The organism is Lactobacillus johnsonii (assembly GCF_014058685.1).
Classification (GTDB): Bacteria; Bacillota; Bacilli; order Lactobacillales; family Lactobacillaceae; genus Lactobacillus.
On record NZ_CP059055.1, the window covers coordinates 634,386 to 749,728 of the forward strand.

120 protein-coding genes, 2 tRNA genes, 2 pseudogenes and 2 other annotated features (2 of these 126 cut by a window edge) are annotated in these 115,343 nt (G+C 33.6%); of the genes and pseudogenes, 109 read left to right on the top strand and 15 right to left on the bottom strand.

Annotated elements, in window-relative coordinates; all coding sequences use genetic code 11:
• The 4 genes from H0I41_RS02910 to H0I41_RS02925 all read left to right on the top strand — a co-directional run.
• Positions 1-33: the 3' portion of a transporter substrate-binding domain-containing protein gene (locus H0I41_RS02910; protein WP_004896904.1), read on the top strand. The gene continues 792 nt to the left of window position 1, outside the view; only the last 33 of its 825 coding nucleotides appear in the window; its start codon lies off the left edge, out of view; its stop codon occupies positions 31-33.
• Entirely contained in the window at positions 30-668 is a 639-nt protein-coding gene (locus tag H0I41_RS02915; protein WP_004896905.1) for an amino acid ABC transporter permease, read from the top strand. The genes H0I41_RS02910 and H0I41_RS02915 overlap by 4 nt, the downstream gene beginning before the upstream one ends.
• A gap of 13 nt (positions 669-681) precedes the next feature.
• On the top strand, positions 682-1,332 hold the full coding sequence (locus H0I41_RS02920) for an amino acid ABC transporter permease (RefSeq protein WP_014567237.1): 651 nt from the start codon (positions 682-684) through the stop codon (positions 1,330-1,332).
• A 186-nt stretch (positions 1,333-1,518) separates the two neighbouring features.
• Positions 1,519-1,908 carry a hypothetical protein gene (locus tag H0I41_RS02925; RefSeq protein WP_014567238.1) on the top strand — a complete coding sequence of 130 codons (390 nt, stop codon included), beginning with the start codon at positions 1,519-1,521 and terminating at the stop codon, positions 1,906-1,908.
• A 59-nt stretch (positions 1,909-1,967) separates the two neighbouring features.
• On the opposite strand, the gene treC is transcribed toward H0I41_RS02925, so the two are convergent.
• Together treC and treR are read right to left on the bottom strand one after the other, a co-directional pair.
• Positions 1,968-3,626, bottom strand: coding sequence for an alpha,alpha-phosphotrehalase (treC, locus tag H0I41_RS02930; RefSeq protein WP_135014734.1), 1,659 nt, complete (start codon positions 3,624-3,626; stop codon positions 1,968-1,970).
• 15 nt (positions 3,627-3,641) lie between these two features.
• Positions 3,642-4,367 carry a trehalose operon repressor gene (gene treR / locus H0I41_RS02935; protein ID WP_135014736.1) on the bottom strand — a complete coding sequence of 242 codons (726 nt, stop codon included), beginning with the start codon at positions 4,365-4,367 and terminating at the stop codon, positions 3,642-3,644.
• Between the two features lie 192 nt (positions 4,368-4,559).
• On the opposite strand from treR, the gene H0I41_RS02940 reads away from it, so the two are divergent.
• The 3 genes from H0I41_RS02940 to H0I41_RS02950 all read left to right on the top strand — a co-directional run bounded on the left by H0I41_RS02940 (position 4,560) and on the right by H0I41_RS02950 (position 7,717).
• The gene (locus tag H0I41_RS02940) at positions 4,560-6,488 is read left to right on the top strand and encodes a PTS sugar transporter subunit IIABC (protein ID WP_135014738.1); all 1,929 of its coding nucleotides are present in this window, start codon (positions 4,560-4,562) and stop codon (positions 6,486-6,488) included.
• 199 nt (positions 6,489-6,687) lie between these two features.
• Entirely contained in the window at positions 6,688-7,482 is a 795-nt protein-coding gene (locus tag H0I41_RS02945; protein WP_086874727.1) for a DUF4097 family beta strand repeat-containing protein, read from the top strand.
• A 7-nt stretch (positions 7,483-7,489) separates the two neighbouring features.
• Positions 7,490-7,717, top strand: a complete 228-nt coding sequence (locus tag H0I41_RS02950) for a hypothetical protein (protein ID WP_023599378.1) — start codon at positions 7,490-7,492, stop codon at positions 7,715-7,717.
• Positions 7,718-7,743: 26 nt separating this feature from the next.
• On the opposite strand, the gene udk is transcribed toward H0I41_RS02950, so the two are convergent.
• Positions 7,744-8,379 carry a uridine kinase gene (gene udk / locus H0I41_RS02955; RefSeq protein WP_172399350.1) on the bottom strand — a complete coding sequence of 212 codons (636 nt, stop codon included), beginning with the start codon at positions 8,377-8,379 and terminating at the stop codon, positions 7,744-7,746.
• Positions 8,380-8,707: 328 nt separating this feature from the next.
• Between udk and H0I41_RS02960 the strand changes: the two genes are divergently transcribed.
• Positions 8,708-8,860 carry a hypothetical protein gene (locus tag H0I41_RS02960; protein ID WP_023599380.1) on the top strand — a complete coding sequence of 51 codons (153 nt, stop codon included), beginning with the start codon at positions 8,708-8,710 and terminating at the stop codon, positions 8,858-8,860.
• A gap of 2 nt (positions 8,861-8,862) precedes the next feature.
• The gene (locus H0I41_RS02965; protein ID WP_135014740.1) at positions 8,863-10,170 is read left to right on the top strand and encodes a sensor histidine kinase; all 1,308 of its coding nucleotides are present in this window, start codon (positions 8,863-8,865) and stop codon (positions 10,168-10,170) included.
• An 85-nt stretch (positions 10,171-10,255) separates the two neighbouring features.
• On the opposite strand, the gene H0I41_RS02970 is transcribed toward H0I41_RS02965, so the two are convergent.
• Positions 10,256-11,658 (bottom strand): IS3-like element IS1223 family transposase gene (locus H0I41_RS02970; RefSeq protein WP_135014791.1). Its coding sequence is split into 2 segments (ribosomal slippage): positions 10,256-11,184 and positions 11,184-11,658, totalling 1,404 coding nucleotides; the frame shifts between segments, so codons are not numbered across the junction.
• Positions 11,659-11,809: 151 nt separating this feature from the next.
• On the opposite strand from H0I41_RS02970, the gene H0I41_RS02975 reads away from it, so the two are divergent.
• The 34 genes and pseudogenes from H0I41_RS02975 to H0I41_RS03140 all read left to right on the top strand — a co-directional run bounded on the left by H0I41_RS02975 (position 11,810) and on the right by H0I41_RS03140 (position 41,305).
• Entirely contained in the window at positions 11,810-12,967 is a 1,158-nt protein-coding gene (locus H0I41_RS02975; RefSeq protein WP_011161707.1) for an RNA-guided endonuclease InsQ/TnpB family protein, read from the top strand.
• Positions 12,968-13,164: 197 nt separating this feature from the next.
• Positions 13,165-13,962, top strand: a complete 798-nt coding sequence (locus H0I41_RS02980; RefSeq protein ID WP_011161708.1) for a LytR/AlgR family response regulator transcription factor — start codon at positions 13,165-13,167, stop codon at positions 13,960-13,962.
• Positions 13,963-13,974: 12 nt separating this feature from the next.
• On the top strand, positions 13,975-16,134 hold the full coding sequence (locus tag H0I41_RS02985) for a peptide cleavage/export ABC transporter (RefSeq protein ID WP_011161709.1): 2,160 nt from the start codon (positions 13,975-13,977) through the stop codon (positions 16,132-16,134).
• Between the two features lie 10 nt (positions 16,135-16,144).
• A complete protein-coding gene (locus tag H0I41_RS02990; protein WP_011161710.1) occupies positions 16,145-16,738 on the top strand; it encodes an HlyD family secretion protein in 594 nt (197 codons plus the stop codon).
• Positions 16,739-16,864: 126 nt separating this feature from the next.
• Positions 16,865-17,092 (top strand): bacteriocin class II family protein, encoded by a 228-nt coding sequence (locus tag H0I41_RS02995; protein WP_014567249.1) that lies wholly within the window; start codon positions 16,865-16,867, stop codon positions 17,090-17,092.
• A gap of 10 nt (positions 17,093-17,102) precedes the next feature.
• Positions 17,103-17,291 (top strand): Blp family class II bacteriocin, encoded by a 189-nt coding sequence (locus tag H0I41_RS03000; protein WP_011161712.1) that lies wholly within the window; start codon positions 17,103-17,105, stop codon positions 17,289-17,291.
• Positions 17,292-17,377: 86 nt separating this feature from the next.
• Positions 17,378-17,752 carry a LacI family bacteriocin immunity protein gene (locus H0I41_RS03005; protein ID WP_011161713.1) on the top strand — a complete coding sequence of 125 codons (375 nt, stop codon included), beginning with the start codon at positions 17,378-17,380 and terminating at the stop codon, positions 17,750-17,752.
• 359 nt (positions 17,753-18,111) lie between these two features.
• Positions 18,112-19,161, top strand: a complete 1,050-nt coding sequence (locus H0I41_RS03010) for an IS30-like element ISLjo1 family transposase (protein ID WP_011161461.1) — start codon at positions 18,112-18,114, stop codon at positions 19,159-19,161.
• A 31-nt stretch (positions 19,162-19,192) separates the two neighbouring features.
• A pseudogene (locus H0I41_RS03015) lies at positions 19,193-19,429 on the top strand (peptide ABC transporter ATP-binding protein); the annotation flags it as partial.
• Between the two features lie 10 nt (positions 19,430-19,439).
• Positions 19,440-20,033 (top strand): hypothetical protein, encoded by a 594-nt coding sequence (locus tag H0I41_RS03020; RefSeq protein ID WP_053107135.1) that lies wholly within the window; start codon positions 19,440-19,442, stop codon positions 20,031-20,033.
• Between the two features lie 149 nt (positions 20,034-20,182).
• Positions 20,183-20,377 carry a leucocin A/sakacin P family class II bacteriocin gene (locus H0I41_RS03025; protein WP_011161718.1) on the top strand — a complete coding sequence of 65 codons (195 nt, stop codon included), beginning with the start codon at positions 20,183-20,185 and terminating at the stop codon, positions 20,375-20,377.
• A 112-nt stretch (positions 20,378-20,489) separates the two neighbouring features.
• The gene (locus H0I41_RS03030) at positions 20,490-20,780 is read left to right on the top strand and encodes a bacteriocin immunity protein (protein ID WP_011161719.1); all 291 of its coding nucleotides are present in this window, start codon (positions 20,490-20,492) and stop codon (positions 20,778-20,780) included.
• An 84-nt stretch (positions 20,781-20,864) separates the two neighbouring features.
• Entirely contained in the window at positions 20,865-22,088 is a 1,224-nt protein-coding gene (locus tag H0I41_RS03035; protein ID WP_135014111.1) for a CPBP family intramembrane glutamic endopeptidase, read from the top strand.
• Between the two features lie 95 nt (positions 22,089-22,183).
• Positions 22,184-22,459 (top strand): hypothetical protein, encoded by a 276-nt coding sequence (locus H0I41_RS03040; RefSeq protein ID WP_135014112.1) that lies wholly within the window; start codon positions 22,184-22,186, stop codon positions 22,457-22,459.
• Between the two features lie 204 nt (positions 22,460-22,663).
• The gene (locus H0I41_RS03045; protein ID WP_004896932.1) at positions 22,664-22,894 is read left to right on the top strand and encodes a hypothetical protein; all 231 of its coding nucleotides are present in this window, start codon (positions 22,664-22,666) and stop codon (positions 22,892-22,894) included.
• Positions 22,895-23,016: 122 nt separating this feature from the next.
• Entirely contained in the window at positions 23,017-23,331 is a 315-nt protein-coding gene (locus H0I41_RS03050; protein WP_004896933.1) for a bacteriocin immunity protein, read from the top strand.
• Between the two features lie 2 nt (positions 23,332-23,333).
• Positions 23,334-23,618 carry a hypothetical protein gene (locus H0I41_RS03055; protein ID WP_004896934.1) on the top strand — a complete coding sequence of 95 codons (285 nt, stop codon included), beginning with the start codon at positions 23,334-23,336 and terminating at the stop codon, positions 23,616-23,618.
• Between the two features lie 63 nt (positions 23,619-23,681).
• On the top strand, positions 23,682-26,513 hold the full coding sequence (locus tag H0I41_RS03060; protein WP_135014114.1) for a cation-translocating P-type ATPase: 2,832 nt from the start codon (positions 23,682-23,684) through the stop codon (positions 26,511-26,513).
• 70 nt (positions 26,514-26,583) lie between these two features.
• Positions 26,584-27,432 (top strand): patatin-like phospholipase family protein, encoded by an 849-nt coding sequence (locus H0I41_RS03065; protein WP_011161725.1) that lies wholly within the window; start codon positions 26,584-26,586, stop codon positions 27,430-27,432.
• 100 nt (positions 27,433-27,532) lie between these two features.
• Entirely contained in the window at positions 27,533-29,026 is a 1,494-nt protein-coding gene (locus tag H0I41_RS03070; protein WP_011161726.1) for an ABC transporter substrate-binding protein/permease, read from the top strand.
• Positions 29,013-29,744 carry an amino acid ABC transporter ATP-binding protein gene (locus H0I41_RS03075; RefSeq protein ID WP_011161727.1) on the top strand — a complete coding sequence of 244 codons (732 nt, stop codon included), beginning with the start codon at positions 29,013-29,015 and terminating at the stop codon, positions 29,742-29,744. Before H0I41_RS03070 ends, H0I41_RS03075 begins: the two co-directional genes overlap by 14 nt.
• Positions 29,745-29,838: 94 nt before the next feature.
• Positions 29,839-30,360: a GNAT family N-acetyltransferase gene (locus H0I41_RS03080; RefSeq protein ID WP_004896939.1), complete on the top strand. Its 522-nt coding sequence runs from the start codon at positions 29,839-29,841 to the stop codon at positions 30,358-30,360.
• 117 nt (positions 30,361-30,477) lie between these two features.
• Positions 30,478-31,347, top strand: a complete 870-nt coding sequence (locus H0I41_RS03085; protein WP_135014115.1) for a phosphate ABC transporter substrate-binding protein — start codon at positions 30,478-30,480, stop codon at positions 31,345-31,347.
• 16 nt (positions 31,348-31,363) lie between these two features.
• The gene (gene pstC, locus H0I41_RS03090; protein ID WP_011161729.1) at positions 31,364-32,356 is read left to right on the top strand and encodes a phosphate ABC transporter permease subunit PstC; all 993 of its coding nucleotides are present in this window, start codon (positions 31,364-31,366) and stop codon (positions 32,354-32,356) included.
• Complete coding sequence (pstA, locus tag H0I41_RS03095) at positions 32,356-33,246, top strand: phosphate ABC transporter permease PstA (protein ID WP_011161730.1); 891 nt, start codon at positions 32,356-32,358, stop codon at positions 33,244-33,246. The genes pstC and pstA overlap by 1 nt, the downstream gene beginning before the upstream one ends.
• Positions 33,247-33,256: 10 nt before the next feature.
• Positions 33,257-34,057: a phosphate ABC transporter ATP-binding protein PstB gene (gene pstB / locus H0I41_RS03100; RefSeq protein ID WP_004896943.1), complete on the top strand. Its 801-nt coding sequence runs from the start codon at positions 33,257-33,259 to the stop codon at positions 34,055-34,057.
• A 10-nt stretch (positions 34,058-34,067) separates the two neighbouring features.
• Positions 34,068-34,823, top strand: coding sequence for a phosphate ABC transporter ATP-binding protein PstB (gene pstB / locus H0I41_RS03105; RefSeq protein ID WP_135014116.1), 756 nt, complete (start codon positions 34,068-34,070; stop codon positions 34,821-34,823).
• Positions 34,824-34,839: 16 nt separating this feature from the next.
• Entirely contained in the window at positions 34,840-35,523 is a 684-nt protein-coding gene (gene phoU, locus H0I41_RS03110; RefSeq protein ID WP_004896945.1) for a phosphate signaling complex protein PhoU, read from the top strand.
• A gap of 210 nt (positions 35,524-35,733) precedes the next feature.
• Positions 35,734-37,272 carry a YfcC family protein gene (locus H0I41_RS03115; RefSeq protein WP_135014117.1) on the top strand — a complete coding sequence of 513 codons (1,539 nt, stop codon included), beginning with the start codon at positions 35,734-35,736 and terminating at the stop codon, positions 37,270-37,272.
• 83 nt (positions 37,273-37,355) lie between these two features.
• Complete coding sequence (locus tag H0I41_RS03120) at positions 37,356-37,823, top strand: Dps family protein (RefSeq protein WP_004895429.1); 468 nt, start codon at positions 37,356-37,358, stop codon at positions 37,821-37,823.
• An 89-nt stretch (positions 37,824-37,912) separates the two neighbouring features.
• Positions 37,913-38,839 carry a ribokinase gene (rbsK, locus tag H0I41_RS03125; RefSeq protein ID WP_069168997.1) on the top strand — a complete coding sequence of 309 codons (927 nt, stop codon included), beginning with the start codon at positions 37,913-37,915 and terminating at the stop codon, positions 38,837-38,839.
• Positions 38,839-39,537 carry a ribose-5-phosphate isomerase RpiA gene (gene rpiA / locus H0I41_RS03130; RefSeq protein ID WP_135014118.1) on the top strand — a complete coding sequence of 233 codons (699 nt, stop codon included), beginning with the start codon at positions 38,839-38,841 and terminating at the stop codon, positions 39,535-39,537. The genes rbsK and rpiA overlap by 1 nt, the downstream gene beginning before the upstream one ends.
• Positions 39,538-39,653: 116 nt before the next feature.
• Complete coding sequence (locus H0I41_RS03135) at positions 39,654-40,577, top strand: nucleoside hydrolase (protein ID WP_094497865.1); 924 nt, start codon at positions 39,654-39,656, stop codon at positions 40,575-40,577.
• A complete protein-coding gene (locus H0I41_RS03140; protein WP_004895425.1) occupies positions 40,577-41,305 on the top strand; it encodes a GntR family transcriptional regulator in 729 nt (242 codons plus the stop codon). Before H0I41_RS03135 ends, H0I41_RS03140 begins: the two co-directional genes overlap by 1 nt.
• A gap of 65 nt (positions 41,306-41,370) precedes the next feature.
• On the opposite strand, the gene H0I41_RS03145 is transcribed toward H0I41_RS03140, so the two are convergent.
• Entirely contained in the window at positions 41,371-41,697 is a 327-nt protein-coding gene (locus tag H0I41_RS03145; RefSeq protein WP_135014119.1) for a bacteriocin immunity protein, read from the bottom strand.
• Positions 41,698-41,961: 264 nt separating this feature from the next.
• Here H0I41_RS03145 and H0I41_RS03150 point away from each other — a divergent pair, with 264 nt between their 5' ends.
• The 6 genes from H0I41_RS03150 (at position 41,962) to hpt (ending at position 48,999) form a co-directional block, all read left to right on the top strand.
• Complete coding sequence (locus tag H0I41_RS03150) at positions 41,962-42,747, top strand: DeoR/GlpR family DNA-binding transcription regulator (protein WP_011161737.1); 786 nt, start codon at positions 41,962-41,964, stop codon at positions 42,745-42,747.
• 106 nt (positions 42,748-42,853) lie between these two features.
• Positions 42,854-45,259 carry a phosphoketolase family protein gene (locus H0I41_RS03155; protein ID WP_135014120.1) on the top strand — a complete coding sequence of 802 codons (2,406 nt, stop codon included), beginning with the start codon at positions 42,854-42,856 and terminating at the stop codon, positions 45,257-45,259.
• A gap of 160 nt (positions 45,260-45,419) precedes the next feature.
• Positions 45,420-46,076 (top strand): nitroreductase, encoded by a 657-nt coding sequence (locus H0I41_RS03160; protein ID WP_135014121.1) that lies wholly within the window; start codon positions 45,420-45,422, stop codon positions 46,074-46,076.
• 130 nt (positions 46,077-46,206) lie between these two features.
• Positions 46,207-46,899, top strand: a complete 693-nt coding sequence (locus tag H0I41_RS03165; protein ID WP_135014168.1) for a hypothetical protein — start codon at positions 46,207-46,209, stop codon at positions 46,897-46,899.
• Positions 46,900-46,949: 50 nt separating this feature from the next.
• The gene (locus H0I41_RS03170; protein ID WP_012845881.1) at positions 46,950-48,332 is read left to right on the top strand and encodes a hemolysin family protein; all 1,383 of its coding nucleotides are present in this window, start codon (positions 46,950-46,952) and stop codon (positions 48,330-48,332) included.
• A 97-nt stretch (positions 48,333-48,429) separates the two neighbouring features.
• Positions 48,430-48,999 (top strand): hypoxanthine phosphoribosyltransferase, encoded by a 570-nt coding sequence (gene hpt, locus H0I41_RS03175; RefSeq protein ID WP_135014122.1) that lies wholly within the window; start codon positions 48,430-48,432, stop codon positions 48,997-48,999.
• 90 nt (positions 49,000-49,089) lie between these two features.
• On the opposite strand, the gene H0I41_RS03180 is transcribed toward hpt, so the two are convergent.
• Positions 49,090-50,400, bottom strand: coding sequence for an APC family permease (locus H0I41_RS03180; RefSeq protein ID WP_135014123.1), 1,311 nt, complete (start codon positions 50,398-50,400; stop codon positions 49,090-49,092).
• A 120-nt stretch (positions 50,401-50,520) separates the two neighbouring features.
• Between H0I41_RS03180 and H0I41_RS03185 the strand changes: the two genes are divergently transcribed.
• The 5 genes from H0I41_RS03185 (at position 50,521) to wecB (ending at position 55,421) form a co-directional block, all read left to right on the top strand.
• Positions 50,521-51,231 (top strand): GH25 family lysozyme, encoded by a 711-nt coding sequence (locus H0I41_RS03185; protein WP_135014124.1) that lies wholly within the window; start codon positions 50,521-50,523, stop codon positions 51,229-51,231.
• Between the two features lie 10 nt (positions 51,232-51,241).
• On the top strand, positions 51,242-52,471 hold the full coding sequence (locus H0I41_RS03190) for a DEAD/DEAH box helicase (RefSeq protein ID WP_086874750.1): 1,230 nt from the start codon (positions 51,242-51,244) through the stop codon (positions 52,469-52,471).
• A complete protein-coding gene (locus H0I41_RS03195; protein ID WP_011161744.1) occupies positions 52,471-53,802 on the top strand; it encodes a PTS sugar transporter subunit IIC in 1,332 nt (443 codons plus the stop codon). The genes H0I41_RS03190 and H0I41_RS03195 overlap by 1 nt, the downstream gene beginning before the upstream one ends.
• A 50-nt stretch (positions 53,803-53,852) precedes the next feature.
• Positions 53,853-53,925, top strand: a tRNA-Arg gene (locus tag H0I41_RS03200).
• Between the two features lie 353 nt (positions 53,926-54,278).
• On the top strand, positions 54,279-55,421 hold the full coding sequence (gene wecB / locus H0I41_RS03205) for a non-hydrolyzing UDP-N-acetylglucosamine 2-epimerase (protein WP_061400476.1): 1,143 nt from the start codon (positions 54,279-54,281) through the stop codon (positions 55,419-55,421).
• A 32-nt stretch (positions 55,422-55,453) separates the two neighbouring features.
• On the opposite strand, the gene H0I41_RS03210 is transcribed toward wecB, so the two are convergent.
• Both H0I41_RS03210 and H0I41_RS03215 read right to left on the bottom strand, forming a co-directional pair.
• Positions 55,454-55,963 carry a GtrA family protein gene (locus H0I41_RS03210; RefSeq protein ID WP_069169004.1) on the bottom strand — a complete coding sequence of 170 codons (510 nt, stop codon included), beginning with the start codon at positions 55,961-55,963 and terminating at the stop codon, positions 55,454-55,456.
• On the bottom strand, positions 55,956-56,402 hold the full coding sequence (locus tag H0I41_RS03215; RefSeq protein WP_004897021.1) for a flavodoxin: 447 nt from the start codon (positions 56,400-56,402) through the stop codon (positions 55,956-55,958). The genes H0I41_RS03210 and H0I41_RS03215 overlap by 8 nt, the downstream gene beginning before the upstream one ends.
• Before the next feature lie 185 nt (positions 56,403-56,587).
• Here H0I41_RS03215 and map point away from each other — a divergent pair, with 185 nt between their 5' ends.
• From map to H0I41_RS03265, 11 genes are all read left to right on the top strand, one after another.
• Positions 56,588-57,412 carry a type I methionyl aminopeptidase gene (gene map, locus H0I41_RS03220; protein ID WP_011162298.1) on the top strand — a complete coding sequence of 275 codons (825 nt, stop codon included), beginning with the start codon at positions 56,588-56,590 and terminating at the stop codon, positions 57,410-57,412.
• A 14-nt stretch (positions 57,413-57,426) separates the two neighbouring features.
• Positions 57,427-58,335: a YihY/virulence factor BrkB family protein gene (locus tag H0I41_RS03225; RefSeq protein ID WP_086875058.1), complete on the top strand. Its 909-nt coding sequence runs from the start codon at positions 57,427-57,429 to the stop codon at positions 58,333-58,335.
• Between the two features lie 73 nt (positions 58,336-58,408).
• Complete coding sequence (galU, locus tag H0I41_RS03230; RefSeq protein ID WP_004897024.1) at positions 58,409-59,314, top strand: UTP--glucose-1-phosphate uridylyltransferase GalU; 906 nt, start codon at positions 58,409-58,411, stop codon at positions 59,312-59,314.
• 133 nt (positions 59,315-59,447) lie between these two features.
• Complete coding sequence (locus H0I41_RS03235; protein WP_043921306.1) at positions 59,448-60,407, top strand: ABC transporter ATP-binding protein; 960 nt, start codon at positions 59,448-59,450, stop codon at positions 60,405-60,407.
• Positions 60,400-61,947, top strand: coding sequence for an ABC transporter permease/substrate-binding protein (locus tag H0I41_RS03240; protein WP_135014125.1), 1,548 nt, complete (start codon positions 60,400-60,402; stop codon positions 61,945-61,947). The genes H0I41_RS03235 and H0I41_RS03240 overlap by 8 nt, the downstream gene beginning before the upstream one ends.
• Before the next feature lie 12 nt (positions 61,948-61,959).
• On the top strand, positions 61,960-62,370 hold the full coding sequence (locus tag H0I41_RS03245) for an OsmC family protein (protein ID WP_011162296.1): 411 nt from the start codon (positions 61,960-61,962) through the stop codon (positions 62,368-62,370).
• 85 nt (positions 62,371-62,455) lie between these two features.
• Positions 62,456-62,605, top strand: coding sequence for a low temperature requirement protein A (locus H0I41_RS09370; RefSeq protein ID WP_004897028.1), 150 nt, complete (start codon positions 62,456-62,458; stop codon positions 62,603-62,605).
• Positions 62,606-62,631: 26 nt separating this feature from the next.
• Positions 62,632-63,564: a low temperature requirement protein A gene (locus H0I41_RS03250; RefSeq protein WP_004897029.1), complete on the top strand. Its 933-nt coding sequence runs from the start codon at positions 62,632-62,634 to the stop codon at positions 63,562-63,564.
• Between the two features lie 67 nt (positions 63,565-63,631).
• Positions 63,632-64,243, top strand: a complete 612-nt coding sequence (locus H0I41_RS03255; protein ID WP_004897030.1) for a GTP pyrophosphokinase — start codon at positions 63,632-63,634, stop codon at positions 64,241-64,243.
• Positions 64,244-64,247: 4 nt separating this feature from the next.
• Positions 64,248-64,913 (top strand): response regulator transcription factor, encoded by a 666-nt coding sequence (locus H0I41_RS03260; protein WP_135014126.1) that lies wholly within the window; start codon positions 64,248-64,250, stop codon positions 64,911-64,913.
• Between the two features lie 10 nt (positions 64,914-64,923).
• Positions 64,924-66,198: a sensor histidine kinase gene (locus tag H0I41_RS03265; RefSeq protein ID WP_004897032.1), complete on the top strand. Its 1,275-nt coding sequence runs from the start codon at positions 64,924-64,926 to the stop codon at positions 66,196-66,198.
• A 168-nt stretch (positions 66,199-66,366) separates the two neighbouring features.
• On the opposite strand, the gene H0I41_RS03270 is transcribed toward H0I41_RS03265, so the two are convergent.
• On the bottom strand, positions 66,367-68,751 hold the full coding sequence (locus H0I41_RS03270) for a Xaa-Pro dipeptidyl-peptidase (protein ID WP_135014127.1): 2,385 nt from the start codon (positions 68,749-68,751) through the stop codon (positions 66,367-66,369).
• Positions 68,752-68,948: 197 nt separating this feature from the next.
• Between H0I41_RS03270 and H0I41_RS03275 the strand changes: the two genes are divergently transcribed.
• The 8 genes from H0I41_RS03275 to H0I41_RS03310 all read left to right on the top strand — a co-directional run bounded on the left by H0I41_RS03275 (position 68,949) and on the right by H0I41_RS03310 (position 78,928).
• Complete coding sequence (locus H0I41_RS03275) at positions 68,949-71,483, top strand: M1 family metallopeptidase (RefSeq protein WP_135014128.1); 2,535 nt, start codon at positions 68,949-68,951, stop codon at positions 71,481-71,483.
• 86 nt (positions 71,484-71,569) lie between these two features.
• Entirely contained in the window at positions 71,570-72,340 is a 771-nt protein-coding gene (locus H0I41_RS03280) for a Cof-type HAD-IIB family hydrolase (protein WP_011162290.1), read from the top strand.
• 158 nt (positions 72,341-72,498) lie between these two features.
• Positions 72,499-72,572, top strand: a tRNA-Arg gene (locus tag H0I41_RS03285).
• 443 nt (positions 72,573-73,015) lie between these two features.
• Positions 73,016-74,632 carry an ABC transporter ATP-binding protein gene (locus tag H0I41_RS03290; RefSeq protein ID WP_011162289.1) on the top strand — a complete coding sequence of 539 codons (1,617 nt, stop codon included), beginning with the start codon at positions 73,016-73,018 and terminating at the stop codon, positions 74,630-74,632.
• A 266-nt stretch (positions 74,633-74,898) separates the two neighbouring features.
• A complete protein-coding gene (glmS, locus tag H0I41_RS03295; RefSeq protein WP_053107201.1) occupies positions 74,899-76,710 on the top strand; it encodes a glutamine--fructose-6-phosphate transaminase (isomerizing) in 1,812 nt (603 codons plus the stop codon).
• A gap of 145 nt (positions 76,711-76,855) precedes the next feature.
• Entirely contained in the window at positions 76,856-77,275 is a 420-nt protein-coding gene (locus H0I41_RS03300; protein WP_135014129.1) for a helix-turn-helix domain-containing protein, read from the top strand.
• The gene (locus H0I41_RS03305) at positions 77,268-77,855 is read left to right on the top strand and encodes a Fic/DOC family protein (RefSeq protein ID WP_004897043.1); all 588 of its coding nucleotides are present in this window, start codon (positions 77,268-77,270) and stop codon (positions 77,853-77,855) included. Before H0I41_RS03300 ends, H0I41_RS03305 begins: the two co-directional genes overlap by 8 nt.
• Positions 77,856-78,139: 284 nt before the next feature.
• Entirely contained in the window at positions 78,140-78,928 is a 789-nt protein-coding gene (locus H0I41_RS03310) for a glycosyltransferase (RefSeq protein ID WP_011162286.1), read from the top strand.
• Positions 78,929-78,977: 49 nt separating this feature from the next.
• Here H0I41_RS03310 and H0I41_RS03315 read toward each other — a convergent pair whose 3' ends face one another.
• Positions 78,978-79,538 (bottom strand): DUF4811 domain-containing protein, encoded by a 561-nt coding sequence (locus tag H0I41_RS03315; RefSeq protein ID WP_182094585.1) that lies wholly within the window; start codon positions 79,536-79,538, stop codon positions 78,978-78,980.
• Complete coding sequence (locus H0I41_RS03320; protein ID WP_011162284.1) at positions 79,538-81,010, bottom strand: MDR family MFS transporter; 1,473 nt, start codon at positions 81,008-81,010, stop codon at positions 79,538-79,540. Before H0I41_RS03320 ends, H0I41_RS03315 begins: the two co-directional genes overlap by 1 nt.
• A 176-nt stretch (positions 81,011-81,186) precedes the next feature.
• On the opposite strand from H0I41_RS03320, the gene H0I41_RS03325 reads away from it, so the two are divergent.
• Positions 81,187-81,624 (top strand): MerR family transcriptional regulator, encoded by a 438-nt coding sequence (locus tag H0I41_RS03325; RefSeq protein ID WP_004897047.1) that lies wholly within the window; start codon positions 81,187-81,189, stop codon positions 81,622-81,624.
• 86 nt (positions 81,625-81,710) lie between these two features.
• On the opposite strand, the gene H0I41_RS03330 is transcribed toward H0I41_RS03325, so the two are convergent.
• Positions 81,711-83,465: an oligopeptide ABC transporter substrate-binding protein gene (locus H0I41_RS03330; RefSeq protein ID WP_004897048.1), complete on the bottom strand. Its 1,755-nt coding sequence runs from the start codon at positions 83,463-83,465 to the stop codon at positions 81,711-81,713.
• 79 nt (positions 83,466-83,544) lie between these two features.
• Positions 83,545-83,784: a binding site (T-box leader), on the bottom strand.
• A 362-nt stretch (positions 83,785-84,146) separates the two neighbouring features.
• Here H0I41_RS03330 and H0I41_RS03335 point away from each other — a divergent pair.
• Both H0I41_RS03335 and H0I41_RS03340 read left to right on the top strand, forming a co-directional pair.
• Positions 84,147-84,512, top strand: coding sequence for a pyridoxamine 5'-phosphate oxidase family protein (locus H0I41_RS03335; RefSeq protein ID WP_135014131.1), 366 nt, complete (start codon positions 84,147-84,149; stop codon positions 84,510-84,512).
• A gap of 159 nt (positions 84,513-84,671) precedes the next feature.
• Positions 84,672-85,988 carry a C1 family peptidase gene (locus H0I41_RS03340; RefSeq protein ID WP_011162283.1) on the top strand — a complete coding sequence of 439 codons (1,317 nt, stop codon included), beginning with the start codon at positions 84,672-84,674 and terminating at the stop codon, positions 85,986-85,988.
• A gap of 180 nt (positions 85,989-86,168) precedes the next feature.
• Here H0I41_RS03340 and H0I41_RS03345 read toward each other — a convergent pair whose 3' ends face one another.
• Complete coding sequence (locus H0I41_RS03345; protein ID WP_011162282.1) at positions 86,169-86,558, bottom strand: hypothetical protein; 390 nt, start codon at positions 86,556-86,558, stop codon at positions 86,169-86,171.
• 965 nt (positions 86,559-87,523) lie between these two features.
• Between H0I41_RS03345 and H0I41_RS03355 the strand changes: the two genes are divergently transcribed.
• From H0I41_RS03355 to H0I41_RS03415, 14 genes and pseudogenes are all read left to right on the top strand, one after another.
• Positions 87,524-88,048 (top strand): sortase, encoded by a 525-nt coding sequence (locus tag H0I41_RS03355; RefSeq protein ID WP_080502246.1) that lies wholly within the window; start codon positions 87,524-87,526, stop codon positions 88,046-88,048.
• 187 nt (positions 88,049-88,235) lie between these two features.
• Positions 88,236-89,141 (top strand): annotated as a pseudogene (locus tag H0I41_RS03360) (ROK family protein).
• Positions 89,141-89,482 (top strand): AraC family ligand binding domain-containing protein, encoded by a 342-nt coding sequence (locus H0I41_RS09375; RefSeq protein WP_234694673.1) that lies wholly within the window; start codon positions 89,141-89,143, stop codon positions 89,480-89,482. Before H0I41_RS03360 ends, H0I41_RS09375 begins: the two are co-directional and overlap by 1 nt.
• A gap of 142 nt (positions 89,483-89,624) precedes the next feature.
• A complete protein-coding gene (locus H0I41_RS09380) occupies positions 89,625-90,017 on the top strand; it encodes a helix-turn-helix transcriptional regulator (RefSeq protein ID WP_228099709.1) in 393 nt (130 codons plus the stop codon).
• A 14-nt stretch (positions 90,018-90,031) separates the two neighbouring features.
• The gene (locus H0I41_RS03370; RefSeq protein ID WP_011162277.1) at positions 90,032-90,931 is read left to right on the top strand and encodes an alpha/beta hydrolase; all 900 of its coding nucleotides are present in this window, start codon (positions 90,032-90,034) and stop codon (positions 90,929-90,931) included.
• A 197-nt stretch (positions 90,932-91,128) separates the two neighbouring features.
• On the top strand, positions 91,129-92,925 hold the full coding sequence (locus H0I41_RS03375; protein ID WP_182094587.1) for a DUF2207 domain-containing protein: 1,797 nt from the start codon (positions 91,129-91,131) through the stop codon (positions 92,923-92,925).
• Positions 92,926-92,947: 22 nt separating this feature from the next.
• Positions 92,948-93,601, top strand: coding sequence for a glucose-6-phosphate 1-dehydrogenase family protein (locus H0I41_RS03380; RefSeq protein ID WP_011162275.1), 654 nt, complete (start codon positions 92,948-92,950; stop codon positions 93,599-93,601).
• 21 nt (positions 93,602-93,622) lie between these two features.
• Positions 93,623-94,084, top strand: coding sequence for a DUF7679 family protein (locus H0I41_RS03385; RefSeq protein WP_011162274.1), 462 nt, complete (start codon positions 93,623-93,625; stop codon positions 94,082-94,084).
• Positions 94,081-94,911 (top strand): PfkB family carbohydrate kinase, encoded by an 831-nt coding sequence (locus tag H0I41_RS03390; RefSeq protein ID WP_135014133.1) that lies wholly within the window; start codon positions 94,081-94,083, stop codon positions 94,909-94,911. The genes H0I41_RS03385 and H0I41_RS03390 overlap by 4 nt, the downstream gene beginning before the upstream one ends.
• 3 nt (positions 94,912-94,914) lie before the next feature.
• Positions 94,915-95,472 carry an ECF transporter S component gene (locus tag H0I41_RS03395; RefSeq protein WP_011162272.1) on the top strand — a complete coding sequence of 186 codons (558 nt, stop codon included), beginning with the start codon at positions 94,915-94,917 and terminating at the stop codon, positions 95,470-95,472.
• A gap of 52 nt (positions 95,473-95,524) precedes the next feature.
• Entirely contained in the window at positions 95,525-95,704 is a 180-nt protein-coding gene (gene thmT / locus H0I41_RS03400; RefSeq protein WP_135014134.1) for a 2-hydroxymuconate tautomerase, read from the top strand.
• Positions 95,705-95,707: 3 nt separating this feature from the next.
• Entirely contained in the window at positions 95,708-96,109 is a 402-nt protein-coding gene (locus H0I41_RS03405) for a hypothetical protein (RefSeq protein ID WP_004897058.1), read from the top strand.
• A 291-nt stretch (positions 96,110-96,400) separates the two neighbouring features.
• Entirely contained in the window at positions 96,401-97,720 is a 1,320-nt protein-coding gene (locus H0I41_RS03410; protein ID WP_004897060.1) for a DUF2325 domain-containing protein, read from the top strand.
• 77 nt (positions 97,721-97,797) lie between these two features.
• A complete protein-coding gene (locus H0I41_RS03415) occupies positions 97,798-98,637 on the top strand; it encodes a YitT family protein (protein WP_004897061.1) in 840 nt (279 codons plus the stop codon).
• On the opposite strand, the gene H0I41_RS03420 is transcribed toward H0I41_RS03415, so the two are convergent.
• Positions 98,632-98,988 carry an arsenate reductase family protein gene (locus H0I41_RS03420; RefSeq protein WP_135014135.1) on the bottom strand — a complete coding sequence of 119 codons (357 nt, stop codon included), beginning with the start codon at positions 98,986-98,988 and terminating at the stop codon, positions 98,632-98,634. The genes H0I41_RS03415 and H0I41_RS03420 overlap by 6 nt on opposite strands.
• A gap of 118 nt (positions 98,989-99,106) precedes the next feature.
• Positions 99,107-99,187, top strand: a sequence feature (ribosomal protein L21 leader region).
• Positions 99,188-99,201: 14 nt separating this feature from the next.
• On the opposite strand from H0I41_RS03420, the gene rplU reads away from it, so the two are divergent.
• The 12 genes from rplU to recN all read left to right on the top strand — a co-directional run bounded on the left by rplU (position 99,202) and on the right by recN (position 108,382).
• Positions 99,202-99,513 carry a 50S ribosomal protein L21 gene (rplU, locus tag H0I41_RS03425; protein ID WP_003647543.1) on the top strand — a complete coding sequence of 104 codons (312 nt, stop codon included), beginning with the start codon at positions 99,202-99,204 and terminating at the stop codon, positions 99,511-99,513.
• A 19-nt stretch (positions 99,514-99,532) separates the two neighbouring features.
• A complete protein-coding gene (gene rpmA / locus H0I41_RS03430) occupies positions 99,533-99,832 on the top strand; it encodes a 50S ribosomal protein L27 (RefSeq protein WP_003647542.1) in 300 nt (99 codons plus the stop codon).
• Positions 99,833-99,904: 72 nt separating this feature from the next.
• Complete coding sequence (locus H0I41_RS03435) at positions 99,905-101,014, top strand: aminopeptidase P family protein (protein WP_004897063.1); 1,110 nt, start codon at positions 99,905-99,907, stop codon at positions 101,012-101,014.
• An 84-nt stretch (positions 101,015-101,098) separates the two neighbouring features.
• Positions 101,099-101,668 (top strand): elongation factor P, encoded by a 570-nt coding sequence (efp, locus tag H0I41_RS03440; protein WP_004895368.1) that lies wholly within the window; start codon positions 101,099-101,101, stop codon positions 101,666-101,668.
• Between the two features lie 17 nt (positions 101,669-101,685).
• A complete protein-coding gene (locus H0I41_RS03445; protein WP_004895367.1) occupies positions 101,686-102,126 on the top strand; it encodes an Asp23/Gls24 family envelope stress response protein in 441 nt (146 codons plus the stop codon).
• Entirely contained in the window at positions 102,127-102,528 is a 402-nt protein-coding gene (nusB, locus tag H0I41_RS03450) for a transcription antitermination factor NusB (RefSeq protein WP_004895366.1), read from the top strand.
• A 47-nt stretch (positions 102,529-102,575) separates the two neighbouring features.
• Positions 102,576-103,424 (top strand): bifunctional methylenetetrahydrofolate dehydrogenase/methenyltetrahydrofolate cyclohydrolase, encoded by an 849-nt coding sequence (locus tag H0I41_RS03455; RefSeq protein ID WP_023599450.1) that lies wholly within the window; start codon positions 102,576-102,578, stop codon positions 103,422-103,424.
• Positions 103,414-104,784: an exodeoxyribonuclease VII large subunit gene (gene xseA, locus H0I41_RS03460; RefSeq protein WP_135014136.1), complete on the top strand. Its 1,371-nt coding sequence runs from the start codon at positions 103,414-103,416 to the stop codon at positions 104,782-104,784. The genes H0I41_RS03455 and xseA overlap by 11 nt, the downstream gene beginning before the upstream one ends.
• On the top strand, positions 104,765-105,010 hold the full coding sequence (locus H0I41_RS03465; RefSeq protein WP_004897067.1) for an exodeoxyribonuclease VII small subunit: 246 nt from the start codon (positions 104,765-104,767) through the stop codon (positions 105,008-105,010). Before xseA ends, H0I41_RS03465 begins: the two co-directional genes overlap by 20 nt.
• Positions 105,011-105,877 (top strand): polyprenyl synthetase family protein, encoded by an 867-nt coding sequence (locus tag H0I41_RS03470; protein WP_135014137.1) that lies wholly within the window; start codon positions 105,011-105,013, stop codon positions 105,875-105,877.
• 3 nt (positions 105,878-105,880) lie between these two features.
• Complete coding sequence (locus tag H0I41_RS03475; RefSeq protein ID WP_135014138.1) at positions 105,881-106,693, top strand: TlyA family RNA methyltransferase; 813 nt, start codon at positions 105,881-105,883, stop codon at positions 106,691-106,693.
• A gap of 9 nt (positions 106,694-106,702) precedes the next feature.
• Positions 106,703-108,382, top strand: coding sequence for a DNA repair protein RecN (gene recN, locus H0I41_RS03480; RefSeq protein ID WP_011162266.1), 1,680 nt, complete (start codon positions 106,703-106,705; stop codon positions 108,380-108,382).
• Positions 108,383-108,441: 59 nt separating this feature from the next.
• Here the strand turns inward: recN and H0I41_RS03485 are convergent, their stop codons facing one another.
• Positions 108,442-108,735, bottom strand: a complete 294-nt coding sequence (locus tag H0I41_RS03485) for a hypothetical protein (RefSeq protein WP_004895357.1) — start codon at positions 108,733-108,735, stop codon at positions 108,442-108,444.
• A 160-nt stretch (positions 108,736-108,895) separates the two neighbouring features.
• Between H0I41_RS03485 and gmk the strand changes: the two genes are divergently transcribed.
• The 7 genes in view from gmk to pknB are tightly spaced (at most 54 nt apart) and all read left to right on the top strand, a layout consistent with a single transcriptional unit that may run on beyond the window.
• Positions 108,896-109,510 (top strand): guanylate kinase, encoded by a 615-nt coding sequence (gene gmk / locus H0I41_RS03490; RefSeq protein WP_004897071.1) that lies wholly within the window; start codon positions 108,896-108,898, stop codon positions 109,508-109,510.
• Between the two features lie 3 nt (positions 109,511-109,513).
• The gene (gene rpoZ / locus H0I41_RS03495) at positions 109,514-109,732 is read left to right on the top strand and encodes a DNA-directed RNA polymerase subunit omega (RefSeq protein WP_004897072.1); all 219 of its coding nucleotides are present in this window, start codon (positions 109,514-109,516) and stop codon (positions 109,730-109,732) included.
• Positions 109,733-109,786: 54 nt separating this feature from the next.
• Positions 109,787-112,183 carry a primosomal protein N' gene (gene priA, locus H0I41_RS03500; RefSeq protein ID WP_135014139.1) on the top strand — a complete coding sequence of 799 codons (2,397 nt, stop codon included), beginning with the start codon at positions 109,787-109,789 and terminating at the stop codon, positions 112,181-112,183.
• A 20-nt stretch (positions 112,184-112,203) separates the two neighbouring features.
• Positions 112,204-113,148: a methionyl-tRNA formyltransferase gene (gene fmt, locus H0I41_RS03505; RefSeq protein WP_135014140.1), complete on the top strand. Its 945-nt coding sequence runs from the start codon at positions 112,204-112,206 to the stop codon at positions 113,146-113,148.
• Positions 113,141-114,457 carry a 16S rRNA (cytosine(967)-C(5))-methyltransferase RsmB gene (rsmB, locus tag H0I41_RS03510; RefSeq protein ID WP_135014169.1) on the top strand — a complete coding sequence of 439 codons (1,317 nt, stop codon included), beginning with the start codon at positions 113,141-113,143 and terminating at the stop codon, positions 114,455-114,457. The genes fmt and rsmB overlap by 8 nt, the downstream gene beginning before the upstream one ends.
• 6 nt (positions 114,458-114,463) lie before the next feature.
• Complete coding sequence (locus tag H0I41_RS03515) at positions 114,464-115,216, top strand: Stp1/IreP family PP2C-type Ser/Thr phosphatase (RefSeq protein ID WP_135014141.1); 753 nt, start codon at positions 114,464-114,466, stop codon at positions 115,214-115,216.
• 2 nt (positions 115,217-115,218) lie between these two features.
• Positions 115,219-115,343: the 5' end (the start) of a Stk1 family PASTA domain-containing Ser/Thr kinase gene (gene pknB / locus H0I41_RS03520; RefSeq protein WP_135014142.1), read on the top strand. 1,864 nt of this gene lie beyond the right edge of the window; only the first 125 of its 1,989 coding nucleotides appear in the window; its start codon is at positions 115,219-115,221; its stop codon lies beyond the right edge, outside the window.

Genomic DNA, 115,343 nt, shown 5'->3' on the forward strand with positions numbered 1-115,343 from the left:
GGATTTAATATTAAGGAGGTTGAAAATTCGTGATAGGAATTTTAACAAATCATTGGTCTGAATTCTTATCAGGCTTTTGGAACACAATTTTATGTAGTGTAATTGCCCTATTCTTTAGTTTGATCCTTGGGGTAGGTTTTGCTTTGTTAGAAGTTGCACCAAATAAGTTTGGTAGAGCAGTAGCACATGTCTACATTGAAATTTTCCGTAACATTCCTTTGTTAGTTATTACAATGATCTTTTATCTGGTTGTACCTCAAATTTGGTTCAAGGTATCTGGATTTGCAGCAGGTACAATTGGATTAACATTATATACTTCAGCATTTATTGCAGAAACAGTTAGAGCGGGAATTAACTCAGTTGGTGATGGTCAAATGGAAGGTGCCCGCTCAAATGGGATGACTTATACGCAAGCTATGCGGTATGTTATCTTGCCACAAGCTTTAAAGATTGTCATTCCGCCATTAGGTAACCAGTTCATTAACTTAATTAAGAACTCATCTGTTTTAGCCTTTGTAGCAGGTTTTGATTTGATGTATCAAGCAGACGTAATTGCATTCTCATCATTTGAAACAATCAATACTTATGTTGTTGTAGGGTTATTTTACTTAGTACTAACCCTCCCATTAAGTTACTACATGCGTCACTTAGAAAAGAAATTAGCCTAGGAAGGAGAAAAAGATGGAAAACTTTATTCATGCATATTCTTGGATTAACATTCGCTTTCTCTTACAAGGTTTGTGGGTGACCATATATGTATCTTTGATCTCAATTGCTTTAAGTTTTGTATTAGGACTAGTATTTGGTTTTATCCGTTACGTGAAAATTAAATATCTTTCAGCAATTGTTGGATTTGTAATTGATATTATTAGAAACCTACCGCTATTGTTAATTATCTTCTTTACGTATTTTGGATTACCAGAATTAGGGATTATTACCAATCCAACGGTTGCTTCTATTATTGCCTTGGTAGTATTTGAAGGGGCAATGCTAGCTGAAATTGTGAGAAGTGGGATTGCTGCTGTTGATCCAGGCCAAATGGAAGGTGCTCGGTCAAACGGTATGACATATATGCAGGCAATGTATCATGTAATTATTCCGCAAGCCCTCAATAAGATGATTCCATCACTTTTATCACAATTTGTTTCATTAGTTAAGGATACGTCTTTAGCAACAATTATTGTTTTGCCGGAATTATTATTCCATGCACAAATTATTTATAGTCAAAATACTACTTACTTAATTCCAATGTATGTAATTATTGCGATTATGTACTTCATTGTTTGTTTCTCACTTTCAATGGTTGCTAAGCATTTACAAAGTAAATATTAAAAAATTAAACCACATGAAAAAATTCATGTGGTTTTTATTATGCCGTTTGAGTAGCAATAATTGTATATTTAACCGAATTGGTAAAAAAATGAACTGGTTTGGTATTTTTTGTATTTTTATTTTAAAGAAAGGAATAAAATACAGGTATAAATATATAAGAAAAAATAAAATGTGAGGAAATTAATTATGAAAAATTGGGGTTTAACAGCCATGTACATTGTCGTAATGTTACTAGGCTTCTTTGAATTGTATCGTACCTTCAGATTTTATAAGTGGGATAAAAAGGCAAAACAACTTGCAACTGCACCTTATGTAATATACTTTGGAACCTTCATTAGTGCAGTATTGATTATCGTACCAGTCATGTTCTTGTTAGGGGATACGAATCCTTATATTCCACACTTTTTATATGTTATTCTAGGAATTATTTTAATTATCGTATCACTTTTAATGTACTGGCGTGGACATCAAATGGCTAAAAAGTTGGGCAAGGATGATAGTAATTTAGCCGTTTGGCAAATTTATTTAATTAGTACAGTAATTCTATTTAGTGGATTTGTAAATTTCTTTAAGTAAATTATCTAGTAAAAAGAGCAACTACACATGAAAATATATGTGAAGTTGCTCTTTATTTACTATATTTTAATTGCTAAAGCTTCATATGGCTTTAACTCAAGTGTTGAAGAAAGAGTAACAATCTCTTCATCATAATTTTGAATTAAAATTTCACCGTCACGATCTATATATTCCGTAGGAACTTCAACCTTTGTTTCTTTGCCATAGAAGTTAGCAAAGACTAATAATTTTTCGTCAGAGTTATCTAAGTGGCGTTCATATGCCATAACCTGGGGATGATCCATCAAAAGTGGCTTAATGTGACCAGCTGAAATTAATTCTTCGCTTTTTCTAAGTTTAATTAACTTTTGGTAAAAATTAAATATTTCTCCTTCACGTAATTCCTTTTCAACATTCACCTTGTCTTGGTCAGTTGGCATCAGCCAAGGCTTACTTTCACTAAAACCAGCATATTTAGAATTATCCCAATGCATTGGGACTCTTGAATTATCACGAGCTTTTGATTGAACGATTTCAAAAGCTTCTTTTTCATGCATCCCTTTAGCAATGAGTGCATCATATGCATTTAGTGCCTCAATATCAACATAATCTTTCATCGAAGTATAGTGTGGATCCATCATACCGATTTCTTCACCCATGTAGATATAAGGTGTTCCGCGCAGTAGGTGAAGAGCGAGAGCTAACACTTCAGCAGATTTGTCATGATATTTACCGATATCGCCAAACCGATTTAAAGCCCAAGGTTGATCATGATTGTTCCAAAATAGAGCTTGCCAACCGCCACCTTGGTCAATTTTGCTGTTCCAAGTAAGCATAATGTCTTTTAATTTTTTGAAATCAAAAGGCATCTTTGACCACTTTTCTCCATTTTTGTAGTCAACTTTGAGATGGTGGAAAGTAAATACCATTGAGAGTTCATGATCTTGGGGACGAGTATAAGCAATTGAATTTTCAATTGTAGTAGAGGACATTTCTCCAACAGTGACAGACTCTGGATCTTGACCAAAGGACTTAGCGTTTAATTCTTTTAGATATTGCTGCACTACTGGAGTATCAGTATAGAGTGATTTTTCTTGGACTGGATCAGTTGAATCAACTAGGACAGTATCTTTTCCTGTTACATTAATTACGTCAAAGCGGAAACCGTGAACACCTTTACTGCGCCAAAAGTTTACTACATCAATTAAGGCAGCGCGAACCTCTGGATTGTGCCAGTCAAGATCTGCTTGAGTTGGATCATAAAGGTGGAGGTAGTAATAATCTGTGTCACCAAATTTTGACCAGGCAGGGCCACCAAATTTAGATTGCCAATTGTTAGGCAACTTTCCATCTTTACCTTTTCTGAGATAGAAGAATTTTTGATATTTTTTATCACCAGCAAGAGCCTTTTTGAACCATTCATGTTCAGTAGAACAGTGGTTTAAGACCATATCAAGCATGACATTAACATTTATATCTTTTAGTTTAGCCACTAATTCTTCAAAGTCGGCCATAGTTCCAAAGCGAGGATCAATTTTTTTATAATTGGCGATGTCATAGCCGTTATCATTTTGCGGGGAAACAAAAAAAGGATTGAACCAAATAAAGTCTACGTTTAGCTTCTTAATATAGTCAATTTTTTGGATAATTCCACGTAAATCACCGATGCCATCATTATTTGAGTCATAAAAAGATTTTGGATAAATTTGGTAAATTACTTTATTGCCTAAATTATTCATTGATATAGTACCTTTCTAAAACTTAATCTTTTTTCTACGAGCAAAATCAATAAATTTGAACTTATCGGGTCTGTGATAAGACAAAGTTAATTGAAATTTAGTTGTATTAGCTAAGTAATTACGGCTTGCAACTAAAACTGCAAGATCATTGTCGAGTTGAAGTAAGTCTTGAATTCTTTTATCAACTTTGCAGACAGAAATTTCTTTTGTTGCGTATGAAATATCTAATTTTTGTTTATTTTCTAAATAGTCATAGATAGAAGTCTCAGCAGCTTCCTGTGGAAGAGAATTAACTGGAGGGGAGAGTAAATAGTCACAATCCAATACATCTGCCTGCCCACCTATTAAACGTAATCGTTCAAGATGAAAACCGATGCTATTTTCTTCTTCAGGAAAATACTTTATAAATTGCGCTGGTAATTTATCTTCTTTTTGTAGAAGTAATACTTTTGTCTCAGCTTTTAATCCTAATTGGTTATTCAATTCCGCAAAACTAGTAATTCCGGAAATTGGAAAAGTATAACGATCTAAATTCAATACAATTGAACCTTTTCCTCTAATTTTTTGGATCAGTCCTAGGTCAGTTAAGCTGTTAAGAGCTTTTCGAATTGTCTCACGAGAAGCGCCATATAAATCCATTAATTGATGTTCACTTGGGAGATAGTCGCCAGGCTGATATTGTTGATGTTTGATTTTATCAACTAAGTCTTGGGCGATTACTCCAACTTTAGATTGAGCCATAAAAATCCTCCTTTGTCTTTAATTATATACACTTGATTAGACAAGTAAAGAAAAATATTTTTAACTATAAAATATTGATTTAAAAGAAAAGTAAGCTTTTTCATAAAAATATATTGACAACTTGTACAGACAAGTATAATATTGAAATCAAGATAAATGAAAGCGGATACTTTCAAAGAGGAGAATGAAATTATGGTACAAGATACTACTAATTTATTAGCTCCAGCAACTGGAGCGGTTATTGCTTTGGCTAAAACTTCCGATCCAATCTTTTCACAGGGAACAATGGGGGATGGGTTTGGATTAACTCCAACTATTGGAAAGGTTGTAGCACCTGTTTCAGGGAAAATCAGTATGGTTGCTGACACTAAACATGCTGTTGGTATCGTAACTGAAGAAGGACTAGAAGTGTTAGTTCATATGGGTGTGGACACCGTTGGCTTAAAGGGAGCTCCATTTACCATTAAGATTGAAAATAGTCAGGAAGTTAAGGCTGGCCAAGAAATTGCTGAAATGAACTTAGATGAAATTAAAGCCAAAGGATTAGATACAACAATTATGGTTTTAATTACTAATTCAGCAGATAAGCTTTCAGGACTAGATGTAACTGAAGGTGAAGCAAAAGCTGGTGAAGTAGTAGCAACTGCATACTTGAAAGAAGCAGGAGCTGAGGATACTTCAAGCAAAAAGTTATCTTATCCAGAATTAGCTACCTTTATTATTAAAAATGTTGGAGGTAAGGATAATGTTAATAATGTGATTCACTGTATTACACGTTTGCGTTTTTACTTAAAGGATGAAAGTAAAGCAAATGATGAAGCTTTGAAAAATCAGCGTGGAATTTTAGATGTAATGCATGCTTCGGGTCAATATCAAGTGGTAATCGGTAATGAGGTTACTAATGTTTTTGATAAAGTAGTTAAACAATTAGGACCGTTAGATAGTGAAGCAGCACCAGCTGCAGAAGATGATGGTAAAAATCCAGTTTCAAGAGCTTTTGGTAATCTAATTGGCTTTATTACTGGTTCAATGAGTCCAATTATTGGGGTAATTGCTGCAGCTGGTATTATTAAGGGTATATTAGCCCTCCTAACTCTTCCTCAATTAGGGAGTTTGCTTAGTGTAAAGAGTACAGCTTATATTACAACTAGTGCAATCGCTGATTCCGCATTCTTCTTCCTACCAATTTTAGTAGGATATTGTGCAGCTAAAAGATTAAATTCTGATCCAATTATTGCCGCAGTTATTGGTGGTGTGCTTGTTTATCCGCAATTAGTTGATTGGGGTAAAGCTTTCAAGACCATGTTTGAAATTGGCGGAATTAAGTTTGAGTTTTTGAACTACACGTACTCAATTTTCCCAATGATTTTAGCTGCATGGCTTGCTAAAAAATGTGAAGATTGGCTTAAAAAGTGGCTACCATCATACTTACAAATGATTTTTATTCCATTAATTACTGTTCTAGTTGTATCAGCATTAACTTTGATGGTAACTGGTCCAATTATTCAAGGTGTTGCCAACGGTATTGCTGTCTTCATTAACTGGTTAGTTCATGCATCTGGCTGGGTTGGCGGATTCATTATTGGTGGTTTCTACCAAGTATTGGTTATCTTTGGTCTTCACTGGGGTGTTGTGCCACTTGTTGCTCAACAAATTGCTGGAACTGGTGAAAGTGCATTAAACGCAATTATTTGTTCATCAATGATTGCCCAAGGTGCTGCAGTATTAGCTGTTGCTATTAAGTCTAAGAAAGAAGACTTAAAGGAATTAGGTTTTGCTTCAACAATTTCTGCAATGTGCGGTGTAACAGAACCAGCCGTTTATGGTATTAGTTTAAGATATAAGAAAGTATTTATTTCTGGATGTATCGGTTCTGCCTTTGGTGGATTAGTTACTGGCTTAATGCACGGAACAATGTATGGCTTTACTGGTGGTTTGATTGGATTCTCATCATTCTTCAATCCAAAACATCCAACTGATTTATCTAGTTTCTACACATTCTTAATTGCTAGTGCTGTAACTATTGTAGTTTCATTTATTGTAACTTGGGTATGGGGCTACAATGACAAGATGGTACAAGGTGCTAAGGTAGCAAAGAAGAAGAGGCCAGGTAGTAAGTAATATAATAGAAAAAATTATGGCCATTATTTGATCTTAGAAGGGGCAATTAGTAGATTTGATAACCAAATTAAGTTGATAAAATTGATAAAACAGCGTTGATAATTCAGCGCTGTTTTTTTGAATTCAATAGTTGAAAATATTAAATCTTATTAATATAATTAATAATAATTTAATTGTGTCGTAGATTGGGGGAAAGGCTATGATCTTTGAAAAGCTTTTTTCTAAAGAAAATAAAAAAGATGAGATTGTTAGGGTAAAAATAAGTGACGAAGAATTCAACGAATTGAAAATAAAATTAAGTAGCGGGGATGTAACAGTTGAACAAGGAGAACGTTTTGCAGTTAACTTTATAGGTAAACGGCACTACTTACCTATTGTTCAATTGGAAAATGGAAAGTTACAGCTTAAGCAGAGAATTAATTTAATTGATAATGGTGAAGCGCATCTTAAAGTCTTTGTACCAGCAGATGTAACTTTAGATAGGCTTGATGTTCAAACTAATAGTGGTGATATTGAAATTGTTGATACCAAAGTGGAAAAAGCATATCTTAAATCGACTGAGGGAAGAGTTAGAGTAAGACGTGTTGCAATTGCTGAATCTCTTCTAGAATCGACAGATGGTAATGTAACCGTGAGAAACAGCGATTTAGCTGATGGGAAGCTTGCTACATATGATGGAGAAATTAAAGTCTCAGGATCTACCTTATCTCAAATTTCATTGAATGTTACCGATGGAGACATGAATTTAACTGACGTAACTATTGATGGTGGAAGTGCAAACTTAAAGGCTGGTAATTTCACCTTAGATCATGCTGTCTTTAAGAGCGATTATGAGATTAATAATATTGAAGGGAATAATACTGTCTGGAGTGCAAATTTAAAGTACGCCCGTGTCAGGACAGCTAATGGACTAAATAATATTTCATTTGATCCGCAACCATCTGGAGTGATCTTAACAATGACAACAGTAGATGGAGATAATGTGGTGGAATAGGAGAAGAATGGTGAAAAGAGAGAAATCTAAGCAGAAAAATTTAGGAATTTATAGTAGCTTGAAATCAGTTATTATTAATACAGTCTCATTCTTTGTAATGAGTTCTATAGTAGTGGGAATTTCTAATTGGAGTGAATCTCAAAGCTTAATACTGAAAACGTCAGAATATCTTGGATTAATAGGTGGAAGTCTGATTGCTGGAATTATAATGAGTTTCTTTTTTGGTGAAAAATAACCCCGTGGAAAACCACGAGGTTATTTTTATTTGACTGTACTTAAAACTGAGCGAATTTTCGTAGTAAGCATATCGATAGCAACATCATTTTCTCCACCTTCTGGAACAATGATATCAGCATAACGCTTAGTTGGTTCAATGAACTGATTATACATTGGCTTAACTGTTGCTAAGTATTGATTAATTACTGATTTTACAGAACGGCCACGTTCTTGTGTATCACGCTCTAATCTTCTGATAAAACGAATATCATCATCAGTATCTACAAATACTTTAATACTCATTAAATCACGTAAATTCTCTTCGCCTAAAACTAGAATACCTTCTAAGATAATAATATCAGCCGGTTCAGTGTGAATTGTCTTTTCACTTCTTGTATGAGCGGTAAAGTCATAAACTGGCATTTCAACTGCCTTATAGTCCATTAATTGACGTAATTGTTCAACAAGAAGGGGCATGTCAAAGGCATCAGGATGGTCGTAGTTGATTTTTTTACGGTCTGCCATTGATAAGTTGTCGTTGTTCTTGTAGTAAGAATCTTGCGTCATAATTAAGATATGGTCGTCTTGTTGTAATTGGTCATAAATTTCATGAGCGATGGTTGTTTTACCACTACCAGAACCACCAGCAATTCCAATGATAATAGGGCGTTTACTTTGCACAATAAAATCTCCTTTTTTAAACTATTACAATAATACCTTAAAATTATGCGCTATGATAGCTTTCTGAGCAATAATCTTGACAAATATGTTTTTTATAGTGATATATTTTGGAACTAGTTAAAAATAAATACCTTGTTCACTATTAATATTTATAAAATTAATTCTCTTTCAAAAATATCTATATTTACTAGTAGTGCATTATAGAAAAAGAATACCAAATCAGTCATCCAATTGACCAATTTGGTATTTTTTGGCTTTTTAGATAGTAAAAGATGGTAATATTTAAGACATAAAAATGTTATTAATTGTTTTAGAGGAGAGAATAACAATGAAAGAAATTAAAAAAGAAAATATCGTTAAGAAAGTTACTTTAACTGAAGAAGAAATGAATGAAGTTACTGGTGGAGCTAGAGTAAATGGTTTTGTTAATGGAAATTGGAATAAAGGTATATTTTACTGGACACGCAACATTTGGAAATAAAAATGTTGTTAGTTTATAGCTTTTTAATGCTTATTTCTGGAGTAACCGATTTATGGATATTTTTTAGAGTTTCTCAAATTGCAGCTAGTAAAAAAAATATTTTGATTCTCGGTGGAGTGTTATTATTACTTCCTATTGTATGTGTAGGCATTGTTCAACTAGCTACTTTTTTAGAAATTTTATTTTTTATATTTTATTTTAGAAAAAGTAAAGAAAAAGACGTGGCTGTTGGATCAATTTTGATTGTGGGAGTTGTAGATTCTATAATAGATATATTAAATAGCATTTTAATGGAACTTTTGCATATTGAGGATATAATTTATCTTGATTTATTGGTCCAAATTAGCATTATAATTCTTGCAGTTTTTATTATTGAAACATTATATAAGTTTCTTTACTCATATTTAATGAGTGAAAATCACAATGTGTTTATAGGACTATTGATCTATCTATATGTTTCCACTACTTTAACAATGATTTTTTATGCGCAAACTAAGAAGGTTACATCATTAAGTATATTTTTTACAATTTTTGTATTAATTCAAATAGTTTTTGCTATAGCGACTTACGTGGAACTAATAAATATTCAAAAGCATCTTTTGAAAAAGTCCCAACAAGACAAACTAATAAAAGAGCAAAAACAACTTCAAGAATACACGCGATACTTAGAAGAGAGCGAAGATGAACTGCGTGCTTTTCGCCATGATTATCGAAATATGTTTAATTCATTAAAAATCAGTGCACAAGAGGGAGATACGAAGGAACTAATTCAAAAACTAGACGAATATACTAAGACTAATTTAAATGCCAAAGCATTTGAAAAGTATAGAAATGTTAATCACATTAAAGTAAAATCTTTGAAAAGCATTATTATTGCTAAGTTAACAGAAATGTATGGATCAAAAATCCCATATAATTTCGAATGTAGAGATGATATTACTAAAATCCCTAACAATATTAATGAATTGGATTTAGTTAGAATTATTGGCATCAGTTGTGATAATGCAATTGAAGAAAGTAAAGCATTATTGAAACAGAATAAAAAAGCTCATATTGAAATTATGATTAGTTCAAATGAGGATGGCGAATTTGAATATGAAATTCAGAATAAAAGAAGAGATTCAGAAATTTCACTTAAACAAATCCAGCAACGTGGTTATTCAACGAAGAAAAGTCACTCTGGCATGGGTTTAGCCAATATTAATAGTATTAAGAATAAATATGAAAATATGACGATTTCTTATGAGATACCGAAGGGATACTTTGATTTCTATCTCGTAATTGAACCAGAGGAGCTAATTAACAGTTAATGAAAATATAGAAATTTATAGAAGAAATAGAAAAAAGCTTATTTAGAAATGAAGTGCCATAGAAAAGTTAGACATTTATAAAATTTTAAAGATTTGATAATACACGATTTCTGTATTTTACAGGAGTCGTGTATTTTAATTTGTTTGATCTTCTAACATTGTTAAACCAATAAATATAATCTTTCAGAATTTCCTTCATCTCTTCTAAACTTCCAATCTTAAGTCGATTCAGTTTTTCTCTCTTCATTAAATTAAATATCGTTTCTCCTGGTGCATTATCATGACAATTTCCTTTTCGGGACATGCTTTGGATTATATTCATTTTCTTTAGTCGAGCCTGATAGCCTGGATTCTGATATTGAAAGCCTTGATCTGAATGAAGGATAGGAGCAGCTCCTGGTGGAAGATTATCTGCTAGTTCATCTAGCATATTATAAATAGTTTTCATTTCAGGAGAATAACTTACTGCACAAGCTAGAATCTCCAAAGAAGCCTCATCTACTACAGGAGAAATATAAACTTTCTTGCCGCTAGTTAGTTTATATTCAGTTACATCGGTATGAAGAACTTTATAGGGGATTGTTTCATCAAAAGTTTGATTTAGGATATTTGGTGCTTTCTTTCCTACATTACCCTTATACGAACTATATTTACCAGTATTTTTATGATAAATTGTTGTTTTTATTCCTAAACTTCTCATTAACTTACGTACTGTTTCTAGAGAAAGTTTAAATCCTTCATCTCTTAACGCTCCCCACATAGGACGATAACCATATGTTTCTTGTCCTTCATAGCCATAATAGATTTCTTGAATCTTCTCTTTTACTAAAGCATACTTATCAGCTTGATTAATTCTATTTTTTACATTGTCATAGTAAGTCTTTCTATTTAATTTGAGCACTTTAAATAAGACCTTAAGTTTAATTTGATGGTGTTTTGCCCGAATATCCTGTATTAATTGTGTTTTTTGTTTGTTGGATAACGTGGATATCGGGCAGCCACTTTTTTTAAGACAAGATTTTCCACTCTAAGTCTTTCTAATTCAGCTTCCTGCTTAAGAATTTTTTCTTCATACTTTTGCTTTTCACTAAGTTCTAACTTTTTAGTTGTCTTCTTACTCTTTTTAGGCACTTTCCTAGGCCGACCTTTCTGTTTAGGCAGCAGCCCAGCATATCCTTCTTCATTGAACTTTTTAGCCCAATTGTATACTTGAGAATCACTAATATTAAACTTAGCCGCTACCTTTGAAACTCCAATAGAATGTGTTAAATAGTAGCGTACCACATTTAGCCTAAAGTCAGAAGAATAAGTAGTTTTAGTATGTTTAACAGATAAGGCAGCTAAACCTTGACACTTAGCCTTATCAATCCATCTACGAATAAGAGTCCAATGAATATTATATCGTTTAGCTAAACCTTTTATTGAATCTTCATGATTTAAATATTTGGAAACAATTTCAATTTTTAATTCAGTCGAATATTTGGTCATAAAAAAATACCTCATAATTATTAGATTTTATGTCTAACAATTATGAGGCACTTCAAAAGTTAAACATGGAAAATAAGCTTTAATTTAATATTTACTTGTTTTGCTTTCCTTCCTTAGATAAACTTATGTTTGTATTTAAGGAGGTGAAGAAATGATTAAAACACAAGTAGTTAAGCTAAAAGTTAATAAAACAATGCAAAAGCATCTTGATAATTTGTGCGACTATCGTAGGTATTGCTGGAACAAAGGATTAGAAACTTGGCAATTAATGTATGAAGCTCATACATTAAATAAAAAAGATAATCCTAGCCCTAATGAACGCAGGGTCCGTGATGAATTAGTAGCTAAGAAAGAAGATTGGCAGTATGAATTATCTGCACGTTGTCTTCAATTAGTGGTTAAAGATTTGGCTAATGCTTGGAAGAACTTCTTTGATAAGGCTCAATCTGATTGGGGTAAGCCTAGTTTCAAATCAAAGAAAGCCCCTAGACAAAGCTTTAAAACTGATCGAGCTAAGATTGTTAATGGCAAGCTTCGACTTGATAAACCTAGAAGTGTCTCAAAAGAAGATTGGTTTGATTTGTCTAGTTATGGGGCCTTAAAGATGAGTGAAGTTAAAGTAGTAAGTATCTTCAAAGAAAAAAACGCTTATTATGCGGCTCTTCCCTATGAAGAAAAGATTGAATATAAATCTAAAACTCATCAAAAGACAGCAGTTGATGTCAATGTCGGTCACTTTAATTACACAGATGGACAAATCAATGTTTTGCCTGTTAAACTGCAAAAACTATATAAACGTATCAAGCATTATCAAAGGATGCTAGCCCGTAAAAGAGAAATTAATGGGAAATCAGCTATTAAATCAAATAATTACTCTGCAGTGAGAACCAAACTGCAAAGAGATTATCGCAAGGTAGCTAATATTCAAAATGATCTTTTACAGAAGTTTACTACTAAGCTTGTAGATAATTACGACCAAATCGTAATTGAAGACTTAGCAGTCAAAGACATGATGATGACGCACGTAGCTTCAAAAGGTATGCAGAGGTCTTTATTTAGTAAGTTTAGACAGATATTAACTTATAAGTGTGATTGGTATGGCAAAGAATTAATCTTAGCTGATAAAACATATCCATCAACACAAAGATGCGCTAAATGCGGATACGTCAAAACGGGTGATGAAAAAATTACTTTGCAAGGCAATCAAAAGCATGGCACCAAACATAATGAGTATATCTGTTATAAGTGTGATTACAGTAATGATCGAGATGAAAATGCAGTTTTAAACCTTTTAGCTTTAGCAAGATAAAAAAATAAAAACAAAGGGGCTGGCTAGGCCCTAAAGCTGTGAGAGCTAGTCAATGTGATTACTCCTAAATGGAATATCAGAATACTAATGAAGACAACAGTAAATAAAACAAAGAAAGGGAAAATATATCTTTCTGATATGTAGAAAATACATATTCTTCTACATATTTCCATGTTTTATATAGCAGTGAAAAAATATTGAAATATCCAGTAATTATTTGTGATGATGATAGAACACTAGCAAATAATTTAGCAAACAATGTGAAATACGCAGCTGAGAATTTAGTGGAAGACAATACAGCTTATGAAAATGTGGAGATTAGTGTAGAGCAAGTTGCCACTACCTTTGAGCAAGTCGTAAGTTATGTAGTGGCTAAGGATATTCAAAATGCAATTTACTTCTTAGATATTGAATTAAGTCAAAATTCTGAAGCTAAGAATGGAGTAGATTTAGCAGAATTCATCAAAAAACAAGATCCGAATGCTCAGATTATTTTTGTTACTGCTTATGATAAATATGCCCCCTTAACTTATCGAAGACGAATTGGTGCAATTGATTATATTAATAAAGCACTAGACCAAAATGATATGATGAAGCGTCTAGAAGAAACAATTACTGGGGCGATTCAAAGTATTAACAATCTTACAAAGTCTGGAAGAAAAGAGCTTGTTTATAAAGTAGGCCGCAGGATAAATAAGGTAGAAGATACTAATATCTATTATCTTGAAAATAGCCCTACACAACATAAAGTTACGTTAATAACTGAAACTGGTTCAGCCGAATTTAGAAGTAATATTTCAAAAATTAGTGATGAAAATGACTTTCTTGTTAAAGTATCTCAATCTTGCGTAGTCAATCCAAATAATATTGATAGCATTGATTTTTCGAAAAAGACAATAACATTTCCTAATGGTGACGAAGTAATATTTGCTCGTAGTTGTAGAAAAAATGTCAAAAATTTACTAAGTAAATATCCAGAAATTAACGTTAAATAAAAGGTAAGACTTATGTTATTCAAATATAAATCTGTTTATGTACCTCAAGTAGATGAGATGGATTGCGGAGTTGCTTGTTTAGCGATGATCTTAAAACAATATCATTCTCGTATATCTTTAGCTCATTTACGTCATGAAGCGCGTACTAATCTTGAAGGAACAACTGCTTTAGGGTTAGTTAAAACAGCCCAGAAATTTAATTTAAAAACAGAAGCCGTAAAGGCAGATATGTCTTTATTTAATGATGACGGTATTCAGTATCCTTTTATTGCTCACGTACTTAAACAGGGAGAATTGCTTCACTATTATGTGGTGCTAAAAAATACTAAAAATTATTTATTAATTGCCGATCCAGATCCTTCAGTTGGTGTGATAAAAATGCCTAAAGATAGGTTCGCTCAAGAATGGACAGGGATTGCACTCTTTATGGTTCCCAATGAAAACTTTGAACCAATTAAAGAAAAGAAGAATAACCTATGGTCTCTCTTTCCATATATGTTTAAACAAAAGCGGCTAATGATTAATATCATTCTAGCCGCTTTATTAATGACCATAATTAGTATCTGTAGTTCATATTTTGTTCAAGGAATAATTGATACTTATATTCCAAGTGGTACTTATCAGACTTTATCAATCTTAGCAGTCGGATTGTTAATTGCTTATGTCTTTAATTCTATCTTCTCCTATGGACAGAATTTTTTGCTAAATGTTTTAGGACAAAGATTAAGTATTGATTTAAATCTTCAATATATTAGACATATTTTTGAATTACCGATGGAATTTTTTGTAACAAGAAGAACGGGTGAAATTACTTCACGTTTTTCTGATGCAAGTAGAATTATTGATGCTTTGGCAAGTACGGTTATCTCGCTTTTCTTAGATCTATCAATTGTAATCGTAATGGGATTAGTATTAGCGGCTCAGAGTATGACTTTGTTTGGAATCACATTATTGGCTTTACCTATTTATGCAGTTGTAATTCTAGGTTTTACTAAAAAGTTTGAAAAATTAAATAATGAGCAAATGGAAAGTAATGCTGTTTTGAGTTCTTCAGTTATTGAAGACATTCAAGGAATTGAAACAATTAAAGCATTAAATAGTGAGAATACAAGGTATAGAAGAATCGATAGTCAGTTTGTAGATTACTTAAAAAAATCTTTTAAATACAGCAAAACTGAGAGCTTGCAGACAGCACTCAAGACATTTATTCAATTATCTCTTAATGTAATTATTCTTTGGGTTGGTGCAAAAGTTGTAATGCAAGGACAATTGAGCATTGGTCAGTTGATGACTTTTAATGCGTTGCTGGCATATTTTATTGATCCACTGCAAAATATTATTAATCTGCAACCGCGACTTCAATCAGCTAGTGTTGCTCAAAATCGATTGAATGAGGTCTATCAAGTAAAAAGTGAATTCAATCAGAAGACTGCTATTGAAGATTGTAAGCTCCTAGAAGGAAATATTGAATATAAGAATGTGGATTATCGCTATGGTTATGGTGCAGATGTCTTAAAAGATATTAATCTAAAAATTAACCAGGGCGAAAAATTAACGATTGTTGGAATGAGTGGATCTGGAAAATCAACAATGGTTAAGTTGTTAGTAGATTTCTTTTCGCCAAGTAAGGGTCAAGTCATTTTAAATGGCCATGCAACAAGTGAGATTAATAAGCATAGCTTGCGATCATATGTGAATTATGTACCTCAAACCCCATATATCTTTTCTGGAACAGTTAGAGAGAATTTGTTGTTAGGTTGTAGGCCAGATATCACTGAAGAAGATGTAATAGAGGCTTGTCAGATTGCTGAGATTGACCAAGAAATAGCTAATCTACCTTTGCAATTTGAAACAAAATTAGATGAAAATGCAAAAATTCTATCTGGTGGACAAAAACAAAGGTTAACAATTGCTCGGGCATTATTATCTCCTGCAAAGGTATTTATCTTTGATGAAGTAACAAGTGGCTTAGATACAATTACTGAGAAGAGAGTAATTGATAATTTGATGAAGCTCAAAGATAAGACAATTATTTTTATCGCACACCGTCTGGCAATTGCGGAACGAGCAGATAAGGTTGTTGTAATTGATCGTGGCCAGATAGTTGAAGAAGGCAGTCACAGCGAATTGATGAATATGCATGGCTTTTATTATGACTTAGTGAAGGGATAGGTGAGTACAGATGGATGCAAAGAATTATGAAAGTACCGAATTCTATTCCTATAAGTATAGAAATTTTTCGACTATGATTATTATTCCAGCAGCTATTTTTGTCTTACTTTTATTTGTTGGATCTTTTTTTGCAGTTAGGCAGAATACAGTCTCTTCGGTTGGCGTTGTTGAACCAACGGTTGTAATTAAGCGGAAAAATGTTAACTATGATGAGGGACAAGTCGTTACGAAATATGGTCAAAAGTGGGTAGCTCATGTTGATCAAGGTGGTGGGATTAGTTTAATGCCTGTTATGAAACCTAAAAGCAAAGTAAAAATTGTAACTTATGTGACAAGTGATAAAATCTCGACTATTAAAAAGGGACAGTCGTTAACCTTTTCTGTACCTACTGGAGATGGCTTAACTAGACACTTGACTGGTAAGGTAAAGGAAATTGGAGTCTATCCTGTGAACATGAATAAACAAAATATGTACGAAATTATTTCGACTGCAAAAGTTAATGATGAGAATATTAAATATGGGATGCAGGGGAATGTGACGATAATGACCGGTAGGAGTACGTATTTAAAATATCTTTTGGATAAGGTAAGGAATAATAAGTAAAAAATACTAATTTAGTTAATAAAAGTAATTTTAGACACAAATAGAACAATATTGGTCAATTTTATATCTTAAGATGATAACTTTAGTAAGCTATGCATATAAATAAAATTTTAGGAGGTTTCTATCATGAAACAATTTAATTATTTATCACATAAAGATTTAGCAGTCGTTGTTGGTGGAAGAAATAATTGGCAAACAAATGTGGGAGGAGCAGTGGGATCAGCTATGATTGGGGCTACAGTTGGTGGTACAATTTGTGGACCTGCATGTGCTGTAGCTGGTGCCCATTATCTTCCTATTTTATGGACAGGGGTTACAGCTGCAACAGGTGGTTTTGGCAAGATAAGAAAGTAGGATTTTGACAATGAAATTAAATGACAAAGAATTATCAAAGATTGTTGGTGGAAATCGATGGGGAGATACTGTTTTATCAGCTGCTAGTGGCGCAGGAACTGGTATTAAAGCATGTAAAAGTTTTGGCCCATGGGGAATGGCAATTTGTGGTGTAGGAGGTGCAGCAATAGGAGGTTATTTTGGCTATACTCATAATTAAACTATAGTCAATTAAAGTAAAACAGTGATGATTTGATATTTAGCACTGCATTACTTTATTCATAGATTCATTAGTAGGTAGTTTAAATGACTAAACATTATAAAATTATTGGTCTAAGGATATTGTCATGGGTAATTACGATTACTGGATTGATAATATTTATCGGAAATGTTCATGAGTATGGCTTACATTTTACTTATAATCAAGTATTGGCAATAATTATTGTGATTTTACTTTTAGTTACTACTATGTATTTTTCAGTTACACCCAAATTATTGAAATGGAATGAAAAATATGAGCTTGTATGGTGGTTATGCTATTTATGTGCTCCTATATATCTCTTTTTAACTAATTTATATAATTCAACAGATCTTGGTTATACTATCAAGTTTTGGCTTTTCTTTGGTGGAGGAGCAGCTTTAATAATCATAAGTAAGTATATTTTGAAAAACAAAAAATAAAGTCTAAATAATTTATCTATTTCAATCGTATATAAATAAAAATTAGAATACCAAATTGGTCTGTAAAACGACTAATTTGGTATTTTTTATCTTATGAAATTTTGAACCTGATAAAATTTTTAATAAGGTAAAAAAGAGAGCGTGATAAAAATGGAAATAATTAAAAATAATGAAAAGATAGCATCAAATAAAGAAAAATGGATAACACTAATTCTAGCTGCTGCTTTTGGATATTCAATGAATAAATTTTTTTCGCTGATTGTAAAATTAAATTGAACACTTGATAAAAAATAAAAAGTCCATTCGGACCTGTTTGATAGAATGTTAATAACCACAAAAACTTTCTATTGGAGGTCAAAATGGACTCTTTACATTCTACCATGAACCAGCACGTTAAAGGCAAGCATTTATCATTTGAAGAGCGAGTTATTATTCAATTGCGTTTGAAAGATGGCTATTCTTTGCGTGCAATTGCCCGTGAACTTAACTGTTCTCCTTCTACTATCAGCTATGAGGTTAAGCGTGGCACTGTAAAACTGTATCATGGTAAAGTCAAAAAATATAAGGCTACTCAAGGGCATGATGCATATAAAGCTCATCGTAAAAATTGTGGGCGCAAATCAGACTTTCTCAGGAAAGCTCAATTCATGCGCTATGTCCACAAGCATTTTTTTAAAGATGGCTGGTCGCTTGATGTGTGCAGTAATCGTGCTACTGCTGTTGGCGAATTCGCTAGCAGCGATGTTGTCTGCACCAAAACTCTTTATAATTACGTTGATCAAGGCTTATTAGGAATTTATAATTACGACTTGCCAGAGAAGCTTAAACGCAATACTAAGCTTCATCGTATTCGCAAAAATAAGAAAAAACTTGGCAGAAGCATTGAAGAACGTCCTAAAGAGATCAATAAACGTAATGAATTCGGTCATTGGGAATGCGATTTAGTTCTCGGACATAAGAGCAAAGATGATGAGGTACTGCTAACCTTATCTGAGCGTATGAGTCGTGAGTTTTTAATTCTTCGTATTCCTGACAAGACTTCTGTCAGTGTCATGCAGGCCTTTAAAGAACTCCAAAGGCAATACAGCGAACATTGGAATGATATTTTTAAAACCATTACCACTGATAATGGCTCAGAGTTTGCAGATCTTTCCAACCTAGAAAAAGTATCCAATACACTGGTTTACTATGCCCATCCTTACACTTCTTGTGATAAGGGAACAGTTGAAAGACACAATGGTCTTATTCGCAGATTCATTCCTAAGGGAGAAGCAATAGCTAACTATTCTTTACAAGACATCATTAATATTGAAACCTGGTGCAATTCTTTGCCAAGAAAGATACTGGCCTATCATACACCAGATGAAATCTTTGAAAGAGAATTAGATCTAATCTATCAAGCAGCTTAACTAAAAGTGTTCAATTTATTATTGCAATTTGCGAGTTTTTATCTTTGATGAAGTAACCAGTGGTTTAGACACAATTACAGAAAAAAGAGTAGTTGACAATCTTATGAAATTAAAAGATAAAACAATTATTTTTATTGCACACCGTTTAGCTATTGCAGAACGTGCAGATAAGGTCGTTGTAATTGACCATGGAAAGATTGTTGAAGAAGGAAGTCATGAAGAGCTTATGGAGCAACATGGTTTTTATTATGACTTAGTAAAGGGATAGGTGAGTATAAATGGACGCAAAAGACTATGAAAGTACAGAATTCTATTCCTATAAATTCAAAAATTTTTCGACAATGATTATTATTCCAGCGGCTATTCTTGTCTTCCTTGTATTTATTGGTTCCTTTTTTGCCATGAGACAGAGTACAGTTTCTTCAGTCGGAGTTATTGAGCCAGTGAGTGTGATTAAACAAAAAGCTGCTAATTATGATGAAGGACAAATTGTCACAAAACATGGGCAAAAATGGGTAGCTCATATTGATCAAGATGATGCAGTAAATTTGATGCCCATGATAGCAGCCAAGAAAAAGGTGAAGATAATCACTTATGTACCAAGTAATAAGGTTTCGACTATTAAAAAAGGACAAACGATAAACTTTTCTGTCCCAACAGGAGATGGCTTGACCAGTAGATTAATTGGTAAAGTGAGAGAAATTGGCGTTTATCCAGTAAATATAAATAAGCAGAGTGGCTATGAGATCATTTCGACTGCGAAAATTAATGATGAGAATGTTAAGTATGGGATGCAGGGAAATGCGACAATTGTCACGGGTAGTAGCACTTATTTTGAATACTTTTTAGATAAGGTATTGAATAAGAGATGAATTTGGTCAGAGAATGCAAAATTAGTATTAAAGCCTACAAGTTTAATCCATTTTAACATTACATTATAGCTATTTAATATTATAGATATTGAAGGTTAGCAAAAAGCTAATCCAAAGTTTATATTATAATTTAAGGAGAATTATATATTATGAGTAAATTTCAACAATTAACACCAGAAGATTTGATGGAAACTAAGGGTGGTAAAATTTATCATGCAACCCCTTGGCAAATTTGTAACTCTAAGACCCATAAATGTTGGGCTGATAATGCAGCTATTGCTAGAACGTGTGGTAGAGTTATTGTAAACGGTTGGCTTCAACATGGTCCTTGGGGAGCAAGATAGTTTTTCATTTTTAAGTAATAGCTACATAAATACTCCATGATAGTTATCATGGAGTATTTATGTAAAATTTTTTAGTAAACTACAGTAATAATTATAAGAGATGAGGAAAATTATGAAAATAAATGACTCTAGTCTTAAAGAAATACTTATAAAAGCAAAGAACCAATCGGATGTAGTAACTGATTTAAAAGCTCAGGAGCTAATAGAAGGAGCTCTTGAAAAATTAGATAAGAAAACAAACGTGAAAAGAGTAATTTTTAATCTAAAGCAAGATATTAATATGTATTCTGTAGCGCATGGATTTAAACTACCAGAAACTCTGACAAAGTTACAGCTTTTATTAGATAAAGATCCTGATAAATGGGCTGGTGCTGGAGAAACTTTGTCACTGACTAATTTTTAGAAAAATACTTTTATTAATTTAAATAAATAACAAAATTAAGGAGTGCTAAGGAGTACTCTACAGGCCTATAGGGGGGAGATAAAGATGGATAATACACAGCAAAAAATAAAAAAGCTTCAATTAATCATTAATATCTTCTTTGCCATATGGTGTATATATTATGAAGGTAAAAATATCTTTAAAAACTGGAATATTTGGAATCCGGTTTTTATTTTAAGTGGATTGGTAATAGCAGCTATTCTATTTATTTTAAGATCAAGAGGACCAATCTTAGCTAATATTTCAAAATTAGTTGACATAATCTTTTTGCCATTTAGTTTTATTTATCTTTTTAATTTTGTCTGTGTGGCTCTTGGGGATTATCTTAATTCTAATTTTTTCTTTGATTTATTATATGTAATTGCGCCATTATTTATTTTTATTCCGGTAGTAAAAGTAGATTATGAAAATATTCAATCTAATTTAGGACGAATACTTTCTATCCAAATTATTTGCGAAATTTTTGTATTAACTAATTATAAGGTCGATTCTAATAAGATTTTAGATAATGTTAACCGTAGTCAAATTATCTTCTCTATATTTTTAGTATTATTTCCCTATCTTGTTTTAAAGGGATGGGGCTATCATTTTTACCTGGGCTTAAAACTAAACAATCAATTTCAGTGGAAAGTATTTATTCCCATTCTACTTTTTGGCTTCTATATGGTTTTCTTCAATGCCTTTTTAACAACCAATCCTAAATCAATTGGAGAATTGATTTGGAAATGGAATTTTGAATGGTTGAATCCAGCAGAATCACAGTATTTTGGTAGTTCACTAGAAGTATTCTTAAATGCTGCGGATGCTGGTATTACCGAGGAAGTTTGGCGATATCTTACAATTGTTATTCTTTTAGTAATGCTTAAAAATAATAAACATAAGATATCTTTGACGATTCTAATTAGTAGCTTACTGTTTGGATTACTTCATTTTAATCAGCTGCTATCACCAGATAGAAATTTAACCGATGTAATTATTCAATCGCTGGGAGCAGTTGGATTAGGTATCTTTTTAGGAAGCTTATTTCTATACTCAGGGCAGATCTGGCTCAATGTTCTATTTCACTTCTTATTTGATTTAGTTGTGTTTTCGCTTACTCCACTTAGCTTTGTAGGGAGCGGCATTTTAACTATCTTTAATTCACCAGCTTTAGCTCACGTTATAATAACTTCGGGATTATTTATACTTGTTAGCGTAATTTTAATAACGGGAAAAAGAAGAAAATGTGTTGAAAATAATATTGAGAGATTAATAATGCACGAAAATTAAGTACCAAATTGGTCATAAAAAAGACTGATTTGGTCTTTTTTATCTTTAGTGAGTTTTTGAATGATAGAATTATAAACAAGGAAAGGATGATAAAAATGGTCATAGGATATATGCCAATTATTTTACTTTTAATAATTGCTTTAGGTAATATTGCTGTTTCATTAAAAGTGCATAAGATAGTCAGAACATCTGACGCCTCAAATATCTTAGTGCTTGGAATAGTGACCATGGTTATTTTTGCCTTAAAAGATTTAAATGCATTTTCTTGGAGTTCAGCAATTGCTTGTGTTTTTATGAGCATCGTTGTTTTTAAAGATTTGTACGATGAGTATCAAATACAAATAAAGAATAAGTCTGAGGAACAGAACTAATGGGAAAGTCATTAACGTTTAGATGCATCTTTGCGGGAGTTGCTTTTTGTTTACTTCAAACTCTAGGAGATATATTGGTTGGTAGTCAACTAACTCTTTGGATAATTCTGGGAAATATTCTGTGGGGAGCGATTTTTGCTTACTTAATGTTTAAATTATTAAAAAGAATGCAAATGCGGAAGGATCATAAAAGGAAAGGTACAGATGAAATTTATTGAAGCTAGCAAGAAGAAAGATGCCCATACTGAGGAATGGATCGTAATTATTCTCAGTGTGATCTTTGCATATTTGATTAATAAACTATTTTTATCTTTGACTAATAGTACTAGTATTACAGCAAGTCTTGTAGTTCTAATTGCGAGCATGAGTATTTTTTCAATCACTTACTATTATGGTAAAGATAAACTCCAACAAAGATTAAAAAGCAAAAAGTAAGAACCAAATTGGTTGTAAAAAGGGCTAAATCTGTTAAATTATCATTTTTATTAAAAAATTATAGTAAAATTAATAAATGAATGATAATATTTAAACAATATAATCCTTTGGAGGACAAAAACATGAAAAATGAATTGGCACAAGTATTGAATGATTTCATTTCACTTGCTAAGACTCATTATGATCGAAAAGGTAACGAATACTTATTAGAACAATTAGAGATTGCCTTAGATAAGACGAATAACAATGTTCAAGATGCGGTAAACGAAGCACGAACAACCTATCAAAATGTGAATACGATTTGTTTAGTAAACCATCTCCATTTAGAAAAAGATGAAGAGGCATTACTTGAAAAAATTAAAGAAATTTCAATGAGTAAAGGCTGGCTTGGTGGCTTAAACAGCTGGAATACTACCAATACTTGGCCTGGAAGGTAGGAATGAAAATGCAAGCTTTTTATTATGCAATGCCAACTTTAGCAGTAATTGTAATTGCAGCATATATTTTTACTTCAGTTAAGATTCATAAGTTTATCTGGTTTTCACCAGTTGTTTATTTAGCTTTGATAGGAAGTATAGGACTCTGGATTAAAATTGGTACAAATATTTTTTCTACCTCAGAAACTGGAGTTTTCGGATTGCTTACACTAGAAGCAATTCTCTTAGAGGGAATTATTGAAGAATATAGATATCAAAAACAGAATCTTGAAAAGAATGAAGAGTAGCAAAGTAGCTACTCTTTTTTAATATATCAACTTTATGTGCATCTTTTCTCAAAGTGAACTAAAATGGAGCTGGAAAAAGGAATAGAAGTGATAACTTTGACTGAAAAAGATGATGAAGACGATGAGATAATTAAGGTAGCTCAATTATCTGTCGAAGATGCATTAAAAGAATTAAATACAGAGCAAGCTGGTTTAACTATTGATGAAGTACATACCTTGCAGCAAACATATGGAAAAAATGTTTTTGCTAAAGCAAAACAAGAACCACTGTGGAAGAAGTTTATAGCTAACTTTACAAGCTTAATGGCGATTTTACTTTGGGTAGCAGGGATAATAGCTTTCTGCGCAAATTTAGTACAACTAGGAATTGCCATTTGGGCTGTAAACATTATTAATGGGATTTTTAGTTTTTGGCAGGAATTTCAAGCTGATAAGGCAACCGAAGCTTTAGCGAATATGTTACCTTCATATACTCGTGTTGTGAGAAATGGTAAAGAAGAAAAAATTCTAGCTAAAGACTTAGTACCAGGTGACATAGTTAAACTAGAAGAGGGAGACGATATTCCAGCTGATATTCGTGTGATTGCAGCAACAAGTGCTCAAGTGGATCAATCATCCCTAACTGGTGAAGTAAATCCAGTGCATAAAGATGCACATCGAATTGAAAACGTCGAAAAGAAAAATCATGCTGATCTTAATAACATGATTTTTTCTGGTACAAACATGATGAAAGGAAATGTTACAGGTGCTGTTGTTAAGACAGGAATGAATACTGACTTTGGTAAAATTGCTGAATTGACACAAAATGTTAAGCAACAAAAGAGTCCACTTGAAAAAGAACTTGATACTTTAACGAAACAAATTTCAATTCTAGCAATTTCTATTGGTATTATTTTCTTCTTAGTTGCAACTTTCTTTGTACATTATCCTTTAGTAAAAGCCTTTGTTTTTGCTTTAGGGATGATTGTGGCTTTTATTCCAGAAGGATTAGAGCCAACTGTTACATTGTCCTTAGCCGGAGCAGTTCAAAGAATGGCAAAAAAGCATGCCTTGATTAAGCGTTTATCTAGTGTTGAAACGCTAGGGTCAACTTCTGTCATTTGTTCTGATAAAACAGGTACTTTAACTAAGAACGAAATGACCGTAAAAGAACTTTGGACTTTAGAGAAGAGCTATCATGTTTCTGGTGAAGGTTATGCAGTGCGGGGTCATATTAAAGAAGGACCAACGCATATTTTTGCAAAAGATAATGACACCTTGAAGGAAGTATTACTTGGTGGTGTTTTTGCAGATAATGCAAGAATTCAAAAGCCTAATCAGCAACATTCACGCTACCAAATCTTAGGTGATCCAACTGAAGCTTGTCTTGAAGTCGTTGCAAGGAAAGGAAAGATAGATGTTGAAGCAGAAGTAGAAAAAACGCCACGCGTTAAAGAATTGCCATTTGATTCAAGTAGAAAAATGATGACAGTGATTCAGAGCTCCGATGGTACACACCGTTTCAATACCTATACTAAGGGTGCCCCAAATTGTGTGGTTGATAAATGTACTTCTTACCTATGTGATGGTAAAATTCAGCCTATTACCCAGGAAATAAAAGATAAGATTATGCGAGCAAATGACGGCTATGCTAAAGATGGCTTGCGTGTCTTAGCAGTTGCTGGCCGTAATCTTGATCAAAAGATAATGGATAATTTAGATCTTGCAACAATTGATACAGTTGAAAGAGATCTCACCTTCTTAGGGTTAACCGTTATGATGGATCCGCCAAGAGCCGAAGTTTATAAGGCGGCACGTGAATGCCGCAAGGCTGGAATTAAAGTTACGATGGTTACTGGTGACTATGGTTTGACCGCTAAGAGTATTGCTCGTGAAATTGGCTTGACTGATCCGGATAAACCGCTGACAGTCATTACTGGGGATGCTTTAAAGACGATGCCTGATGAAGAGTTAAGACATTATCTTGAAGGTGAAGTTGTTTTTGCTAGAATGGCCCCTGAACAAAAATACCGTGTTGTTTCGATGTATGAAAAAATGGGTAAAATCGTTGCTGCTACTGGAGATGGCGTTAATGACGCACCTGCTTTAAAGAAAGCAAATATTGGTATCGCTATGGGTGGAACGGGTACTGATGTTGCAAAAGAAGCAGCCGATATGATTTTGACTGATGATAATTTTGCTTCTATTATAGGTGCTATTAAAGAAGGACGCGGTGTATACAGCAATATTCGTAAGTTTTTAATTTACATTTTGAACTCAAATATGCCTGAAGCCGTTCCATCTGTTCTGTTCTTACTTTCAGGTGGGGCAATTCCATTGGCTTTGACTGTAATGGAAATTTTATTTATTGATCTAGGTACTGACATGATTCCAGCTCTAGGTTTAGGACGAGAAGATCCTGAAAAAGGAATTATGGATCGGCCTCCAAGATCACCAAAGGATCATTTGATTAATAAAGATGTCTTGGCAAAAGCCTTTCTCTGGTATGGTTTAATTGCTTCGATAATTGCGACAGCTGCCTTCTTCATTGCGAACTTTTATCGTGGTCATATTTTTCCTAATTTGCCAGCAAGCGGCTGGGACTATCGCCAAGCAACTACTGTAACTTTAGCGGCAATTATTTTTTGTCAGATTGCGGCAGTCTTAAATATTCGGTATGCTAGACAGTCAATGTTTAACAAATATTTCTTTAAGAATTCGATGATTTTTATTGGGATCATTATGGAAATTGTCTTACTGCTATGCATTTCTTATGTGCCAGTCTTTCAGTCATTTTTTGGTACGGAGCCGCTTAATGCACATGATTGGATTATGTTAGTATGTATTCCGTTGCCTCTGATTTTAATTGATGAGTTAAGAAAATGGATTTTAAGAAAAGAGTCAAAAAATAAATAAACTTTAACTGCTAGTTTTAACTAGCAGTTTTTTCTTGCTAAAATAGTAAAAATACGGAGGTGGCGAAAGTATGAAAAAAGGATTAGTAATAGAAGGTGGCGCAATGCGCTGCATGTTTACTGCTGGAGTCATCGATACTCTGATGAAAGCAGGCATTGATTTTGATGGTGCAATAGGTGTATCAGCTGGAGCTGCTTTTGGATGCAATTATAAGTCAAGACAAATCGGAAGAGTTCTGCGCTATAACGTAAAATATGCTAGTGACCCACGTTTATCTAGTTGGCAATCATGGCTAAAGACTGGTGATTTATATGGAGCTGACTTTTGTTATCGAGAATTACCAGTAGAATTAGATGTATTTGATACCGCTGCTTTTCAAAAAAATCCCATAGATTTTTGGTGTGTGGCAACTGACATTAATAATGGTGAAGCAGTATATCATAAATTGATTTCAGGTAAAGAAGCAGATTTGCAATGGATTCGCGCCTCTTCATCCATTCCAGTTTTTGCGCGGCCAGTTGAAATTGGGAGTCGTAAGTATTGGGATGGTGGAATTAGTGATTCAATTCCAATTAAATTTTTTGAAAAAATTGGCTATGACAAGAACGTTGTCATTTTAACGCAGCCCCTCTCTTATCGAAAAGAAGCAAGTAAACTATATCCAGCTTTAGAATTAGTCTTACATCAATATCCTGCTGTCTTGAAAAAATTAAAGACAAGAGCAAAAGATTATAATGATGTACTTAATTACATTAGAAAAAAAGAAGTACAAGGCAAAATGTTAGTTATCAGACCGCCTTATCCTTTAGAAATTGGCACAATGGAGAAAGATCCCCAAGAATTGAGGCGCGTATACCAAATTGGTGTAAAAGAAGCTAAGAAAAATTTACAAGCAATAAAAACTTATTTGAGTGAATAATCTTCTTGAATGACTTGTCTAGATTACATTTCATTCGCTATAATTAACAAAAGCTTAAATTTTCAGTTTTTTAATAGTAATTGTAGAGGGAATGAATGTAATGAAAAAAACAAAACTGTTAAGCTTTTTCTTTGCACTTTTGATGTTTTTCTCACTCGGTGCTACTTTTATCAAGCCAGCTCAAGCGGCTAGCCAAAAGCAAGTAGCAGAAGGTAGTGTCTTGAAGAAGATTAAAAAGAGTGGAGAATTAGTAGTCGGTACATCTGCTGATTATCCGCCACTAGAATTTACCGCAAGTGAAAATGGTAAGACTAAATATGTTGGAGTAGATATTGAACTAGCCAAAGATATCGCCAAAGACTTGGGCGTGAAGTTAGTTATTAAGAATATGTCTTTTGACTCATTGTTAGTTGCACTCGAAACAGGAAAAGTAGACATGGTTATTTCGGCAATGACGCCTACTCCTGAAAGAAAGCAAAGTGTAGCATTTTCAAAAATTTACTATAAGCCAAGTGGTGAATATTTCTTAGTAAATAAAAAGGATAAAGACAAGTACACAAGTATTCAAAGTCTTAAAGGTCAAACGGTTGGAGCACAAACGGGGAGTAACCAATATAATTTAGTTAAATCTCAAATGAAAGATTCTAAATTAAAGGGTCTTGGGAAAATTAACAATCTTGTTTTAGCCTTGCAATCAGGCAAGGTTTCTGCAGTAGTAGTAGAAGAATTAATTGCTAAAGCATATGCCGAAAATAATAGTGGCTTAGCTGCAGTTCATTCAAACTTAAAAGAAACTCAAGCGGGAAATGCAGTTGCAATTGCTAAAGGACAAGATGATTTAGTAGCTCAAGTAAATAAGACAATTGATCAAGTTCAGAAGAAAGATTTGATTAGTAAAGAATATTTACCAGCGGCTGCTAAATATATGAAGACAGAAAAGAAAAGTAATACTTTTGCCAAGTACATTCCATATTTCTTTAAGGGTATTTGGTACACAATCGTAATTACTATTTTTTCAGTAATTATTGGTATTGTTTTAGGTATCATTTTAGCTTTGATGCGTTTATCAAAGAATCCAATTTTACACTGGCTTGCTGTTTGCTACATTGAATTTATCCGTGGTACGCCGCAAATGGTACAAATTTTATTTGTTTACTTCGGAATTGGATATTTGATTTCTAATCTTTCCGCTTTAGTTGCAGGTATTATTGCGATTGGACTTAATTCTGGAGCCTATGTGGCTGAAGATATTAGGTCAGGAATTGATTCTTTACCAAAAGGCCAGATGGAAGCAGCTCGCTCACTTGGTTTAAGCCGTCAAAAAGCCTTTAGATATGTCATTATTCCGCAGGCAATTAAGAACATTTGGCCAGCTTTAGGCAATGAATTTATTACTTTATTAAAGGATAGTTCGTTAGTTTCAGTAATTGGAGTTGCAGAACTAATGTATCAAACACAATTAGTTCAAACTTCAACTTATAAGGGTGTTCTACCATTATTTATTGCCATGATTATTTACTTTATTATGACTTTCTCATTAACGAGATTATTGAATCACTTTGAAAAGAGGATGAAGCGTAATGACAATGATTAAGGTTGAACATTTAAAGAAGAGTTTTGGAAAAAAAGAAGTCCTCAAAGATATTTCTGCAAATGTTGAGAAGGGAAAAGTTATTAGTATCATTGGTCCATCAGGTTCAGGTAAGAGTACATTTTTACGCTGTCTTAATGTACTTGAGACACCAACAAGCGGCAAGATAATTTTTGATGGGCAAGATTTAACACATATTAGTGAAAAGGAATTAGATATTTTAAGAGAAAAAATGGGAATGGTTTTCCAAAGCTTTAATCTTTTTCCAAATATGAATGTAGTTGAAAACGTTAAATTAGCTCCGATGAAAGTTAAAGGCGTAAGTGAAGAAGAAGCTGAAAAGCAGGCTTTAGAATTGCTTGATAAAGTGGGTTTGAAAGATCGGGCTAAGCAATATCCTTCTAGTTTGTCTGGTGGGCAGCAGCAACGTGTTGCGATTGCTAGAGCTTTAGCAATGGACCCCGAAGTAATGCTATTTGATGAACCAACAAGTGCCTTAGACCCAGAAATGGTTGGCGAAGTTTTAAAGACAATGCAAGACTTGGCAGATTCAGGTATGACAATGGTTATTGTTACTCATGAAATGGGATTTGCCCGTGAAGTTTCTGATGAAGTGTGGTTTATGGCAGATGGATATTTGCAGGAACAAGGAAGTCCAGAACAAATTTTTGAAAATCCGCAAACTCCTCGTGCAAAAGATTTTCTTTCTAAAGTACTTTAAATATTAATATTTTTTTAAATAAGCACTTTCTTTTTACAAGGAGAGTGCTTTTTTTATAATAGTTGCGTTAGAAAAGTTAAAGGGGATGAGTTTAATGAAGATTAGACAAGCTACAATGGATGATTATGATCAAATTATGACAATTTTAAAGGATGGTGCTAACCAACTAGCAGAACGTGGAGTTGACCAATGGCAAGGAGACTATCCTTCACCAGATCAAATTAAAGAAGATATTGAAAAAGGTTTTGCCTATTTAGCTGTTTCAGCTGATGGGGAAACAGTAGGTGCTATTTCTATAGTTGAAGCACCAGATCATTCTTATGATGATTTGAAAGGTGAGTGGCTTCTAGATACTGATAAATATGTTGTAATTCACCGCGTTGCCATTCATTCAAAGCACGCAGGTCATGGTTATGCTACTAAGCTTTTGACTGAAGTAATTGATTATATTCGTGATCACCGTAAAGATATTGATAGCATTCGAATTGATACACATGAAAACAATAGCGCAATGCAACATCTAATTGATAAGATGAATTTCACTAAAGTGGGAGAATTGCATGGAGTTTATCGTCCAGATGAAATTTCATACGTTTATGAGAATGTTAGAGAATAAATAAATTTTAGCTAGGTTGAAAAATCTAGCTTTTTTGTTGAGTTTAAGCATTCTGTTGACAGGTACTAATATGATAGAATATTCTTGTTGAATACTGTAAATTACATGGAGAAATCGATGAGAAAAAATTTTAAATTTAAAATAGCCGCTGTTTGTGGACTGCTAGCTATTTTAATCGGACTTACAGGCTGTGCTAACAATAATAGCAATAAGATTACTGTTGTTGGATCTAGTGCCATGCAACTTTTAGCTGAGCAAGCTGGAAATGACTATCGTCTGTCTCATCCTGACAGTAATATTGTTGTTCAAGGAGGAGGTTCGGGAACTGGTCTTAGCCAAGTACAGGCAGGAGCAGTTGAAATTGGAACTTCCGATGTTTTTGCTGAAACTCAAAAGGGAATAGATGCTAAGAAATTACAAAATCATCTTGTTGCCGTTGTAGGTATTGTTCCTATTGTCAATAAGAGTGCCGGTGTAAGCAATTTGAGTAAGCAGCAATTGAGTGATATTTTTACAGGTAAAATTACTAACTGGAAACAAGTTGGTGGTAAGAAACAAACTATCACTGTAATTAACCGTTCTAAGGGTAGTGGTACTCGTGGAACTTTTGAGGGTTTAGTTCTAAATGGAAAAAAGCCAATTCAGGCTCAAGAACAAGATTCTAACGGTACTGTACGTAAAATTGTCAGTTCTACACCAGGGACAATTTCTTATATCTCATTCCCGTATGCTAATGATGAAAATATTCAAAAATTAAGTATTGATGGGATAAAGCCTACGAATAAGAATGTCGAGACAAATCGCTGGCACCTTTGGTCTTATGAACATATCTATACTAAGGGTAAACCTAACAAGAATGTTCAAAAATTTATTGATTATATGCTTGGAAGTAAGGTACAAAATGATTTAGTACCTAAACTAGGCTATATTAGTATCGATAAGATGCAGGTCGAACGTGATAGTAATAATCATGTTGTTCAAAAATAAAGAATAGGACGTTTTGATGAATAACAAAGATCTTAAAAAAGTAGTTGAGTCTGCTTTAGATAAGCAAAAAGTTCCTCATGTTAAATTAAAGAAGATAGGTGCAAGTAAGGTTGATGTTGCCAGCTTAACTGAGCCATCAAAAGAAACACGACAGGAATATTGGGGTAAAGGGTTAACTTACTGCGCCATTATTTTAATTATTATTTTGGTTGCTTCAATTATTGGTTTTATTGGATTTCATGGACTAGAAACTTTTACTAAAGATCATGTGAATGTTTTTCAATTTTTGACTTCTAGTGATTGGGATCCAGGTGAAGGAAAGAATCATGTTGGAGCAGCAGCAATGATTGTAACTTCATTTTCTGTAACCTTATTAGCTGCTTTAGTAGCAACCCCGTTTGCAATTGCAGTAGCCTTATTTATGACTGAGTATTCTTCTAAAAAGGGTGCACGCTTTTTGCAATCAGTAATTGAATTATTGGTAGGAATTCCCTCTGTTGTTTATGGATTCTTGGGATTAACAGTTATTGTTCCTTTTATTAGAAATATTTTTGGTGGAACTGGGTTTGGTATTTTATCAGCGACTTTAGTTTTATTTGTCATGGTTTTACCGACAATTACTTCGCTAACTGTTGATAGTTTAAAAGCTGTACCATCTGATTACCGTAAAGCTTCTTTAGCTTTAGGAGCAACTAAATGGCAAACAATCTATAAAGTGATTTTGCGAGTTGCCTCTCCTAGAATTATGACAGCGGTAATTTTTGGGATGGCTAGAGCCTTTGGTGAAGCCTTAGCTGTACAGATGGTTATTGGTAATGCAGTTTTAATGCCAGCTAACTTAGTGAGTCCATCTGCTACTTTAACTAGTCAATTAACTAGTCAAATGGGAAACACAGTTATGGGAACATTACCAAATAATGCACTTTGGTCATTAGCGCTTCTATTGTTAATTATGTCTTTGGTCTTTAACTTCTTAGTCCGCTTAATTGGAAAGAGAGGACAGAAATAATGAATGCAAAAACTCGTAATAATATTGCTACTGCTGGTATTTATACTTTAGTGAGTATTGTGGTCATAATCCTCTTTGGGATTTTAGGTGATATTCTAATTTCAGGTGTGCCGCATCTTTCATGGCATTTTTTATCTTCTGAAGCTTCTTCTTATCAAGCTGGCGGAGGAGTAAGAGATCAGCTATTTAATTCCTTATATTTGTTAGTTTTAACCTTAATTATTTCACTTCCAATTGCGTTAGGGGCCGGTATTTATCTAGCAGAATATGCTAAAGATAATTGGTTTACTAACTTGATTAGAACAACAATTGAAATTTTAAGCTCACTTCCTTCAATTGTTGTTGGTTTATTTGGTTATTTATTATTTGTAGTACAGTTTGGATTTGGTTTTTCAATTATTTCTGGTGCCTTGGCTCTTACATTCTTTAATTTACCAACGCTAACTAGTAATATTGAACAAGCTATTGAAGGTGTTCCGCAAGCACAAAGAGATGCGGGACTTGCCTTGGGCTTATCTAACTGGAAAACAATTCGCGGGATCGTTTTGCCAGCAGCCTTACCAGGAATTTTAACTGGTATTATTTTGAGTGCTGGTAGAATTTTTGGTGAAGCCGCTGCCTTAATTTATACTGCAGGTCAAAGTGGATCTACAATTGACTATAGTAATTGGAATCCATTTAGTCCAACTAGTTTTTTAAATGTGATGCGTCCAGCAGAAACTTTAGCTGTTCATATTTGGAAGGTTAATACTGAAGGGATTATTCCCGATGCAACAATTGTTTCAGCTGCAACTTCTGCGTTGTTAATTATTGTGGTGATTTTATTCAATCTTGGAGCACGTGCCTTGGGTAATCATTTATACCGCAAATTAACAGCTGCTAAGTCATAAGGAGAAATTTATGCAAAATGTAAATGAAGCCCCGACATATATTCATCAATTTGATAAAGATGAGCAGATTATTTCGACGCAAGACCTTAGTGTTTTTTATGGAGGTAGCGTTCAAAAGCTTTTTAATGCTAGTCTTCAATTTAAGAAAAAAACTATCACAGCCTTAATTGGAGGATCTGGTTCAGGAAAGTCTACTTTTTTACGTTGTCTTAATAGAATGAATGATAAAGTGGCTCGAGTAGACGGTGAAATTTGGTACCATGGCTTAGATATCAATAAAAACAATATTAACGTTTACCAGTTAAGAAAAAATATTGGAATGGTTTTCCAAAAGCCTAATCCATTTCCAAAATCAATTAGAGAAAATATTACTTATGCTCTAAAAGCAAATGGTGAAAATGATAAGCAAAAATTAGATCAAATTGTAGAAGAAAGTTTAAGAGCAGCTGCTTTATGGGATGAGGTGAAGGACAAGTTAGATAAGAGTGCATTGGCAATGTCTGGTGGTCAACAGCAGCGCTTATGTATTGCGCGAGCTCTTGCATTGAAGCCTGAAATTTTGCTGCTTGATGAGCCTGCTAGTGCTCTTGATCCTGTTTCTACTTCTAAACTTGAGGATACACTTAAGCAGTTGAGAACTGACTATACAATGATCATGGTAACGCACAATATGCAACAAGCTAGTCGTATTAGTGATTACACAGCTTTCTTTCATTTAGGTCATGTTTTAGAGTATGACACTACTGAAAATATTTTTACTAATCCTAAAGGTGAAATTACGGAAGACTACATTCGCGGAAGTTTTGGATAAGGGGTTTACTGTGGAAAATATTATTACAAGTAAAGATGTTCACCTAAGCTATGGAAATGTTGAAGCTTTACACGGCATTAGCTTAGACTTTGAAGAAAAAGAACTTACTGCCTTAATCGGTCCTTCAGGATGCGGAAAATCAACCTTTCTTCGTTGTTTGAACAGAATGAATGACGACATACCTAATATTCATATTAGTGGTGAGATTAAATTTGAAAATAAGAATATTTATGGCCCTAAAATGGATTTGGTAGAATTGCGTAAAGATGTTGGAATGGTGTTCCAGCAGGCAAGTCCTTTTCCATTTTCTGTTTATGACAATATTGCTTACGGTCTTAGAATTGCTGGGATTAAAGATAAAGAATTGATCGACCAGCGAGTTGAAGAAAGTTTAAAGCAAGCTGCAATTTGGAAAGAGACTAAAGATAATTTAGATCGAAACGCTCAAGCATTTTCTGGAGGACAACAACAGAGAATTTGTATTGCTCGTGCTTTAGCGGTTCGTCCAAAAGTAGTTTTGCTTGATGAGCCTACAAGTGCTCTGGATCCAATTTCAAGTAGTGAGATTGAAGAGACTCTTCTTGAATTAAAGCATGATTTTACTTTTATCATGGTAACGCACAACTTACAACAAGCCTCTCGAATTAGCGACTATACTGCTTTCTTAATGAGTGGGGACTTAATTGAGTATGGTAAGACCTCAGATATGTTTATGAATCCGAAAAAGCAGATTACTAGTGATTATCTGAATGGACGTTTTGGTTAATAAAGGAGTTTTTAAGATGCATGAAGTTTTTTTAGATGAATTACGTAAGTTGAATACTCGTTTCATGGGAATGGGTATTGATGTTAGTGAAGCGATTGAAGAAGCAACACAAGCTTTTGTTGAACATGATAAAAAACTAGCGCAAAGCCTAGTTAAAGATGATCAAAAAGTGTCACGTGCTGCTACAAAAGTTGAAAAAAGAACCTTAAAATTAATGGCTCTTCAACAACCAGTTGCTAGTGACTTTAGAAATGTTATTAGTATCTTAAAAGCTACTAATGATTTAGAACGAATTGGTGAAAATGCTAATTCAATCGCTTGGGAAACAATTCGAGTAAAGGGAAATCCTCGTATTCCAGAAGTTGAAGCAATTATTAAGTCAATGTCCAAGAAAGTTAACTTTATGTTAGACCAAGTTTTAAAGGCCTATGTACAAGGTGATGAAAAATTGGCTCGTGAAGTTGCTAAAAAAGATGATGAAGTAGATGAGGATTATGTAAAGGCTCGTAAGTTAATTATTTCTGGAATTAAGCAAGATCCAGAAGCAGCGGTCGCTTCTTCAAGCTACTTTATGGTAATTCGTTTACTTGAACGTATTGGTGACCACGTCGTTAATTTAGCACAATGGGTTATCTATAAAATGTCAGGAGAATTAGTAGATTTAAATACTAAGGATACTGATGAGATGACCGAATTATAAAATTGAATATTTTTATGAAGCCGGCCAACAATTGATTGATATGGTTGGTCTACTTAAAAAATTTGAATATAGAAAAATAAGAACCTTCAATTTGAGGGTTCTTATTTTTATTTAACTTTATATCCCTCAGTTGTAAGCGCGTGCAAAAAGTAAAAAAGAAATCTATAATAAAACTATAAATTAAGCTGTAATACTAAGTAGGGGGAAGTTATGCGCGATATAGTACAAAAAAAGAAGAGACATCAATTTCCAACAGCATATACAGTTATCATTATTGTTCTATTATTGGTACAGATTTTAACGTTTTTTATACCGTCGGGTAATTATGCAACGCTTGAATATGATCAACCAAGTAAAGAGTTTGTAATTACAAAACCAAATGGTAGCAAGCATAAAGAAGCAGCAACCCAAAAAACGTTAGATAAATATAAAGTTAAGATTGATGTTAAAAAGTTTACCAGTGGGACGATCTATAAACCGGTAGCCATTCCTGATTCCTATGAAAAAATTAATCAGAAAAAGCCAGGACTTGGCGGAGCAATTTATCAATTTCTTTCTTCACAAGTAAACGGAATTGCTCAAAGTATCGATATTATTGCCTTTGTTTTAATTCTAGGTGGTTGTATTGGAGTCGTCCATGCAAATGGTGCAATTGATGCTGGAATGCAGGCACTTTCTAAAAAAATTAAAGGTAAACAGGTTTTATTGATTGTCTTAGTAATGGGATTAATTGCTATTGGGGGAACAACATTTGGTTTAGCTGAAGAAACAATGGCTTTTTATCCGATCCTAATCCCAGTCTTCTTATTAGCAGGGTTTGATAGGATGACAGTTGTTGCGACGATCTTTTTAGGTACAAGTATTGGGACGATGGCATCAACTATTAACACATTTTCAACTGTAATTGCTTCAAATACGGCTGGGGTCAATTTTACAGATGCATTGCCGCTTAGAATTTGTATGTGGGCAACTTGTGTGATTGTAGGGATGATTTATGTGATTCTTTATGCTAAAAAAGTGCAAAAGAATCCTAAAGCTTCATATGTTTATAATGACTTCGCTAAAGAAGATCAAGAATATATGAATCAGAATCAAAGTATGCAAGAAAGTAAATTTACTTGGCGTCAAAAGTTAACTTTACTTGTCTTTGCGATTGCCTTTATCGTAATGATTTGGGGTGTTCAACAAAAGGGATGGTACTTTACTGAAATTGCCGTTGTCTTCCTAGCAACGGGCTATATTTTCGCCTTTATTTCAGGCTTAAGTGAGCATAAATTTGTTGAGAGCTTTGTAAATGGTGCGGCAGATTTATTGGGTGTAGCTTTAACAATTGGCCTAGCACGTGCTGTTTCAATTGTGATGGAAGAAAGTCATACAAGTGATACAATTATGAATTTCTTTAGTCAGCAAGTTTCTGGAATGCCACCATTATTGTTTATTTGGTTTATGTTTTTAGTCTACATTGTTCTTGGTTTCTTTATTCAGTCATCTTCTGGCTTAGCCGTTCTTTCAATGCCTATTATGGCACCGCTAGCTAACGTGGTTGGAATTGATCGCGCAAGCATTATTGATGCCTATAATTGGGGTCAAGGATTTATTAGTTTAATTGCACCAACTGGATTAATTTTAATGAGCTTAATGATGGTAAATATTGGGTTCAATAAATGGTTTAAGTTTTGTTGGAAACTGTTAGTTATTGAATTTGGAATTTGTTTAGCCTTTTTGGCAATTGGTTTAGTTGTTTACTAACTAAGCAAATAAGTAGCTTTTAGTATTTTTTATAGTTATGATGAAGTTAAAGACATTGTTTAATATTTTAAGGAGGATTTTGTATGGCTTATCCAAAAACTAAAAAAATTATGAATGAAATTGTTGCTGATTTAACTCAAACTCACATGGTTGTCCACCAACACCATTGGTATATGCTTGGAAGAGGATTTCTAAAATTGCACCCATATTTAGATGGTGTAATGGAAGAATTAGCTGAGCAACAAGATGGGGTTGCTGAAAGATTAATTGCTATTAATGGTAATCCGATTTCTACCTATGAAGAAGTATTAGAAGAAACCAATGTTCCAGATCAAATCGGTAGCTGGGACTTATCAATTGAAGAAAGATTCCAATTAATTATAAATGCATACAAACAATTGCGAGATGATTATGAAAGAGGGATCAAGATTAGTGAAGGAGAAGGAGACGACTCAACTAATGACCTATTGATTTCCTATCATACCGCGATCGAAAAAAGAATTTGGATGATGTCAGCTGAACTTGGTCAACGTCCAGGTGAAGGTGAATAGGAAAAATATATTTATGCAAAGCATTCCGTGTATGGAATGCTTTTTTGCTATAATTAAAGTAAATATTGCCATACAGGGAAGGAAATACCATGAATAAAGTTACAATTGTTGGGTCAATTAACGTTGATAATATTATGCATATTAAGAAACTTCCTCAACCAGGAGAAACAATAGCAATGTCTGAATTTTCAAAAGCTGCTGGTGGTAAGGGAGCAAATCAAGCCGTAGCAAGTAGTCGAGCAAAAAATGAAACAATTTTTGTTGGACGTGTTGGGGATGATGACAATGGGCGCTTTATGCTTGAGCAATTTAAAGAAAATGGAATTAATGTCGACCATGTAGCTATAACTCCAAACCAACAAACTGGACAAGCTTATATTTTGCTTCAAGAGACAGGGCAAAATTCAATTATTATTCAACATGGTGCAAATTTTGACGTAACAGCAGAAGATGTTAGAAATGCGAAAAGTCAAATTGAAGATAGTGATTTTGTGATTGCTCAATTTGAAACACCAATTGAAGCAACTATTGAAGCTTTTAAGATTGCTAGAGAAGCTGGTAAAATTACTATTTTAAATCCTGCGCCTGCCCGTACTGATATCCCAGAAGAATTATTAGAGTTAACCGACTTGATTACTCCTAATGAAACTGAGGCTGAGAGTATTACAGGAATTAAAGTTGACAGTGAAGAGTCAATGAAGAAGAGTAGCGAAATTTTTCATCAAATGGGAATTAAGGGTGTAATTATCACAATTGGTGAACGTGGATCTTATGTTTCTTATGAAGACATTGAAGAGATTGTTCCAGCTTTCAAAGTAAAGGCAGTTGATACAACAGCAGCTGGTGATACATTCTTAGGTGCTTTATCTAGCGAATTGAAGCCTGATTTAAGTAACTTAAGAGATAGTGTAATTTATGCATCCAAATCATCCTCATTTACAGTTCAAAAATTAGGTGCATTTCCATCTATTCCAACTAGAGAAGTAGTTGAAGAAGCTTTGAAGGAGAAAAACTAATGAATAAGACAGAGCAAGATCAATTAAAAAAAGAAGCGGCTACTAAAGCAGCTAAGATGGTAGAGCCTAATTCTGTTTTAGGAGTTGGAACAGGTTCAACAGTTGCATTTTTTATCGATGCATTAGGCGAACGCAAAGAAAAAGAAGGTTTTAGTTTAAAGCATATTGTTACTACTTCTAACCGTAGTAAGAAGCAACTTGAAGGACTGGGCTTTAAGGTTGATGAATTAGCAGATATTGATCAAGCCGATTTAACAGTAGATGGCGCTGATCGAGTAGACGATAATTTAGATGGAATCAAAGGCGGCGGTGGTGCCTTAACTCTAGAAAAAAATGTCGCTATCAACTCAAAGAAGATTATTTGGATTGTTGATGAATCAAAACTTGTTCATCACTTAAGTGGCTTTCCGCTTCCAGTTGAAGTATTACCAGTGTCTGCTGAACAAAACTTTAAGCGTTTTGAAGAAGAAGGTTTGAAGCCTCAATGGCGTTTAGATGATGAGGGTAAGCGTTATGTAACGCATTACGGTAATTACATCATTGATTTAGCTGCTGATCCAACTCCAGTACCACACGGTTTAGCTGATTATCTAGACCACACAGTTGGTGTAGTTGAGCATGGCTTGTTTTTAGACATGTGTGATGAAGTCATCATTGCACATAGTGATGGTACAATTGAAGATAAGAAGAGAAAATAATTATTTTTTCAAAAACTAATATAATTTTTAAAAGACTTGATCAGTTCAAGTCTTTTTTTGTAACAAATCTTAGTTCATAATAAATATGATACGTAAATTTAGAAAGAAGGACCTTTATGTCAAAAAAGCCCTTAATTATTAGTACAGATCCAGGTATTGACGATATTGCTGCAATGACAATCAGTCTTTTTGCAGATGAACTTGATGTTAAAATGATTGTTCCAACCTGGGGAAATGTTTCTTTAGCTCACACTTTACAAAACACTCTTGATTTAGAGAACTTTTTACACACAAAAGTTCCTGTAGTCAAGGGCGCTAATCAGCCGTTAGTACGTCCAGCAATTAGTGCAGCTTCTGTTCATGGTGAAACAGGAATTGCTGGCTTTAAATTTGAAAAAGCTAATGATGATTTATTAGAGCCGGGACTTGCTGCTACTAAGATGTATGAAGCAATTAAAAACAGTCCTGAAAAAGTTACTTTATTAGGAGTTGGTCCTTTAACTGACTTTGCCCTTTTATTTAAGCAGTACCCTGATGTGGTAGAAAATGTTGCTGAAGTTTATATTATGGGTGGAAATATTGGGCATGGAAACCATAGTCCATTTGCGGAATATAATATTGCAGGTGATCCAGAAGCAGCACAGATAGTTTTCCATTCCGGCTTGCCAGTTTATGTAGCTCCACTTGAAATTGGAGATAAAGCTCATTTAACTCAAGATCAGATGGACAAGATTAAAGAATGCGGCGAAGTTGGTAAAATGCTTTATTCGATGTTTTCTAATATTCATGAACCTGATGGAGATACTCGAATTAAGATTTATGATCCGACAGCGGTTGGAATTATGCTTCATCCTGAATTCTTTACTTTAAAGCCAGCTAATGTTGAAATTGAATTAGCGGGACGCTATACATATGGTGCTAGTGTGATGGATTTCTTAAGTGAAAAACATAATGCACAAATTGCAACAGACGTTGATACAGAGAAGTTTGCAGCTTGGTTCATTGATAGTATCAAGACTGCTAATAATGGGAGAAAATAATGACTGATTTAGTCTATCGCTCAGTAATGCGCGATATTAAACAAAAAATACTTAATAATGAATATGAAGATATGCGTTTGCCTGATGAGCGTAGCCTAAGCGACTATTATCATGTAAGTCGTTCATCGATGAAGCGCGCTTTAGGTTTGCTTGCTCAGCAAGGAATAGTTTTTAAAAAAAGAGGTAGCGGAACATTTATTAATCCGCTATATTTGAAAAATCAGGCACTTTTTAAGTATGAGGGATCAAATTTAGGTATTACTGATTCCTTTAGTGTTCCCGGTAAGAAGCAAAGTATTGAGCTGTTAGACTATCAAGTAATTAAGGCCGACGAAGATTTGAGACAGGACTTGTTTTTAAAAGATTCAGATTTTGTTTATCAAATAAAACGGCTTCGTTTGTTAGATGATCAACCATTTTTAATTGAAACAGGGTTTATTCCTATTAAGATTACTCCAGAATTAAATCCGGATATTCTTAAAGGATCCCTCTTTAACTACTTAGAAGATACACAAAATAAAACTGTAACACGTTCATTCTTAACAATTACAGTTGAGCCATCAACTTTAGAAGATCAATCTAAACTGATGCTGGCACCTAATGAACCTGTAGGTGTAATGGAAGGTATTTTCTTTTTAGATGATGGAACTCCATTTGAAGTTTCAAATATGAGAATTCATTATAAATACATGAAGTACAATACTTTTGTTAACTTAAGTCAAGAATAAAAATAAGCCATTGTTTTTCTCGGGGGGATGAGAGAAACAATGGCTTTTTGTATGGGACGAGTAGCTTAATCAAATTGCAAACTATCGTCAACCGGGGACAGATATACATAGTTTAAGTTAGTATTTTTACATTGCTCACTGAGGGAATTAATTAAAGTATCTTGTTCCTTAGTAATCGGAATTTGCTTAAGTACTATTTGAGATTGCAAATACATAACTAACTTATTGCTCCAAGCAGCTGCGTCATCGTGGTTTTCAGCTTTGGCTATGACTTTTAAAATTGTCTGCTCAAGCGGAAGATATGCTTTAATTTGAACTTTATTGAAACTAGTATATAAATCTTTTAATACTATGATAATTTCATCGTGCTTTGTAATAGATTTTTCTAACATGATAAAGACCTCACTATCTTAAATAATTTAACTGATTTCTGGGCCCACTAAAATACTAGCATCTTTCATGCTTGAAAAGCCTATTTTGTATGAAAGTAGCGGTTTTTGCTAAGTGTTTATCTTGATTTAAATAACATTATACTGATTTAAATCAGTGAATCATTTCTTAAATACTGATTAATCCTTAAAATAAAGCTCTAAATACAGATAAATACGTAAAATGAAAGAGCTTTCTGATAAGATTAGACATATGAGGTGAGATAAATGCAATCACAAGTTGAAAGATTAGATTTAATTAGACAAAAATTAGATGAGAAAAAAACAATTAGTACACGTGAAATTATGAAATTGTGTCATGTCTCTTTTGATACGGCTAGGAGGGATGTAATTAAATTAACCAGCACCGGTCAAGCGATTCGAATTCATGGCGGATTGATGAAAATTAAACAGGGGACAGTGCCAGATTATAATTCTCGCGTCCATGTTTTGTCGCCTATAAAGAATAAAATAGCTAAGATGACAGCAAAATATTTAACAGCTGATAAGTTGATATATTTGAATGCTTCGACGACTATTTCGCAATTATGTCGCTACCTTAACGGGTTAAATGCAACAGTGATGACAAATTCGATTGATAATGCGGGTGCCTTAATGATGGATAACTTGCCTAATGTTATCTTATTAGGCGGCTATTTGAATAAAGAGAACCACTATACATCTTCTTTAAATAGTTTAAAAGAAATAGATCAATATGAATTTGATATTGCAGTAATCGGGACATCATCGGTTAATAAAAATGGAGTTTTTGTAGTTAATCACTCTGATGCACAAATTGAAAGAGAAGTAGTTAATCGAACAAAAACAGTTATTTTATTGGCAGAAGAATATAAATTTAAAGAAGATAGATCTTCTCCGTATAAGGTCATGGATTGCAAACAAGCTGATATTTTGATTACAGATAATAAGCTTGATCCCCAGTATCGAAAATATTTTAAAAAGAATATTAAGATTCGGGAAGTACTTGAGGAGGAAAATATAAAAAGTAAGTAATTATAATTGGACCGTCCCAATGTTTTTAAAAGTTGAATTTTTGCACTTGATGCTATATGATATTACTGTAATAAGGAAATGAAAACTATTTCAAGGAGATATAGCTATGGCAGTAAATTACGATTCTCAAGAATACTTAAAGAGTGTTGACGCATACTGGCGTGCAGCTAACTACTTATCAGTGGGACAATTATTTTTAATGAATAATCCTTTACTTAAAAGAGAATTAAAGGCAGAAGATGTAAAACCTAAGCCAATTGGTCACTGGGGTACAATTGTGCCGCAAAACTTTATTTATGCACATTTAAATCGTGCAATTAAGAAATATGATTTAAACATGTTCTACATTGAAGGTTCTGGTCACGGTGGTCAAGTAATGGTATCGAACTCATATTTAGATGGTTCTTATACTGAACGCTACCCAGAAATTACTCAAGATGAAAAGGGAATGGCTAAGTTATTTAAGCAATTTAGTTTTCCAGGTGGAGTTGCGTCTCATGCTGCTCCAGAAACTCCTGGATCAATCCATGAAGGTGGAGAATTAGGCTACTCACTATCTCATGGTGTTGGTGCAATTTTAGACAATCCAGATGTAATTGCTGCAGTTGAAATTGGTGACGGTGAATCAGAGACTGGTCCACTTGCTACTTCTTGGTTTTCAAGTAAGTTCATTAATCCAATTAAAGATGGTGCAGTTATTCCTATCTTGCAAATCAATGGCTTTAAGATTTCTAACCCAACTATCGTTTCTAGAATGAGTGACGAAGACTTAACTAAGTACTTTGAAGGAATGGGTTGGAAGCCATACTTTGTTTCTGCATATAAAGACGGTGAATTTAATGGGTATAAAGACCACATGGAAGTTCACCAAGAAATGGCAAAGACAATGGACGAAGTTGTTGAAGAGATTAAGGCTATTCAAAAGCATGCGCGCGAAAACAACGATGATTCCTTAGTGAAGTGGCCAATGATTGTCTTTAGAGTACCTAAGGGTTGGACGGGTCCAAAATTTGATCTAGATGGCAATCCAATTGAAAATAGTTTCCGTGCTCACCAAATTCCAATTCCTGTTGCTCAAGATGACATGACTCATAAAGAAATGCTTACTGATTGGATGGAAAGCTATAAGCCAGAAGAATTATTCAATGAAGATGGCTTACCAAAAGATATTGTTAAGGAAAATACCTTATCAGGCAACCAAAGAATGGCTATGAATCCAGTAACCAATGGTGGTATTGATCCAAAAGTCTTAAATATGCCTGATTACCGCGACTTTGCAATTAAATTTGATAAACCTGGCTCTGTTGAAAAACAAGATATGGCTGAATGGGCAAAATATTTAGATAAGATGTCTGACTTGAACCCAACTAATTTCCGCGGTTTTGGTCCAGATGAAACTAAGTCTAATCGTTTGTTCCAACTTTTAGATAATCAAAAACGTCAATGGATGGAAAATATTCATACTCCAAACGATGAAAACTTGGCTCACGAGGGTCGTGTAATTGACTCACAATTGTCAGAACACCAAGATGAAGGTTGGCTTGAAGGATATGTATTAACTGGTCGTCACGGATTCTTTGCTACTTATGAAGCATTTGGTCGTGTAGTTGATTCAATGCTTACGCAACATATGAAATGGTTGAGAAAAGCCAAAGAACAATCTTGGAGACATGATTATCCAGCCTTAAACTTAGTTGATACTTCAACTGTTTTCCAACAAGACCACAATGGCTATACTCACCAAGATCCCGGTATGTTGACTCATTTGTATGAAAAGAATCGTCCAGATTTAATTCACGAATACTTGCCAGCGGATACTAATTCACTTCTTGCTGTATCTGATAAGGCATTTAGAGATCGTGAATGCATCAATGTGTTAGTAACTTCTAAACAACCTCGTCCTCAGTGGTTCTCAATTGAAGAAGCTAAGAAATTAGTTGATAAAGGTCTTGGCTATGTTGACTGGGCATCAACTGATAAGGGCGCTAAGCCAGATGTTGTTTTTGCTTCAACTGGTACTGAACCAACAATTGAATCTTTAGCTGCCATTGACTTACTTCATAAGAAATTCCCAGACTTAAAGATTCGCTATATTAATGTGATTGATGTAATGAAGTTAATGTCACCAGAAAAGAATCCAAATGCAATCAGTAATGAAGAATTCAACCGTCTTTTCCCTAAAGGTACACCAGTTATCTTTGCATGGCATGGATTTAAGCCAATGATGGAATCAATTTGGTTTGATCGCGGCCGTGGTAAAGATGATGTTCATATTCATGGCTATGAAGAAAATGGTAACATTACTACTCCTTTTGATATGCGTGTCTTAAACCACATGGATCGCTATGACTTAGCAAAAGATGTAGTAGAAAGTATTCCTGAGCTAAATGAAAAGAATGCGGATTTCATTGATGAGATGGATAGCTTGCTTGCTAAACACCATCAATATATCCGTGATAACGGTAAAGATATGCCTGAAGTTACTGAATGGCAATGGAATGGTTTAAAATAAATATATTATTTTTTTAAGATCGGATTAATTTCCGATCTTTTTTAATTGTAGTTATTAAAAAATCATTGTATTGTTAGTGTGACATTTATTGTTATAATATATTGAGGAAAGTAAGTGTAATTATTAATAAATAAAAGATATTGTAGGAAGGGATGATGAGATGGATTTTAAAGATGTTTTAGCAAGTGAACATGCAACAAGAAAGTTTACTGATCAAAGAGTAAGCGAAAAAACTGTGATTAAGGTAATCGAAGAGGCTCAAAGAACGCCATCATTACTAAATTCACAACCATGGCGAATTTATGTGGCTGAAGGTGAGGTTGCAAAAGCAATAAGAAAAGATCATGAAGATAAGGTCTTGGCTCATGAAAAACCACATGAAGATTTTGCTTCATTGCTAAAAGTTGAGTGGGATACGTTTCCAAGTAAGAATATGGCAACAATGAGTGAAACTTTAGATTACTTTTTACGTGGTGAATCTGATGCTTTCGATCAAGCTCAAATAAAATTGTTTAACGCTCCGGTGATAGTATTTTTGACTATTCCTAAAAAATCTCCAGCTTGGTCAATTTTTGACTTAGGTGCGTTTTCGCAAACCTTAATGTTAGCTGCTAATAATCGTGGTTTAAGTACAATGCCAGCTCATGCTTTCGTTAAGTACCCAGATGTAATAAGAAAATATTTGGATATTCCAGAAGATGAATCAATTGGAATTGGTATTGGTTTAGGATATCCGAACAAGAAAGCAGCAATCAATAATTATAAGTCTAAACGTGTATCGTTAGATGAAGTTTTAAAGATTAAAAAAGATATCTAATTAAGAAACTCTTGAAGAAGTTAAAGTCTAGCTAATTTATTAGATGAATTCTTTAAGAGTTTTTTATTTGTTTATTTAAAATAAAATTAAAATATGGCATAATTATAAAAAATAAAGGAGAAGAAGAATGATGTTATTAGTTTCTCCTGAGCAATGGGCTAATTGGGATAAATGGTTTAATTACACATTGACAGGCTATATTTTAATTTTAGGGATAATTTTTTTATTTGTTGGATTGATTCCATTTTTATGCGTACATAATAAAATTACTTATACTTTATTTGGGGTGACAACCGTATTTTTAGTAACTTTTCTGGGGATAGCTTATTTTAAAAATAAGGAATCAAAAGAATATGTCAAAGAAAATCACTATTTAACGGCAATGGTTAGAGAGTATGATGCTCAGATTTTTTCTAATAAATATTATGATCCAGAGGAAATCGAGATGTTTAAATATGTAGCTGATATTCAGACCCCGTCTCATTTGCCTTCCGTTTACAAAAAGATACCAATGAAGCAAGAAGTTACCTATCTTGGTAAAAATGATTATTATGCCTTTATTAAATTAAATGATGTAGTAATGAAGTTCAGTCTGGCAGATTGTAAAAAAATTCCAGGAAGTAAAGCTTACTTTACAGGCTATCATTTTAAGATTAGAAATAAGAAGTTTTTGAAGTTAGGATTTATTGATTTAAAACATAATTTACGCGATAAAGTAGAACTACCAGCCGATTCCTATAACAAGCAAGTTTCAAGTAATATTGAAGAAAATTATAATCATCCCGGATTAGTTGCAAACTGGATCCCTGATTCAGCAAAATAATGCTAAAATAGAGATGTAATTATTTAATATATAAAAAAGGTGAAGATCACTTGTCTACAAGTACTATAACTACTAATTTAATTGTTATTTTCATAACGTTTTTAATTGCAATTTTCTTTGTTGTTGCTGAATTTGCTTTAGTGCAGACTAGATCGAGTCAGCTAGAAGATATGCTGGCAAACGGGCAAGGCAACCCTAAGAAACTAAAGCGTGCTCTACACATGGTTCATAATTTGAATGAGTCATTGTCTACCACTCAAGTAGGTACTACTTTAGTTGGTGTTATTTTAGGTTGGATTGGTCAAGGAACTATTGAAGAACTATTGACCGATGTGTTTAAAATGACACCTTGGTTTGGAGCAAAGACTAGCGGAGTATTAGGAGCAACTTTAGGTGTTGTATTGCTAACTTATTTAGAAGTTGTTGTAACTGAAATTGTTCCTAAGAATATTGCTATTGACATGCCCGTTAAGTGTTTAATGGCAGTTGTTACTCCTTTAGCTGCTTTCCATACGATTGTATATCCATTTGTATGGTTACTTAACCATAGTGCTAATGGATTGCTTCATTTATTAGGGATGCAGTCAGCTGATGAAGAAAGTGAAGTTTATTCACAATCTGAAATCTTACGTTTATCTCGTAACGCTGTAACTGGCGGCTCACTTGATAAAGACGATCTTTTGTACATGGAACGTGCTTTTGAATTAAATGATAAAGTTGCTAAAGATATCATGACAGACCGTACTCAACTTCAAGTTTTAAATGCAACTGATGATGTAAAGACAGCTTTAGAAAAATACATTAAAGATGGTTTCAGCCGTTTTCCAGTTGTGCGTGATAATGATAAAGATGATGTTGTAGGATACGTTTATGCTTATGATATCGTAAGTCAAGATCAGGAAAATCCTAATGTTCCGATTACTAGAATTATTAGAGCGATTATTACTGTGCCTGAATCAATGTTAATTCAAGATATTTTGAAATTAATGATTAAAAAGCACACACCAATTGTTTTAGTAGTTGATGAGTATGGTGGAACAAGTGGAATTGTAACTGATAAAGATATTTATGAAGAACTCTTCGGATCAATTAAGGATGAAATCGATGATGTTTCAGACGAATATATTGTCCGCGATGATCATGGAAATATCCATGTTTCAGGAAAGACTACTTTATACGATTTTGAACGTTACTTCCATACTAAGCTGAAAGCATTCGAAGATAGTGATATTATTACCATCGGTGGTTATATGATGGAACACTATCCTAATTTAAAACGTGGTGAGTCTGTTGATTTAGAAGGCTTTAAGTTTAAGCTAGTAAACATTGAACAAGGATTCATGCGTTGGTTCATCGTTTCTAAGATCGATCAAGCCAGTGAAAATGATGATTCAGAAAATAGCGATCAAAATGATAAAGAAAAAGATAAATAATCGGAAAAAGCACCTCAAGATAGGTGCTTTTTTGTCTAATTAAATGTTATAATTCTACTATTAACAACGCATTTATAAAAGGATATAGAGGGTTAAAATGCAAAATAGTGATAATATTGACAACATTATTGATCGTGTTTTATTTAGTCAAGATGACATCGAAGAGATTTGTCAAAGACTAGGTAAGCGATTAACTGAGGATTATGCTGGTAAGTTTCCATTAGTCATTGGGGTACTAAAGGGTGCTGTATACTTTATGACTGATTTAACACGCCATATGAATGTAAAAATGCAAAATGACTTTATGGATGTTTCAAGCTACGGTGATGGCTTTGAATCAACTGGTAAAGTTAGATTAGATATTGACGTTCAAGCAGATGTTAAGGGTAGAGATGTATTACTGGTTGAAGATATTGTTGATACTGGTCATACTCTAAAATTTATGAAGGATCTATTAATTGAACGTGGCGCAAAGAGTGTAAAGTGTTGCGCACTTCTTAATAAGACAGAACGCCGTGAAGATGATGTAGTTGTAGATTACTATGGCTCAAAAGTTGAAAATGAATTTGTAGTTGGCTATGGATTAGACTACTTAAATGCATATCGTAATCTACCTTATGTTGGTGTTTTAAAACCAGAAGTTATTCAAGCAAACTTAAACCGTTAATCATTCAAAATATCTTTATCATAAAATTAAAAAGGGTTGAGACTTTCTCCTTAGCTAGTGGAAGTTTCAACCCTTTATCTATGAGCTTTATTATTGGCGATTATTCTGTTTTTTCATATAGTAATAAATAGGAAGGCCCAATAGCGTTAGACCGATACCGGTTATTGAGAGCCAAAATTCATTAATTACAGTACTGATCACAATGAATAAACCACCACCAATTGAGATGATCGGGACAATCGGATACCAAGGAACAACATAAGGACGTTCTAGTTTAGGTTCGCGGTAGCGCAAAATTACCACTGCAATTGAAATTAAGGTGGTAAAGGTCCACATGACGAAGACGAGCATATTAGTTAACAGGTCAAAAGTTCCTAGTAGAATCATTATTAAAGATACCACGAGAATAATTAGGGCACTAAGAGTAGGTACACCTGTATTAACATTAGTGCGACTAATTTTATCAGAAAATGGTAACATCTTATTTTTGGCTAAAGTATAAGGTATTCTCATTCCCGTAAGCATAAAACCATTAATTGCGCCATAAACTGAAATTAAAATTCCAATCGTAACTAATTTACCGCCTAAACTACCAAATAGTTTTAACGAAGCTAAATAGGCAGTATTTTGATTGCCGATAATTTCTTTAAAAGGAAGAGCAGTCAGAAAAGCGTAGTTGACCAATACATAAATTAAAGTAATAGCAGATAGACCGATGATAATAGCTCTTGATAGATTCTTCTCAGGCTTTTCAATTTCACCAGCTAAATTAGTTACGTTAATCCAGCCATCATAAGCAAATAAAGCTGCAAGTAAACCACCGCTTAAGCCTGTCCAAAAAGATGTATTATGCCCAGCGCTTAAAGGGAATAAGTTAATATCGACTTTGCTTGAATTAAAAAGACCGAAAATCACAATTAAAGCAATTGGGATGGCCTTAAGAATAGTCATGACTGATTGCATTCGGGTTGAAAATTTTGTAGAAATAAAGTTTAAGCCCATTAAAAAGATGGCGAGCAGTAGACCAATTAAAGTTGCGTATTTAGCAGGTAAGTTAAATAAAACAACAAATTGTTGCCCGAATATTACACTTAAAGCTGCAATATTGGCAGGGAAATAGACTAGCATTTGAGCCCAGCCAAATAAAAAGCCCCAAATTTTTCCATAAGTATACTCGATGTACTTGATAGAGCCGCCAGTAACTGGAAGAGCAGCTGCAATTTCAGATACGGTAAGGCCAGAAGCGATGGAAACAATACCGGCTAAAATCCAGACGAAAAGAGTTAATGAGGAAGTGCCGGTTTCATGACTAATGCTTCCTATTTTGAAAAAAACGCCCCCACCAATTACAGTTCCAACGACTGTAGCTAGGGCTTGACCAAAGCTAATTTGTCTTTTCAAGATTGTGCTTTCCTTTCGATATATCTATAACTTTTAGTAATGATATCATTTTATACTAAATCTTAATGAAAGTGGTGTAGAAAGAAGAAGTTCGTTAAAATAGCTAATGGAGGGACTGAAATGCATCGTTATCGACATAAATATACTTTCCCAAGTATTATTATTTTACTCATTCTAGCTTTTTCAGGACTAGTATGGGGATACTTTAATATGAGGCAAAATACAACTGTTCCTCGTGGCTCAAATATGAGTGTATTAGGCATTGAACTAGACCAAACAAAAGATTACATTGATTTACATAAGCTAGAAAAAAATGGTATTTCTTTTGTATATTTGAGGTCAACACAAGGAAAATCTTATTTTGACGATAATTACTTACTTTATCGCGATCAAATTCAAGGAACTAACTTAAACTTTGGTACAATTATTGCTTATAGTGATGAAACGAGTAATCAAGAACAATACCAATACTTTTTGAATAAAGTTGGAACTAACACCGGAAGTTTGCCTGTTATGATTGTGCCAGCTGCTAGTCACTTGACTAAATCATATTGGAAGCGAATGGGAGTTTTTGCTCAAATGATAAATAATCTTGGAAAAAGAGTAATGATAGCTGGTGACTACCGTTATCATAATTATTTTCCAGAGGGAACACGGTTCTTATATACGGGAGCAAGTTTAAAAGATAGACGACACTATGCTTTTTGGTGTTACACTCAAAATGGAAGAGTTAAAAATATAGATAATCTCGAACGGAATGTAACTATGTTTGCTTATATTGGTACTAATACGCAGTACGAGCAATTATATGGTCAGCAAGGAACACAATAGAGGAAATAAAATGTATTCAAACGCAATTACACAAGTTTTAGAAAAAGAACATAAAAATAAACCAACCTTAATTCAAAAAAGAACATATGATGCTATTCGTAATGGTGCTAGCATCGTAGGCTTAGCTAAGACTGGTACTGGTAAAACTTTAGCTTATGGTTTGCCAGTAATGGAGCGAATTGCCGAAATTGGTGGTCGAGGCATTATTTTAGAACCAACCACTGAACTTGCGATCCAAACCAGAAATAATCTTTTACCTTATGCAAAATCATTAGGTTTAAAAACCATTGCATTAGTTGGAGCAGGAAATAGAAAAAGACAATTAGAACGCTTAAAAAAGGAAAAGCCGGAAATAATAATTGCTACACCAGGAAGATTTTTTGACTTTTTATCAGAGAATCGAATCAAGTATCAAGACATTAATGCTTTGGTGATTGATGAAGCGGATGATATTTTAGAATTCACAAAATTAGATTTACTGAGTTCATTAGGACAAAATTTATCTTCAACTGCTCAAATTTTACTTTTTGGAGCATCAGAGTCAGAAATAACAAAAGATGCCGAAGATTTGTTTAATCATACTTTCTTACTGATTGATGTGCGACCAGAGCAAAAATCTGAAGTTAAACATTACTTTTTACAAGTCTCAAATGAATATAAAATGCAGTTTTTGCAGCGGTTGGCAAAGTTAGATAAGTTTAAGGGTATTCTCTTTTTTGATAGTACAGAAAGTGAAATGAGATTTGCGCGAATTTTTAGTCATAGTAAGACAAAATTTGCTGTTTTAAGTAATGAAACTAGTAAGCAAAATAGAGAAAAGATTCTTAGTGATTTTAGAGCAGGACGAATTAAGTTTTTATTTGCGACTGATTTAGCAGCTCGTGGGTTAGACTTACCTGATGTTAGCTATGTTATTAACTTTGAAATTCCGAGTGAAGTAAATACCTACTTGCATCGGAGCGGTAGAACGGGCCGAATGAATAAATCAGGAACTGTTGTCACTCTTGGGGACGATCATGACTTTAGAGACTTGAAAAAATTACTGGCTGATACTTACCAAGTTCAAAGAGCATATTTTGCAGGCTATAGTTTAACGACTGAAAAACCAAAACGAAAAAAAGAAGAGCCAGAAACTCAAGAGAAGAAAGTAAAGGAAATTAAGCCTAAGCATAAAAAGAAGCGTTGGCGCAATAAGAAAAATAAAGGATATCATCCTCGAAAGGATAGAAGAGAAAAATAATGTCATCTTTAGTTAAATGGCTAGAAACTTATGTTTTGCCACCTGCATCGCGTTTAGCTCAACTACGCTGGCTAGTTGCAATGCGAGATACTTTTATTTCTTTACTGCCAATTACAATGGCCGGTTCAATTGCAATGCTATTTAATAGCATAATTAGAGCAGCTAAAGTACAAATGCATTGGGATACTTTTTATTCTTTAATGCAGCCTGTAGTAGCGATTGACAATATCATTTGGGAAGGTACATTTGCCCTTTTTGCGGTTTATTTTGCAATTTCTTGGGGTTATCACCTAGCTAAGACTTATGAAGTGAACCGATTTGCAGGTTCTGTCGCTTCTTTAGTTGCTTTTGCAATGAGCATTAGTGATTCTGTTAAATTGCACATTGATGGGGATGTAGTTGATATTAAAAATGCTTTTGATATCAAACAATTTTCTACAATGGGGCTATTTACAGCTATTATCTTTGGCTGTATTGGAACAGCATTATTTATTACATTTTATAAGGCTAGAATTAGACTAAAAGTAGATAGTAGTATGCCGCATGCAGAATGGGTTGCATTTAGTACTTTGATCCCGATCCTGCTTTCTATTTTTATTGTAGGTTTTGTTAATTATGCTTTTCAAAGGCTTACAGGAACCTATTTTGGTAATTGGCTGCTTACTACTATTCAAAGACCCTTGGTTAATTTAGGACAGGGCTTTGGAGTTGTTTTATTAGTTACATTTTTGGTTCAGATCTTCTGGTTCTTTGGAATTAACGGGATAAGTGTGCTAACTCCAGTAATGGATTCTTTGTGGTTGACACCAGAAAATATTAATGTTACAGCTGTTAGAAACAGTGAGCATGTTCCTTATATTTGGGTTCGCGACTCTTTTAATGTTTTTGCATGGTTTGGTGGAGCAGGCGGAACTCTGGTATTAATTATTGCCATTTTAATGTTTTCTAAGCGTAAAGATTATCGAACAATAGCAAAGATGGCTGTAGCACCAGGAATTTTTAATATTAATGAACCTATTATTTTCGGTCTGCCAGTTGTTTTTAATCCTGTCTATTTAATTCCGTTTGTTGTAGCTCCTTTAGTAAATGTATCATTAGCTTATTGGGCTACACAGGCTGGTTTAGTTAATCCGGTTCAAATTTTTGTTCCAACTGTAATGCCGCCACTTATTGGACCGTTCTTAGCTTGCAATTATGATTGGCGTGCTATTGTACTGGCTCTCATTAATATGGTAATTGCGCTTCTTATTTGGATGCCGTTTGTTTTTGCGGCAGATAAGATTGCTAAGCAAGATAATAATCAACGGAATTTCTATTTACCTCAATATTAAATTTATGATAGTGAAAAGCTAGTTTTTATGTTAAAGTAGAAACTAGTCCTGACCCCGTAGTTCATCTGGATAGAACAATGGTCTCCTAAACCGTAGAGGTGAGTTCGAATCTCACCGGGGTCATACATGAAAAAAGCATTTCTTCAATTAATGAGAAGAAATGCTTTTTTATTCATCTTAAACATATTTTAATGGGTTAATAAAAATCTCTAAAACAATCCAGAGAAAAATAATTAGTAATATTGCAATAATTCCAATTAAAACATGCTTAGTTTTTTGTGGGTAAGAGTTCCCAAAGAGGAAAACTAAGCAAAAGACTATAATGGTAATTAAAATTGCAGCTAAAGATAAAAAACTAAACATAAATTGCTCACTTTCCTTATAGTATATAAGTATAAAGTAGTTTGACAAATAGTACCAAAGAAAATTTAATTGGGGTATAGTAGAAGATACAAAATATAAGGTAAGGATAAATTATGAATAAAGTAAAAGTAATGACAGTTTTTGGTACTAGACCAGAAGCTATTAAAATGGCACCGTTAGTGTTGAAGCTAAAAAAAGATGATCGTTTTGAAGAGATAACAGTCGTAAGTGCTCAACATCGTGAAATGTTGGATCAGGTTTTAGATATTTTTAAAATTAAACCTGACTATGATTTTAATATCATGCATAAAAATCAAACATTAGAAGATATTACTTCAAAAGTAATGCTTGATATGGCTAAAGTAATAAAAAACGAGCAACCAGACATTGTTTTGGTTCATGGGGATACAACAACTAGCTTTGCGGCTGGCTTAGCAACTTTTTATGAACAAACAAAGTTAGGCCATGTGGAGGCTGGCCTTAGAACCTGGAATAAGTATTCTCCGTTTCCAGAAGAGATGAATCGGCAAATGACTGATGATTTAACTGATTTATATTTTGCACCAACTAAATTAAGCAAACAAAACTTAATTAAAGAAAACCATCCCGCTGATAATATTTATGTGACTGGGAATACTGCCATTGATGCTTTGGAACAGACGGTTAAAGAAGATTATCATCACGATGTTCTGGATGAAATTAACCCAGATAGTAAGATTATTTTAGTTACCATGCACCGCAGAGAGAATCAAGGAGAACCGATGCGACGCGTCTTTAAAGTTATGAAACAGGTAGTTGATAGTCATAAAGACGTTGAAATTATCTATCCGGTTCATCTGTCTCCACGTGTACAAAAGGTAGCTAAAGAGGTATTAAGTGACGATCCGCGAATTCACTTGATTAAACCCCTAGATGTAGTTGATTTTCATAATTTAGCTAAAAAAAGCTACTTTATTATGACTGATTCGGGTGGAGTTCAAGAAGAAGCTCCTTCTCTAGGTAAGCCAGTATTAGTTTTACGTGATACAACTGAGCGTCCTGAAGGGGTAGCAGCTGGAACTTTAAAACTTGTAGGAACCGAAGTAGAGAAGGTTCGTGCTGAAATGATACGGTTACTTGAAGATGAAAAAGCTTATACTGAAATGGCAAATGCGAAAAATCCATATGGGGATGGAAAAGCAGCTGATCGGATTATGGATGCAATTGCTTACTATTTTGACAAGGAACATAATCAAAAACCAGTTGATTTTAACTAAAAAAAGCTCCATTTTTATGGAGCTTTTTTAGATCACTTTTTATTAAAGTAGTCTTTAAATTTTTTAGCGAATTTACCACTAGTATTAAGAAAAATTGATTTGGTAGTTAAATAGTTGAAAATACCTACTAAAATTTGATCGATTATTTTTACAAAAAATGCATTCCAATGAAGCCAAGAAATACCAACTAGCATAATTAAGTTATCCGGGACTAAACTAATGACTCGGTAAATAAAGAATAAACAAATTTGGTAAACTACTCCATGATTTTTATCGACATTTTGAATGAATACACCATGTTTATTAAAAGAAAAAGAGGCTAAATTAGAAATAATAAATGCGATTGTGTTGGCATAAATCACAGGCATTTTCCAAATATTATGCAATAAAAGAAAGCAGGCAATATTAATAAGGGCTGCTAGAAAACCGAAGATAACATAAACATAAAAATTTCGGTGTCTCGCAACCAATTTACTCCCGAGTTCTCTCAACTGCTCTTGAGTAATCTTTTGCCCCTTCCTTTTAGGGTGATTTTTAGCCATTAAATGCCTCAACTATTTCTTCAGTAGCTTGATCAATTAAGGCAATGTCTTCATCATCGACTGCATTTTCTATTTTAACTGGTTTTGCTGCTTCAATAGCGCCACATTTAATAAATGCTTTTTCAAAATCATCTACATTTTCACAATAGTGATCTTTATAGGTCTTGTCTCCTGAACCCATTACAGCAAATTTTTTACCGGATAGGTCAAGTGTGATCAGTTGGTCATAAAAGTCTTTTAATTCATCAGTCATCACGCCTTCGCCATATGTATAAGTAACCATCACGCAAAGGTCAGCATCAAGATAAGAGCTAGCATCTGCAAAACTGACGTCAATATTTTCTACGTCAAAACCTGCATCTTGTAAGTTTTCTTCTAAAATTTCTGCCATATCTTCATCATTACCAGTCATGCTGGCAAAGACAATTTGTGCTTTCATGCAAAAAACTTCTTTCTATAACGTTTTCTCTTATTATACTAAAGAAGTATAGAGGTTTGTAAATCTTAAGAGAAATTATTTAAGAAAAGCTTTATAATGAATGGTTGAGACTTTCTTAATAACTACAAAATCATACCTATTTAAGGTATGCTAAGAGTATATAAATTAAAAAAGGAGACTTTTTAATGATAACAATTAAATCAAAGCGCGAGTTGCAAGGGATGCAAAAATCTGGTCGCGTTTTAGCAGCTATGTTTGAAGGTTTACGTGATGTTATTAAACCTGGAATTTCAACTTGGGAAATTGAAGAATTTGCTCAAGATTTTATGAAAAAACATGGTGGGCGTCTTTCAGAACAAGGTTTTGAAGGATATAAGTATGGAACTTGTATTAGTGTAAACGATGAAATTGCTCATGCGATTCCTAGAAAAGATAAGATCCTAAAAGAGGGTGACTTAGTCAGCGTTGACGTTACTTGCAACGTTGATGGCTATGAAACTGATTCATGTACTACTTATGGTGTTGGTGAAATTTCTGCCGAAGACAAAAAATTAATGGACGTTACTAAGAAAGCAATGTACATGGGAATTGATCAAGCGGTTGTTGGAAATCGTATTGGTGATATTGGTAGCGTTATTCAAAATTATGTTGAAGATGAAAATGGCTATGGTGATGTACGTGAACTTGTAGGCCATGGTATTCAACCATCAATCCACGAAGATCCAGAAGTTCCTCACTGGGGTAAGGCAGGTCATGGTCTGCGTTTACGCGAAGGAATGACTATTACAGTTGAACCAATGGTTGAAGCTGGTGGAGACTGGAGAATCGAACAAAAAACTGTATCAGATCCTAATGATGATTGGGTTTACTATGCAACTCCAGATGGTTCGAAGGCAGCTCAATTTGAACATACTTTTGCAATTACTCCAGATGGACCAAAGATCTTAACTTTGCAAAAGCCATATGATGGCTATGAAAAATATCTTCCTCACTTTTTAGATGAAGATTAATAGATAGTAAGACCATGAATTCTTTTCTCAATCAGACTAAAAACCGTATAACAGAGTTTTTTCAGTTATTATCTAAATATATTAGCCAAGGCGAGATAAATCAGACTTCAATTATTATTGCTTATTATGTGCTATTAAGTATTTTTCCAATCATAATTATTATTGGAAATGTTTTACCTTTGCTTAATATCGACACTGAGCCAATTGCTCGTTATCTTGAATTGATTTTTCCATCTCAAGTTTCAAGTCTAATTATGCCAATTATCAATGCTTTATTGAAAAAACACTCCAGTGGTTTTATTTCTCTTGGTATTGTGATTGCTATTTGGTCTTTAAGTTGTTTGGTTAATTCAATTCGCTTAGCAGCAAATAAAATTTATGGCGTTGATAAAAAAGAAAAAGGTAAGTCATGGTGGAACTATTTACTTGCTAGAACGTTTACTTTTGTTCTTTCTGTGATTTTGGTAGTTGGCTTTTCAATAATAATTTTTGTTGTTACCTTTGGTAGACAGATTATGGAATTCTTGGCTCCAATTTTTAATCTATCCTTGTGGTGGGTATATAAGTTAGAAAATTATCGTTGGCCGATTATAATTTTGGTTATGGTTATTATAAATTTGTATATTAACTATGTCATTCCCAACATCACTGTACAAAAGCGCATAGTATGGCCTGGAGTATGGTTTACTGTAGTGAGCTGGAGCGCCTTATCCTATTTCTTTGGTTTATATTTGAGGCAATTTGGAACGCGCTGGCAAAACTATGGAATTGTAGGTTCTTTTATAATCTTTATGTTATGGCTAAATGTAGGTTCATTTTTACTTTTGCTTGGCATTTGTCTTAATGCCACAGAGGATGAATTAAAAGGTAGAAAAATTGAATACAGTCGTAGCCCGATTTTGAGAATTTTTAGAAAAAAATAGTAAATTGTCTAAATAAGTTTCTAGAAGTTTGGTAAAATACACTAAGGAAAGCTTATTTTGTGAGGAGAATAAAATGAAAGTAAGAAAAGCAGTTATTCCAGCAGCTGGATTAGGTACTAGATTTTTACCTGCCACTAAGGCTATGCCTAAGGAAATGGTACCGATTGTTGATAAACCAACAATTCAATTTATTGTAGAAGAAGCTAAAAAATCTGGAATTGAAGATATCTTGATCGTTACTGGTAAAAACAAGCGTTCTATCGAAGATCACTTTGATGCTAACCCAGAACTAGAACAAGATTTGGAAGAAAAGGGTAAGACTGAACTTTTACACTTAACCCAATCAATTACTAACTTAGGTGTTAACCTTTACTACACTCGTCAACCACACCCAGCTGGTTTAGGGGATGCGATTTTAAGAGCTCGTAGCTTCGTTGGGGATGAACCATTTGCTGTTATGCTTGGTGACGACTTGATGGATGACAAGGTTCCACTAACTAAGCAATTGATCGATCGCTATGACAAGACTCATGCATCAACTATTGCTGTTATGCCTGTACCACATGAAGAAGTTTCTAAGTATGGTGTTATTGATCCAGATAGCGAAATTGAACCTGGTTTAATTAACGTTAAGGCCTTTGTTGAAAAGCCAGACGTTGATAAGGCACCTAGTGACTACGCAATTATTGGTCGTTACTTGTTAACTCCTGAAATTTTTGATATTTTAGCACATCAAAAACCTGGTCGTGGTGGCGAAATTCAATTAACTGACGCAATTGATACTATGAACAAGACTCAACGAGTATTCGCTCATGTATTTAATGGTGAACGTCACGATGTTGGTAACAAGGAAGGTTACCTTGAAACATCAATTGAATATGGTTTATCTCACCCTCAAATTAAAGATGATTTACGTGAGTACATTATTAACATGGCTCAAAAATTACAAAAAGAAGATAAAAACTCAAAGAAGAAATAATAAGAGTTCTTTGGAACTATAAGACTGACTATTTCGTCAGTCTTATTTTTTTGTTTAAAAAGATGTAATCTTTTTGCCAAGTTCTTATAAATAGTGAGAAAATATAAATAACTATTTTTATAAGGATAAAATGATGATTGAATATAAAAATATTTCAAAAAAATACGATGGACAAGAAATCTTAAAAGATGTTTCTTTCGCAGTGAAAAAAGGAGATATTTTTGTTTTAGTTGGGCCAAGTGGGAGCGGGAAGACAACGTTGCTAAAGATGTTTAACCGGCTTATTGAACCAACAAAGGGACAAATTCTTCTAAATGATAAACCAATAAAAGAATATAATTTGCGTAAACTAAGGGAAAAGACAGGGTATGTATTGCAAACAGCTAGTTTGTTTCCAAATTTAACTGTTGGTGAAAATATTACAATTGTGTTAGAGCAAGAAGGTGTCGATCGCAAAGAACGGCGAAAAAAACAGGAAGAGCTATTAAAATCGGTTGATTTGGATCCAAAATTATATTGTGATCGCAGGCCGAGTGAACTATCAGGTGGTGAACAACAACGAGTTGGCATTGTTCGGGCTTTAGCAGCGGATCCTGAAGTTGTTTTAATGGATGAACCTTTTTCTGCTCTTGATCCAGTTGTAAGAAAGCAACTACAAGACTTACTTATTAATTTACATGAACAATTTAATAAGACAGTAATGTTTGTAACACATGACATGCAAGAAGCTATTCGTTTAGGAAACACAATTGGAATTTTGCATAAAGGTGTTTTAGAGCAAGTTGGCAAACCTAGAGAAATTTTAAGACATCCTGCTACAAAATTTGTACAGGAATTTTTTGCAGGAAATAGAATTAATCAAAAGCTCGACCTTGAAACTTTATTGAAGAGTGAATTGGGCGTAGATCCACGATTCTATCCTAAAGTGGATACCCTTGTTCGTTATCACGTTGATAGCGTAGAGGATTTAATTAAAGATTGTTCTAACCATCCTGATACTCTGTTTGTTGCAGAGACCAGGTTTGGTGAATTTTTAATTGAGCCAAAAAGAGTTTGGAATTTCTTTTTAAAGTGGGTGGCTGGACATGATTAAATCACTATGGCAGATGTTACTAACTGAACATGAACAAATTTGGGCTACCACGCTTGTTCATATTAAGATTTCTCTGATTGCCTTGCTGATTGCAATGGTAATTGCAATTCCGCTGGCTTTTATTTTAAAAGGTCACAAAAAAGCTGCTGAATTTACACTTCAAATAGCGGGAATTATTCAAACAATTCCTAGTTTGGCGGTTCTAGGTTTACTGCTCCCATTTGTTGGAATCGGAACTGTGCCAGCAGTCATTGCATTAGTTTTATATGCAATTATGCCAATATTTCAAAATACTTATTCGGGATTAACGGAAATACCCGAAAATCTAGAAGAAGCAGCTACTGCCTTTGGACTCACTAAATGGAAAAAGTTGCAGCGACTAGAAATTCCCATGGCTATGCCAATGATAGTAGCAGGAATTCGGATCGCTCTAGTTATGATTATTGGTACTGCCACTTTAGCTGCTTTAATTGGTGGCGGAGGCTTAGGGACTTATATATACGTTGGAATTAATTCAAACAATAATACTGAAGTCTTAATGGGAGCAATTTTATCTGCATTGCTTGCTCTAATATTTAGTGGCGTTTTGAAATTTATTTCAAAAAATAATAAACGTCTAAAAGTAGGAAGTGCACTAATTGCCCTAGCTTTAGTAATTTGGGGTGGAAGTAGCCTGTATAACCATTATGCTAATACTTCTAAAAATGTTGCTGAACCAAAACAAACGATTACCATTGCTGGAAAAATGGGATCAGAACCAGCTATTTTGATTAATATGTATAAGGACCTAATCGAAAAGAATGACCCCAATACTAAGGTAGTTTTAAAACCTAACTTTGGTGGAACCACATTTTTATTCAAAGCTCTTCAAACCGATAAGATTGATATTTATCCTGAATTTACAGGTACAGTTTTACAAACTTTAGTCAAAACTGGTAAAAAGACCGGGAATGATCCAAATCAAGTTTATGTAGAAGCTAGAAGCGACTTAAAGAAACAATTTGATATGGAATATCTGAAGCCAATGGCTTACCAGAATGGTTATGCTTTAGCTACAACACAAAAATTTGCTAAAGACAATCACTTGACCAAGATGAGTGACTTAAACCGTGTAAATAAAAAAGTACATGCAGCCTTTGATCCAGACTTTACCTCATTAAAAGATGGCTATCCGGGCTTAAAGAAAATCTATAAGTTAGATTTTGCTTCAATTAAGAGTACTGAATCGAGCATTCGCTATCATGCTATTGCTAATAATCAAGCTAATGTTGTTGATGGCTATACAACAGATGCAGAAATTAAGAAGTATAATTTAGTGATGCTAGATGATGATAAGAAATTCTTCCCACCATATCAGGGAGCTCCCCTAATGAGGGCAAAATTTGCAGAGAGAAATCCTCAAATTGTAAAGGATTTAAATAAATTGGCTGGTAAAATTACTACTGAAGAGATGCAGCAGATGAATTATCAAGTTAATGTTAAGCATGAGAAACCTGCTAAAGTAGCTCATGATTATTTGGTAAAACATGGATTAATTTAGAAAAGAGAAAAAATGACAAAATATACAGTAAAAAGTGAATTAACTGATACTCCTTGGCAAATTGAAAATCGAACAAAGAAAAATAAATTCATGGCTGATGAATCAGCAAGTGGTAAAAATGTTGCCCCGAATCCAGTAGAATATTTAGCTGGTGCTGTTAACTCTTGTATTTCAATTTCTGCAGGGATGATTGCAAATGTACATCATTTAGATGTAAAGAACTTTAAAGTAACAAATCAGGCAATTACTACTAAACTCGGCCATGGAAAGTCAGTTGTTAGTGAAATGTTGATTACGGTTTCTTTTGAAAGCTCTATGTCTCAAGAAGAAAAACAAGACTTTCTAGACCATACTCTACATGTTTCAACTGTTTATCAAACAGTATCACAAAGTGTAAAAATATATGTAGAATTAGAAAATTAAGCTATCAATTTGCTCTTAGTCGGATAAGACTAAGGGCATTTTTGATTTTTTTATGAATATAAGGCAAGATAGAAACTAATTAAGTTTGAGGAGGAGTTTAAGTGAAAAAATAGTTGCTAAACCGGTAAATATGTTTGAATTATTCTTTGATTTAGTTTTTGTATATGCGATTTCTAGAATTACGGCGATGATTCATCATCCTGTTAATGGAGGTATTCCTTTAGCTACTTTTTAGAGTTTTTATTAGTCGTCGTTGTAGTAATGGAAATCTGGCTCTATCAGGTTGTTTATTTTAATCGATACAGCAAGAATAACTTTTTAGACATTGCCGGACTTGTTTTTAATGTGTTTACAGCAGTTTACTTAGCCAACAATATTAATACGGAATGGCGCATAACCTTTCACTATTTTAATATTGCGATGGCTGTAATGGTTGCAACAATATTTTGTCAGTATTTATTCACTTCGGTTAATGAAGTTAATGATAAAAGAGAATTCTTATTTATTTTAGGAACAGAGTTCTTTTTAGTAATTTTAGGGTTGATACTTGGTTATTCTGTAGGGATTTATTTCTGTATTGCTGCTTATATTATTGGTTTGATTTTACCAATCTTTTTATGGGAAAAATTTAAGGCTGAAAGAGTTAATTTCCCTCATTTTGTGGAGAGAGTCAGTTTGATAGTCATTATTGCGTTTGGAGAAGCAATTGTTAATTTAGCAAATTACTTCAATAGTAAGACTCCCCTTATGTATGCTGCATTTTTATTTTTATCACTAGTTTTAATGTTTGCTAGCTATGTACTTTTATCTGATAAGATCATTAACCATCATCAAATTAGTAGAGGATTTGTCTTAATGTATAGTCATATTGCAATTGTGATTTCTGTATTGTTAATGACTGTAGATGCCCTATATTTAAATAATAAAAATGTGGACCGTAAGTTTTTGTATGGGTTAATTGTAGTTACGATTGTACTTTATTATTTCTCTTTGATTGTGAACCAAGTTTATAGTAAGAAGGCATATCGATTTGAAAAAATTGAGGCAATAACTCTCTTAACTATATTTATTCTTGGAGCTTTAATTTTATGGTTAGTTAAAAATTCTATTTTGGGAGTTATGATCTGCTTATTAATATGGAATCTTGCCTTTTTCTTAGTTTTTCTAATGAAAAGCAAAAATTCTTTAAATTAACATTATTATAGTTATTAAAAAAATCTCGACTGCTATAATATTAGTAAATTAATAAAGAGGGTTTAATATGGATATTTATGGTGGCTATACTCCAGTGCTAGATAGTTTACTTAATCAAATGCTGGAGTATTTTAGAAAAGAAAATAAACTTCATCAAGAGAAAACCGGCGATAGCCTATATGAACACTTGATTGGCCGAGTTAAGCGGCCAGAAAGTATGATTGAAAAATGTCAACGAAAAGAATTGCCGGTAACCCCAAAATCAGCTCTAAAAGAAAATCGAGATAGTGTAGGTATCCGTGTGGTTTGCAATTTTATAGATGACATTTATACCTGTATCGATTTGATTAAGGAATGGGACGACGTAGAAATAGTTAAGCAAAAAGATTACATTACAAATGCTAAACCAAATGGGTATCGTTCTTACCATATGATTTTAGATGTTGAAAGACCTGAAGAAGATATTGTAGGAAATACACCTGGTCACTACTATGTTGAAGTACAACTTAGAACGATAGCGATGGATACTTGGGCTAGTTTAGAGCATGAAATGAAGTATAAGCATAAGATAAAGAATCCCGAAATGATTGGTAAAGAGTTAAAGCGAGTAGCTGATGAATTAGCTTCTTGTGATGTAAGTATGCAGACTTTGCGCCATTTAATTAGAGAGGAAGATTAACTTAATGAAAATTTTGCTTGCAGAAGATGAAGAACAGTTATCTCGTGTTTTGGTAGCCGCAATGCAGAGTGTTAATTATGAGGTGGATCCTGTTTTTAATGGACGGGATGCAGTTGAACTTGCTAGGAAGAATTCATATGACGTTATTATCTTAGATATTATGATGCCAGTCATGGATGGAATTACTGCTCTAAAGGAAATTCGCAAGAGTGGCGATAAGACTTATGTTTTAATGTTAACCGCAAAAGCAGACGTTGATGATCGAGTAACTGGTTTAGATAGCGGAGCTGATGATTATTTAACTAAGCCATTCTCACTGAAAGAGTTGCTAGCACGTTTACGTTCAAAAGAGCGACGAGACGATCAATATACACCTAATGAGGTTGAAGTAGGAGACCTGGCTTTAAATGTTGCTGAACAAGAGTTAGTCAGTCACAATTCGATTCGTTTAGGAAGTAAAGAAACACAGCTTTTGAATTACTTAATGCTTAATGAAGGAAAAGAATTTTCAACTTCAGATTTACTAGCACATGTTTGGAAAGATGATGAGGAAGCTAGTGAAGATGTAGTCTGGATTTATATTTCTTACTTAAGACAAAAGTTGCAGTCGATTCAAAGCTCAGTTCAGATTGTCGGTGAAAAAGGTGGTAGTTTTTCCTTAATTAGGTAGGTGAGCTAAAATGATCCAAAAGTTTCGTTGGAAATTTATTGGAATGTCGATTACAGCCTTGTTTATAGTACTAGTAATCACCTTAGGTGCTTTATTAGGAGTTAGCTATACTCAAAGTCATAATGAAGTGGATCGAGTTTTAACAGCCTTGGTGAACAATCAAGGACAATTAACCCCGCGGAATGCTAAGCCAGTCTTTGGTAATCAAAAAGATCCAATTAATAAAAATTTCTTAGCAGGGGAATATAATCCGGAGGCAGTTTTTCAATACCGTTACTTCACTGTTGCCGAAACTCCGCAGAGTAATCCGCGGATAGTAAATGATGACAATGTTTATGATGTTGGACGAGCTGAAATTCTTAGTACAAGTAAGAGAATTTTTAAGGATAAGACAACAGACGGCGTAGTGACAATTGGTAATAATCAGTATGCTTACCGTGTTGGGAAAAATCAGACTGGTCGTAAGTTTATTGTTTATTTAAATGAATCGCTGATTTATCATCGTTTTTCTCTCCTAGTTAGGGTATCGATTGTTTTAGGAATTGGTGCTTTGATTGTTTTTGCCTTGGTATTGATTTTGGTTTCTAAAAAGGCGATCGGTCCAATTATTACAACATATCGTAAACAGCGTGAGTTTATTACCAATGCTGGTCATGAATTAAAAACTCCTTTGGCCATTATTGCTGCTAATACCGAAATGGAAGAGATGTTAGGCAATAATTCTGAATGGAATAAAAGCACCAAGGAACAAGTTGATCGATTAACAAGGTTAATTAACCGATTAATTGCACTAGCTCGAACTGGTGAAACTGGTGAAGTGGTCCTAAATAAAGTGGATTTTTCTGAAATTGTTAAAAAGAATGTCAATAGCTTTAAGTCTGTAATGCAAAAAAATAATCTTAAATATAGTGGAATGATTATGCCAGATTTATATGTTAAGGCAGAGAAAAATGTTTTAAGTGAACTGATTAACATCTTACTAGACAATGCACGTAAATATTGCGATAAAGATGGGAAAGTGCAGGTAACCTTAACTAAAGGAAGGCTAGGAACAAATGCCATCTTAAAGGTTGCTAATACTTATAAAGAAGGAAAAGGAAAAGATTATTCGCATTTCTTTGAGCGCTTCTATCGAGAAGATGAATCACACAATTCGAAGCAATCAGGATTTGGAATTGGATTAGCAATGGCACAAGAGATTGTTCACACATTTCATGGGAAAATTCATGTTAGTCATAAAGATGATATGATTATCTTTACAGTAATTTTGAAATTAGCAAAATAAGAAAAAGCAGGTAGTTTTCGTTTTTTGAAGACTAGCTGCTTTTTGCATACTGTAAATTTTAAAATATTATTATTTAAAATAATATCCAATACATTGTTGAACTTGATGTTTCCATATGGTCTCACTCCTTTCTTTAACTAGAAGTTAAGCCTTAGTATCATCAACTAATTACATCTCATGAAAAATCAATTGTGTCTTATCTAAATTAATAGTATAAGTTTCTTCTTCTAGTGGACGCTTGGTCATCCCTTGGTCGGTTGAGTAGATAATTAAACCTAATCGGGCACCAGCTGGCAAGCGATAGAAGGTAGGTTGTAGTTCAAATTCTAAGTCATAGAATTTACCAGGTTCAACTTTTTCGGCATGTTTCATATCTGCATAGTTTTGAACATTCATGTGACCTTTAGTAATTAATTTAGCCTTAGTTTCTTTATCAGGAACGAATTCCTTCATTACCTCGGTGCCGAAGCGATAACCCAATTCTTGAATTTGATCATTAAATGACTTAGGAATTGGAGTGAGACGTTTTCTAGTACCTAGATCAACTAAAGCTACAGAAATTTGTCCTTTAGGAAGAGAAGTAGAAATACTCATTTTAATCTTAGGACGACCAACTACTGTAACAGTATGAATGAATTCATCAGTTACAAAACGCAATTGTTGATCAAGCCATTTTTCTTCTCCAGAAATGAAGTCGTACTGCCATTTTCCTTCAGAAATCTTAGCCTCTTTAAAGATTTTTCCACCTTGGTCTGTAAATGAAACTTTATCATTATCTTCTCCGCCATCTTTTAAGAGGCTGCCACTCTTATCTGGGAAGTAAATTTCTTTTTTACCTAATTCATTATTCCAAGTTGGTTCTTCATGCCAGATATCTGGTTGTAGATTATCTTGAATCATTACATCTTCCCATTGCTTGTAAGCATTATTTTTAATGTCTAACAATTCATGACAGAACCAGAGGTTCATTAAATCAGAAAAGTCAATGGAAAGAAGATTATTCATGTTGTAGTGCGGACCTTGGTGTAAGAATAGTTTATGTGCAATTGGTAATTTAGAAACTTTTTGCCAAATCTTATAAACATTCTTAGGCTTAACATTCCAGTCATTAAGACCATGAACTGAAATCCAAGAGCATTTAATATTATCAGTGTGGTGACGATAATTTCTAGCTTCCCAAAAATCAGAATATTGGCCAGTTTCACGATCTGATTTTTCTAAAAGCCGCTTTTGCATTGCATCGTATTTAGGTTTGATTTTTAGATAGTCACCTGCATCCCAAAGATTAGACTGACAAGTTTCAGCCAGCATATCTAAGTCTTCTCCTTGGCAAGCCTCTGGAGCAATGACTAATCCATGCTCGCGGTAGTAATCATACCAAGAAGAAATTGCAGCTTCAGAAACTACAGTTTTAAGTCCCTTCACCCCTGTAGTAGCAATTGCAATTTGAAGAGTACCAAGGTATGAACGACCAGTCATTCCGATATTCCCATTACACCAGGAAGCTTTTGTCTCATGCTTTCTAGTTCTGTCAGTATAGGCAATACGGTCACCATGAAGCCATTCAATAATTTCTTTAGCACTTTCAGTTTCTTCTGGTGCACCAGTAATTCTTAAACCGTCGGAACCGCGTGTTCCAATGGCACCAGCATAAACATTTGCAAATCCGCGTGCTAATAAATATTCATTTAGCGAATAGGCTGCTTTGTGTACTGCTTCTTCTGTAGCGGCTTGATCTTCACTAGCGGGCTTTTGAGCTTTAGCAGTAGGCATTGCCTCATACTTAGGGTAAGTACTCTTAGTAGCATCTTCTAGGTTGATATCTACATTGTGGTTTCGTTTTTCATTAGCAATAATTCCGCCAAAGTATGGATCTGCCGTATAGAGAGCAGGGAACTTGAAGTTGTTTGATTGATAAGGACGAAAGACTGTGACTTGAAGTAAATCAGGTTTGCCATCTTCATCAGTATCAAGGTCACTTTCAACATAAACCACTTCACGAATAACCTTACTCATATCAAAAACTGGGAGTGACTTACCATTAAAGTACATAAATTTATTATTACCATAAAACTGGGTGAAGTAACCTTTACCAGCCATATTATCAATGAAAGTTTGGCCATTTTTAGCGCGAGTGTTAAGTAGGCGGTAGAAGACTTTAACTAATTCATTACGATCAATTTCTTCTTGATCAGTATAAGGAAGGGCATTAGCCTTCATTCGTGCTAATGGATCATTTAAGTCATAATCGTAGCCAACATGATAGCCGAGTAATTGCAAGGCAATATTATAAAATTGGTTACGTGAAATTGAATTAGGATTTTCAGCTAGAAAATCTTTTAAATTTTTATGATCACTAACTGCAAATTCTGCTAATTTGGCTTCTTTTGCACCATAAGTTTTGGCTTCGGCAACGGAGTTTTCAACTAGTGTTGCTAAAAGGCCGGAAAAACTATTTTCTTTCCAATCATTAGGTAAGAAGTTAATAGATTGTAGTTCTTTAACCATTTGGTCAAAGTCTGTTTTTAGATAACCATATTGATTATATTTCATTATAAAAAGCACTCCTTTTTTGTCTTTTCTCTTAATTTTTATTTTACTAGTTTTAATTGAATAAAAGAAGAATGAAACAATATTTTAAATTATGTAGGATAGCCTAAATTATTTTTAATTTAATCCAAAAACTGGTAAGTAAGATTTTAATTTCTTATAATAAATAGTTGAGAAGTTAAAATATTGGAGGTCAAAATATGACAGAAGTAAAACGCTTTTATGAAACTTTTTATCCGGAACACTATGATATCTATTTAGATATTAGTCGTGAAAAGAAGAGATTTCATGGTAAGACTGTTGTAATCGGTGAAGCACAAGAAGAATTAGTCAAGCTAAATCAAAAGTACTTAAAGATTACCTCTGTTAGAGTAGATCAAAAGAAGGCTGACTTTAATTACAACGATAAAGATGAAGTAATTAATATTGAAGCTGGAAAAGTAGGTAAGATGAAAATTGAAGTTGACTTCGAAGGTAAGTTGACTGATACAATGATGGGAATCTATCCTTCTTACTACGAAGTTGATGGTGAAAAGAAGCAATTAATTGGTACACAATTTGAAACCACCTTTGCTCGTCAAGCCTTCCCATGTGTTGATGAACCAGAAGCAAAAGCTACTTTTGCACTTGCAATTAAGTTTGATGAAAAACCTGGTGAAAGTATTATTTCTAACCAACCAGAAGAGAAGTTTAAAGATGGTGTTCACTACTTTAAACCAACTCTACGTATGTCTAGTTATTTAGTTGCTTTTGTCTTTGGTGATATGCAAAGAAAATTGACTAAGACAAAATCTGGCGTTGAAATTGGTGTTTTTGCTACAAGAGCTCACCAAGCAAAAGAATTAGATTTTGCCTTAGATATTGCTAAGCGTTCAATTGAATTCTTTGAAGATTTCTATGAAACTCCATATCCATTAGAGCATTCATATCAAGTAGCACTTCCTGACTTTTCAGCTGGTGCGATGGAAAACTGGGGCTGTGTAACTTATCGTGAAGCATACTTATTACTTGATCCTGACAACACTTCATTAGAAATGAAGCAATTAGTTGCTACAGTTATTGCTCATGAATTAGCTCACCAATGGTTCGGAGACTTAGTAACTATGAAGTGGTGGGATAATCTATGGCTTAACGAAAGTTTTGCTAATATGATGGAATATGTGGCTATTGATGCCTTAGAACCAAATTGGAAGATTTGGGAAATGTTCCAAACTTCAGAAGTTCTAGCAGCTCTCCAAAGAGATGCAACAGACGGTGTTCAATCTGTTCATGTTATGGTTAATGATCCAGCTGAAATTGATGCCTTATTTGACTCGGCTATTGTTTATGCAAAGGGATCAAGAATGTTAGTAATGGTTCGTGCCTTACTTGGAGATGAAGCTCTTCGTGAAGGCTTGAAGAACTACTTTGCTGCTCATAAATATGGTAATGCAACTGGGGATGACTTATGGAAGGCACTTGGAGAAGCAAGTGGCTTAGACATTGGTGCGATTATGCATTCTTGGCTTGAACAACCAGGTTACCCAGTAGTAAGCGCAAAAGTTGAAGATGGTAAGTTAGTTTTAACTCAAAAACAATTCTTTATCGGTGAAGGTAAGGAAGTAGGACGTAAGTGGCAAATCCCACTAAATTCAAATTACGCCGCTGTTCCAAAGATTATGAAGGATGAAAAATTAGTTGTTGGTGACTATGCTGATTTAATTGCTGACACTGGTGTTCCATTCCGTTTAAATGTAGGCAACAATTCAGACTTCATTGTTAAGTATGATAAGACTTTACTTGATGATATTTTGAACCACATTGATGAATTGGATGCAGTTGATAAATTGCAATTACTACAAGACTTCAGATTATTAGCTGAAGGTGGTCACATGTCTTATGCAGATATTGTTCCCCTTCTTCCTAAGTTTGCAGATTCTACTTCACCAATTGTTAATAATGCCTTATACAGAATTATGACTACTTTACGTAATTTTGTAACTCCAGATTCTAAGGAAGAAAAAGACTTAAAGAAGCTTTATAATTTGCTTTCTGAAAAACAAGTTAAGCGTCTAGGATTACTTCCAAAAGCTGGTGAATCTAATGACGATAACTTAACTAGACCATATGTTGTTGCAGCTTCCTTATATGCTGGTAATGATGAGACAATTAACGGTCTACATGCTATCTATTCAGAAAACTCTGATAACTTAGAAGGTATTTCCGCCGATATTAGAAGTGCTGTTTTGGTTAACGAAGTTAAGAACTTTGGTAACATGACCTTATTTGATAAACTTCTTAAGAAGTATCAAGAAACTTCTGATGCAAGTTTGAAGCAAGACTTGTGTGCTGGTATTACTTCAACTAAAATGCCTGAAATCATTGATGCAATTGTTGATGACTTTGAAAATTCTGAAATTATTAAGCCACAAGACTTACGTGCATGGTACCGTAATGTTTTAGCTAATCCATTTGGCCAAGAACAAGCTTGGAACTGGATTAGGCTAGAGTGGCCATGGCTTGAAGCAACTGTAGGTGGAGATATGGAATTTGCAACCTTTATTACTGTAACTGCGAATATTTTCCATACTGAAGAAAGATTGAATCAATTCAAAGACTTCTTTGAACCAAAGGTCAATACTCCAGGCTTAACTCGTGAAATTAAGATGGATACTAAGGTAATTGAAACTAAGGTTAACTTAGTTAAGAGAGAACAGGCTGCTGTTAACGCTGCAATTGCTAAAGCTGTTGACTAAAATTTGAAAAATAAATAATTAAAAGATGCGCTTTCGGTTTTGAAAGCGCATTTTTGATATAATTTGAAGGATAGAGGTGACATGATTTGGTAAAAACAATATTTTTTGATGTGGACGGGACGTTAGTTTCTCATAAAACTGATAGCGTTCCAGAAAGTACTAGGAAGGCACTTAAACTTTTACATGAAAATGGCTATAAATTAGTGCTAGCTACAGGCCGTGATATGAGTCAATTGAAAAAATTACCAGTCAAAGATTTGAAATTTGACGGTTATTTGACGATGAATGGTCAACTTTGTTTAGATGGAAATGGAAAAGAAATTTTTGGTAATCCAATTGATGAGAAGGATACTGAAAAAATGGTCCAATTAATTAAAGAAAAAACTGTTCCAATTACTACAATTGGTAAAGAAGGCCCTTATATTAATTTTGTAACTGATGAGGTTGTAGCTGCTCAAAAAGCTGTTTCAAGTAAGGTTGCACCCGTTGGTGAATACCACGGAGAAAAAGTCTATCAATTTATTGCATATGGAGATCGAGAAAAATTAAAAAATTTAGTGAATGATTTACCTAATTGTAAATTAAGTTGGTGGAATGAATACGCAGTAGATATCATCTCAAAAGACGGTGGTAAATTAGCTGGTATTGAAAAGTACCTAGACCTGCAAGGTCAAACTTTAGCAGATGCAATGGCTTTTGGTGACGGGGAAAATGATTTAGAAATGTTAAAAGCTGTTAAAATTGGAGTTGCAATGGGGAACGGCGAAGAGCAAGTAAAGCATATTGCAGACTATGTAACTACTAATATTGATGCAGATGGCATCTTTAATGCATGCAAGCACTATAAGTTGATTTAAAGTAAAAGGAATGACAAATATTAGTTGTTGTTCCTTATTTTTGTATTCTTAAAAATGGTGTAGATAAAAAATTTAAATTAAAATCAAAAAAATTCAAAAAAGTAATTGACATATAAGTCTCTTTTCCCTATACTAGAATATGTTCTGTTAAGGAATTTGGTTTGGTAGCTCAGCTGGATAGAGCAACGGTCTTCTAAACCGTGGGTCGTGAGTTCGAATCTCACCCAAATCACTGATATGACGCTCCGTATGGGGCGTCTTTTTTTGTGCAATTTTTTATTTGACACCCAAATGACCCCCAAGCTAATTTATTTGTTGCTCTCTTTAAGTTAATGAAATTATTTTTAAAAGAACTATATCAGTGATTTTGCAACAAGCTTTAAATATACTGCATTTAAATTACAGCAAAGAGATACAAGGAATTCTAAAAAAGTATTACCGGTTCAAAAAGTAATACTTTTTTGACCACTTAGTGCAATTTGTGCTATCGGGTTTTCGTTTATGACATAATTTTTCTAATAATTGAACTCTTAATATTCTCAATTACTCATCAATAGATTAATTTTAAGTAGATTTTATGGTGTGATTCTTATTTTATTTTTGTTAAAAAATATTGATTTATTTTAATTTTATATTTATTATTTAAATTAAAATTTAATAAACCAAGGAGTATATATGGAATTATTAAAATATTTTAGAAAATTAAAATGGGAATTCCTGTTTGTGGTATTTCTAATAGTTGTTAATGCAGGTTTTCTAACTTTAGCCGGTATCTCTAGCGCAAATGCCTTGAGTGCTGTTGCAAAATTTAGAGCAAATGAATTCTTTATGTGGGTTGCAGTAATGGGATTAGCCTACATTGTTTACGCAATAGTAAATTGTTTGGTTAATATTGAACAAGCTAAATTCTCACAAAATGTAGATAAGTTAATTAGAAAAGATATCGCTACTGAATTATCAAGATCTAATTACGCTACTTTTCATAAGCAAACTGTATCTACCTATAGTTCATGGCTAACCAATGATATAACTACAATTAATAATTTTGGTATCGCTGATTTTCTAATGATTGTCAGGCAAGTGTTTGAAATAATCTTTGGCATGTTAACATTAGCCTACTTCAATTTCAGTCTAGTAATTACTGTGGTGGTTTTGACAATTATTATGGGTATCGTTCCAAATCTGTTCTCAAAAATATTGGCTAAAAAATCCTTGGAATATACCCATGCTAATGAACGCTTAGTCAATACAATAAACGATATACTAAATGGATTTAATACTCTTTTTCTTGCCAATTTACCTCAGACTATCGTAACGAAAATTAATAAGTCTTCAGATGATGTTAAAAAGCATACCGTACAATATGCTAAAACAGCTGGGATCACACAGGCTATTACAAATGGGTTGGCATTTATTAGTCAGGTGATTATTTTGGGACAAACCGGTTGGCTAATATTGCATAATTTGACTCCGGTAGGAACCATTAGCGGTGCCCAGTTCTTTGCTGGCACTATATTTGCAGAGTTAAGTGGTATTAGTTTTAATTGGCAAGAGTTCAAATCAGTTAAACCGATTATCCAGAAATTCAAATCAGGATTTGATAAGAAGGATAATGAGCAAATATTTAAAAATGTAGAATTAGGTAATATAAAATTTAACAATATTTCATACAAATATTCTAAAAACGATAAGCCTCTATTCCAAAATTTAAATTTAGATTTCCAGCTTAATAATAAATACATCTTGGTAGGTGATTCAGCTGCCGGTAAGTCCACCATTCTTAATTTAGTTGCGGGACTACTAAGAAACAATAGTGGTGATATAAAAATGAATGATATAAGCTATTCAGCAATTTCAGACAATGACTTACATGAAAAAATATCATATTTACAACAAGATCCTTATATCTTTTCAGCTTCTTTAAAGTGGAACTTGACTCTAGGCAAAAATATACCTGATGCTAAAATAAATAACGCTATTCATGAATGTGGCCTTGAAGATATGATCGCTAAACTTTCCAATGGCGTGGATACTGTATTGAGTGATCAGGGAAAGCAATTATCAGGTGGACAGAAGCAACGTATTTCATTTGCTAGAGAAATTCTGCGAGATAAACCTATTTATTTATTAGATGAAGCAACTTCTGCATTAGATAAGTCTGCTAGTGTTAAACTTGAAAAGGCAATTTTATCAAAGAAGAATACAACGGTTATAATGGTAACTCATCATCTAAGAGAAGAAATAAAACAATTGGCTAATGAAGTGATTAATTTAAATGAGGTGAAAGAGTAGCGTATTTCATTTGATGAATAAAGATGAAATGGATTGCAAAGAAAAATGTAAGCTTTTCTATATATTTTTTATGAGCACCAAATCACTGATATGACGCTCCGTATGGAGCGTCTTTTTTTTTGTGCAATTTTTTCATCTTTTGATATAGACCAATTATAGATAAAACATCTTGACCAATTTCTTTAATAGGGTTATTATTGCTAGTATAACAGCAAAATAAATATAGTCCATTTAACTTAAATGAACTATACCAAAGGAGAAAACTTATGTGTGGAATTGTTGGTGTTGTTGGAAAACCTGCAAGAGATATTATTTTAAATGGCTTAACTAACTTAGAATATCGTGGTTACGATTCTGCAGGTATATATTTAAATGACTTAAATGGAAACGAATATTTAACAAAAGCAGTCGGTAGAATTTCTAACTTAAAAGAAAAACTAACTCCTGATGAACAAGGATTAGTAGGAATTGGTCATACTCGTTGGGCTACACATGGTAAGCCAACAGTGGATAATGCTCACCCTCACTTTGATGAAACTAAGCGTTTTTACCTAGTTCATAATGGTGTTATTGAAAATTATGCAGAATTAAAGGAAAAATACTTACAAGATGTAAAGTTCCACTCTAATACTGATACTGAAGTAGTTGTCCAATTAGTTAGTAAGATTGCGCGTGAGAAGAATTTAGATGGTTTTTCTGCGTTTAAAGAAGCTTTAAAATTAGTCAAGGGTTCATATGCTTTCCTTTTAGTTGATGATACTGAACCAGAGCATGTTTTTATTGCTAAAAACAAGTCACCAATGATGTTAGGGCTTGGCGATGGTTTCAATATTATTGCTTCTGATGCAATTTCTGTTTTAGATCAAACCAAAACTTTTGTTGATTTACAAGATGGTGATGTTGGTGACATTACTAAAGATTCTTACACAATCGAAACTGTTGATGGTAAAAAGGTTGAACGTAAGCCCCATGTATTAGATATTGATCCTAATGCAGCCTCAAAGGGAACTTACGAATTTTACATGCTCAAAGAAATTGATGAACAACCAAGCGTAATGCGTAAAATTTCTCAAACTTATTTTGATGAAAATGATGATGTTAAGGTTGATCCAAAAATTATTGATTCTATTTCAAAAGCAGATCGTATTTATATTTACGCTGCTGGGACCAGTTATCATGCTGGTTTAGTTGGTAAGACAATGTTAGAGCATTATACTGGAATCCCAACTGAAGTTGGTTTGGCCTCAGAAGCTGGTTATCACTTCCCAATGATGAGTAAGAATCCATTCTTTATTTTCTTAACTCAGTCAGGAGAAACCGCTGATTCTCGTGTTGTTTTAAAAGAAGTTAATAAGCGTAATATCCCAAGTTTAACAATCACTAATGTAGAAGGTTCAACTTTATCAAGAGAAGCAGACTACACTATGCTCTTAGAAGCTGGTCCTGAAATTGCAGTTGCATCTACTAAGGCATACACTGCCCAAATTGCTGTTCAAGCAGTTCTGGCTAAGGCGTTGGGCGAAGCACTTAATAAAGCAGAAGCTAAAGATTGGAATTTAAAGCATGATTTAGCTATTGCAGCAGAAGGGATGCAGCAACTTGTTGACAGTAAAGAAAGTTTGAAAGAGATTGCTGATAAATACCTAATTAAGTCTCGAAATGCTTTCTACATTGGACGCGGAATTGATTATGCAGTAGCCTTAGAAGGAGCATTAAAACTTAAAGAAGTTTCATATATTCAAACTGAAGGATTTGCAGCAGCTGAATTAAAGCATGGTACTATTTCTCTTATCGAAAAAGATACCCCAGTAATTGCCTTAATTAATGATCCTGCAACAGCTGATTTAACGCGCGGAAATATTCAAGAAGTTGTTTCTAGAGGTGCTAACGTTGTTACTATTGCTGGTAAAGACTTTGCTAGAGAAGGGGACAATGTAGTTTTACCAGAAATTAACTATTATATGTCTGCTCTATTAACTGTTGTGCCAGCTCAACTTCTTGCATATTATGCATCAAAAGATAAGGGCCTTGATGTAGATAAGCCACGTAACTTGGCTAAGAGTGTTACAGTTGAATAATAGAATTTAGATTAATTATTAAAATAGAGAATTAGGAATTCTAAAGGTGCTAATTCTCTATTTTTTTATGTAATTCTTTAGTGAAAAATCCAATTTTGATTTAAAATATATAAATATAGTAAGGTAAAAATGAACGAGGGCAATTATGTTATCAAAAATATCAATTTTACTTACAAATCATCATTTAACCTTAAAGGATATTTCACAAAGTAATTCTTTAATGGAAAAAGATTTAGAAGATGCACTTAATGAGAATCCAGATAATTGGTCAAGTACAATTTTATCGGCATTATCGTCATCTTTAAATATGCGACCAGGAGATTTACTGGAATTACTTGATCCAGTTTATTCTTTGAAAATTAATGACACTAATCAAATGATTCAAGGCATTTATATTGAAGATCCAGAAATGTATGAACAAATTAGATTTGTTGTAGAAAGTGAACACTTAGAGGGTTGGCAACCAGATGAAGAGGATATTTTAATGCTACTTGATGAGGCGATTAATCCATCTAAGGAGATTAAAAGTGAAATTGCTCGGATTTGGGGTGAAGAAAATGAATGAGGCCGAAAAGGATTCTGAATGGTATCGTCAAAAATTTCTTTACCCAAATGGTACGCTTAAAAATAAGCTCAATATTACTGATGCGGCAGAATTAGCACAAAAAGAATACTTAGGCTCAGGAATTCGGGCCGTGGCTTTTTTGAGAAAGAATAAGAAAATCACTAGTGTTGAAGATTTGAAAAAAATTCATAAAATTATGTTTGGTTGGCTTTACGATTGGGCTGGTCAAATTAGAGATTATGAATTAGTTAAAGGAGAGACAGAGTTTTTAGAGTATTCTCGTATTAATTTTGGAATTGAAGAAATAGACGAAAAGATACAACAATTGTCTTCTAAAAAAGAACTTGCAAATGTTGACTATGCTTTTTTACTGGATAGATTAAATTATCTTCATCCCTTTAGAGAGGGAAATGGGAGAAGCAGTAAATTATTTTTACAAGCTTTTGCTGCCAATCATGGTCAAGTGATTGATTATCCACGTTCAAACAAAGACCTGATTATTGCCCAAAATAATGCAGATATTGATCAAATTGCTAGTCTAATTAGAGTTAATGCTAAAGCAAAGAAAGTTGCTCATTAGATAACTTGAACCGATATTTGTTATATTAAAGATTTGGATTTAACAATGGAAGAAAAATGGACTAAGATATAGATGACTGATCCGAAAACTTCTCCTTTAAGAAGTGTAACAATTTATTTTTCTTCATTAAGATCATGTTGAGCTACAATCAGAAATGATTGTAGCTTTTTTGTTTTGTTTATAAATTGGGTCTTAAAAATAGTAAATAATGAGCATATTAATTTATTATAAAACGCTATCAAGAGATAATTATTAATAATATTAAACTGAAAGGGATGAGCAGTATGAAAAAGGCATTGAATCCTCGGATAATTGTTTCTTTGACAAGCTATGGGGATAGGTTGAATACACTATCTATTTGCCTTAAAAGTTTGCTTAATCAGACTAAAAAAGCCGATAAAATTTTAGTTTATCTGACTGATGATATTAAAGAAAGTCATCTTCCATCATCTCTTCTTGAATTACGCGATAGGGGAATTGAATATCGCTTTGTTCCCTTAGATCTAAAACCGCATAAAAAATATTACTATGCTATGCAAGAGTTTCCTGACGATATTATTGTTACAGTAGATGATGATGTTATTTACTACAAAGAAATGCTATCAGAATTATATAAAACGTACTTAAAATTTCCGAAATGTATTGTCACGGGAAGAGCACATGAAATAACTTTTAATGATGATGGATCGATTAAAGCATATGATGATTGGAATTGGTGCAGTCAAAAGTATGAACAGCCATCGATGAAATTATTAGCTACGGGGGCTGGCAGTGTTTTATACCCACCTCATCTATTAGATGAAAAGCTATTATTTAATTTAGATTATATTAAGCACTACATTACAGTAGATGATTTATGGTTAAAATTAGTCGAAGTATTATCAAATGTACCAACGGTAGTATGTAGTTTAAAAATAGAAAAAATGCGTGAAGGAATTCCTGATACACAAGCGCAGGGCTTGTTTAATAAGAATGTTGGTAAAAATGAAAATGATCTTTATTTAAAAGACTTAGATAAAGAATTTTCCTTAGCAAGTAAAATTCTTGCCTATGAAAATGGAAAAGGAAAGTAAAAAAAGAAACGTCCGTATAGACGTTTCTTTTTTAGGATATAGATAAAAATTAATGAAGGCCTGCAGCTTTTTGGGCCTGCATTTTTTCTTCTAGTTGCTTTTGTAATTTTTTCATATCTTTAGTTGAAATTACTTTCCAGCTTGATGGAATGGTAAAAATATATTTTCTCTGTTTGAGTTCATTATTATGACTAAAGACTCCAAACATAATTCGACTAAAATTATCTCGGTAAACATATCGAGTGGTTTCTATTTGAAGATTGGCTTGCGCGCTATATTTAATTTCGGTCGATACTTTATCAAGTTTAATAGCCTTTGGCTTTTTTTGTTCATTGTTAGTTTTATATAAGTATACTTTTTCTGTACCATTATCTAGAGGTTGATAAAGTAGAAGGGGAAGATTGGGATTAGCACTTGAGACGAGACTTTGTTTACTTATTTGTGTCTCAGTCTTCATTCCCCAGTGATTATAGTCATGTGCAACAATCCCCAGAATACAAAGTGATGTAACAGTTAAAGAAAGCCAGGAGATTATAGTATGTCCTTTACCAGGGATGACGTTGAAGTAAATAAATAAAATTGCTGCTAAGATTAAAATTACGATTATCATTATCCATTCACCTCTTCTTGATTTTCACGGGCACGGTTACCTTTCTTGAGGAAGAAAGCAAGAACCAAAGCAATTAAAGCAAAGACAATACTCATAGCAAATGAAGCATGGAACCCATCTAAAGTAGCATTAATAGCTTGATTTTTATATTGAAGTGGTAAAGTTTTCAGTAATTCTTTACTTGGCATGTTGTTGTTAGTCGTAGTAGTTAAGACAGAGACTAAAATGGCAGTACCAATTGAACTTAAAACTTGTCTAAATGTATTGTTTACTGCAGTTCCGTGTGAAATCTTGTCTAAAGGCAATGAGTTCATCCCAGAAGTAGTAACATTCATCATAACTAAGGCTACTCCGACCATTCTGATTGCATATAAAACGATAATCATGGTATAGGAACTTTGCTCAGTCAAAAATACAAATGGGATTGTACCTAATGTTAAAAGGGTCATTCCCGTAATGGCCATCTTGCGGGCACCATATTTATCGAATAAACGTCCCGTAATTGGTGACATAATTCCAATCATTAGAGCACCTGGCAAAAGCATTAAACCTGAATGAAATGCAGATACTCCCCGTAAGTTTTGAATATATAAAGGTAGCACCATCTCGATACCAACCATGGCCAAATTTGTAATACCACTAAGGGCTGCAGCTAAAGAAAATTCAAAGTGTTTGAACACAGTAATATCTAAGAAAGGATCTGACATTTTCAATTGACGAAGACCGAAGATGATGACAAATACTATCCCTACACCAATAAACATTAAAATTTCTGGATTAGTCCAACCTTTGTTGCCGGCCTCGGAGAAACCATAAAGTAAGCTCCCAAATCCAACAGTAGAAGTGGTTACAGATAAAATATCAATTTTTTCTTTTTTAGTAGGGAGTACATCTTTAATTAAAAAGAAAGCTAATATAATAACCACGCCAGCAATTGGGGCAATAATACTAAATAAGTAGCGCCAAGAAAGATTATCAACGATCCATCCAGATAAAGTTGGGCCGATGGCAGGAGCTAAGCCGATAACAATACCAACAGTTCCCATAGCAGCCCCACGTTTATTAGCTGGAAAGATAGAAAGCATAATGGTTTGAAGAAGAGGCATCGTGACTCCAACACCTAATCCTTGAATAATTCTACCAGCAAGTAGGGTACCAAAGTTCGGTGCAATTGCTGCGATAACTGTTCCAATAAAGAAAACAGACATTGCACTCAAGTACATTTTTCTTGATCCAAAGCGATTGATTAGCCATGCGGAAATTGGGATCATTACTCCGTTAACTAGCAAAAATGCTGTTGAAAGCCATTCAGCAGTTGCAGTGCTGATATGAAAGGAACGCATTATTGAAGGTAGAGCAGTAGCAAGCAATGTCCCGTTTAACACAGTACAGAAAGAACCAATAATTAAAACTAATACCAGTAAGTTTCGATTATAGGACTTTCCATGAATATCGGTGGGTTGTTTATCCATTTTGAAGATCCTTTCTAAGTTATTAATATTAAAATTTAACTATAAAAACTATAATCTTAAAGAAAATGATTGTCAAATAATCTTACAAACATGTAATTATCTTTGACATATATGTTGCTAAAACTGTCATAAGATTTTAAACTAGAATTGAGATTATGATATTTAAGGATAAAAAAATGGAAGCAAAAAAGATATTTCATGATGTGTTTCAAAATATTGAAGTCGGAATAGGCGAAGTAAGTAAAACGGTTGGTGTTTCGCAAAGACAGTTACGGTATTGGGAAGAAAAGGGATATATTAAGCCGGTCGATGATAATCAAAGTGGAGTTAGAAGATATACTCTTTCAACTTTATATTTAATTATTTTTATTAAAACTCAACTTGATCAGGGATTTACTTTATCTGCAGCCTTTGAGCGCTCAAAAGATATTAAAGTAAAAAGTAAAATTGTGAGAAATTTTTTTGAACACACTTTTAATGATGTAACTATTACGGATGCAGATAAAGCCTACGGTGAGATCGACTTGGGAGAACTTTTAGTGCAAGATGGTCAAAAGTATCATTTTAAAGGCGTAGTCGATGAGCATGGTCGATATCTAAAAATTGATAAATAAAAAATGAAGTATCCATTTATAGATACTTCATTTTTAGGACAAGTCGATATTAAAGTTATATATGTTGATTAGTTGTGATTTATGAATTATTTGCTAAAGCCAGCTTCATACCAAACATTAGCAGATGGTTTTAATGACCATCCCGTAACCTTACTGTTAACTGCAGTAACCGAGTAAGCTCCACTAGTTGGAACGACGTAAGCTTTATTGTACATCCATCTTTGCCATTCATGGAATTTTTGTACTCGATAATTTTTATCAAAAGATTTGGCAGAATCAATTTCATCTAAAAGTTTAGTATTAGTTGGAGACACAAAGCGGGCAAAGTTATATGGCATTTTTTCACCATAAAATACGCTTGGAGAAGGGTCACCGGCAGCGCCCCAGCTTCCTTCAAGTACATCAATTTTTGGATCACTAGATTTAACTGCGGCAACCCAGCGATTAAATTCCATTGGGCGACCGCCAAGAAACTTAACGTTTAGGCCGGCTTTTTTCCATTGCTGGATATAGTTGCGCCAGATCGCCTCGCTGTTTTCGCCTGATCCACGCACAGCTATATTAATTACTAAAGGCTTACCGTTAGGCTGACGTCTGTAAAGGGCACCAGGAGCTTTTTTGTAGCCAGCTTTATCTAATAATTCATTAGCTTTATTTAAGTTATAAGAATAAGTTGGAATGTTTTTATCGTAATATGGCGTAAATTGTGAAGGAATTAGTGAATTAACTCTGAATTTTAAGCCATGATAAAAACGATTATTAATAACATCTACATTCATAGCATAAGCCATTGCTTTTCTTAAGGCGGGGTTATTCATTTTGGCATGAGGATTTTCTACATTTTTTCCTAGTTTTTGATCCCATTTACCAACTTTAAAGGCTAGGTAGTTGTAGCTGAGAGTCTTTTTGCCAACGAAATTAACTCCCTTAGTATTTTTGACTTGTAGCCATTGAGAGTCTAAAACACTGGCTACATCAAATTTGTGGCTTTTGATTGCTTGGGAAACATTTGAATTAGTAATATTTGACATGTAGATATGAGCAAAATTAGGTTTTCCACGCCAATAATACGGATTTCTAGACCAGCTAGTTGATTGACCCTGAACTGTCTTATCCATCTTGTAAGGACCAAAGTAGAGGGGATGCTTTCTAACTTGATCACTAGATACTAATTTTTCGAATGGTACTTTTTTCAAATAGTGATAAGGAGCGGCATGTTCCCAGTAAAAACCACTAGCAGCATTTAGCATTGCTGGTTTTAATTCTTTGAAATGAAGAATTAATGTCTTCCCGTTAGGACCATCTGGCATTTCAATTCCAGAAATTTCTTTGGCTTTTCCTTGATGATATTCAGCCATACCTTTAATATTTTCTAATGAAGAAGTATATTGAGTAGTTTGAACCTTAGGATTGGCAAGAATTTCATAAGAGTACTCTAGATCTTTGGCAACTACTGGTTTACCATCTGACCAGCGAACTTTGTCCTTTACCTTGATTTTAGCTGTATTATCGTGATGATTTAATTTTAACGTGGCAGCTCCTTTATCAGTAATTTGATATTGATCATTGATTGAAAACAGTGACTCGTCTCCCGGAGCGGCAGCCTCTACATCTGGACTGGTATCAGCAATTTCTGAGAGAAAAATTCCAGTAAAAGGTGATTCGTTTTCTAGTGCATAGGTAAGAGTGCCACCTTTTTTAATGGCTTTCTTGGGGACATTCTGAGAAAACTTGATTGTCTGATTACTGGAATCAGTTTTCTTAGCACCACAAGCAGTTGCGAATATCGTAAGAGAGCTTGCGAGAGTTACATACAGCAGTTTGGACTTTGACATCTTCATATAAAATCTCCTTTCGTCAAAAATCCACTAACAGCATGATTAAGAAAACAAAAAGACGCCCTATTAGATCAATTTGATCCAATAGGGCGTCTTGTCGCTGTACCACCTATTTTTACTAGAAAACTAGTCTTTAATTAACGTACGGTTCAATACAGGAGAACGATACGCCGTCGCTATAAAGGGCTGTCCCTTAAACCACTCTAAATCGTAGTTTACGCTCAAAGGTGATTTTCATTAAGAATCTATCTATTTCTTCACACCAACCAGAAATTCTCTGAAAGACGATTTCCTAATTACTTTTCCTTATCAAAGCTGTTTGATAATAATGTTTGTGACCATAATATTACGCCGTTTTGAAAATAAGTCAACATTAAATTATATTTTTCTTATTTTTAATATAATTTTTTATTTATAGCTTAATGAGGCTTATCAAGATGGATAAGGAATAAAAAATTCCTGATGTTAATGAAAAATAAAACGATTTCATATAAGCTAAATGTTATTAAATTTGACTCATTAATAAGACAATAAAAAAGAAAAAGCTATTTATATAGATTGATATTTGGTATAAATGTTATTTAATTTAATTAAATATTATAAAAATTTGAGCAAAAAAGAAGATTTTTTTATTAAATAGGCCTATACTTATAATTGATTAGTAGTAGAAAGGAACTATATACTATGAAAAAATTAAACACAAATAAATTAACTGATAAACAAGCTGACCTTTTTAAGAACAATTTAGTTTACATTGCTACTGTTGATGAAAATGGCAATCCACAAGTTGGTCCTAAAGGTTCAATGACAGTATTAGACCCATCTCATATGCAATATCTTGAAAAAACTAAAGGTGCAGCTTTTGAAAATATTAAAAATGGTTCAAAAGTAGCATTAGTAGCAGCTGATGTACCATCCCATACTGCTGTTCAAGTTTTGGCTACGCCACATGTTCATGAAGATGATGAATATGCAAAGAAGATTGTTTCTGGTACCGATACGCCAAACGCATTTGCAGTAGTACTTGATATTGATGAAATTTTTGAATAATTATAGAAAAGATATTTTTCTGTCTACATTTTAAATTATTTAATAAAGAGACTAGGTATTTAAGAATACTTAGTCTTTTTTGTTATAAAACTTGCTTATTTTCTATATTAATGTAAGATTAAAATTAATTAAATTGATGAAGACAAAAGGAGAGATATAATGGGTGCCTTATCTGAACAAGAATTAGCGGCTTTTTCTGCAGACTTTAACAAAAATGATAAAAATAAAATTGCTTCTAGAGCTGCACGTCGAAGTGGATTATTTGAAGCATCATTTAATGATGAAGTTTCAAAGCGATTAAATCACACTTTTTCAACTGAATTAGATATCGGTGGAGTTACTGATCAAAAGCATTCTGGACGTTGTTGGGAATTTGCTACTTTAAATGTTTTGCGTCATCATTTTGGCCAAAAGTATCATGTTAAAGATTTTACTTTCTCACAAGCTTATAATTTCTTTTGGGATAAGATTGAGAGAGCAAATGCTTTTTATGATAGTATGATTCGCTTAGCTGATAAACCAATTGATGATCGTGAAGTCGAAACTTGGTTTGACTTTGCAGGTCAAGATGGTGGATTGTGGCAAATGGCTATTAATCTGGTTAAAAAATATGGTGTTGTTCCATCATATGCAATGCCAGAAAATGCAACTTCAAATAATACTAGTGCTTTAATCGATTCCTTAGCTCGTAAAGAAAGAAAAGATGCTTTGGTACTTCGTAAATTAGTTCAAGAAGGTAAGCTAGAAGAAGCTGAAAAAGCTAAGAGGGAATTTTTAAATGAGGTTTACCGAATGGCAGCAGTTGCTTTGGGTGAGCCACCTAAGAAATTTGATTTAGAGTACCGAGACGACGATAAGAAATATCATTTAGAAAAGGATTTAACGCCACGTCAATTTGCTGAAAAATATTTAAAAGACTTTAATTGGGATGATTACGTTGTTTTATTGAATTCACCTAATTATGATTACAACAAACGCTATCACCAAGGTTTATACGATAATGTGGCTGGTGGTACTCCGATTACTGGCCTAAATGTACCAATTGAAGTGTTAGCAAGAGCAGCTGCAGCACAATTAAAAGATGGAAAAGCAGTTATTTTTGGAAATGACGTTTTAAAGCAGATGGAACGTAAGACTGGTTTTCTTGATACTGAATTATACAAAACGGATGATCTATTTAGTGTTGATACTCAAATGAGTAAAGCAGATCGTTTAGCTACTGGTGAAGGAGCTGCAACCCATGATATGACCTTAGTCGGTGTAGATGAAGATAATGGCGAAATTCGCAAATGGAAAGTAGAAAATTCTTGGGGTGATAAGTATGGCCATAAAGGATTCTACGAAATGAGCCAGAAGTGGTTTGAAGAATATGTGTATGATGTCGTTGTTGATAAGAAATATTTGTCTGACGATTTAGTTAAACTCTGGGAAGAGCCAGCTATTGACTTAAAACCTTGGGAACACATTGGACTATAATAAATCGAACTTATCTTTGGTCTGATTAGCAAAAGTATATGTTAAATAAATAAGTTTAAATTATAAAAAGACTTTCTTTCTGGCTTATTGAATTACAGAAAGAAAGTCTTTTTACTAGGTAAAAGTAGGGTAAGAAATCTAAATGATCATCCTAAGAGAGTACATTTGATTTTCCGGCGTCTATTTATAGCGTAGTTGTTGTATTAAATAGTCTATAATTTTATCAGTCTGGTATTTTACCCAAATTTGACTGAGAACACAATAGATTGGTGTCTTACCTAGACACATTTTTTGAAAAATAAGGTTGATCCTTTTTTCCTGATCTTTTTCAAAAATTTCTCTTATTTGTAGCCAGGATTGATTATTTTCGTAGAACAACCATAAAATGTAATTACGATTTTTTTTGAAATATTTGAATGTATTTGAGTAAGAAGATAGGGTAACTGTCTTCTTTTTTGTTTCAGCTATTATACCATTGATAGTTTCTAGGCTTTTTCGATCTTCTTCAAGCAAAACTTGAATTTGATTTATTAATTCTTTTTCATTGTTGAGTATAATTATATTTTTCATTTTTCTTACACACCTCTAATACCTTTTTTATCTTAGTGGAAAATATATCTTCGACTCAACAATCTATCGGTTTATAATCGACACACTTTGTTTACGTAAAGTTTAAAGATTTTGCAGACTGGATTGAGCTAATAATTTGCTAATATTGTTTTTTGAAAGATTGTCATAATAGATAAGCCAGTTGATAACTACATTTAGATTCTTATCTACGGTGTTGTCTAGATAAAAATTATTTTCGATTTTTCGATTTGTTAATTCAAATCTTTTTTAAGTTCTTCTCTTCCCAAATTTTTTATTTTAATTAGAAAACCAATATCTCCATTTTGGGAAAGAAGAAGGAGAATTTCTTTTCGCTTCTTTGCACAAAACGTTAAAGTATGATGATAACTATTTGCGTCTATGTTCAGAAGCTTATTTTTTCTAGCATTTTACGATCCCTTTTTTAAAAAAACATAAGCTCATAAATAAGATTGTCCTTAACCTTCTCTAGCAAGTCGTTTTCATCCTTAAAATATCGATAGAATGTTCGAGAGCTAACATGAGGATTTTTTATTATATCACGGTTTGTAAGTTTTCTAAAAGGAATTGCTTTCATTGTCTCAAATAGACCAATATTGAATTTGTTCTAAAGCACTATTAATTCTTATATCTATATATTAACTTGCCTTCCTGTTTCTTAATTCCATCAATAAAGCTAATTTTGGAGAAAGACATTGTCAAATTAAATTGTCTGTAGATGTAAGTTTGGCATATGATGTTTACCACGTTTACTTCGTGTATGTATTTAAGTAAAAAATATAATTTATTACTAATAGCTTGCTATGATTCTTGGGAAATCAACTAATAGAGGTTATAGGGAGAAAACTTTATGAAACATAAAAAACTTTGGTACTTAGGAAGTATCCTAATTATTCTTATATCTTTCGCTATTAATTTTGGTAACGATCTTCAACGTAAAGTATTGCATGAAAAATCGGTTTATACCACTAAAAAATTACCATATGTTACTTATGATAAATGATATTAAATATCAGGAAGTTCTTATTGTTCCTAGTTTAAATATGGAGGTTCCGGTAGCAGAAAATACAAATGATGCTGTTTATCAATTTGGTGCAGGGATGTTAGTCAAAAGAAAAATAGATAGTAATTCAAATATTATTATTGGGGCACACAACCTCGGATCGTTTAGTAAGGCGTTATTTTCACCACTTGCAAATAATAAACTGATTGATAGGGAGGTTTTTATTACTGATTTTAAGTTAGTAAAAGAATATAAAATAGAATCAGTTCATATTATCTTTCCAACTCAGGTCAATCTAGCACTTAATTCTAAGAGTAATTTTTTAACTATGTTGACTTGTACAAATGATAATAAAAAACGAATTTTGGTTAGAGCTACGTTAAGAAAGACATATAAATTTTCAAAAGTAGGTTCTTCTGTAAAAACTTTCCTTAAGAGGAAGAATTTTATAATCCAAGCTAAAACATAGTTCTTATAAGAAAAGAAAAAATTCAATTTTTTGATTTTATTCAAAAGTAAGCCTTTTGTCTTGCAATGAATTAGTTGCTCGTGTATCAATCTTTGGAATAAAAAATATCAATAATCGGCTTGTTTTAGATGAAAATACACCATAAAATGTTTAATGTAAGCGCTAAACATTTAGGGAGAGGATAAAAATGAAAAAGAACTATCTAAGTATTGATATTGGGGGAACAAATGTAAAATATGCAGAATTGGACAATGGAGGACATATTATTGAAGAAGGAAAAATAAAGACTTCTCAAAAAAAGGATTAGTTTCTGGAAAATATTGATCAGATTGTAGAAAAATATATCAAAAAGGGAGTAAAGGGATTGGCATTTTGTGCCCCAGGAAAGATTGCCCATACAAAAATTCATTTTGATGGGACTTTACCCTTCCTTGATGGAATTGATTTTGCCGAAAGGTATCAAAAATACAATATTCCAGTTGCAGTAATTAATGATGGTAAGGCTAGTGCATTGGCTGAAAATTGGCTTGGAAGTTTAAAAGACATGAAGAATTGTGCCGCAATTACCTTAGGAACAGGAGTTGAAGGAGGAATAATTGTAAATGGACAACTTTTAAATGGAGCACACTTTCAGGCAGGAGAATTAAGCTTTTTGCAACTTAATATGAACGAAGCAGGTTTTAATGGGTTTGCCGGCGGTTATGTTTCTGCAGTTCAAATGATAAAAAGGGTAAACCGTGCAATTAATAATGAAGATGAAATGGATGGTTTAGCAGCTTTTGAAGCTATTAATAGGGGGAAAGAAGAGGCTAGAAAAATTTTTGCTGAATATTGCAAGAGAATAGCTACCATTATTATTGATATTCAAGCAGTTGTTGATTTAGATGCGATTGCCATTGGCGGCGGTATTTCTGCACAGCCTATTGTTGTAGAAGGAATTAACCAAGCATATGATAAGGTTTTAGCTGGTAATACATTAATTAGAGAAACTTTTACTCGGCCGAAAATCATAGAGGCTAAATTTAAGAATGGAGCTAACCTCTATGGTGCTTTGTATAATCTTTTTATACATGTAAATGGTGAAAAACTATAATGACATATGGTAAAAAAATAAAGCAACATGAAATAGTTGTTCCTACAGATCCCTTACCGGTTTGGTATTTTATTTTTCATGATCATAACTCTGAAAAATATATTGCTCCGCATTGGCATCGCGGGATTGAATTAAGTTATGTTGAGCATGGGAGAATAGCTGATTTTTTAATTAATAAGGAACACTATTCCTCGGAGTCCGGAACAATTTTAATAGTTAATACTCAAGAAATACATAGTATTCATGATTGTGAAAACGATAATGCATTAGCTTTGTCAATTATTTTTCCCTATGATTATGTTATAAATTCTGTATCCTTCGATTGCCCATCAAATTATTAAAATTAATGATCCAACTAAATTTGATAGTAAACAGAAAATCTCTTACCTTAGATTACAAAGTTTACTTGGTCAATTTATCAAAGTTTATTTTCTCGATATTCCTACTAAATATTTAGAACAGCAAAGGTTAATTGATGAAATTTTGTGTTTACTTTTAAGTGATTTTACCGAAGAGAAAAGCGATCAGCAACGTATCAGTGGAAGAAAGATTTATATCATTAATCGATTGCAATATATTACTCAATACGTTAATAATCATTATCAAGAAGAATTAAATTTAACGGTGATTGCTAATCAATGTAATATTTCTAAAGAATATTTAGCTCGTTTTTTTAAGAAAGAAATGGAACTAACAGTAGAAACCTATATTAATAATGTCAGGGCTGAGCATGCTTATTATGAGTTAAAACATTCAAAGAATAATCTGACCCAAATTGCAATTAATAATGGATTTTCGAGTATTAGAATGATGAATCGAGCCTTTAATAAATTGTATGGTGAAAGTGCATCCAAAATAAAAAAGCAAATTCATTAAGAGAGGAAACGATTATGAAAGAACAAGATATTTTAGAAGCTGTTGAAAAAATGCGTATTGACTGGAAGAAGAACGATGATAAAAGAGATAGTGGGTTACCCCATGATCTTCCGGAGATAAAGCGTGTAGATGATATTCAATATGGTAACGATTCTAAATGGAATTTATTAGATATATATTTACCGAAAAATATTGAAGGAAAAATTCCCGTTATCATTAATATTCATGGAGGTGGTTGGGTTTACGGTACTAAAGAAACCTATCAATTTTATGGACTAGGAATGGCTAAACGAGGCTTTGCTTTTATAAATCCTAACTATAAGTTGGGACCAGAAGTAAAGTTTCCAGAAGAATTAAATCAAGTCAATGAATATATTCACTGGGTAGCAAAACATGCAGATGAATATAATCTTGATAAAAACAATGTTTTCTTAGTTGGGGATTCTGCCGGTGGTCAAATGGCTGAACAATACACAGCGATTTTGACTAATCCGGTATATCGAGAAAAATTTGGCTATACCCTCCCTGATTTGAAGTTTAGAGCAGTTGCTTTAAACTCACCAGCTACTTTTATGAAGGATCCAGGGATGATGATGGACGCTACGTTGGCTTACTTTGATCCAGAAGTAATGAAGAGTGCTAAGAATCAGGACTTAATTGATGTTGAAAAATATATTACTGGAGGCTTTTTGCCTACCTTCATTTCAACAGCTAATGAAGACTTTATTCATGATTGTGCAGTACGATTAGATGGATTTTTAAGGGCTAAAGGCATAGAAGTTATTCAAAAATCTTGGGGTGATGAAAAGCATCCCGAACCGCATGTTTTTCTAATTAATCAAAAAGATGAATTAGCGAAGGAAGCTAATGACGAAGAAGCAGCATTTTTTAGAAGACATATTGTAAAAGAGTAGTAGAAAAGGCTATAGTTAAAATGCTATCGATAATTTCAAATATTGGAATCGTTGTTGCCCTATTAATATATTCATAAAAAACAAAAAGTTACCGCTTAAATTGAATTGCTATTAAAGTGCTAGAATAAAATCTAGTGCTTTTTTCGTGTATTAAGTTATAATTAAGCAAAAACTCACTTTTTTTGTTAGAGGATTCTATGAAAAAATTTTTTTATGTAATGACTGAAATGATTCTTTGTTTAATTTCAGTTATGGCCTTTACCAAACCAGTCTTGGCCGATGTGAATTATGATATTACAAATGTTGATGTGACAGCCCGAGTTAATCCAAATGGTTCATTATCTATGGAGAGAAGGATAACCTATAAATTTGATGATGACGCTCATGGTATTTTCTATCAGCAAAATTTAGCCAATAATCAAGAGTTAAAAAATCCGCAGGTTAGAATTCTGGCTGACAAAAATTCACAAATGGTAGTACCAAGTGCGACTTATGAAAATAATACTTATGAATTAAGTCATAGTGATCATGGCTATCGTTTTAAAGTTTGGCATAGCGTAAGGGATGGAGATAAATTTACAGTAATTTATACTTATGAAATTACAAATGCAATCACGAACTGGAAAGATACAGCTGAACTTAATTTTAAGATTATTGGAGATGGATGGGATACAGACCTAGATAATGTACGAGTAGGTATTTTCTTCCCGGGCCCAGTTAAAGACTTAAAAGCTTGGGCACATGGAGACTTGTCTGGCCAAATTACAGTTAATCCGCAAAAAGGCAATATTATCATGACAGCCTCTAATGTAGGTAGAAATGAAGGAATTGAGGTCCATAGTCTGTTTCCTGTTGAGGTAACTAATCAAAATAAGAATATTAAAGATCAAAATCATAAAGAATATGTTTTAGATCAAGAAGCAAGATTTGCACGACAAGCTAATGAACGGCGTCAAAGAAACAGAATCCTAGGCTTAGGTGCTTTGGTAATATCTGGGCTATTTTCTTTACTAGCAATTATTAGAAGCTTTACTTTAAAAAAGTCCGGAGTTAAACCGGAAAAAGAAAAGCAACTGGCTAGGAATTATGAGATTCCATCAGTCTCACCGGTAATGGCTGAAATTTTAGATACAGGAGATGAGCCAAGCTCTAGGTCTTTAACTGCATCTCTAATGGAATTAGCTGTCCAAAAAAAGATTAAAATTGATCCTATCAAGATAAGAAAAAGAACGTACTACAAAATTTCTTTAATTGATAAAAATATAATAAAAAATAAACCTTTGTTAAATTACTTATTTGATAAAGTAGGCAATGGCAAGAGTTTTACAACATACGAACTTAAAAAACACCACTCCTCTAAGTTGGGAAAGAAGTTCAATAAGTGGCAAGAACAAGAAATGCAGAAAGCAACTAGAGCAGAATTTTTTGATGAAAAGCTTGAACATAAACAGCACGCTAATTCAATTTTGATGGTGACTTTACTAATCTTGAGTGGTATTGCAATGTTCAGCGCCTTCTTTTCGAATGAGGAAAATATTGCTTTGTTTATATGTGCTGCAATTTTATTAGTACTGGCAATTTTGGCAGTTGTTTATAATAAGAAAAAATTATCAGCTTATACAGCAAGAGGAGCAGAGGTAACTAATCAAGTTCGCGGATTTAAGAAAATGCTAGATGAAATTGGTAATTTCAAGATGCGTGATATTGGAGAACTGATCTTGTGGGAAGAAATAATGCCATATGCCGTTGCTCTTGGTGTATCTAAAAAAGTATTAAAACAATTGAAACTAGAATTTGCAGATGAAATTGACGATACAAGTCTATTATTCTGGGGTGCTTTTTACAGTGATGGGAAAGATGGTTTTGCAAGTAACTTTAGTTCTAGCTTTGACTCAGGTGCTAACTTAAATTCTTCTGCTTCTGGTGGATCTGGCGTATTTTCAGGCGGTTCATCAGGTGGCTTTGGTGGTGGCAGCGGAGGAGGTGCCTTTTAAAGATTGATTATAGGAGAAAAGAATGACAGTTTTAACTAATAAAATGTATGAGATATTTGACCAAGAAGAATTTTCTTTTAAAAAATTAAAAGTTAATAAAACACCAGAAGAAATAGATACAATTAAACAAGAATTTAAAGGCGTCTGGCAAATTTGGAAAACAGTTCAATTAAATGTGGCAGAACAACTACCGACAGGAAAATTTGCAAAAGTTCATGTTGAAAGCTGGACTAATGGATGGAATTTAAGAGATCATTTTTGGGCCAGTTATCGCTTAACTTCCTTAGCAGACTATAATCCTTGTATTGGCGTCATGCTTGATAAGAAGCAATTACAAGTTTATTTGATGTTTCAATATTATAAGAGTGATAAGCGTCAGGGAACTGTGAGTGAATACAATACGCTTTTAACTGATATTTCAAAGTGGGGTTCTAGTTTAGATATTTCAAACTGGTATTTGTGGGATAAAAATGAAATGGAATTCAGCAATCATTTAGCTTTAGCAGAATATCTGAGCGATTATGAAAAGAAAACTCAATTTGATCAGGAGGCTATCAAAAGTAGCTTTTTACTAGGAAAGTTTGCCTTTCGTGATCATGATAATGTTGATAATATGGAGAAATTTATTATAGAAGGAATCAATGATTTAATTCCTTTATATGAAAAATTAAGTTAAGTAAAAAAAGTTGGAAAAAATTTGCAAAAAAGACATGAATATATTTGGTGTTTAATCGAACTCTCAAATGGTAATAAAGAATGGTATTGTCTAAGTAAAGTATTAAGACGAGCTCTTTTTATTGAAAAGAAACATAATCAATTCTGGAAAAAAACGATGATTGGTAATTATATTACTGTAGCTCGGAGTAAGTATATTAGGGGACGAGCAAGATTAACGGTTGGCCGGATTGAAAAAATTAGAATTCGAAAAAATGGTGCAGCGGACTGGCACTGGAGTCGAAATCAATTTGTTACAGCAGAGCACTTACTGGATCTTAAAGATTCATTTAATTATTTAAAGCATGATTATTGTTGGTATAATCGTTTAGCAATTAAAGTAGCCTTAATTTATTGGCATAATAAGTTATTACAAGCTGAGTTAAATTCGAAGCGATATGGTATTAAGAAAAAACGACTTAAGTTAGAAAGAAAAATAAAATGAAGGAAAAACTTTTAATTAGTCAAGATTTGTCTTGTCTTGGGCAGGTCTCTCTAAGCGTTGCCTTACCAATTTTAGGTGCATGTGGATATCAGCCAGATGTTTTACCAACAGCAATTTTATCTACTCATACTGGTGGATTTGGTAATAATACCTTTTTGGCGCTAAATAATGAAATGAGTAAAATTATTGCTCACTGGCAAGATGAAAAAATTACTTTTAAAAATTTATACTTAGGCTATTTGGGAAGAAATGCCATTGATTTTTGGATTGAGCATATTTCTGATTTTAGAAATACTGATTTAATACTGCTTGATCCAGCAATGGCAGATTCAGGAAAGTTATATAGCGGCTTAGATATAGAATATGTAGTAAAAATGCGCGAACTTGCAAGGCAAGCAACTATTTTAACTCCCAATTTAACTGAAGCATGTCTGTTACTGAATAAGGAATATAGAAATTTTTCAATAAATGAAATTAAAGAAATTGCTGTCGAGTTAAAAGAAAAGTTTGAGTTAGATGGTCTGGTAATTACTGGCATTTTCTTAGAAAATAAAGTGAAGATGGTGGTATTAGCAAACGATAGTGAAATTTTCGTAATAGAAAATGAAAAAATTACTCGCTCATTTTTTGGCACTGGAGATATGTTTGCAAGTAGCTTATTAGCAGTTTTTTTAGCTAGATATTCCTTAAAAGAAAGTGCACAAATAGCAGGTGATTTTGTTAAATTGGCGATTGAAAAGACTGACCTAAGACAAGATAAACGCTTGGGACCTAACTACGCAGGTGCCCTATCTTGGTTAATGAACAAAGTGGAAGGAAAGAAATAATAAATGCGCACAAGAGAAAATTCATTAGTTTCAATAATTATGACTGGATTATTTGCGGCAATAATTTATTTGGGTGTTTGGGTTTTAAGAATCCCAGTTCCTGCTTTAGTAGGGCGTCCATTTATTCATTTTGGTAATACGTTAACGGCTGTTGCAATTTTATATTTAGGTTATCGTAATGGAATGCTAGCTGGGATTATTGGATTGGGCGGCTTTGACTTGCTTAATGGTTACGCTGCAACTTCGTGGTTAACAATGCTAGAAGTCGTAGTAGTTGCAAGTGTTTTAACGGCAGTATATAAGGGGATGCACTATCAAGATAGTAAGAAAAATATTATTATTTTAGGAATTATTGCTGGATTTACGAAAATTTTTACTACTTACTGTGTCTCAATTGTAGAAGCTTTAATGGTAGGAACTAGTTTAAATGTGGCTTTAGTTAGCTCTTTTGTTAGTTTGCCGGCAACGATCATCAATTCGATTTCGACAGCAATTTGTACTCCAATCTTATACTTTGCAGTCCGTGATGGTGCAAGGAGAATTTTAAGAAGGACTGCTTAATTAAAATAGATTTGTTATAATTTTGATTAAAGATAAAAAGGAGGAATTTTAAATGCCATTTGTACATGTAGAGCTAATTAAGGGTAGAAGTGATGAACAACTTACTCAAATGATGAAAGATATCACCGAAGCTGTTCATAAGAATACTGGTGCTCCAAAAGAACATATTCATGTAGTTATTAATGAACTTGATAAACATACTTATGGTCAAGGTGGCGAATGGAGGGCTTAAAAATTGAAAAAGTTTTCTATTAATCGCTTAATAAAACTGGGATTAATTTTTAGTACCGTCTGGTTTGTTTATCTTTTATTTTTTAGGTTTGAAAGTCTAACTGATTTTTCAAACCTACGCACCTTACCAACTGCTAGAGTAATTAGTCTGTTTGTAATTCTTATCGTTATAAGCTTATTTTTAGGTTTTATTTTAGCTGGTGTTTGGCTGAGCGTAGATCAACCAAAATTTAAGTTTAAGTGGGAGTATCTGTATAAAGGAATCCTGGTTGGAATAATTTGGGCAGCTCTTGATATGTTTATGGTTAATTCAGGAAAGTTTATGATTATTCCAGTAATTATTGACTTAATTATAGGTACTTTAGTTGGAATGTTGCTTTTTAGTCGAAGAGCGTCCAAAAAATAAATAAAAAATCGTGATTAGCAATTAACTAATTACGATTTTTTTGTTTAGTCTAATCTTCTTTTTTGGCTTCTTCTAAAGCCTTCATGATTGAAGGATTCTTTGAATGACAATCTTTTAACATTTGGTAATCTTCTTCAGATAATTTAACAGTGTACTTAGTCATGATTTTTCCTCACTTTTTATTTTTTACCTTTAATATATCACTTTATTGATAGAATTGATAAAGAAATTTTGAATTGAATATTATTAAATCGCTATAATAGATAAAAAGTAAGTAAGAAAGTGGTTAAAATGTTTGACTATCGAAATAATTTAAAAAGAATATTAAATAGTACAGAAGGCGACGAAAAGAGCCTTAAAAATAGCTTGAATGCAATTAAGTTAGTCCTGGGAATGACAGGGGAAAGCAGTGAAAGGGTAACTGGCGGTGAACTTGATCCAAAAATTATTGCCCAAATAAATACTTTTTTGCAAGGAATAACTAAATTAATTGAGCATCCTGGCAATAAAGATGCTAAAAAGACAGCTTTAGGCGCACTACATAAATTAACTTTTGATCAAAATATTACTGCTAATTTTGGAAAACAACTAGGGCAGCTTGATCAAGCAATTCAATCATCCGAAGAAACGAGTAGTGTAGTAAATAGAAAAATTTTTGAAGAAGCATTAAAGCCTAAAAAAGAAAAAGTACGTGACTATCGCAAGGGAAGACGTTATACAGTTATTCGTGCATTGAAGGGTGCAGATCTAATCAATGATAATGGAGAAGTAGTTTTTGAGGTTAATGAAGGTCAAATACACGATTTAAACCTAAAGAGTGGTGATATTGTTGAATCTATCCCGGTATCAGATAGTTTAAATGAAGCTGAAGTTTTACGAGTTGTCGGCTATAGAAAATTGCGCAGCCGTGATTATGACAAAATAGAAGATTTTAAGTATGGTGTAGTACAAGGAAGTCCGGGAAATCTAAGCGTTTCGCGTAATATTCACGGAGAAAGGTTAACAATTAATCATAAGCCGGTGATTGTTGCCCTTGATTCTAGTTACTATCAAAATGGAAGTGTACATTTAGAAGATGGTTCGATTGTTGACTTGGCTTGGTATACCGGTGATGTAAGACTTAAGAAAGATCCAGCTAGTGCCGTTCAAATTCGATGGATCTATGAAACTGAGCAACCAAAACGGATTTCTAAAACTAAAAAAGAAAAGTCAAGTCGAGAAAATACGCAGAAACTGACACAATTAGATATGAATTTGCATTATCAAAGAGTTGGGATTGCAGTTGGAGACAATCAAAACGAAGCAATTTTAGAAGGTATTGTTAATCGCTACAATGGTATTGCAATTCCAATTGATGCTTTTGAGGGAAAGAAAAAGGTAATTGAAAATCAAATTAAAGATTTAGATATTGTAATCTTGGTAACAGCTTTTGCAGCTCATGACAGTACTTGGAATATTAGAGAGTTTGCAAGCAAATATCATGTAAAATTTGCTGTTAGTTCCAGCAAAGGATATCAAGCATTTGAACGCGCTTTGTATAGAGCAGAAAATGGCATGCCGGCTTATGAAGGAAACCAGCAATTAGAATATAAAATGTTAAAAAATAATTAGGAATGGGAGATGAAACTGACAACCTGTATAGAAATTAGATAAAATATTAATAACTTATTTTTAGGAAGGATGATGAAATGACAAAAAACATTAAAAAGAAATCTTGGATGCGCTGGGTAGTATTTTTAGCCGGCCTAGAAATTATCGCCATTTCTATTAATTTCTTCTATGGTCCAATTAATATTGCTGCGGGAGGATCAACTGGTATTTCGATTTTAGTTGACGCAGTATGGGGAATTAACCGTTCAATAACGGTTTTAGTTGTTAATATTTTAATGTTGGTTTTAGCAGCCATTTTTTTAGGAAAAAAGACAACGAAGAACGTTGCCTTAGGTAGTTTATTATTGCCAATCCTGATGGAAATTACCCCAAGTTTTAAAATTACTAATAACCAATTACTTGCTGTAATTTACGGTGGAGTATTAATGGGACTAGGAGTCTCTCTTCTCTATCGTGTAAATGCTTCAAGTGGCGGGACAACAATTCCACCAATGATTTTGAAAAAATATTTTTATATCAATCCAGCGGTTGGCTTACTTGGAATTGATATGATAATTATTTTCCTAAATATATTTGTTGATGGATGGAATGCCTTTTTACTAGCGGCTTTGTCTCAGGTAGTTACATCTATGACGATGAACTATGCAGAAGCAGGCTTTGATCGAAAATATCAAGTTCGTATTATGAGTAATAAACATTTCAATGAATTGAAAACTATGTTACTAGATAATTATAATGGTTTGACAATTTATGATGTTGTTGGTGGCTATAGTGATGATGACAAAAAACAATTGCTTTTAGTAGTTGACACGCGTGAATATGGTCCTTTAATCAGTAAAATTCATGAAATTGACCCTGACGCTTTTATTATTACTGATACAGTAGCGCGGGTTCATGGAGGTCAATGGGGATTATAGCCAGACTTTTTCGTATATATTTTCTTTGAAGCCACAAGTTAGTTTATCACCGTCAGTTATTAACGGTCTCTTAATTAATTTGCCGTTCTGTGAAAGTAATGTGGCAGCTTCCTCAATTGACATGGAATTGATTTGATCTTTTAAATGCATTTGACGGTAGACTTTTCCCGATGTATTAAAGAAATATCTTAAACCTCTATCTTGAAACTTATTTAGCCACTTAAGCAAGTCTTCTTGTTTAGGTGGCTTTTCTACTAAATCGTGATACTCATATGCAATATGGTGTTGATCTAGCCATTTTTGCGCTTTTTTAGAGGTGGAACAACGTTTGTATCCGTAAAATTTGATCATACTGTACTCCTTCTTAAAAATCTTTACTAATATTCTATTATTTTTTTAGAAATTTTGATATTGAATTGCTTTAAAAGAGGGATGAGAGTATACTGTAAGAGTTGTATTTGTGGAAACCTCACATCTGCAACCGCACGTTTATGAGGTTAGAAGAGAATTAACGTTAATTCCACCTCATGCGGCGAGTCTAAGTATTTTTTCGGAGGTGTACAAATGTACGCAGTTATTAAAACCGGTGGTAAGCAATACAAGGTTGCTAAGGGCGACAGCGTTTTTGTTGAAAAACTTGAAGTTAAGCCTGGTGACGAAGTAACTTTTGATGAAGTTATTCTTGTAAATGATGGTAAATCAACTAAGATTGGTACTCCAGTAGTTGAAGGTGCTAAAGTTGTTGCTAAAGTTGAAAAGCAAGGCAAAGAAAAGAAAGTTGTTACTTTCAAGTACAAGCCTAAGAAGCACTCACACACTAAGTATGGTCACCGTCAACCTTACACTAAGGTAACTATCGAAAGCATTGAAGCTTAATTAAGGGGTGAAACAAATTATGATGATTAATAATCTTGAAGCACTTAAATTATTTGCCCACCACAAGGGTGGTGGTTCAACTGCTAACGGTCGTAACTCAGCTGGTCGTCGTTTAGGCGCAAAGCGTGCTGATGGTCAAAAGATCAATGCAGGTTCAATTATTTTCCGTCAACGCGGTACTAAGATCCACCCAGGTAAGAACGTTGGTATTGGTGGTGACGACACTTTGTTTGCTTTAACTAGTGGCGTTGTTAAATTCGAACGTTTGGGCAGAGATCGTAAACAAGTTTCTGTTTACCCAGTTGAAGAAGCAAAATAATTTTCTTTTGCAGGCTGGACGTCCCTAAGGAACGTTCAGTCTTTTTTTATCTACTCAGGAGGATCCAAGCCTATGTCTTCAGATCAAGAGTTATTAACGTTACTTAATAATCGAATTAGTAAAACTACTAAATTGATTAAAGAAAAGCAAGCAGATGCGTTAGTCATTTTTAATCAAGCTAATTATCGCTTTTTAACCAATTTTTCTGGTGAAGAAGCTGAACTTATTTTAACTGCAAATGGAGATCGCGTTTTATTATCTGATTCACGTTTCAAAGATCAAATTCGCCATCAGGCACCTGGCGAAATGAAGGTAGTTATGCAAACTATGGACGTGATAAAAGAAATTGCCGGCCAACTAAAGCAGCTAGATGTTAAAACTGTTCTAGTTGAAGGAGAATTTATTTCTGCAACTCAATTTGAGGCTCTTAAGCAGGCTTGTCCTGATCTTAATTTTATTTTAAATGCTGAATTAGTAGAAACAGTTCGTAACATAAAAGATGAGCTAGAATTAGAAACTTTGCAAAAGGCAATTGATATTTCAGCTCAAAGTTTTAAAGAAATTTTGCCTTTAATTGAGCCCGGTGTTAGTGAGCGTGCTATTGGAGCAAAATTAGATTATTTGTTCAAAATGAATGGTGGAGATGGCCCTTCGTTTGAGACAATAATTGCTTCCGGATACCGCGGTAGTTGGGCTCATGGTGTTGCGAGTGATAAAAAGATTCAAAAAGGTGAATTAATTGTAATTGACTTTGGAAGTTTTTATCATGGTTATACCGCAGATATTACTAGAACAGTTGCTTTAGGCCAAGTAGAGCCTGAACTAGAAAAAATATATTATATTGTACTAGAAGCACAAAAACGGGGAATTGCAGCTGCAATTGCTGGAAATACTGGTAAAGATATTGATCAAGCTGGTAGAAACTACATTAAAGAGCAAGGATATGGAGAGTACTTTGGTCACGGTATTGGTCATGGAATTGGCTTAGAAGTGCATGAACTCTGTACGCCAGCAATGCCATATAGTAAAGAAGTTATGAAAAATAATATGGCAATCACGGTTGAGCCAGGAATTTATTTGCCAGACCGTGGCGGTGTTAGAATTGAAGATGATGTTTTAATTAAAGATAATCATCCATATGTGATGTCACAGTTGCCAAAAGATGAACTTTTAATCTTATAATTTTGTGTAATTATGCGGTTAATGTTGCGAAACAATAGATAAGATTGGTAATATAAATAAGTGTAGAAATGAGGTAATTTTACTATGACAATGATCTCAGTTAATGAATTTAAAAATGGATTAACTATTGAATATAACAATGATTTATGGCGTATTGTTGAATTCCAACACGTTAAGCCAGGTAAAGGTAGTGCCTTTGTTCGTTCAAAACTTAAGAGTTTAAGAACTGGTGCAGTTCAAGAATATACTTTCCGTTCAACTGCTAAAGTAAATACTGCTGATATTCAAACTAAGGCAATGCAATACTTATACAATGATGGTACAAGTTTTGTATTTATGGATACTAATACTTATGAACAACTTGAAATTCCGGAAGCTCAAGTTGAAAGAGAATCTAAGTTCTTGAAAGAAAACATGGTAGTTAACGTTATTACTCATGAGGGTGAAACTTTGGGTGTTGATTTACCAAATACAGTTGATCTTGAAGTTGCAGAAACTGAACCTAATATTAAGGGTGATACATCTTCCGGTGGTGGTAAGCCCGCAACTATGGAAACTGGCTTAGTAGTTAACGTACCATTCTTTATTAATCAAGGTGATGTATTAACTATTAATACTGCTGATGGTACTTACGTTTCTCGTGCAAATAAATAGTTTTTGAGGTAAAAAATATGGCTGATAATTCAACGATTCTTTTATCAAGCAATGACAAAGGCGATGAAACCCGAGTTGACCTTGGTGTTTTAGAGGTTATTCTAGGAATTGCTGCCAGAAAAGTCGATGGCGTCAGCGAAATGCGTGGGACGCTAAAAACTGGCATCGATACTCTTTTTGGTCGTTCTAACCAAGGTAAAGGTGTTTCCCTAAGTGTTGAAGACGATAAGTTAACTGCTGATGTTTATACTTATCTTGACTACGGTGTAAATGTGCCAAAAGTATGCGTCCAACTGCAAAAAAATCTAACTTTGCAATTGAAGCAAATGACAGATTTAGATTTAACTCAAATTAATGTTCATGTAGTTGGCTTGGTTTCAGAAGCAGACGAAACTGAAGTAAAGGCTGACACGGAAGCACTTTTCCCAGATGATAAAGAGGACGAGGCTAAAGACTAAATGACACAGCATGAGATGAGAAGAATTGCTATGCAAGCAATTTATTTGGCTAACCAAGGTAAATTAACTGATGCAGAGGAAGTTTGTCAAAAAGCTTTAAAGGCTTTAGAATTGAAAGATTTCCCAGACTATTCTACAGAACTAGTTAATGGTGTTTTAGCAAATAAAGAAGCACTTGATGAGCAATTAAGTAAATATTTAAAAAAGGGTTGGCGTCTTAATAGAATTAACGAAATTGACTTGGCAATCCTTGAAGTAGCTCTTTATGAAATGCAAAATAGCAAAGTAATTGATCCGGTAGCTGCTTTAAATGAAGCGTTAAATTTATGTGATGAATTTAGCTCTAAGGAATCTAAAAAGTTTATTAATGGTCTCTTGGCCAATTTCATTAAGAAAGACTAACTAATGAGTCGGCTCGTTGAGCCGACTTTTTTTTATGAGGTGATTAAGTGAAAAAATTACTAGAAGGAAAAACTCCTGCAAATGAAATTAAAGAGAACTTAATAGAAGAAATAAAAAAATTAAAAAGCGACGGAATAAATCCAACTTTATGCGTAATAGAAGTTGGAGACGATCCAGCAAGTAAAATTTATTTGCGAGTTAAAAGAAATTTAGCTAAAAAAGTAGGAATTCAGGAGATAGGTTTACATTTTCCTGCTAATACTTCTCAGGGTGAACTTCTAGAAAAGATTGAAGAACTTAATCAAGATCCAAGTATTAACGGAATAATGGTGCAATTACCCGTTCCTCCTCAAATTGATCCAAGAGCTATTTTTGAAACAATTGCTCCAGAAAAAGATGCCGATGGATTTTCACCTCTTAACTTAGGGCGTCTCTGGGAAGGACAGAGTGATATAATTCCGGCAACAGTTCGCAGTATTTTAACTTTAATTGATTACTATGGAATTGAGATAGCTGGTAAAAACACAGTAATTATTGGTCGTAGTGTCATTGTAGGAAAACCATTAGCTGCAGTTTTAGTTGAACGGGATGCAACTGTTACTATTGCCCATTCAAAAACTAAGAATTTATCAGAGCTAACTAAAAATGCTGATGTGATTATTTCAGATGTTGGTAAGGCACATTTAGTAACTGAGGATATGGTAAAAGAAGGAGCTGTCATAATTGATGTTGGGATGAACCGTGAAAATGGTAAATTGATGGGAGACGTTGACTTTGACAAGGTTGCTGCAAAAGTGAATGCAATTACACCTGTTCCCGGGGGTGTTGGTCCTTTAACAGTTGCCAGTTTAATGAAACAAGCCGTAATTTTGACGAGGAAACAACATGGTAGATAATAAAGTTTATCTTTCTGTTAGTGATTTAAATTTTTATATTTCACAAAAGTTTAAAAATGATCCCTATTTACATAAAGTGTTTTTACAGGGAGAGTTATCGAACTTTAGATTTAGAATGAATTCCCACCAGTATTTTTCATTAAAAGATGAAAAATCAAAAATCAATGTAGTGATGTTTCGCTCATTTTTTGAAAAATTAAAGTTTAAACCTGAAGAGGGAATGAAGGTTTATGTTAGTGGTTATGTAGATGTTTATGGACCACAGGGATCTTATCAATTTTATGCTCAAACTATGGAGCCAGCAGGTTTAGGAGCTCTTTATGAACAGTTAAGACAATTGCAAGAGAAGCTTGCAAAGGAGGGATTATTTAATGAAGAACATAAAAAGAAGATCCCCCTATTTCCAGATCGTATTGCAGTTGTAACTAGTGCTTCAGGAGCGGTAATTCATGATATTATGGTTACTGCTAATCGCCGTTTTCCTCATGCTGAGATTGATTTGTATCCCGCTAAAGTTCAAGGAGATGAAGCAGCAGATACAATTGTGGCTGCTTTACAGCAAATTCAAGCTCAAGGCGATAAATATGATGTTGTAATCATTGGGCGTGGCGGTGGATCACTAGAAGATTTATGGCCATTTAATGAAGAAAAAGTTGTGCGGCAGATTTATGCGATGCAGATGCCAGTGATCAGTTCAGTAGGACATGAAACTGATACAACTTTAGCTGATTTAGTGGCCGATGCTAGAGCAGCTACTCCAACTGCTGCAGCAGAATATGCAACTCCTAATTTAGTTGATGTACTAACGCAAATTGTTCAATTACGAGCAAGACTTTATGCTGCCGTTCAGGCCAATATTCATACAAAGCATCAAATTTTAGATCGGTTAAAGAACGCACCAGTTTTACAAGAGCCAACTAGAATTTATGATCAACAAATTCAACAAGTTGATATGCTCATCCATCGTCTTAATCAGGCAATGGACAATCGACTACAGCACGATGGATCTACATTACGTTTACTTCAAGAGCGTCTTAAGGCACTCAGTCCTAGCCGAAAATTAGAGCAACTTGAGCGTGAACGAAATTTTGTAGTATCGAATTTATTTTCAACGATGAATAACTATCTTAAAGATCAAAGAAATAGATTAAATCGAGCTATGCAACAATTAGATGATATTAGTCCGTTGAAAACAATTAGTCGAGGATACGTTTATACAACTGATCAAAAAGGAAATACAGTTACTTCAGTTGACCAGCTAAAAATTGATGAGAAGTTAAAGTTACATTTTAAAGATGGTCAAGTGCAAGTAAATGTAGAAAATATTCGGAGAGAAAAAAATGGCAATCAAGAAAAATAATTTTGAAGAACAGTTAAATGAATTACAAGAAATAGTTAATAAGCTTGAAAGTGGTAATGTTCCTCTTGAAGATGCTTTAAGTGAATTTCAAGCAGGAGTTAAATTAAGCCGAGAATTAGAGAAAAAGCTAAATGATGCAGAACAAACTGTGGCCAAGTTAGTAGATAAAGATGGGAACGAAAAGGCTTTAGATCCCCAAAATGCGTCTGCTCCTGAGGAAGAATAAATGAAGTTAAAAGATTTTCAAGAAAAATATACACCTCAAATTGACAATTTCTTAAAAGAACATCTGGTTACTGAAATTGATAATCCAACTTTTAGTAAAATTATGTCTTATTCAGTAATGGCGGGAGGTAAGCGACTACGTCCTTTGCTTTTCTTAGCAACTCTTGAGACACTAAATCATAAAATTGAAGAGCCAGAATTAAGAATTGCATGTGGAATTGAATTAATTCATACTTATTCTCTAATTCATGATGATTTACCCGCGATGGATAATGATGATTATCGTCGCGGAAAACTTACTTCTCATAAAAAATGGGGAGAAGCAGAAGCTATATTAGCTGGAGATGGGTTGCTTCCGTTGGGAATTCAATGGATCACCGAGGGGAGTAATTCAGCTGCGTTAGCAATTGTTATTTCTCAAGCTGTAGGACCAAATGGAATGGTCGGTGGTCAATATCTTGATATTGATACAACTAATAACGATTCAGCTAAAGAAAATGCTAAGATGATTGATCAGATGGAGTGGTTGAAAACAGGCTGCCTAATTGAAGCAAGTGTTAAAATGGCTGCAATTTATGCTGGTGCAACTGATTCTGAGCTTAATAGATTAGACAACTTCAGCAAGCGTTTTGGCAGATCTTATCAAATCTATGATGATTTAGTAGATGTAGTAGAGACAGCAACTGAAGCAGGAAAAGCTACTCATAAGGATGCAACAGAAGGTAAGAATAATACTTTAACTTTGCTTGGAATTGAAGCTAGTCGTAAACAACTTTTAGAATTGATTGCATCAGGAAAAAAAGCTGTAGAAATTTTTGAACAGCCTTTATTAGGTGAATTTTTTAATTTGTATCAGAAGGTATTATAGTAAATGTCTAAAAAGCGTGCAGATGTATTATTGTTTGAACAAGGTTTTTTTAATTCTCGCAGTCAAGCTCAAAGAGCTATCATGGCTGGGTTAGTTAATGACCATAATCATCAAAGAATTGATAAAAGTGGAGAAAAATTTCCGGAAGATGAAGTTTTTCATATAAAAGATGATGGTAAAAAATATGTTTCCCGCGGGGGATTCAAATTAGAAAAAGCCCTTCAAGTATTTAATATTGATTTAAAGGGAAAAATTTGCCTGGATATTGGAGCATCCACTGGTGGGTTTACTGATGTTGCCTTACAAAATGGGGCTAAGTTAGTCTATGCTTTAGATGTAGGATATAATCAACTGGCTTGGAAGTTACGAGATAATCCTCAAGTTGTAGTAATGGAAAAACAGAATTTTCGTTACAGTAAGCCAGTAGACTTTACTGATGGATTGCCTGATTTTGCAATGACAGATGTTTCCTTTATCTCGTTAGATTTAATTATGCCGCCAATGTATGAAATTTTAAAAGATAAATGCGATGCAGTGTGTTTAATTAAGCCACAATTTGAAGCAGGTCCTGAGAATGTAGGTAAGCATGGGATTGTTCATGATCATGAAGTTCATGCAAATGTTATTAAACATACCATGGAAGTTGCTCAAAAAATAGGGTTTAATATTTTGGGAGTAGACTATTCACCAATTAAAGGTGGTAAAGGAAATATTGAATTTCTTATTCATTTAGGAAAAGACGTAGCAAATCCAGGTCAAGACTTATGGAAAGGGAATCCTTCCGATGTAGTTCAACGTGCAGTTAGTGGCCTTTAGGTGAGAAAAATGTTAGTTGAATTAGATATTAAAAACTTTGCAATCATTAAAACTCTAAAAGTTCGCTTTCAAGAAAAAATGACTGTTCTCATTGGAGAAACTGGTGCTGGTAAATCAATTATTATTGATGCCGTCTCTCTACTCTTAGGAAGTCGTGCGCAAAGTGAAATGATTCGCTCGGGTGAAGAGAAGGCGGTCATCACTGGTTTATTTGTGTTAAGCGAACAAAAGGATCTTATTGAAGATTTATGTGAAAAATATGGTCTGCCTTTTGAAGATGATCAGCTAATAATTAGCCGAGAATTAACACATAAGGGAAGAAATGTAGTTAGAATTAATGGTCAGCTGACTACAATCAATGTTTTACGTGAAATTGGACGAAATTTAGTTGATATTCATGGCCAAAATGATCAACAAATTTTGATGGATCAAGATCGACAAATAGATTTGATTGATAATTATGCGGAGCCTGAATTTAAGAAAGAATTGCATAGCTATGAAACTGACTTTGAGAAATGGCGTCATCTTACTTCTCAACTCCGTAAGTTAAGAGAAGATGCTCAAGAAATTGCTCAAAAACAGGATATTTTGGAATTTCAAAATAATGAACTAGAAAGTGCTGATTTGAATGATCCAAATGAAGATGAAAAGCTAGAAGAAGAATTTAATGAGCTCAATAATTATCAAAAAATTGCAGATACAGCTAATTATTTTATGCAATTATATGATGATGATGAGCATGGACTAGCTACGTTACTTGGGGATGCCCAAAATGCTGCTGAAGATTTGAGTAATTATGGTAAAAAATTTGAAAATTTTGCTACCAGCCTTAATGATGGTATTTATTCTTTAAATGATGCTCGTAGTGAACTATCTACTTTAATGGATCAAATGGACTTTGACGAAGAGCGATATCAATATGTTTCTAGTCGATTAGATACATTGAATACTTTGAAGAAAAAATACGGCCCAACTTTAGACGATGTTTTTAAATTCGGACAAAAGGTTAAAAGTGAACTAAATAAGTTTGAAACTGGAGATTTAGACGAGGGAAAAATCCAAAAAGAACTCGCAATCATTGAAAAAAAACTTAGTCAAAAAGCCCAAAATTTACATGAACAGAGAGAAAAGATTGCTCGCGATCTTGAAGAAAAAATAAAAAAAGAATTAGCTGATCTGTATATGGAAAAAGCACGCTTTTCTATTAGAATTAATGAGACTAATTCATTTACAAAACTTGGAACTGATGAAGTTATCTTTATGATTGCACCTAATCCTGGTGAAGCTTTGATGCCATTAGTCAAAATAGTATCTGGCGGTGAACAATCACGTTTAATTTTGGCATTAAAAGCAATCTTTAGTCGTGTAGAACCAGTTGGAACCATGATTTTTGATGAAATTGATACTGGAGTTTCAGGCAGAGTTTCAGCAGCAATTGGTAAAAAGATGCATGCAATCGGTCAAGAAAAACAAGTTATTACAATTACTCACTCCCCACAGGTAGCTGCTGCTGGAGATCAACGTTATTCAGTTGTAAAACAAGTTAAAGATGGAGCTACTTATACTCAAGTAGGACCTCTTACGCAAGAAGAAGCCATTACCGCAATTGCTCAGATGATGGCAGGCTCTGATGTAACGGATGCTGCTAAGAGAAATGCAGCTGATTTAATGGAAAGTTTTAAAGAATAAAATAAAGGACTTCTCAGTTTAAAGTGAAAATTACATTTGTACTGAAAAGTCCTTTATTTTTATGCTGTTTCGACGTTAAAGATCTCGTTTAAATCAATTATTCTAATTATGTTGCTATCATAGCTATCTAGTACGAAGCGCCCAGCAGATGTCCTTTTGATTAGTTGACCAATCTCAGTGCATCCATTTTGATAGGTCAGTAATATATATTCTTTATGAAAAAGTGCATGCTCTAAAATTCTAATAATTTTACTTGGGTCTTGTGCAAAAGTAGTAAGCTTATTAATATTATAATTAAAGAAGTAATTATAAATTTGTTTACTATAATTATTAAGCGACTTTAATAAATTCATATCTCATTCCTCTATACATCCCGAACTTGTGTTTGCACTATGTATTATACGAACAAATGTTTTTGATTGCAAGTGGAATTTATATCTCTTTGCGAAACTCTTGAAATTCCTCGTTTTTTAGTGCAATATATTCTTGTTACTATAATTTTTAGGAGCGAAAATGGCACATCAAGGTTTATTATTAGTTTTATCTGGTCCTTCTGGCGTTGGTAAGGGGACCGTTAAAAGTGCAATGGTGAAGCAAAAAGCTTTTTCATTTGAATATTCTGTTTCAATGACTACTCGTAAGCCTCGTCCAGGCGAAGTTAATGGGAAGGATTATTATTTTGTTTCAGAGGACCGTTTCCAAGAAGCAATTAAAGGTAACGAGCTTTTGGAATATAATGAATATGTAGGCAACCATTATGGTACTCCACTTGCACCAGTGCAAAAGATGCTCAATGAAGGTAAAGATGTTTTACTTGAAATTGATGTCAATGGAGCAAAACAGGTTCGCAAGTTAATGCCAGATGGCGTCTTTATCTTTTTGACACCACCAGATTTGCATGAATTAAAACATCGAATTGTTAATCGCGGGACTGATTCTGACAAGGTAATTGCCATGAGAATGAAACAGGCACGTAAAGAGATTTTAATGATGGAAGATTATGATTATGCTGTAGTTAACGATACTGTTGCTAATGCGGTGGATCATATTAAGTCTATTGTTGAAGCTGAACACGTGCGTGTACCGCGAGTAATTAACGATTATAGAAATATGGTTAAGGAGGATTAACAGATGAAAATTACATACCCATCTATTGATAAATTGCTGTCTCGAGTAAATTCTCGTTATTCTCTTTCGGTGTTAGCTGCTAAAAGAGCTCATGAGATTCAAGCAGGTGCTCCATTAGCTTTAAAACACTATAAGTCTGATAAAGCAGTGGGCGAAGCGCTTGAAGAAATTGCTGCTGGTAAAGTTACAATTGATCCTGAGCATCGTGAAGATATTGGCTAGAATCTTTTCCTTCATTGTTAATCAATGAAGGTTTTTTAGTAGGTGATAAGATAAATGATTGCGCAAGTTATTGTAGATGTAGCTGCCAAACAAACTGATCGAGTGTTTGAATATCATATTCCAAGGGAATTAACTGATGTAGCTGTTGGATCAAGAGTGGTTGTTCCTTTTGGTCGACGAAAAGTGCAGGGATTTGTAGTCGGAATCAGTGAAACAACTTCTTATACAGGAAAATTAAAAGATTTACTTGTTGTAATTGATGAATTGCCACCACTTACGCCAGAATTAATTGCTCTTTCTAAAACTTTAGCTGATAAAATTTTTTCATATCGAATTACAATTCTTCAATCAATGCTACCACGCGTAATGAAGGCGAATTATCGTAAAATTTTAGTTCCCCTTACAGATGAAATTAAAGAAAATACTCTTTTTAAAGGTGAACCGCTTGATTTAAATGAAGTTTCTGATCTTGAGACAATTGTAAAAATTAAAAAGCTCATAAAAAATAATCAAGCTAAGATTGAATACTTAGTTGAAAATAAAGCTAAGAAGAAACAGGTTGCTGCCTATCTTTTGACTAAAACAAGAACAGAATATCAGGATATTTTAGGAGGAATAAGAACAACAGCAAAAAACCAGCGAGCATTGCTTAATAATATCGTTGAAAAATATAACGAATATCCAAAATTGGGTTCAACTATTGAGTCTGAATTGGGAATCTCAAGTTCTACATTACGAGCAGCCGAAAAAAAGGGATGGCTGTTAAAAAAAGAGCAGGAGATTTATCGAAATCCATTAAAAGATTTTGAATCTAATGCTAGTAAGCATTCGGTTAGATTAAATTCAGAACAGTTAGACGCCTTAAATTCAATTGGGACTAGTATTAAAGAAAAAGAGGCTAAGACTTTTCTTCTTGAGGGAATTACTGGGAGCGGCAAAACTGAGGTGTACCTTCACTCTATCAGTACAGCTCTTGAACAGAAGCGTAATGCTCTAATGTTAGTTCCGGAGATTTCTCTAACTCCTCAAATGGTTAAACAAGTGAAAGAGCGTTTTGGAGATAATGTTGCTGTTTTACACAGTGGTTTATCTGAAGGTGAAAAATATGATGAATGGCGAAGAATTAGGCGTGGAGAAGCTCAAGTGGTAGTAGGAGCTAGAAGCGCGATTTTTGCTCCTTTAAAAAATATTGGTTTAATAGTAATTGATGAGGAGCATGAATCTTCCTATAAGCAAAACGATACTCCTCGCTACCATGCACGGGATGTAGCTCTATTGAGAAGTAAATTTCACAATTGTCCAGTTGTTTTAGGAAGTGCAACGCCTTCTTTAGCAAGCCGGGCGCGGGCTCAAAAGGGAAGATATGAATTATTACGTCTAACTAAACGTGCTAATCAAAAGTCGCTACCTAAAGTGGATCTAATAGACCTAAAAACTGTTGAATTTGCTGGTGGACAGTTTGATCTATCAATTCCCTTAGTAGATGCAATTAAAGAAAAAATAGCTAAAAAAGAACAAGTTATTTTACTTCTTAATCGTCGTGGTTTTGCTAGTTTTATGCTTTGTCGCAATTGTGGCTTTGTTTTAAAATGTCCAAATTGTGATATCTCGTTAACTTTACATAAAGATACTGGACAGATGCAATGTCATTATTGCGGCCATAAGGAGCCAATTCCAAGAAAATGTCCAAATTGTCAGAGTGAAAAAATAAGATTTTTAGGTACGGGGACGCAAAAAGTTCAAGAAGAACTGAAAACTTTACTTCCTGACGCTAAGATCTTAAGAATGGACGTTGATACTACTAGACGTAAAGGAAGTTATAAGAAAATTCTTGATAGTTTTGGTAATCATCAAGCCGATATTCTCTTAGGAACACAAATGATTGCTAAAGGACTAGATTTTCCAAATGTTACTTTAGTGGGAGTAATTAATGCTGACACAGCATTATCTCTTCCAGATTTTAATTCTTCAGAAAAAACATTTGATTTACTAACCCAGGTAGCTGGAAGGGCCGGAAGAGCTGAAAAAACTGGTAGAGTTATGATTCAAACTTATAATCCGGAAAATTATGCAATAAAACTAGCCCAAAGCCAAGATTACGAGGGATTTTACCGAAAAGAAATGCAGGTTAGATTTCAGGGAAACTATCCGCCATTTTTTTATACTACCCTAATTACTGTTACATCAAAAAATGAACAGTCAGCTGCTAAAGAGGCATTTGTAATAAAAAGAAAATTAATGCGAGAGTTGCATTCTCCAACTATTATTTTGGGTCCAACGCCAAGTAGTGTAGCTAAAATTAAAAATCAATATTATTACCAAATCTTGGTAAAATATAAGTATGAGCCTAAGTTGCATGCGTTGCTTCATCAAATTCAAGATGATGCACAATTAGCACAGAAACGTGGTTTGAATATATACATTGATAATGAACCAGAGAGAATAATGTAAGTTAGAAAGAAGTTGAATCTATGTCATCAGTTATTTTTTTAGGAACCCCAAATTTTGGTAGTGTAGTTCTACAGGGATTAATTGATCAAGGATATGAAATTAAAGCAGTTGTTACTCAACCGGATAAGCGCGTTGGGCGCAAACAAGTAGTGCATCAATCTGCTGTTAAGGAAACAGCGTTGAAGCATAATCTTCCAGTTTATCAACCTGCTAAATTGTCGGGATCAGAAGAACTTGCAGAATTAATGAAAATTGAACCAGATTTTATTATTACGGCTGCCTACGGACAGTTTCTGCCAACTAAGTTTTTAAAATCAGCTAAAATAGCGCCAGTTAATGTTCATGGTTCTCTACTTCCTAAGTATCGTGGTGGTGCACCAATTCAATATTCTGTTTTAAATGGGGATAAAGACACTGGTATTACCATTATGGAGATGGTGAAAAAAATGGATGCAGGAGATATTTTTGCTCAAAAAGCTTTGCCAATTACAGATGAAGATACAAGTGGTACTTTATTTGATAAATTAAGTATTTTGGGAAGAGATCTTCTCTTAGAAACTTTACCTAAGTTTATCGATGGAACAGTTACTCGGACTGCTCAGGATGAGGATAAGGTTGTCTTTTCACCTAACATCTCTAAAGACCAAGAAAAGATAAACCTATCAATGACTGCTAAAGAAGCTAATAATCTAATTCGTGCCCTTAATCCTGATCCAGGTGCTTACTTTATGCTTGATGGGAAGAGATTCAAAGTTTGGAAAGCAAAGCCATTGACTGAAAAGACTAGTTTTCCAGCTGGAACTTTAGTTGCTAATAAAAAGAAATTCGTAATTAGTATGGCTGATGGTAGCCAATTAGAATTACTTGAAGTTCAGCCAACTGGTAAGAAGAAAATGAATATTAAAGATTATCTCAATGGTCAAGGTAGTCATTTTACAAGTGGAGATAAGATAATTGATGAGTAATGCAAGAACGGTTGCTTTAGAAACTTTGATCAAAGTTTTTAATCAAAAAAGCTATTCTAATATTGCTTTAAACAATGAACTAATAAAACATGATTTAAAGCCAGCTGATAAGGCCTTAGCTACTAGAATTGTATATGGTACAATTCAATATAAAATATTTTTAGAGTATCAACTAAAACCGTTAATTAAAACAAAACTACGCGATAGTTTTTTAAAGCCGCTTCTTTTAATGTCTGCCTACCAGTACTTTTTCTTAGAGAAAGTACCAGCAAACGCGATTTTTGATGAGGCAAACAAGCTTGCTAAAAAATATAGTAAGAGAAATAGTGGCAGTTATAAGCTGGTTAACGGAATTTTGCGTGCTTTAGAGCGTCAAGGTAAAATTTTGCCACCAACTAATGATTTAGTTGAATATTTAAGTATTAAAGAAAGTTTTCCTAAATGGTTAGTAGAATATCTATTAGATCATTTTGGTGAAAATAAAACAAAAGAAATTTTAGTACGAAGTAATCAACCTGCTGCTAATTCAATTAGAATGACTACAAAAGAGTCAGACTTTGAAGAAATCAAAGAAGAATTAAAAAAAGATACTTTTAATTTTGAAGAATCTAGTCTAACTCGTCATAATCTAAATCTTAATAAAGGTGGAGTAGCGCAAACAGCACTGTTTAAAAATGGAAAAATTACTATTCAGGATGCTGCTGCTTCACTTGCTGTGGATGCGTTTGACTTTAAGGGTAATGAACAGGTATTAGATGCATGTAGTGCTCCTGGTGGTAAGACGGTTCAAATTGCTGAAAACTTAACAACAGGTAGTGTAATTGCTTTAGATATTCATGAGAATAAACTAAAGCTTGTAAGGAATGCGGCTGAGCGTCTTCATGTTAGTGATAAAGTAAAGACAAAGGCTTTAGATGCACGAAAGGCTAAAGAATATTTTAATCAAGGACAATTTGATAAAATTTTAGTAGATGCACCTTGCTCGGGCTTGGGTTTGATTAGACGAAAGCCGGAGATTAGATATGAAAAATCATTAAATGATATTAAAAATTTAGCAAAAATTCAGTTGGCTATTTTGGAGAGCGTGAGCGGACTTTTAGCTAATGGGGGAGAACTGGTTTATTCAACTTGTACTATCAGTTATGAAGAAGATGAAGGCGTAGTTAAGCAATTTCTAAAATTGCATCCCGATTTTGAGTTGATACCAGTTCAAGTAGGAAAGCTTCCTAAGCAAGAAATAGTACGTATTTTTCCAAGTAGTGACGGCAGTGACGGATTTTTTATTGCAAAATTAAAAAAACGAGGGTAAATAATTTTGATTAAAACAGCATTTGCTTCAAGTATTGGTAGAGTCCGAGAAACTAATCAGGACTTTGTAAAGGTATTTAAAAATCAAAATAATATTATTATGGGGATCGTTTGCGACGGTATGGGTGGCCATCAAGGAGGAGATGTTGCCTCAACGATGGCAGTTAGTCATCTGGGCCATAATTTTGAAAAGACAGATTTTACTGATCCTGACTTAGCTCAAAAGTGGTTAACTGTACAATTAAGATTAGAAAATGAAACTATCTTGAATACAGCCGATCGTTTTTCTGATCTAAATGGAATGGGCACCACAATAGTTTTAGCAATTGCCTTTACTGAAAAGATCTTAATTGCCCATCTGGGTGACTCACGTTGTTATCTCTATGGAGGTAATGAATTTAAGCAAATTACTGAAGACCATTCTTTAGTTCATGAATTAGTTAAAATGGGTCAAATTACTGAGCAACAGGCTCGAAATCATCCTCAAAAAAATATTATTACTGAAACTTTAGGAGTCTCAAGTACTGTAAACCCAGAATTTGATATTCTTGAAGTTCATGCTGGTGATATTTTTATGCTTTGTACCGATGGATTAACAAATTCGTTAACTGATCCTCAAATTCAACAAATCCTTGCCACTAAAAATTTAAGTTTAAAAGAGCGTTGTAATAAACTTATTAATGAAGCTAATCGTTTAGGTGGTGGAGATAATATTACTGTTTGCTTACTTGCCTATGTAGAAAAGGATGGTGACAAATAGCAATGGAGAAAGGCCATTTGCTTGGTGGTCGCTATAAGATTATCTCTGTTTTAGGCGAAGGCGGGATGGCTAATGTTTATTTAGCTGAAGATATTATTCTGCAAAGAAAAGTTGCAGTTAAAGTTTT

Coding starts and splice junctions, on each gene's coding strand:
- H0I41_RS03260 (WP_135014126.1), top strand. CDS start 64,248: ATGAAAATTTTGCTTGCAGAAGATGAAGAACAGTTATCTCGTGTTTTG.
- H0I41_RS03435 (WP_004897063.1), top strand. CDS start 99,905: ATGTCTTCAGATCAAGAGTTATTAACGTTACTTAATAATCGAATTAGT.
- H0I41_RS03005 (WP_011161713.1), top strand. CDS start 17,378: ATGACTAAACATTATAAAATTATTGGTCTAAGGATATTGTCATGGGTA.
- H0I41_RS03010 (WP_011161461.1), top strand. CDS start 18,112: ATGGACTCTTTACATTCTACCATGAACCAGCACGTTAAAGGCAAGCAT.
- fmt (WP_135014140.1), top strand. CDS start 112,204: ATGTCATCAGTTATTTTTTTAGGAACCCCAAATTTTGGTAGTGTAGTT.
- H0I41_RS03270 (WP_135014127.1), bottom strand. CDS start 68,751: ATGAAATATAATCAATATGGTTATCTAAAAACAGACTTTGACCAAATG.
- phoU (WP_004896945.1), top strand. CDS start 34,840: ATGCATGAAGTTTTTTTAGATGAATTACGTAAGTTGAATACTCGTTTC.
- H0I41_RS03470 (WP_135014137.1), top strand. CDS start 105,011: ATGAAGTTAAAAGATTTTCAAGAAAAATATACACCTCAAATTGACAAT.
- H0I41_RS03315 (WP_182094585.1), bottom strand. CDS start 79,538: ATGATAATCGTAATTTTAATCTTAGCAGCAATTTTATTTATTTACTTC.
- priA (WP_135014139.1), top strand. CDS start 109,787: ATGATTGCGCAAGTTATTGTAGATGTAGCTGCCAAACAAACTGATCGA.
- galU (WP_004897024.1), top strand. CDS start 58,409: ATGAAAGTAAGAAAAGCAGTTATTCCAGCAGCTGGATTAGGTACTAGA.
- H0I41_RS03240 (WP_135014125.1), top strand. CDS start 60,400: ATGATTAAATCACTATGGCAGATGTTACTAACTGAACATGAACAAATT.
- H0I41_RS02950 (WP_023599378.1), top strand. CDS start 7,490: ATGGTGAAAAGAGAGAAATCTAAGCAGAAAAATTTAGGAATTTATAGT.
- treC (WP_135014734.1), bottom strand. CDS start 3,626: ATGAATAATTTAGGCAATAAAGTAATTTACCAAATTTATCCAAAATCT.
- H0I41_RS03195 (WP_011161744.1), top strand. CDS start 52,471: ATGTCATCTTTAGTTAAATGGCTAGAAACTTATGTTTTGCCACCTGCA.
- H0I41_RS03055 (WP_004896934.1), top strand. CDS start 23,334: ATGAAAATGCAAGCTTTTTATTATGCAATGCCAACTTTAGCAGTAATT.
- H0I41_RS03380 (WP_011162275.1), top strand. CDS start 92,948: ATGACAGTTTTAACTAATAAAATGTATGAGATATTTGACCAAGAAGAA.
- H0I41_RS03340 (WP_011162283.1), top strand. CDS start 84,672: ATGGGTGCCTTATCTGAACAAGAATTAGCGGCTTTTTCTGCAGACTTT.
- H0I41_RS02940 (WP_135014738.1), top strand. CDS start 4,560: ATGGTACAAGATACTACTAATTTATTAGCTCCAGCAACTGGAGCGGTT.
- rbsK (WP_069168997.1), top strand. CDS start 37,913: ATGAATAAAGTTACAATTGTTGGGTCAATTAACGTTGATAATATTATG.
- H0I41_RS02965 (WP_135014740.1), top strand. CDS start 8,863: ATGTTGTTAGTTTATAGCTTTTTAATGCTTATTTCTGGAGTAACCGAT.
- H0I41_RS02960 (WP_023599380.1), top strand. CDS start 8,708: ATGAAAGAAATTAAAAAAGAAAATATCGTTAAGAAAGTTACTTTAACT.
- H0I41_RS03465 (WP_004897067.1), top strand. CDS start 104,765: ATGGCAATCAAGAAAAATAATTTTGAAGAACAGTTAAATGAATTACAA.
- H0I41_RS03135 (WP_094497865.1), top strand. CDS start 39,654: ATGTCAAAAAAGCCCTTAATTATTAGTACAGATCCAGGTATTGACGAT.
- H0I41_RS03185 (WP_135014124.1), top strand. CDS start 50,521: ATGCATCGTTATCGACATAAATATACTTTCCCAAGTATTATTATTTTA.
- H0I41_RS03075 (WP_011161727.1), top strand. CDS start 29,013: ATGACAATGATTAAGGTTGAACATTTAAAGAAGAGTTTTGGAAAAAAA.
- H0I41_RS03410 (WP_004897060.1), top strand. CDS start 96,401: ATGTTTGACTATCGAAATAATTTAAAAAGAATATTAAATAGTACAGAA.
- H0I41_RS03210 (WP_069169004.1), bottom strand. CDS start 55,963: ATGGCTAAAAATCACCCTAAAAGGAAGGGGCAAAAGATTACTCAAGAG.
- H0I41_RS03050 (WP_004896933.1), top strand. CDS start 23,017: ATGAAAAATGAATTGGCACAAGTATTGAATGATTTCATTTCACTTGCT.
- H0I41_RS03300 (WP_135014129.1), top strand. CDS start 76,856: ATGTTATCAAAAATATCAATTTTACTTACAAATCATCATTTAACCTTA.
- H0I41_RS03145 (WP_135014119.1), bottom strand. CDS start 41,697: ATGTTAGAAAAATCTATTACAAAGCACGATGAAATTATCATAGTATTA.
- H0I41_RS03345 (WP_011162282.1), bottom strand. CDS start 86,558: ATGAAAAATATAATTATACTCAACAATGAAAAAGAATTAATAAATCAA.
- H0I41_RS03030 (WP_011161719.1), top strand. CDS start 20,490: ATGAAAATAAATGACTCTAGTCTTAAAGAAATACTTATAAAAGCAAAG.
- H0I41_RS03445 (WP_004895367.1), top strand. CDS start 101,686: ATGGCTGATAATTCAACGATTCTTTTATCAAGCAATGACAAAGGCGAT.
- H0I41_RS02945 (WP_086874727.1), top strand. CDS start 6,688: ATGATCTTTGAAAAGCTTTTTTCTAAAGAAAATAAAAAAGATGAGATT.
- rpoZ (WP_004897072.1), top strand. CDS start 109,514: ATGAAAATTACATACCCATCTATTGATAAATTGCTGTCTCGAGTAAAT.
- rpiA (WP_135014118.1), top strand. CDS start 38,839: ATGAATAAGACAGAGCAAGATCAATTAAAAAAAGAAGCGGCTACTAAA.
- H0I41_RS03060 (WP_135014114.1), top strand. CDS start 23,682: ATGGAGCTGGAAAAAGGAATAGAAGTGATAACTTTGACTGAAAAAGAT.
- H0I41_RS03250 (WP_004897029.1), top strand. CDS start 62,632: ATGGAAATCTGGCTCTATCAGGTTGTTTATTTTAATCGATACAGCAAG.
- xseA (WP_135014136.1), top strand. CDS start 103,414: ATGGTAGATAATAAAGTTTATCTTTCTGTTAGTGATTTAAATTTTTAT.
- H0I41_RS09375 (WP_234694673.1), top strand. CDS start 89,141: ATGACATATGGTAAAAAAATAAAGCAACATGAAATAGTTGTTCCTACA.
- treR (WP_135014736.1), bottom strand. CDS start 4,367: ATGGCTCAATCTAAAGTTGGAGTAATCGCCCAAGACTTAGTTGATAAA.
- H0I41_RS03355 (WP_080502246.1), top strand. CDS start 87,524: ATGAAAAATCGGTTTATACCACTAAAAAATTACCATATGTTACTTATG.
- hpt (WP_135014122.1), top strand. CDS start 48,430: ATGCAAAATAGTGATAATATTGACAACATTATTGATCGTGTTTTATTT.
- pstB (WP_004896943.1), top strand. CDS start 33,257: ATGCAAAATGTAAATGAAGCCCCGACATATATTCATCAATTTGATAAA.
- gmk (WP_004897071.1), top strand. CDS start 108,896: ATGGCACATCAAGGTTTATTATTAGTTTTATCTGGTCCTTCTGGCGTT.
- H0I41_RS03225 (WP_086875058.1), top strand. CDS start 57,427: ATGAATTCTTTTCTCAATCAGACTAAAAACCGTATAACAGAGTTTTTT.
- thmT (WP_135014134.1), top strand. CDS start 95,525: ATGCCATTTGTACATGTAGAGCTAATTAAGGGTAGAAGTGATGAACAA.
- H0I41_RS03290 (WP_011162289.1), top strand. CDS start 73,016: ATGGAATTATTAAAATATTTTAGAAAATTAAAATGGGAATTCCTGTTT.
- H0I41_RS03335 (WP_135014131.1), top strand. CDS start 84,147: ATGAAAAAATTAAACACAAATAAATTAACTGATAAACAAGCTGACCTT.
- rpmA (WP_003647542.1), top strand. CDS start 99,533: ATGATGATTAATAATCTTGAAGCACTTAAATTATTTGCCCACCACAAG.
- H0I41_RS03420 (WP_135014135.1), bottom strand. CDS start 98,988: ATGATCAAATTTTACGGATACAAACGTTGTTCCACCTCTAAAAAAGCG.
- wecB (WP_061400476.1), top strand. CDS start 54,279: ATGAATAAAGTAAAAGTAATGACAGTTTTTGGTACTAGACCAGAAGCT.
- H0I41_RS03475 (WP_135014138.1), top strand. CDS start 105,881: ATGTCTAAAAAGCGTGCAGATGTATTATTGTTTGAACAAGGTTTTTTT.
- H0I41_RS03330 (WP_004897048.1), bottom strand. CDS start 83,465: ATGAAGATGTCAAAGTCCAAACTGCTGTATGTAACTCTCGCAAGCTCT.
- H0I41_RS03150 (WP_011161737.1), top strand. CDS start 41,962: ATGCAATCACAAGTTGAAAGATTAGATTTAATTAGACAAAAATTAGAT.
- rsmB (WP_135014169.1), top strand. CDS start 113,141: ATGAGTAATGCAAGAACGGTTGCTTTAGAAACTTTGATCAAAGTTTTT.
- H0I41_RS03320 (WP_011162284.1), bottom strand. CDS start 81,010: ATGGATAAACAACCCACCGATATTCATGGAAAGTCCTATAATCGAAAC.
- H0I41_RS03020 (WP_053107135.1), top strand. CDS start 19,440: ATGGACGCAAAAGACTATGAAAGTACAGAATTCTATTCCTATAAATTC.
- H0I41_RS03265 (WP_004897032.1), top strand. CDS start 64,924: ATGATCCAAAAGTTTCGTTGGAAATTTATTGGAATGTCGATTACAGCC.
- H0I41_RS02995 (WP_014567249.1), top strand. CDS start 16,865: ATGAAACAATTTAATTATTTATCACATAAAGATTTAGCAGTCGTTGTT.
- H0I41_RS03325 (WP_004897047.1), top strand. CDS start 81,187: ATGGAAGCAAAAAAGATATTTCATGATGTGTTTCAAAATATTGAAGTC.
- H0I41_RS02990 (WP_011161710.1), top strand. CDS start 16,145: ATGGATGCAAAGAATTATGAAAGTACCGAATTCTATTCCTATAAGTAT.
- H0I41_RS03245 (WP_011162296.1), top strand. CDS start 61,960: ATGACAAAATATACAGTAAAAAGTGAATTAACTGATACTCCTTGGCAA.
- H0I41_RS03215 (WP_004897021.1), bottom strand. CDS start 56,402: ATGAAAGCACAAATTGTCTTTGCCAGCATGACTGGTAATGATGAAGAT.
- rplU (WP_003647543.1), top strand. CDS start 99,202: ATGTACGCAGTTATTAAAACCGGTGGTAAGCAATACAAGGTTGCTAAG.
- H0I41_RS02975 (WP_011161707.1), top strand. CDS start 11,810: ATGATTAAAACACAAGTAGTTAAGCTAAAAGTTAATAAAACAATGCAA.
- pstA (WP_011161730.1), top strand. CDS start 32,356: ATGAATGCAAAAACTCGTAATAATATTGCTACTGCTGGTATTTATACT.
- H0I41_RS03190 (WP_086874750.1), top strand. CDS start 51,242: ATGTATTCAAACGCAATTACACAAGTTTTAGAAAAAGAACATAAAAAT.
- efp (WP_004895368.1), top strand. CDS start 101,099: ATGACAATGATCTCAGTTAATGAATTTAAAAATGGATTAACTATTGAA.
- H0I41_RS03235 (WP_043921306.1), top strand. CDS start 59,448: ATGATTGAATATAAAAATATTTCAAAAAAATACGATGGACAAGAAATC.
- H0I41_RS02985 (WP_011161709.1), top strand. CDS start 13,975: ATGTTATTCAAATATAAATCTGTTTATGTACCTCAAGTAGATGAGATG.
- H0I41_RS02920 (WP_014567237.1), top strand. CDS start 682: ATGGAAAACTTTATTCATGCATATTCTTGGATTAACATTCGCTTTCTC.
- H0I41_RS03120 (WP_004895429.1), top strand. CDS start 37,356: ATGGCTTATCCAAAAACTAAAAAAATTATGAATGAAATTGTTGCTGAT.
- H0I41_RS03160 (WP_135014121.1), top strand. CDS start 45,420: ATGGATTTTAAAGATGTTTTAGCAAGTGAACATGCAACAAGAAAGTTT.
- H0I41_RS03485 (WP_004895357.1), bottom strand. CDS start 108,735: ATGAATTTATTAAAGTCGCTTAATAATTATAGTAAACAAATTTATAAT.
- H0I41_RS03085 (WP_135014115.1), top strand. CDS start 30,478: ATGAGAAAAAATTTTAAATTTAAAATAGCCGCTGTTTGTGGACTGCTA.
- H0I41_RS03040 (WP_135014112.1), top strand. CDS start 22,184: ATGGTCATAGGATATATGCCAATTATTTTACTTTTAATAATTGCTTTA.
- H0I41_RS03165 (WP_135014168.1), top strand. CDS start 46,207: ATGTTATTAGTTTCTCCTGAGCAATGGGCTAATTGGGATAAATGGTTT.
- H0I41_RS03070 (WP_011161726.1), top strand. CDS start 27,533: ATGAAAAAAACAAAACTGTTAAGCTTTTTCTTTGCACTTTTGATGTTT.
- H0I41_RS03310 (WP_011162286.1), top strand. CDS start 78,140: ATGAAAAAGGCATTGAATCCTCGGATAATTGTTTCTTTGACAAGCTAT.
- H0I41_RS03375 (WP_182094587.1), top strand. CDS start 91,129: ATGAAAAAATTTTTTTATGTAATGACTGAAATGATTCTTTGTTTAATT.
- glmS (WP_053107201.1), top strand. CDS start 74,899: ATGTGTGGAATTGTTGGTGTTGTTGGAAAACCTGCAAGAGATATTATT.
- H0I41_RS03395 (WP_011162272.1), top strand. CDS start 94,915: ATGCGCACAAGAGAAAATTCATTAGTTTCAATAATTATGACTGGATTA.
- pstC (WP_011161729.1), top strand. CDS start 31,364: ATGAATAACAAAGATCTTAAAAAAGTAGTTGAGTCTGCTTTAGATAAG.
- H0I41_RS03390 (WP_135014133.1), top strand. CDS start 94,081: ATGAAGGAAAAACTTTTAATTAGTCAAGATTTGTCTTGTCTTGGGCAG.
- nusB (WP_004895366.1), top strand. CDS start 102,127: ATGACACAGCATGAGATGAGAAGAATTGCTATGCAAGCAATTTATTTG.
- H0I41_RS03370 (WP_011162277.1), top strand. CDS start 90,032: ATGAAAGAACAAGATATTTTAGAAGCTGTTGAAAAAATGCGTATTGAC.
- H0I41_RS03035 (WP_135014111.1), top strand. CDS start 20,865: ATGGATAATACACAGCAAAAAATAAAAAAGCTTCAATTAATCATTAAT.
- recN (WP_011162266.1), top strand. CDS start 106,703: ATGTTAGTTGAATTAGATATTAAAAACTTTGCAATCATTAAAACTCTA.
- map (WP_011162298.1), top strand. CDS start 56,588: ATGATAACAATTAAATCAAAGCGCGAGTTGCAAGGGATGCAAAAATCT.
- H0I41_RS03305 (WP_004897043.1), top strand. CDS start 77,268: ATGAATGAGGCCGAAAAGGATTCTGAATGGTATCGTCAAAAATTTCTT.
- H0I41_RS03140 (WP_004895425.1), top strand. CDS start 40,577: ATGACTGATTTAGTCTATCGCTCAGTAATGCGCGATATTAAACAAAAA.
- H0I41_RS03115 (WP_135014117.1), top strand. CDS start 35,734: ATGCGCGATATAGTACAAAAAAAGAAGAGACATCAATTTCCAACAGCA.
- H0I41_RS02925 (WP_014567238.1), top strand. CDS start 1,519: ATGAAAAATTGGGGTTTAACAGCCATGTACATTGTCGTAATGTTACTA.
- H0I41_RS03045 (WP_004896932.1), top strand. CDS start 22,664: ATGAAATTTATTGAAGCTAGCAAGAAGAAAGATGCCCATACTGAGGAA.
- H0I41_RS03080 (WP_004896939.1), top strand. CDS start 29,839: ATGAAGATTAGACAAGCTACAATGGATGATTATGATCAAATTATGACA.
- H0I41_RS03065 (WP_011161725.1), top strand. CDS start 26,584: ATGAAAAAAGGATTAGTAATAGAAGGTGGCGCAATGCGCTGCATGTTT.
- H0I41_RS03155 (WP_135014120.1), top strand. CDS start 42,854: ATGGCAGTAAATTACGATTCTCAAGAATACTTAAAGAGTGTTGACGCA.
- H0I41_RS03275 (WP_135014128.1), top strand. CDS start 68,949: ATGACAGAAGTAAAACGCTTTTATGAAACTTTTTATCCGGAACACTAT.
- H0I41_RS03255 (WP_004897030.1), top strand. CDS start 63,632: ATGGATATTTATGGTGGCTATACTCCAGTGCTAGATAGTTTACTTAAT.
- H0I41_RS03415 (WP_004897061.1), top strand. CDS start 97,798: ATGACAAAAAACATTAAAAAGAAATCTTGGATGCGCTGGGTAGTATTT.
- H0I41_RS03000 (WP_011161712.1), top strand. CDS start 17,103: ATGAAATTAAATGACAAAGAATTATCAAAGATTGTTGGTGGAAATCGA.
- H0I41_RS03025 (WP_011161718.1), top strand. CDS start 20,183: ATGAGTAAATTTCAACAATTAACACCAGAAGATTTGATGGAAACTAAG.